This is a genomic window from Corallococcus exercitus (assembly GCF_042231735.1).
GTDB lineage: Bacteria > Myxococcota > Myxococcia > Myxococcales > Myxococcaceae > Corallococcus > Corallococcus exercitus_B.
Map to the genome: position 1 here is coordinate 7,245,045 of NZ_CP102577.1, position 112,002 is coordinate 7,357,046.

Consider the following 112,002-nt stretch of genomic DNA (forward strand, 5'->3'; position numbering starts at 1 on the left):
AACACCGGGTTCTGGGGCGCGAGCTTCGCGGCCTGGGACAGGGCCTCCAGCGCCTGGGGCGCCTTGTCCTGCTTGATCAGCATCATGCCCTTGCCGAAGTGAGCCTCGGCGCGGTGGGGCTCCAGCGCGAGCACGCCCTGGTAGGCCTTGAGGGCGGCGTCGAGCTGGCCCTTCTGCGCGGCGATGTTCGCGCGCACGAGGCCGGTCTCCCCCGTGGCGCCCTGTCCCTCCGCCTTGGCGAGCAGCGCTTCGGCCTGGGGGACCTTGTTCTCCACGAGCGCCAGCTTGGCCATCACCACCAGCGCGTCGCGGTGGTGGGGGTTCTTCGCGAGGAGCTTCTCGGCTTCTGCCCTGGCCTGGGCCACCTGGCCCTGCGCGAGAAGGGTTTCCAGAGAGTTCATGATGGAAAGTGTCCCCCAGGGGGCGGGGGCTGTCGAGCAACGGGGAAAAAGGAAGGGCCTCGCCCGGATGGACGAGGCCCTGGAGAGAGCTTCGGGTGCGAAGGCCGCTTCGGACTACCAGTGGCTCAGCACGTTCTTGATGCCCTCGCCGACGTTCTTGATGCCCTCGCCGACGTTCTGCACCGCGTTGCCCACGCCCTCGACGACGTTCTTCGCCGCGTCGCCAATCTTGCCCACGTCCACGGAGAAGCCGAACTCCAGGCTGGCGCCGATGCCCAGCGCCGCGCCCACGTCGAAGTTGGCGGACAGCTTGCCGTCCTTCAGGCCGACGTTGGCCTCGAACTCCACGCCGATGCCGGCGAAGGCCTCCGCGCCGGCCGTGACCGTCGCGGGTCCAATCTCCTGGCTGACCTCCGCGCTGGCGCGGGCGCCGGCGAAGGCCTCACCGTGCACGGAGGCGGCGGCCTGGCCGTGCAGCGGGTCCAGCACCACCTGGCCCGTGGCGGTCGCCTCGGCGCCCACGTTGCCCTCCGCGCCCCACTCGGAGCGGCCCAGCGCGCTGTCCGCGTGGCCTTCCACGGAGCCGCGCACCAGGTCGGCGCGCACGTCCACGGAGCCCTCCGCGCCAATCTTGCCGTGCAGCGGGTCGATGGAGACGTTGCCCTGCGCGGCCACGTCCGCCGTCAGCACCTGGCCTTCCACGGTGTTGTGGAAGGTGCCGTTCACGTCACCGGAGGTGTGGGAGCCGGAGGCCGCGGTCCAGCTCTTGTTCCACTCGCCCTGGGCCACCGTCTGCTCGAAGCGGCTGGTCTCCAGCTGCCGCTGGATGTCCGCCGTGGTGTTCGGGTTGGCCTGGTTGCTGGTGGAGACGCGGTTGCCCTGCACGCCGCGGTTCAGGTTGATGGTCGCCTCGCCCTGGGCCCGGTTCTCCGTGTGGGCCTGGACCTCCCGGCGTACCTGCGTCCCGTTCGCCGGAGGCGTCGTGGTGGTGTTCCGGAACACGGGGCGGTAGCGGTTGGTCTCGATGGACATGGAAGCGGGCTCCGGCGGCGCGAGGCGCGAGGGGGGAAGCTTGTGACTTGAGGGGTTATCGGTCGCACCCCCAGAAAGTTTCCGCTCCTCTTTTTCTTCGCTGATCCGCCGAGCCCCCCAGGGCGAGCCCCCGGGCCGCGCCCTCAGGGCTCGGATCTGCCGGGGGCCAGGATTCCCTCGGGGTCCAACGCCGCCTTCAGCCGCCGGCGCACCTCCGCGGAGTCGTCCCGCACGGGCGGTGTGGCGCCCTGTGCCTGGAGTCCGGCTCGAGTCAGGTGGTACCCGGCGTCCGCCAGCTCGCGGGTGAGGGCGCGGTAGCAGGCCTGGGCGCGGGCGTCCTCGCCCTTCGCGTCGCGGTCATAGGCGAGCGCGGTGATGAGGTAGAGGCAGCGCGGAGAGAAGGCGAGGAGGGCCAGGTTGGGCTCGAAGCCGAAGAGGCGGGGGACGCGGTCGGCGACTTCCGTGGCGCGCTTCGCCTCCTGTCCGGTGAAGGGGACGGCGACGCAGCACCAGATGAAGCCGCAGCGGTCCCGGTCCGGGTTCGGGTCCTCCGGCTGGGGGGTGCGCTTGCGCCAGTAGGTCATGGCGAGGTTCGCCTCGGAGGGCACGCCCTGGAAGCCGCCGTCGCCGTCCAGCACCTCCGGCCCGAAGGACAGCGGGCGGAAGGCGCCCTCCACGGCCCGCGCGAGCCGCTTCTCCAGCAGCGCGCCGAACTCCGCGTCCGGGGCGGTGAGGGTGCCGCTGATGGCCCAGCGGCCGAAGCCCTCGCGGAACTTCTCGCGGGCCCAGTCCGGCAGCGGCGTGCGGCCCACGGCGGCGTACGGGTACTGCTGGGTGACGCTGAAGGCCTTGATGTCGTTCCAGAAGAAGAAGCTGCCCTTGAGCGTGCCGTCCATGGCCAGCGCCTGGAGCCGGTCCACCATGTCCCAGAGCTGTGCGTCGTCGTTCACGGCGCAGACGAACTCGCGCAGCCAGGGCTGCTTGCGCGAAAGCCAGAACGTCATCCGCGTCACCACGCCCAGGGACGACTGGCTGAACAGGCCGTCCAGCACCGGGCCCAGGCCCCAGCGGAAGACGGGCGCGGCGCGCGAGCCGGGGAAGCGCGCGTGGCCCGTCTCGATGCGCTCGCCCGTGGGCAGGACGACCTCCAGCGCGCAGACGTGCTGGAAGATGTCCGCGTTCGGGCCGCGCCCGTCGCCGCGCTCCAGCGCGTTGCCCACCAGGCTCGCGTCCGGCGAGCCGCCGATGGTGGTGATGAAGTTGGAGGACTGGCGCTCGCGCAGGTACGCGGCGGCCTGGCGGAACGTCACGCCCGGCTCCACGGTGAGGTACGCGAGCTGCTCGTCGTGCGCGACGATGCGGTTCATGCGCCCCAGGTCCAGCAGCACGCTGCCGTCACCCGGAGGCACGCGCGAGCCGTAGCCCCAGTTGCGGCCGGCGCTCACCGGGTACACCGGCACGTGGTGCGCGGCCGCGATGCGCAGGCACGCCTGCACCTGGGCGGTGTCCGCGGGCCGCACGATGGCGGGGATGCGCTGGGTGGTGGCGAAGGTGGCCGTCTGGGCGGCCTCCAGCGCCTCGGGGTCCACGACGACGTGCGCCTCGCCCACGGCCTCCCGCCACGCGGCCAGGGCCGCTCGCACGCCAGGAGGCACCGACGCCTTCACTTCCGGTTCGCTCACGGCGCCGCAGTATGCCCGCGCGGGCGCCCCCTCGCTGGCCACCCGGGCGGCGAGCGGGCGGACGGGCCCCGGGCGGTGAAGGTCGCCGGGTGGACACCGGCCGTGGTCGCCCCCTGCCGCGTGTTCATCTTCGGCGTGGGGAGGTGTTCATGGTCGGCTTCATCGTGTCACGCAACGGACGGTGGCTTCGGATTCTGGCGGGCACGGGCATGGTCCTGGGCGGACTGGGCACCGGCACGCCCCGGGGCGCGGTGGTGGCGCTGGCGGGCCTGGCGCCGCTGCTCGCCGGCGCGCTGGACCTGTTCCTGGTGGGGCCGCTGCTGGGGCTGCCCCTGCGGGGCGCGGACGTGCGGCTCGCGCTGGGGCAGCCGGAGGACGCGCCGCTGCTCGACCTGGCGCACGACGGCGGGCGCTCTCCCTACGCGCCGCCCAGCACGCTCCTGCACTAGCTACTTCGTGCTCACCTGGAAGGGGATGCCGAGCGAACCGAACGGCTCCCCCGTCCGCGCGTCCACCAGCTTCACCTGGAGCGTCACCGCGTCCTCGCGGCGGGCCACGCCCTGGAAGTACAGGAAGCCCTCCTGCGTGCCGCCGGGCTCCAGCGTGCCTTCCGGCAGCGCGTTGTTGAGCATGTCCTCGGTGGGCAGCGGCTCCTCGTAGTACGGAGGGGCGTAGTAGTAGGGGGAGTAGAAGGGGCTGCCCCAGGGGCCGCCGTACCACCCCGGTCCCCAGCCCCACGGCCTGTAGGCGTAGCCTCCGCCCACCCACAGCCGGCCCCCGGACGACATCGCCGGGCTGTAGCGCGCGGGCGCCCGCGAATCGTTCGAGGACGTGGCCTGCCGGAGCGACAGCGGGGACAGGGCGCTGTAGCGGAAGCGGGACTCCTGGCCCACCAGCGCGAAGTCCGGGTATTGGATCCGCAGCGCGCGGGTCCCCTGGTTCTCCAGGCGGACGTAGACGGGGGTGACGCGGCGCTCCAGGTCGGACGGGGAGCCCTTCCACGCCGAGCCGTCCGCCGTCAGCCGCACGCCCTCCTTCTCCGTGATGGCGCTGCTCTTGCCGTCCTGGAGGATTCCCGCCTCCGGCGTGGGGCGCAGCTTCGTCTCCGCCGCGCAGCCCGCCATCAGCATCAACCCCAGGGCCCCCAGTCCCAGTGCTCCACGCATCGCATGCCTCCTCTTGTTTCAAGGTAGGGCGCGCGACGTTCAGGGGACGACAGGCCCCGTGCTCCAACCCGGAGGGTGGGCGGCCGGGGGGGCCCGCTCAGGGCTGGGGCGTCACCGGCTCCGCGGCGGTGGCGGGCCAGGAGGGCGCCTTGACGAACTCCCATTCCTGGTGGCGCGCCCAGGTCTCGAAGGTCTGCCAGCCCACGCGCGGGTAGCTGTTGCGCAGGGTGAGGATGTCCGCGTGGTAGCCCACGCGGTCCAGCCACTCGAACATGGCGGCCAGGTCCTCGCTCTGCTGCTGGAGCTGCTCCAGGGGAATCTGCTCGTAGTTGATGCGGTGGCCGCTCACCATGGAGAGCAGCGCGGCGGCCTGCTGGCCGGTGACCTCGTCGGACGCGACCTCGATGCGCTCGCCGATGAAGCGCTCCGGGTCCCCCAGCACGTGCAGCGCGAAGCCGGCCAGGTCGTCCACCGCCACCATCTGCAGGCCGTGCGTGGCGGGCAGCCCGAGCGACAGCTTCCCGGCCGCCAGCATGTCGCGCGTGGGCGGGTGCAGGAGGTTCTCCATGAAGAAGGTGGGGGCCAGGATGGTGAAGGGCATGTCCCGCCGGCGCAGGTACAGCTCCACCGCGTGCTTGCTGTCGAAGTGCGGGATGCCGGTGAGCTCCGACGCGCCCGCCACCGAGGAATAGACGAAGTGCCGCACGTTGGAGCGCTTCGCCGCGTCCGCCAGGTTCTTGCCGTGCTGGACCTCCGCGTCCACGCCGCCCGAGCCGAAGGGCGTGGCCATGGCGTAGACGGCGTCCACCCCGCGCATGGCGCCCTCCAGGGAGACGGGGTCGTCGAAGTCGCCCAGGGCCAGCGTCACGCCGGGCCTGCGCAGGGCGCGGGCGGCGGGGGCGTCCACGTCCCGCACCAGCGCGACCACGTGATGGCCCCGGTCGGCGAGCTTGCGGAGGACGGCACCGCCCTGCTGGCCGGTGGCGCCAGTGACGAGCACGGTGATGGAGAAATCCACAGGCATGGGTTCAGACCTCCGGACGCGACGTGTCACGGAAAACTGGAGACGCCCCTGTGTATTGGCGAGGCCCTGACGCCGCACTGTCCGCCCCCGAGCACAGGCTCCCGAGGCAGGCAGGCAACCGTCGGGGAGGGGCAGGGGGCATGGCATCCTCCTGGCCCCATGAGCAAGCGCGACACCCCCCCGCCGTCCGAGCTGGTCTCCGCCGCCCAGGCGCTCGACTCCGAGCTGCTGCGTTTCGAGGCCCTGTCGGAGCAGCTGCGGGAAGCCCCCCTGACGTCGGAGAAGCAGCTGGAGCGCGCGTCGAAGACGCTCAAGGACCTGGCGGACCTGGACGACGCCTTGCGCCTGCGCGTGGGCGCGCTGGTGCAGGCCATCACCGGGGTGCGCAACCGGCAGCAGGCGCAGGCGGACGCGGTCAACGTGCGCGCGCAGGAGCTGCAGCAGCGCACGGAGGTGTTCAAGGACCTGCTCACGCGCTACGGGGCGCTGGGGCAGAGCGCGGCGGACCTCAACGGGCGCATGCAGGAGTTCGCGGCGCTGCGCCAGCAGGAGACGCGCACGGCGGAGGAGGACGCGCGGCTCACGGAGGTCTTCACGTCGCTGCAGGCGCGCATGGCGGAGGTGGCGGACGAGGCGGCGGCGCTGTCCACCGCGGCGGAGGAGGCGAGGTTCGCGGACATCGGCCGGCAGGCGGAGTCGCTGCGTCAGCAGCTGCTGTCCGCGCGCAACAAGCTGGGCCTGCTGCACCAGAGCCTGGGGAAGTGAGCCCTTGCGTCAGCTGAGGTAGGTGGGCTCGAAGTCGTCCGGGCTGTCGATGGGGAGGCGTCCGGAGAAGCCCGCCTTCAGGTCGTGCCAGTGCGCCACGGCGTTCTCGCCGTAGCGCCAGCAGAGGTAGACGGGCTCCTCGCCGCGCCGCGCGTGGAAGTCCACCAGGCCGTCCGCGCCCTTGATCTCCAGGCCCATCTCCTGGAGCGGGCCCAGCTCGCCGCGGATGCGCTCCAGCAGCTGCTCGCGCTCCTCGCGCCAGGTGCGCACCTCGGCGGTGTCGGGCGGGGCTTCGGGGCCGTCCAGCACCTCCGCCAGCTTCTGCACGCGCTCCACCCAGGGGCGCACGCGCCCGAAGGTCTTCGTCAGCAACGGCACCAGCCGGCTGGCCTCTTCCACGCTGAAAAAGCGCATCGAGGGGACAGCATGCAGTGCGCGCCCCCCGCTGACCACCACCTTCCCGGTGGGGGAGGGTGGGTGTGACACGGCGGTGTCGACATGTCTGGAACAAGTCAGCCGAGGAGACGGCCGGTCACCCGCGTCGCAGTGATGACAGGTTTTCCAGGAGCCAGCGCCAGGCGGCTTCGCGCAGGGGGAAGGCGGCCTCGCGGGCGAGGAAGGCGGGGGTGTGTTCCGCGGCGCAGCGGCCGGCGGCGTCGTGGGCCTCGTGGAGGTCGGGGCCGTCGTCCTGGCCGGTGGGGGCGGTGGCGAGGTCCGCGTGCAGCAGGGCGTGGAAGACGATGAAGTCCACGACGAAGGCGGGCACGGTGGGCCGGTCCAGCGCGGGGTGGACGCGCACCTCGCGCAGGCGCGCGTCATAGCCGCCCAGGTGGATGGTGCGGCGGGTGCGGCGGGGAGGGCGGCGGGCCCAGCCCACCTCCACGCCTTGCACGCGCCCGTCGAAGTACGCCGCGTCGAGCCGGGCGTGGACGGCCTTGAGGTCGAAGCAGCGGCCGCGCGTGCGCAGGGGGGCACCGGGCTTGCGTTCACGGCGCACCCGGCCCTGGTGGGCGTGGCTGAAGGCCTCCAGCACCTCGCGGGCGGCGGTGTCGCCGGCCACGTAGAGGGCCAGGGCGCGCACCACGGGGTCCGGTGCGTCCAGGAAGAGGTGGTGCAGGCGCAGGCGCACGCCGTCGGGGAGGCGGCGGTAGCTCACCAGGGTGGCGCGGTTGTCGGTGAGGCGCAGGTGGACGGGAAGGCCCAGGAGGGCGGACACCCGCCGGGCGAGGTCCGCGGCCCGGGGCAGCGCGTCCTCACGCGAGGGCAGCCGCGAGCGCGCCGGGTCACGCCCGGACGCCGGGGCGTCGAACATCGCCAGTTGTCCGGGCGGCGGACGCATGCAGGGAAGGTAAGCCCTGCCCCCGCCCGCTGGCCAGGAGGATGCGGACCGCCATGTCCGGCGTCCTACGTGGCACGTGGGCTGATCGGCGTTGAGGGCGGGACGCGTCCGCCGGCCGCGAAACCCTCGGACATGGGGCCGCCCTCATGGTTGCGCAGGTGGGAACCCCGAGGGGGGCTCCCCCAGTGGCGGGGCACCGCGGAAACCTGTCCGACAGTCGGACAGGTTTGGGAGGACCGTGGCCGGGGGACCCTCCGTTCCTCCGGGCCGCGGAAACCTGTCCGACAGTCGGACAGGTTTGGGCAAACCGCTTCGGGCGGGAGGGGGCCGCGTGGGTTTCCGGGGCGCTGGGGCGGGTTTGTCAGCGTCGCGGGCTACGGTTGGCCGTCATGCCTTCGGGAGCGTCTGGTACCGGCCCGCGAGCGACGCGAGCACGGCGAGCAGCTCCCCTGGCTCCACGGGCTTGGGCACGTGGCTCTGGAAGCCGGCGCGCAGCACGCGGGTGCGGTCCTCGGAGCGGGCGTAGGCGGTGATGGCCACCGCCGGGGTTCGGCCTCCCTTTGCATCGGGCAGCGCGCGCACCTGCTCGATGAACCCATAGCCGTCCGTGCCCGGCATGCCGATGTCGGAGACGAGCACGTCCGGATGCTCCGCCTGGAGCACCTGGAGCCCCTCCGCCGCGGAGCCCGCGGTCGCCACGTGGGCCCCACTGTCCTCCAGGAGCGTGCGCAACAGCTCGCGCGCGTCCTCCTCGTCGTCCACCACCAGCACCCGCACGCCGCCCAGCTCCGGAGGGGGCGTGGGCGCCCGGCCGAGCGCCGGAGGCCGGGGCGACGGAGGCATGGCGGGGTCGCGCCGCTGCGTGACGGACAGAGGCAGGCGCACGGTGAAGGTCGCGCCCCGGCCCTCACCCTCGCTGGCGGCGGAGACGGTGCCACCGTGCATCTCCACGATGTGCCGCACGATGGACAGCCCCAGCCCCAGCCCGCCCGTCTTGCGCGTGGTGCCGCTGTCGGCCTGGCGGAAGCGCTCGAAGACGTGGGGGAGGAAGGTCGCGGGGATGCCCTGGCCGGTGTCCTCCACGGTGAGCTCCACCGAGGAGTCCCGCCGCGCCACCACCAGCCGCACGTGGCCGCCCCGGGGCGTGAACTTCACCGCGTTGGACACCAGGTTCCACACCACCTGCTGGAGCCGGTACGTGTCGCCCATGACGCTGCTGGAGGTGTCCACCGTGGCCTGCACCTGGATGCCGCGTGCGTCCGCCGCGGGCCGCACGGACTCGAGCGCCTGCTGCACCACCGCGGACAGGTCCACCGGCACCACGTCCAGCTTGAGCTTGCCGGACACGATGCGGCTGACGTCGAGCAGGTCCTCGATGAGCTGTCCCTGCGCGCGCGCGTTGCGCTCCATGGTTTCCAGCGCGCGCTCGCGGCGGGACTCGGGCAGGTGGCCGGTGCGCAAGAGCTGCACCCAGCCGAGGATGGCCGTGAGCGGCGTGCGCAGCTCATGGCTGACGGTGGCGAGGAACTCGTCCTTGAGCTGGTTGGCCTCTTCCGCCTCCTTGCGCGCGGCGCTCTCGCGGGAGAGCAGGGCCTCGCGCTCCATCTCCGCCTGCTTGCGGTCGCTGATGTCGATGACGCTGCCGATGTAGCCCAGGAACTGCCCCTCCGTGTCGAAGCGGGGCGAGCCGGTGTCCACCGCCCAGCGGTACTGGCCGTCCACGCAGTGCAGCCGGTAGTCCAGCCGGAAGGGCCGCCGGTCGAGGCTCGAATCCACGAAGGTCCGCCGTGTGCGCTCCAGGTCGTCGGGGTGGATGGCGTCGAGCCAGCCGAAGCCCAGGCCGGTGGCCTCCGTCTGGCCGGTGAAGGCATACCAGCCCCGGTTCATGTAGGTCGTGGCGCCCTGCATGTCCGTCACCCAGAGCATGACGGGGGCATGGTCCGCCATGGTGCGGAAGCGGGCCTCGCTGTCGCGCACGGCCTCCAGCAGGCGCTCGCGCTCCTGGGCGATGGCCTTCTGTTCGGTGATGTCGCGCGCGGCGGCGTAGATGAGCCCCAGCTCGGGCACGGGGCGCGAGGCCCACGCGAGCCACCGGTAGCGGCCGTCTCGCGCGCGGAAGCGGTTCTCGAAGCGCAGGGTGGGGATGCCGTTGGACAGCTTGCGCATCTCCGCGCGGGTGGCCTCCCGGTCGTCGGGGTGGACGAACTCCATGAACGGCTGCTGGCAGAGCTCCGCCTCGTTCCATCCCAGCACGTGGGCGAAGTACGTGTTCACGCGCTTGAAGTACCCGTCCATGCCCGCGATGCAGAACATGTCCGGGGACAGCTGGAAGAAGCGCTCGCGCTCCTCGGCCTCCGCGTGGTGGCGCTCGGCGCTGTCGAACGCGAAGGGGATCGCGGCCAGGGCCAGCGCCTCGTCGATGGAGGTGCCGAGCACGCGCAGTTGCGACAGCGGCACGTCCAGGTCCGCGCGCTCGGCCCGCGCCAGGATGCAGTCATGCAGGAGGGCATATTCGCGCGCGACCAGGGTCACGTCGGCGCCCAGGCGCAGGCGCTGACGGCCATGGGCCCCGGCGGCCTCGCTGTGCTGGAGCGGGGCGCTGTCAGGCTCCTCCTCCGCGTGCACGAGCGCGGCGTGCAGCTCGTCGAGGAAGGCGGGCAGGGCATCGATGATCTGCTCGCGTGACAGGCGCAGGGTGGCGAAGAGGGGAGCCACCCGTGCGACCCACTCCTCGACGAGCGCGTCGCGGTCGGTGTCCAGCAACTCCGCCAGGGACGAGGGAGACCTGCCCCTCATGGGCGTGCGCCCCTCCGCGGAAGGGCCCCGCTCCTGTGAACCCGACGAAGTCATGAGTGGCTTTAGAGGTGAGGCGGCCCGGCATGCATGGGCAGGGGCGGGAAGCCCGGCGCCTCCCTCCTTGCCTGTCCACCTGCCAGGGTGAAGCAGCCGGCGGCTTACAGCCCCAGGTACGTGAGCAGCGCGCCCAGGTCCGCGTCGGACAGGGCCTCCGTGCTGTAGGGCGGCATGTTGCCTCCCACGCCGAAGAACTGCCCGTGCCGCACCTTCTCGATGACGACCTGCGCGTGCGGGATGCCCGGGAAGAGCCGGTCGTAGTCCTGCGTCACCTCCGGCAGCAGCGACGCCAGCTCCGTCAGCCGTCCCTCGCTCGTGTGCGTCGCGCCGTGGCAGTTCTGGCACGCCGCCCGGTACACCGCTTCTCCTCGCGCGAGGTCCCCCCGGGGCACGTCCTGGATGTCCTTCACCACCGTGAACGGCAGCGCGGGCGCCTGCGCGTCCGGGCTGATGCGTGACAGGTACTCATACAGCGCGCGGGAGCGCGGATCCTCCGCCTCCAGCTTCGTCACCCCGCGCATGAAGTTCACGTAGCAGAAGTTCACCGCGTCCAGCAGGTGCGTCTCGTAGCCGCCCCACCAGCTGGGCCTCGCCGCCACGTTGTAGAGCGAATGGCCGGAGTCGATGCGCCCCGCCGGCGCCTCCGGCGTCGTCACGTGGCACGTCGCGCACGAGAAGCGGTTGAACGTGCTCTCCGACAGCCGCGCGTCCTGGAACAGCGCCTCGCCGAAGTCCGCCGCGGCCCGTGGCTCGTCCTCGCCGCCGCACCCGGCCAGCACGCCCACGAGCAGCGCCGCCACACCCCCACGCAGGCCCCTCATGGCTGCCCCCGCAGCAGGCTCACGGAGTCCGGGAAGAGGCCCACCTTCACCGTGGACACCACCGTGCCCTCCGCCAGGTCCACCGCGTGCAACGTGCCCGGACCGATGTGGTCCCCCTCGCAGACCACCAGCCCGTGGCGCTCGTCCGGCGTCAGCATGAACTGGTGCACGTTGAGACAGCCCGCCTGTGACAGCGGCACCGTGCGCAGCACCGAGGACGTCGCCGCGTCGATGACCGCCACCGCGTCCTCCTGCTGATAGGGCAGGTACAGCGTGCGCCCGTCCCGCGTGAACGCGCCGAACATGGGCGCGCCGCGCAGGAACACCGTGCGCTCCGGGTTCATCGTGCGCGTTCCGGGCTCCAGCACCTGCACCTGCCTGCTCGCCAGCGAGCTGACCCACACGTCTCCCGTCGTGGGCGACACCGTCAGCGCGTACGGCTGGTGGCGCGGGTTCGTCGCCGTGCCGGCGCCTGACGCCACCTTCACGCGCGTCACCGGCATGCCCTCCGCCGCCAGGTCCACCACCGCGACCTCGTCCGACCAGCAGGCCACGTACGCCGTGCGCTCGTCCGCGGACAGGCGCACCGCGTGCGGCGCGGGGCACACCTTCACCCGCGCCTTCACCGCCATCGTCTCCGCGTCGAGGATGGCCATGCGCGAGACCATGTCCTCCTCCGGCCCGCCCTGCCGCGCCACGTCCGCGATGCGCAGGAGGTCGAAGTGCGTCTGGTACAGCGTGCGCCCATCCGCGCTGACGATGACGTCCCCGGGGTTGCGGTCCACGCGCGCGGACGCCACCAGCCGGTTGTCCTTCGCGCTCAGCTTCAGGCAGTAGCCGTCCGCCGTGCCCGTGCCGTGCGCGCCGTGCGGACCGGAGCCGCCGCCGGGCACGTAGTTGGAGATGCCGACGTAATAGAAGTCCCCCGCGGGCGACACCGCCGTGTGGTGCGGCCCCTCCAGCTCCACCGGGTTGAGCCCCACCGGCACGCGCGCCAGCTCGCCCCAGCCCGGCGTGCCCAGCCCGTCCAGCTCCAGCAGGCTCACGGAGTCATCCAGGCTGTTGGTGACGAGCAGCCGCCCGGAAGGACCCGGAGGCGGCACCGCCGAGCCTCCCCGCGTCCACGGGTTTGAGTCCGCGTACGTCAGCGCGGGCACCTCCAGCGGGCCCTCCGCCCGGAGTGCGTCGTCGCTGCACGCGGCCAGCGCCAGCGCGCAAAGCCAGACTCCGAGCCTCACTTGACGGGCCCCACCGTGAAGGGCACCGCCGTCCCCAGCGTGTAGGGCCCCTCCGTGATGCGGTTCTGCACCAGGTACGCGCTCTCCACCTGCACCGACAGCGCCTTGCCCGCCGCGTCCCTCAGCGACTGCCAGGAGCCGTCATCCAGCTGCCACTGCAACTCGGACGTCAACACCTGCGCGATGGGACACTCGCGTCCCTGCACGAAGACCTTCACCCAGTACAGGTCGCCCGTGTACGGCGGCAGGTGGGCCTCGGCGGTGGGCAGCACCAGGTTCCCCAGCCACGCGAGCACCGAGCGCTTCGACTCGCGCGGGTGGCCCTCCAGCGAGGGCGCCGTGCGGCCGGGCCGCTGCAGCGACGCGCGCAGCGGGGACGTCCACTGCCACAGCGGCGCGGCCTGGTCCGCGAGGTACACCTGCCCGGGCTCGGGTGACACGAGCGTCACCGCGCGCGAGCTGTCCTGGGGCTGGTTCCGGGCATCCACCAGCGTGCGCCAGGCCTCGTCCGTGGCGCCGCCCGCGTACAGCGGCTCGTCGCAGGCCGTGGCTTCGGTGTCGCCGTCGCCGTCGCAGGCGCTCAGGGTGAGCAGCGCGACGGCGGCGATGCTCCAGGTCAGGGACGTCTTCAGCGGCTTCATGGGCATGGGTCCTCGCGCCGCCGGCCGCGACGCAACAGGGGAAGGAGGAACAGGGGAAGGAGCGTGCCCGCGGGCGCGGCGGCGCAGCCGGAGGACGGCTTCGGCTTCGGGCCGGTGGGCGTGCCCGCGTCCTCGGGGGGCGGCGTCCCGGCATCCGGCACGCCCGCGTCCGGCACGCCGTCCGGATAGAGCGGCGCGCCAATCGTCTCCGCGACCTGCGGCCAGCGCGACGGACACAGCTCCCGCACGGGCGTGCCCGCCGGACACTGATGGCTGCCTTGAATCTGCTCCAGGCTGAAGAGGGGCTCCCAGGTGGTGCCCTCGTCACGGCTGCGCGCCAGCGACCAGTCATGGAGCCACGGCGAGCCGCAGCCGTAGAGGACGTCCCCCACGCGCGTCACGCACGCGTTGCCGGTGGGCAGCTCCAGCTTGGAGAAGGCGCCGCCCTCCTGGCTGCGGAAGAAGGAGTTGTACGTGGACACCCACGCGGTGCCACCGTCGGCGGAGACGTCCATGTTGACGAAGACGTCGTCGATGCCCGCGCCCGAGCGCGCGGTGAAGGTGCGTCCTCCGTCCGTGCTGTGGAGGATGTGCGTGGCGCCCTGCGCGGACACGCGCGCCCAGACGCCGTGCGCCTCCGTCGGGTCCGTGGCCGTCACCACGAAGTCGAACGGGCGCACCAGGTCCGGGAACGTCTGGGGCAGCTCCTCCCACGTCTCGCCCGCGTCGTCGCTGCGGAACAGGTACATGCGCGCCGTGTCCGACGCGGACACGTAGAGCGTGCGCGGATCCGCGGTGGACACGCGCAGGGAGGAGAAGAGGACGCCCGCGCGCTGGAGCGGAAGCGCCCGCCACGTCTCCCCGCCGTCCTCCGAGCGGAACACCCCGTTCGTCGCCGACGTGGAGCGGCCCGTGGCCAGGTACAGCACCGCGTCATCCGTGGGGTGCACGGCGAGCCCCGTCACCCAGGTGTCCTTGAACGCCGGGTGCGACGCCCACGAACACGCGCCGTCCTTCGAGGACAGCAGCGCGTTGCCGGTGGCCGCCAGCAGCTCTCCGGTTTCGCGCCAGACGAAGGACTCCGGGCGCCAGCCGCCATAGCCCATGGCATCCGGACACACCCAGCGCCACGTCCGCCCACTGTCGCGCGAGATGACCGCGCCGAACGTGGCACCGACGAAGTAGTCCTCGGGGTGGCCCTTGCGCAGCGTGACGTTGGACGTCTCCGGCAGGCCCGCGTGCGCCCAGGCCGCACCGGACCCCAGGAGGCCGGCCACCGCCGCCCCCCTCCAACCCCCCGTGATTCGTGGCATTCGCATCCGGCGCTCCGGGGCAGGGCCCATGGCCCACCACGATAACGCCCGGCCCGCGCCTGCATAGCGGCGCGTGTGGCCCCTGCTCAGCGGGGAGGCAACCTCTCAGGTCTCATCCCTCCCATTCGCGCGGTGGACCGTGCGTCCAATGCCTGCCGCTCTTACCGGTGATGGCTGGCTTTCCCTGTTTCAGGATGCTACGCCATCAAGGTCCCGGACCCCGGCGTGGACCTCCATGGTCCGCCAGGGGGTCCGGGGGGAACGACAAGGCCGTGACTCCAGACGATTCGAATGCGAGCGACGTGGCCGTGGGCCCTGGCTCCAGCGTCACGCGCGGGGTGTGGGCGCGGGTGATGAAGGGCGCGGTGGAGGAGGCGGTGCGCGCCTACGAGGCGATGGGGGCGGGGCATCGCGAGCGGGTCCTGGAGGAGGCGCTGGCGGTGCCCGCCGACACGCGCACCCGGCTGGTGGAGGTGCTGCGGCAGGCGCGCGACTTCGCGGGCGCGGCGCGGCTGCTGGAGGCGGACGGAGACGACGCGGGCGCGGCGCCGCTGTACGAACAGGCGGGCGCGCCGCTGCTGGCGGCGGAGGCGTGGCTGAGGGTGGGAGAGCAGGCCCGCGCGGCGGCGGCCTTCGAGCGGGCCGGTTCACTGGAGCAGGCGCTGGCGCTGTACCAGGCGCTGGGCGCGCGCGAGTCGCTGGCGCACCTGCTGGGCCGCATGCACCGGCCCATGGAGGCGGCGCAGGTGTTCCGCGTGCTGGGCAACGCGCACGCGGAGCTGGAGATGCTGCGCGCGGTGCCCGCGGACGACCCGCAGCGGCCGGAGGCGGTGCTGCGCATGTGCGAGCTGCTGGACGCGGAGGGCGCGACGTGGCGCGCGCTGGTGCTCCTGGCGGATGGCATCAAGCACGCGACGGGGGCGGGGCTGCTGCTGCTCCAGGCGGAGCAGGCGCGGCTGCTCCAGCAGCTGGGGCTGGCGTCGGCGCCGGAGGGCGCGGCCGCGGCGGAGAAGGCGCCGCCGGTGGTGGATGGCTATGGCTATCTGAAAGCCATTCCCATCTTCGATGGTCTGTCTTTGGAGGACATGCGCGACCTCTACCGCCTGGCCCGGCCCATGCTGCTGCCGGCGGGGACGACGGTGCTGGAGAAGGGCGCCAAGGGGATGGGGCTGGTGGTGCTGCTGGAGGGCATGGTGAGCGTGTCCACCGGCCCGGGCCCGGACGCGCGCCAGCTCAACATGCTGGGGCCGGGCGCGTTCCTGGGGGAGATTTCCCTCATCCTGGACGGGCCGGTGTCCGCGCACGTGCGCGCGCACACGGTGGTGCGCGCCCTGCGCGTCACGCGGACGGACTTCCAATACTTCCTGGAGACGCACGAGGCCGCGGCCCTGCGCATCTACCGCCTCTTCACCCAGAGCCTGGCGGAGCGTGTGCGGGATTTGAGCAGCTGACAGGACAGCGGCACCGCCGCCGGGTGTGCGCCGGGACACCCCGGCGGGTGGTGTTCGGTGACACCCTGCCGGGTCCTCCGAACGGATGCGTGCGCCACGCGGCTGGGTTACAGAGGCCCGCATGGCGGACTCCCCACACGCTCAGTCCCTGAAGGCCCAGGCGGCGACGCTCGCCGCCGGGGGGAAGCTGGAAGCGGCGCTGGCCGGCTACCAGGATGCCCTTCGCGCGGAGCCGGAGGACGCGGAGGTCCACCAGCGCGTCGCCGAGCTGCTCGAGTGGCTGGAGCGCACCCCCGAGGCCGCCCGCGCCTACGACGACGCCGCGCTCGCCTGGACCCGCGCGGGCGGGCTGCTGCGCGCGGTGGCCGCCACGGTGCTGTCGCGAGGCTTCCGCGGCGCCCGGCCCCAGACGGTGCGCACCCTGGCGGAGCGCTTCGCCCTGCCGCCCGGCGCGCTGGCCCCGACCTTCGCCTGGGTCTCCGACGGCAAGGACCCGGGCGTGCCCGTCCTCTCCGGCGTGGGGCGCGAGGCCTTCGTGGCGCTCGTGGACGCGCTGGAGGTGCGCGCCTTCTGGCCGGGTCAGCGCGTGGTGGAGGAGGGGCAGCCGGGCGACTCCATGTTCGCGCTGGTGGAGGGCCGCGCGGAGGTGACGCGGCGGGTGGAGGGCAACGCGCGCCAGGTCGTGGCCACGCTGGGGCCGGGGGACTTCTTCGGCGAGGTGGCGCTGGTGTCGGAGGGGCCCAGGCTGGCCAGCGTGGAGGTGCGCGAGCGCTCCGTGCTGCTGGAGTTCAAGCGCCAGTCCCTCGCCCGCGTGAGCGCCGCGCACCCGGAGGTGGAGTCGGCGGTGCAGGCCTTCTACCAGCGCCGGCTGGTGGACAACCTGCTGCGCACCAGCCCCCTGTTCACCAACCTGTCGCCCGCGCTGAAGCAGGCGATGTCGCGCGAGTTCGACCTGCGCGCCGTCCCCGCGGGCCAGGTGCTCCTCACGCAGGGGCAGCCGGGCGACGCCTTCTACCTGCTCCTGCGCGGCCAGTGTCAGCTGTCGCTGGAGCAGCCGGGGCGCATCGTGTTGCTGCCGGAGCTGCGTGAGGGCGACGTGTTCGGCGAAATCTCGCTGCTCTTGGACAAGCCCGTGTCCGCGACGGTGCGCACGAAGATGCCTTGCGTGGTGCTGCGCCTGGAGCGCGCCGCCTTCGAGCGGCACGTCGTGAGCCAGCCCGGCCTCAAGGGCCAGCTCATGCGCATGGGCACGGAGCGCCTCCAGCAGACCGCGAAGGCGCTGTTCGTCTGAAGCCTCAGGCCTCCGGGTCCAGCTGCACGGGGTGCTCGTGCAGCCACTCCTGCGCGCGGCGGATCCGCCAGGCACCGGCCGCGCGGCCCTCCTTCTCCAGGAGCTGCCGGTAGGGCTCCAGCTGCTCCGGCGTCCACGCGGGCAGGGCCTTCAGGTCCGCGAGCGCCACCAGCTCCTCCGCGCTGCGCCCCCGCGCCTCCTGCCGGGCGGTGAGCAGCGCCGCCAGCACCAGCCGCGCGGGCTCCGCCTCGAAGGCGATGGCCGCGTCGGTGAGCCACTCGCGCGTGGGCTCGTCCGCCGCCGGGTCCTTCGCCCCCGCGCGCATCCGCTCCAGCATCCCTTCGAGGAACTCCGCGTCCACCGCGCCCTTCACCGCGCGCAAGAGCCCCGCGATGACCTGCCGCCGGCCTTCCGGCTCCTTGGGCTGGGACTTCATCGCGCGCAGCGGCTCCCACAGCACGACGGTGAGCCACAGCTCCTCCTCCGGGGAGAAGACGGACGGCGTGGCGGGGTCGCGCAGCTTCGCCTCCACCCGCTGCGCGCGCTCCTTCGCCTCGCGCGAGATGCGCTCCACCAGCGCGGGGTCCGCCTGCACGTGCTTCACCAGCGCGTCCAGCTCGCCGGCTTCCGCCTGGCGCAGGGCCTCGGAGGCCTCGGGGGTGAGGTCCTCCTGCTCCATGCTCGCGACCAGGGACTCGTACTTGCGCACCACCTCCGCGTGCTTCTGGCTCCACTCGCGGAACTGCACGTCGAAGACGACGTCCAGCACCGGGTTGTCCTCCGGCCGCACCTTGCCCGTCTTCTTCGCCGCCGTGGCCAGGAGCGCGCCCACGCACAGCGCCCGCCGCTCCTCCGGCGTGCGCCCGCTCTTCGCCGCCTGCGCGAGCAGCCCCGCGCCCAGCTTCTCCTGGAAGCCGCGCGTGCCCAGCTCGCGCACCACGCCCACGCGCAAGCTGTTGCGCGCCGCCATCGCGTCCAGGCCCTCCTGCGCGGCGAGCTTCGCGAGCGCCTGCCCCACGTGGTCGCTGAAGGCCTTGTCGTCGTATCTCAGCCCCGGCTGGGGCCCCGCGCCCGCGAGCAGCACGCCCAGGTGCTCCAGCGCCTGCGACAGGCGGGACACGTCCGCGTCACCCAGGAGGGCCATGGCGCCCTCCAGGTCCTGCTTCAGCGGGTGGGCGGGGGCGGCGGTGGGAGGCGGCGCGGCTTTCGCGCGGTCCTCGGCGGCGTGACAGGCCTTGTACTTCTTCCCGCTGCCACAGGGGCACGGGTCGTTGCGGCCGGGCTTGGAAGGGCTCACGGGCCGGCACCGTAAGCGAAAGCGCCCGGCCCTTCCATGCGTGGAAGGAGCCGGGCGCCCCGGTGCTTCAGGAAGTGCTCAGCGGGTTACTGGAGGTTGAAGCCCAGCGTCAGGCCGAACACGTGCGCGGTGCCGGAGTACGTCGCGGGGATGCCCGGGGCCGTGCTCACCTTGTCCGCCAGCGCGACGAACTGGTAGCCCAGGTCCGCGCGGAACGGCTTGAGCTGGTAGCCCACGCCCGCCGTCACCTTGAAGCGGTTGGCGTCCGGCAGGTCCGGCGTCAGCGTGCTGTTGGGGCTGGGGGACGGGTCGTACACGAGGCCCGCGCGAACCTGCAGGGCCTCCGTCACGCCGTACTCGGCGCCCAGCGCGTACTTCCACTTCGCGCGCCAGCGCTTGGGCACCGGGTTGTCGATGGCCGGGTTCTCGAAGCGGATGGCCAGCTCCGAGAACGAGGACCAGTCCACCCAGCTCGCGTCGAACGCCAGGAGCAGGTTGTCCAGCGGCCGGTACGCCAGGCCCGCCGTCACGGTGGACGGCAGGGTGACGTCCGCGGTCGCGCTCTGGTCCGTCAGGCGGCTCTGGAACTCCACCGGGATGTTCTGGAAGTCCGCCTTGCCCTTGAACGAGATGTCCACCGAGCTGCGGTAGTGCAGGCCCATGTCCAGGTTGTCCAGCACCTTGGCCTGCACGCCCACGTTGAAGCCGGAGCCCCAGTCCGCGCCACCCAGGTGGATGGAGCCCTCGCTGTTCACGAAGTCCAGGCCGCGCGTCAGCTCGATGGTGGCCCGCGCGATGTCCAGACCCGCGCCGAAGCGGAAGCGCGGGTGCAGCTCATACGCGAACGACGGGTTGATGTAGTACGTCGCCAGCGAGGACTCGTAGCCGCGGAAGCGGCCGCTGAAGCCCTCCTCCCAGCGGCTGCGCGCGCCGTAGGGCGTGAACACGCCCACGCCGAACGCCGCCTTCTCGAACGGCTTGTAGACGACGAACAGGTGCGGCGGCGGCGACAGCGTGGTGCGCTGCCCTTCCTGCTCCTGGCCCGGCCGCTGGAACTTGATGCTGGGGAGGATGCCCGTGTCGCCCAGCGTGATGTCCAGCGTCTTCACGCCGACCATGTTGGCCACGTTGTAATAGATGGAGGACGAGTCCTCCAGCCATGCCGTGGCCGCGCCGCCCGCGCCGGTGGCGCGCGCGCCCTGGGTGTCAATCTGGAAGCCCGCGGCCTGGCTGGTACCGGCCGCCAGGATTGCCACGAGGGAGAGTGTCTTTTTCATGGGTGTTTGATTCCTCTCTCAGTGGTTCGCGTTACTGCGCCACGGTGCCGGTCGCCAGGAAGCCGATGATCTGGTCCTGGGCCGCGTTGCGCAACGCTTCAGGGATGCCGGGGTTGTTGAGGAACGCGTGGCGCGCGGACGTGGGGATGGCGCCGACGAGGGGATTGGACGCCGGGAACATGTACGTGGCCACGGTGCGCGGCGCGTCCGTGCGGTTGGCCGCGTTGATCAGCGCCTGCGTGTTCGCGTTCGGGATGACCTCATCGCCCTCGATGTACTGGATGAACGTGCGGTGCACCTTGGCGTCCGTGCCGGCCGCCGCGTTGTTGTCCAGCAGGTACGCGTAGTTGCGCGCATCCGCCGGGTCCAGGATGGTGTTGGCCAGGCTGATGAACGTGTCGAACGCCGGGGTGCCCGGGAGGACGCCCGCCTGGGCGAGCGAGCCCAGGAACGCGGTGCGCTGCGGCGCGAAGGCGGGCGCCGTCAGCAGCACGCCGGCCAGGTTGCCACCGGCCACGTTGAGCACCGAGCGGCGCACGCGCGGGGACACCGCGGTGGACATGGTGCCCATGATGCCGCCGAGGCTCTGGCCCAGGTAGTCCACCTGGGTCGCGTTCAGCTGCGCGCCCACGGCCGTGGACAGCTCCGGGCTCGCCAGCACGCGCAGCAGCTGGTTGAAGTCCACCACGTGGTGGCGGAAGTTGTCGCGCGTGGTGAACAGGTTGCCCAGGTTCAGGAAGTTCCAGCCGGAGATGGCCGGGACGCCCTGCGCGTTGCGGGTGAAGTCACCGCCCTCGCACTTGCCGTCCGCCATGCACTGGCCCTGCGAGATGTTGGCGCAGTACGTGTCGGCCGGCACGCCCTCCGGGAGCGCGGCGGCGGCGCAGCTCGCGCGGCCCGAGTCCGCGCGCGCCACGCAGCGGCCGTAGGACAGGCTGGCGGGGCTGTTCTCGCAGCGCTGGGTCTGGGGGTTGGCGCACGCGGCGTCGTCGCCCACCGGGTTCGGCGTGGGGAGGACCGCGGCGGAGCCCACGCAGCTGGTGCGCTCACCGTGGTAGACGGCGTCCATCGCGGCCACCGCGTAGCCCGCGCCGGCCATCTTGTTGGCCACGCCGAGCACCGCGGTGCGGTTGCTCGTCAGGCCGTGGCCGAACACCAGCACCGGCCAGCCCGCGGCGGGCATCGTCCCCTTCGGGATGAAGAGCATGAACGGGGAGCGGGTGGGGCGCGGCTCGGTGGGGTTGAGCGTGCCGAAGGGGCCCGTGAGCAGCAACGGCGTGTTGGCCCGCACCTCGTAGACCGCGTCGATGTTGCCGGACGCGAACCCGGCCGTGGTCATCGCCCCCGTCACCGGCCCCGTGATGTCGAAGACGGAGGTGGGCGCCGCGGGCGTCCCGTAAAGGCTGGGCAGCGCGTACAGCTGCTGCAGGACGGACGTGGTGCTCTGGGTGGTGAAGTTCCAGCCCAGCGCGATCTTCGAGCGCGGGATGCCCAGGCCGCCTTCCTCGACCGGCGCCGCCACCCTGTCGAAGTAGCCCTTGAGCAGCTTGCGCCGCGGCTCCAGCTGCTTGGCCAGGTCGGTGGGCACGGAGGAGATGAGGCTCTTGCCGGAGGCTTCGTCGTAGACCGGGTTGGCCAGGCGCAGCAGCGCGAAGGCCGTGGCCGGGGCCACGTTGCGGCCCTTGTCGTCCTTCAGGTCCGTGGTCAGCACCGCGCCGTACTCGGTCTGGCCATCCAGCGGCGCCTTCGGGACGATCTGCAGCTGCTGGGGCACGGCGACGACGCCCGCGGTGCCCACGCTGGTGCCGCAGTCACCGGTCTTGTTCACCAGGCACACCGCCACGTCCGGCTTGGTGCCCTTGTCCAGGTTGTTCACCTTGAAGAACTTCACGCCCTCGGCCAGCGACGCCGGATCCACCGTGGGAACCGGGCCGTCCGCGGCCTCGCGGAACTGGGTGCCGTCCAGCACGCCCACGGTGTCGCCGTTCTCCGACACGATGGCGCCCGTGGTGGAGAAGCCGTCCAGGGTGTTCAGGCCCGTGAACAGGTCCTGCCGCAGGCCCGGCGTCGTCGGGACCGGGAACTCCAGGCCGCTGCCGTCCGCCTTGCGGATCAGGTTGTTGGGGAAGGGGATGATGGGGTCGGGCAGCCGCGCCGTGGGCGCCAGGCTGATGGTGGCCTCCGGCTGGTTGATGATGCTGAAGGTCCACAGGAGGACGACGTCCTCGCGCTTGAAGCCCTTGGCGACGAGGCCCTCGATGAGGGGCGCGTAGCCGCGGCGCAGCTGCTCCAGCTGCAGGGCGCTCTTGGTCTGGGCCGCCAGGCGCTTGGCCGGATCCGTCTCCGTGGAGGGGATGATCTCCGTGGCCGGGGCGCAGTCCGGCGAGGTCAGGTCCTCGCAGGTGACCAGCGGCTTCTCGGAGCTGGCGAAGGCCCACGTCGCGGACCCGATGATGGGGTTGCCGGAGGTGGTCTTCAGGCCGTTCTCACCGCCGATGAGCGCCACCGCGTAGCGGCCGCCCTTCGGCCACGCCGGCAGGCCGGTGTTCGGATCCACCGGGGGGATGAGGTTGATGAGGTCCGTGTCCTCGTTGTACGCGATGGTCGGCGTCACCGGCTTCTTCGCCAGCGGCGTGCCCGCGTACAGGTCGATGAAGATGACCGTCTTCGCGTTCACCGTGAACGCGTCCAGGTCCTTCACCTTGGTGGACGCGATGGCGGACGTCGGGAAGCCGTTCAGCGAGTTCAGGTAGTCGCGCGTGAACTCCTGCTCCGCCGCGGACGCCGCCGGGTTGATGGGCGCGTTCACCTTGCCCGTGGCCCGGTCAATGGCCAGGTCGTTGGGAGAGGGAACGACGGCGGGAGAACCCGTGGGGTCGAACTCCGCGAGGCCGACGTTCGTATTCGGAGCGTCCTGCGCAATCTCCGGCGTGCAGGCAACGGCTCCCAGGGCCATGGCCCCGAGGAACAGCGATTTCTTCATGGTGGGAATCCCCTCCAGCCCAAGGTGAACTGCTGGAAACAATGCAGTGAGTAGCACGCCCTCCCCCGGTCACAAAGTGAGAGGGATTGACGCGTCGAGTCAGCTGGAATCAGGGCTACGCTGCCGCCCATGAAACGACTGCTGATGCTGTTGGCGATGACCGTGGCGATGGGCGCGAGCGCGGAGGAGGCCGGAGGCCTGACGTGGAGTGCGCCCGCGGAGTGGGCCACCCAGCCCACGCGGCCGATGCGCGCGGCGACGTACAAGGTGCCCGCGGCGAAGGGAGACGCGGAAGACGCGGAACTGGCTGTCTTCTACTTCGGGCAGGGGCAGGGCGGCGCGGTGGACGCGAACGTGAAGCGCTGGGTGGCGCAGTTCCAGAAGCCCGACGGCAAGCCCCTGGAGGACAAGGACGCGAAGACGAAGCAGGAGAAGGTGAACGGGCTGAGCGTCACCACGGTGGAGGTGAAGGGCACGTACGCGGGCGGCGGCCCGATGATGGGCCCGTCCACGCCCAAGCCGAACTTCAAGCTGCGCGGCGCCATCGTGGAGGGGCCGGAGGGCGCCATCTTCTACAAGCTCACCGGGCCGGAGAAGACGGTGAACGCCGCGGAGAAGGGCTTCCGCAAGATGGTGGAGTCGGTGAAGCCCGCGCCGAAGAAGTAGGGGCGGGCAGGCGGATCCGCGAAGGGGTCCTGGCGCTTCGGCGGACCCCTCGCGGACGTCGGCAAGCGGATTGCTAAGGCCCTCCGGCACACGGCGCCCGAACGCCGAGCACCGGAGGCCTCACGTGTCGATGTGCCGCAGCCCTGAGTTCCAGAACCTCGTCTCCCGCGCCATCACCCTGTTCCCGGAGGACACCGTCCTGGGAGCGCTCCAGCAGATGTACCGCCACGGCGTGCACGTGCTGCCGGTGGTGGAGGGGCGTGGGGGCGACCTGCTGGGCGAGGTGACGGAGGACGAGCTGCACCGCGTGGCCCGCCGCCGTCCCCTGGCCCGGCTGGCTGAAATTCTGACCGTCAAGGCACTGCAGGCGCCGGAAGAAACGACCGTGGAGATGGCCGCCCCGCTGCGGCTGGCGGCTTCCAGCGGCTGGCTGCACTGAAGGGCCTTCGCGAAGGCCATCCGGCGCGGGGGAGGGGAAGCCCGGTGGCCCGTCCTCCTGACCGCTGGTGGACACACGCCCTTGCCGAATGGGCCGGCAGCCAACACCTCCTCGTGTGACTGGCGGCTGTCTGACGACTCGTACTGGCGGGCGGGCTGCAATCCCGGAAGGAGGTCAACAGCCTGTTGGCGGTGCCCCCGGCTTTCCGTCGAGGGCGAGGAGGCGGGTCATGAAGGCAGTGGCGATCATCCTGGCGGCGGGCAAGGCCCGGCGGATGTCCCACCCCAAGGCGCTCATCGAGCACGAGGGAGGCAAGAGCTTCCTTCAGTCGCTGGCGTCCACCTTCGGGAAGGCGGGGTGCGGGGTGCTGGGCGTGGTGGGCAGCGACGAGGCGATGGTGCGCGAGCAGCACCCGAGCCTGGAACTGGTGACGAGCAGGGACTGGGAGAAGAGCCTGCTGTCGTCGGTGAAGGCCGGGCTGGAGGCGGCCATGGCCGAGGACGCGGACGTGATGCTGCTGCACCCGGTGGACATGCCGGCGCTGCGCGTCACCACCGTGAAGTCCATGCTCAAGGACATGGAGCGCGGCGGCACCGAGGGCGTCATGGCCATCCGGCCGGAGTACGACAACGCCACGGGCTGGCCGGTGGTGCTGTCCCGGGGCGCGGCGCGCAAGCTGTTCGAGGCGGAGGGCGAGGACCTGGAGGCGGCGCTCAAGGCGCTGAACCCGCGCCGCCTGAACGTGAAGGACCCCGGCGTCATCGTGAACATCAACACGCCTGAAATCTACGGGCGCGTCTTCAGCATGGAGCCCAAGCTGGCCCCGCCGCCCAAGCGGCGCATGAAGCGCACGGGCGCGTCCAACGGCGCCGGGGCGGACACCACCCCGACGTCCTACGCGGCGTCGTCGGAGGAATAGCCCGGCACGCCGGGAGGCTCCCGGGGCCGCACGTGAGCGGGGACCCCGGGAGTTTTTACTTCAGGCTTCCGGCCTTCAGAACGACAGGCCCAGGCCCAGGTAGGGACCGGAGAACAGGTCCGCGTGCACCACGCCATCGTCCAGGTGGCCGGCGTCGCTGAGGTACAGGGTGCGCCAGCCGCCGCGCAGGTTGAGGGCGCCCAGGTGCAGCGCGAGCCCGGCCTGCATGTCCACCTGGCGGTGCGGGAAGGGCACCGCCTGGATGCGCGCCTCGATGTCGAAGGGCGACGGGCCGATGCACGCCTCCAGCGACGCGGCGAAGCTGGGGCCCACGAAGATGGCGTCCGGGGCGTGCGCGCTGGCGATGCCGGCCTCCATGCGGAAGCGGCCGCGCTCGGTGGACCACGGCGAGATGGTCAGGTGCGCGTCCAGCAGCGTCAGCCGGTCCGTGTCGTCCGAGCCGTCATCCGCGCTCAGCCCGATGCCGCTCACGCGCGCGTCCATGCCCCAGCGCTGGCCGTCCAGGGCCATGAAGAGGTCCAGCGCGCCGCCGGTGTCGCCGAAGCTGGCGCCCTGCACGTTCAGGTGCACGAGCGGCGCGGGCCTGGGCGCACGGGCGCCCCGGGGAGCCGCCACGCGCGCGCGGCGGTGGTAGCTGGCCGGGCCGCTGATGAAGAGCACGTCGAACCAGCCCACGCCAACGCCGGAGGCGCGCACGCTGGAGCGCACCGGCGCGTCCGAGGCGCGGCCCACCGGGGTGGCGCGGTGCTCGTGCTTGCCGTCGTCCTTGTCGTCGGAGCGCTTCGGGTCGGAGGTGCCCGGCTTGGAGCGCTTGCCGAAGCGGGCCTCCGCGGGCGCGGACCCCAGCAGGACAGCGACAGCAAGCGTGGCACACAGCGTCTTCCAGAAGCCCACGGCGACCCCTCCTCTTCATGGGCCCACGGGGTGGGCCGCGGCATCTGGACGCCTGCTCGCCCGGAATATTCAACCCCCAGCACCCCGTGGGAGACCAGCGCCCCCGGGGTGGGGGACGGTGTCCGGAAGGGGGCATGTACACCCCCGGACATCCGGGCCTCAGAAGACGAAGCCGGCGCCCGCGTAGGGGCCCACGAAGCGGTCCACGTGCTGGACGCCGTCCACCCTGCCCGCGTCGTCCAGGATGAGCCCGCGCACGCCGCCGCGCAGGTTGAGGGCGCCCAGGTGCAGCGCCAGGCCCGCGCTCGCGTCCAGCTGCCGGTAGGTGCCGGCGGTGCCCTGCACGCGCGCCTCCACGTCCAGCGGGCCCGCCACGCAGACCTCCAGGGACGTGGCGAGGCTGGGGCCCACGAAGGTGATGTCCGGCGCCATCGCGGTGGAGACGCCGCCTTCCACGCGCCAGCGCATGCGGTCGGTGGACACGGCGGCCCAGGTGAGGTGCACGGTGGCCAGGCGGAGGTCATCCGTGCCGCTCGTGCCGTCGTCGGTGGGCAGCGTCAGCTGGGTGCCCTGCACGGCGAAGCCCAGCGCTTCGCCCTCGATGCCCAGGAAGACGTCCCCGGCGGTGCCGCCGCCCATGGCGCCGACGTTGAGGCCCATGCGCACGTCGAGCGGCTGGGCGGGGCGCTGCTCGCGGACGGCCAGGTCCACGGGCTGAGTGTCGTCCACGGCGATGGCCAGCAGCTCCGCGGCCGCCAGGAGGGCGTCGCCGTGGATGCGCGCGGAGTACGAGGCCCGGCCGCGCGAGGGCGCGGTGTCGCAGCAGTCGTCGTCGCGCGAGGGCGGCGGGCGGCTGGGGGCTTCCTCCCGGGGGCTGGAGCGGATGGGCGTCGCGGCGTGGACCTTGGAGCCCTTGTCGTCGTCCTTCTTGCTGTCGGAGGTGTCCGACGACTTCTTGCCGAAGCGGGCCTCCGCGGCGGGCGCGGCCAGGAGGAGGCCGGCGGCGAAGGTGGCGCACAGCGCGGGGCGGAAGGCGGACACGGGAGGCTCCGGGGCGGGGGCGGGGAGAGGCCCACCGCTCCCCTGACGTGGGGGCGGGCGGCTTATTCACGCCGGGCCGTCTTCCGTGGCCCCTTCAGCGGTTCGCGGTCTTCTTCGCCTTGGCCTTCGCCTGGCGCTTCATGGGGCGCGGCGGCGGCTCCGTGAGGGCCACGGCCGCGCCCTCCGGCGTCACCGGCGTGGGGGACAGCCGCAGCGTGACGCGGCGGTTGCTGGCGCGGTGGGGCGGGCTGTCGTTGGGGACCCGCGGCCGGTACGCGGCGTGGCCCGTGGCGCTCAGGCGCTCCGGAGCCAGCCCCTCGCGCTCGCCCAGCTGGCGCACCACCGCCACGGCCCGCGCGGCGGACAGCTCCCACGCGGTGGTGGTGGTGCCGGGCCCGGCGGGGAGCACCTCGTCGGTGTGGGCCTCCACCGCCACGCGGTGGTCCGCGAGCGGGCTTCGGAACACGGCCGCGGCCTGCTTCAACAGGGCGGCTCCCTCCGGCGTGAGCGACAGGCCCGCGGGCGCGAAGAGGAGCCGCTCGGACACCTCCACGCGCAGGGCGTCGTCCTCCAGGGCCAGCGCCACGTCGCCCGCCTCGAGCGCGTCCTGTAGCGAGCTGCCCAGCGCCTCGAGCGCCGCCTCGCGCCGCGTCCGCTGCGCCTCCGCGTTCTTCGCCTGGAGCTCCGCCGCGGCGCCGCCCCACTCCTGCGCCTGCTGCTGCCGCTCCAGCGCGCGCAGCCTCCGCTCCATGGCCTGCCGCAGCGTCTGCAACTGCGCGACGTGGGCCTCGGACTCGGCGGCCTCGCGCTCCAGCTGCGCGCTCCGGGCCTCCAGCGCCTGGAGCGAGCGCGAGCCCAGCCACGCGCCCGTGGAGGCCACCACCGCCGCGACGGCCAGCAGCCCCCAGGGCAGCCACCGCCAACGTCTGCGCGCTGCTTCGGTCCGCGCGTCGTCCATGGCCCCCAAGGGTAATGGCCCCCCGGGGGTGGGCGGCAAGGTGGGCGCCGTGCGACATGCGCCCGCCTGCTTCAGCCCGGCGCCGCCCCGGACGGTTTCTTCCACCGGGGCAGGCGCAGCACGAAGCGCGAGCCGGGCCCGCCCTCCGGTGGCGCCTCCACGAACAGGTCGCCGCCGTGCGCGCGGGCGAGCTGCCGGGAGATGTAGAGGCCCAGGCCCAGGCTCGCGCGCGCGTGCGCGCCGGTGTTGCGCGCGAAGCGCTCGAAGATGCGCTCGCGCGCCTCCGGGGGGATGCCGGGGCCCCAGTCCCGCACGGCGACGACGGCCATGTCGCCTTCGCGCTCCACGTACAGCTCCACCGGCAGGCCCGGCGCGTACTTCATCGCGTTGGTGAGCAGGTTCATCAGCACCTGCTCCACGCGCGGCCGGTCCGCCAGCGCCACCACCGGCGCGTCCGCGTGCACCACCGCCACGCAGCCCGCCGTGGCCAGCGCCTCCTCCATCCGCGTCACCAGCGCGTGCACCAGCGAGGACAGCTCCACCGCGCCCAACTCCAGCGCCATCTGCCCCGTGCCCAGCCGCGCCACGTCGAACAGGTGCGCCACCAGCCGCGTCAGCCGGTCCGCCTGCCGCAGCGCCCCCGCGAGCCCCTGGCCCAGCCGCTCGGATTCGTCCGACGGCAGCTTGTCCAGCGTGCGCTGCAGCGACGACAGCTGCAGGTGCAGCGCGGACAGGGGCGTGCGCAATTCGTGCGTGGCCACCGCCACGAACTCGTCACGCGCGGCCACGGCCTGCTCCGCCTGCCGGTACAGCCGCGCGTTGTCCACCGCCAGCGCCGCGCGCCAGGCCAGGTCCTCCAGCTGCGACAGGTCCCTCATGCTGAAGCGCCGCGTGGGGGAGCACGTCGCGGCGCTCACGATGCCCAGCGTGCGCCCGCGCGCCATCAGCGGGACGACCATCACCGAGCGCGGCTGGAGCCCCTCCAGCACGCCCCGGTGCGTGTCGTTGACGGCGAAGGCGCGCATGGCGGCCTCGTCCACCTCGGCCACCAGCGCCGAGCGCCCCGTCTCCAGCACCTTGCGCAGCAGGGTGCGGGCGCCGGGCTGTGGCGCGTAGGGCATGGACTTCTCCAGCTGGGCCTGGAGCCTGTCGTCGACGGCGCGGCGCTCCACGCGCTCCAGGTGCTCGCCGTCATCGCCCAGCATGTCCACCAGGCAGTAGTCCGCCAGCTGCGCCACCACCAGCTCCGCCACGTTGCGCACGGTGGTGCGCCAGTCCAGGGACGTGGCCAGCCGGGTGGTGGCGTCCGTGAGGAAGCGCAGGTGGGTCTCCATGCGGCGCTGCTCGGTGATTTCGCGCACCACGCCGCCCACGCCCAAGAGCTCCGTGCCGGAGCGCACGGGAAAGTACGTGGCCAGGAAGGTGCGCGGCTCCGGGCCCTTCACGTACTCCACCGGGTCGTCCAACACGGCCTCCTCCGACTCCAGCACCTGGCGCAGCAGGTCCTCGATGGGGCCGCCCGCCTCGCCCATCAGCTCGCGGGGCGTGAGGCCCAGGTGCTTCTCCAGGGGGATGCCGTTGTTCTCCGCGATGACCTTGTTGAGCCGCACGTAGCGCAGGTCCTGGTTCACGAAGCCCATGCCCACCGGCGACGCGGCGAAGAAGGCCTCCAGCATGGCCGCGGACGCGTCCCGCTCGCGCAGGGCCTCGCGGGCCTCGCGGTACAGCCGGGCGCTCTCCACCGCCAGGGCCGCGCGGCGCGCGAACTCCGTGGCGTAGCCCAGGTCGCGCTTCGTGTAGCGGCGCGCGGGAGACGCGGAGACCAGGTTGATGATGCCGAAGCGCCTGCGTCCCACCGCCAGGGGCAGGAGCATGGAGGAGCGCGGCGCCAGCATCTCCAGCAGCCGGCGGTGCTCGGGCGAGCGGGCCGCCGCGTCCAGCCACTCGGGCGTGATGTCCGCGACGAGCACGGGCTTGCCCCGCGTGAGCACCTGGGCGAGCGGCGAGCCCGAGCCGGCCTCCGGCGGGAAGGACAGCGTCTGGTCGAGCAGCTCCTGTTGCCGGGGGTCCTTCGCGCTGAGCGCGAGCCGGTGCAGCTCTCCGTCGGGCCCCAGCACGTCCACCATGCAGTAGTCCGCCCACTCCAGCGTGGCCAGCCGCGCCACGGCCTTGAGCGTCGTCTCCCAGTCCAGGGACTCGGCGAGCAGCCGGCTCGCCTCGCTGACGAAGAACTCCGCGCGCTCGGTGGCCTTGCGCTCGGTGATGTCCACGTTGATGTTCACCGCGCCCACCAGCCGGCCCTCGGCCGAGTACAGCGGCGCCGCGGAGTTGAGGATGGTGCGGCGCGCGCCGTCCTTCCCGACGATGTCCACCTCCTCGTTGGACACGGTCTGCCGGCTCTTCAGCGTGCGCGACACGGCCCACTCCTCGCCGCGCAGCCGCTTGCCGGTGCCGGGCCAGTACGCCTCGAAGCCGCCGAAGTTCTCCAGCCGCATCCCCGCCAGCGCGCCCTGTCCCCACAGCGCGCTGGCGGCGGCGTTGGCCGCGAGCAGGCGGCCCGCCGTGTCCACGATGACGACCCCCACGGGCAGCAGCTGCAGCACCGTGCGCAGCCATTCCTGCGGCACGGGTGTGGACTCCGCCAGAAAGGTGCCAGTCGGCTCGGACATGAGCGCGGAGCCCCCCTCCCCCGCGGGAGATTCAAGGGTGGGGGTGGCGACGAAGCGGGACCACCCGACCCGGGTTGGACCCGGCTTTCCGGGAGTTGGCATCCGCATCCACCCGCGGGCAGGGCAGGGGACTTGATTCGGGGCCGCCGACGGGGCGTCATTCGGGGCTTTCGTTCACGGCCGTGCTTCGGACGGCCGGGCTTCAAGGACCGGTGGATGGCGATCGCGTGTGTGGTGCTGGACTTCGATGGGACCTTCACGGACGTGCTGGCGGAGGGCGAGCCCTTCCTGCGGCACTTCCAGGAGGCGCTGTACCGGGTGCTGGGACAGGACGCGTCAGCGGCGTGGGCGGAGGAGGTCGCCGCGCTGCATGAGGGCGTGGACCAGTACGGCTGGGAGGTGGCGGGGCGCATCGTGGCGCCGGCCACCGCGGACCCCTACCTGACGGCCACCTGCACCGCGCACCGGCTGCTCAAGCGCTACGGCAAGGGCGACGACGAGGCGGTGCGCACGGACACGGTGCAGACGCTGTACCGGGACGCGTACCGGCACTCGGCCACGGCCTTCAAGGCGGAGGCGAAGGACGTGCTGGAGGCGCTGCTCGCCACGGGGCTCCCCGTGTCCGTGGTGACCAACGCGCACACGGAGCTGGTGGAGGCGAAGCTGGACAAGCTGGCGCCGAAGGGCCGCGAGCGGCTGAAGGTCTTCGGCGACGCGCGCAAGTTCCAGCTGGAGGACACGCAGCCGAAGGACGCCCGCTTCGACGCGCTGCCGGAGGCGCTGCACCTGGACGGCGTGCTGGGCCGGCCGGTGTACCTGCGGCGCGGGCGCTACTTCTCCGCGCTCAAGCGCATCTGGGACGCCACGCACACGGGCCCGGAGTCCACGCTCGTCGCGGGCGACATCTTCGAGCTGGACCTGGCCATGCCCGCCGCGCTGGGCGCGCACGTGCAGCTGGTGGAGCGCGCCAACGTGATGCCCTACGAGCGCGCCGCGGTGGCGCGCCTGGGCGCGCGCGGCAGCGCGGACACGAGCCTGCGCGCCATCCTGCCCCGGCTGCGCTGAAAGCAGGGCGCCAGACGAAAAGCCCCGCCTCCCTTCTGAAGGGAGGACGGGGCTGTCCGTTACGGCAACCGCGCGTGGGGCGCGAAACTAGACCTTGGCGCCCGGGGTCGCCTGGAACAGGTCGTTGAACTCGGTCAGCGCCTTGTTGATGTTCGCCTTGATGTCGGCGGTCAGCTCGCGCTTGGCGACCAGGTCGGAGACGATGTTCGGGTACTTGCTGTCCACGAACTCCAGCATCTCCTTCATCCAGCGGACCACGTCACCCACCGGCACCTGGCGGATCCACCCGCGCTTGCCGGCGTCGTCCTTGTTCGTCGCGGCGTAGATCTGGATGACCTGACGCTCGACGGACAGCGGCTCGTACTGGCCCTGCTTAAGCAGCTCCACCATGCGGGCGCCGCGCGCCAGCGTCTCCTGCGTGGCCTTGTCCAGGTCGGAGCCGAACTGGGCGAAGGCGGCCAGCTCGCGGTACTGCGCCAGCTCCAGCTTCATGGAGCCCGCGACCTGCTTCATGGCCTTGATCTGCGCCGCGGAACCCACGCGCGACACGGAGAGGCCCACGTTGATGGCCGGGCGGACGCCGGAGAAGAACAGGTCCGTCTCCAGGAAGATCTGCCCGTCGGTGATGGAGATGACGTTCGTCGGGATGTAGGCGGACACGTCACCCGCCTGCGTCTCGATGATGGGCAGCGCCGTGAGGGAGCCCGCGCCCTCCTCGTCGGACAGCTTGGCGGCGCGCTCCAGCAGGCGGCTGTGGATGTAGAACACGTCGCCGGGGTACGCCTCGCGGCCCGGCGGGCGGCGCAGGAGCAGGGACAGCTGGCGGTACGCCACGGCCTGCTTGGAGAGGTCGTCGTACACGATGAGGCCGTGCATCTTGTTGTCGCGGAAGTACTCGCCGATGGCGACGCCCGCGTACGGCGCGAAGTACTGCATGGGCGCCGGGTCGGACGCGTTCGCCGCGACGACCGTCGTGTACTCCATGGCGCCGTGCTTGGTCAGCTTCTCCACCACCTGCGCGACGGTGGACTGTTTCTGCCCGATGGCGACGTAGATGCAGTAAACGCCCAGGCCCTTCTGGTTGATGATGGCGTCGATGGCGACGGCCGTCTTGCCCGTCTGGCGGTCACCGATGATGAGCTCGCGCTGACCGCGGCCCACCGGCACCAGCGCGTCCAGCGCCTTGATGCCCGTCTGCAGGGGCTCGTGCACGGACTTGCGCTTCACGATGCCGGGCGCCTTCACCTCCAGGCGGCGGTGCTCGGTGGCCTCGATGGGGCCCTTGCCGTCCACTGGCTGGCCCAGGGCGTTCACCACGCGGCCCAGCAGGGCCTTGCCCACCGGCACGGAGGCAATCTGACCGGTGCGCTTCACGGTGTCACCCTCGCGGATGTCCTTGAACTCACCCATGATGGCGACGCCGACGTTGTCCTCTTCCAGGTTGAGGACCAGGCCCTGCACGCCGTTGGTGAACTCCACCAGCTCACCGGCGAGCGCGCCCTCCAGGCCGTACACGCGGGCGATGCCGTCGCCCACGGTCAGCACGGTGCCGGTCTCGGCGACGGTGACCTTCTTGCCGTAGTCCTTGATCTGCTCCCGGATGATTTTGCTGATCTCGTCGGCGCGGATTTCCATGGGCGTCTAGCGTCCTTGCGGAGGGGGCGGCCTGAGGAAACGGGGATGGCCGCCGCGAATCTTGATGTACCGGGTGGCCCCCTATCACGGGCACCGGTCCCATCGCAACGCACCACGCACCCGGGACTTCCCCCACCCCCGTGCCCCTTTATCACGGACGTAAGCCGGTGGCCCGGACGGGGGAGGCCCCGCCCGCCCGCAGGCCCGGCGGCCCGGACCCGGGAACCGCCCGGCCTTCAGGGGCCGGACGTGGAGGGGGCGTCCTCGCGGGGCAGCCACACGATGAAGCGGGTGCCGTCCGCCGCCCCCGACTCCACGGAGATGCGCCCGCCGTGGGCCAGGGCGATCTGCCGCACGATGAAGAGCGACAGCCCCAGCCCGTCGTCCGCGGCGCAGACGGCGCGGTGCTTGAACGGCTCGAAGAGGGTGCCCTGGTACTCCGGCGGCACCCGGCAGTCCGGGTCATGCACCTGCACCGTCACCCCGTCCCAGCGCCCCGTCACCTGGAGCACCACGGAGGAGGACACCGGGCCGTGGTGCAGGGCGTTGCCCACCAGCGAGTCCATCAGCTGGAAGAGGCGCTCGCCGTCCCAGGTGCCCTTCAGGTCGCCGCCGGTGACGAGCCGCAGGTCGCGGCCGGGGTGGGCGGTCCGCCGGTCCGCCACCACGCGCTCCGCCAGCTGTCCCAGGTGGACGGGGGCGGGGTTCACGGGCAGGCCGTTGGACAGCCGGGAGCGCGTGAAGTCCAGCAGCTGGCGGATCAGCCGCTCCACCCGGCGCACGCCCTGGCCCACCCGCCCCACCTGCTCGGTCAGGTCCTCCGGCAGGGACGGAGCGTGCTGGAGGGCGAGCACGTCGCAGTGAAGCCTCTGGAGCGGGGCCTTGAAGCCGTCCCCCGCCGCGTCCAGGAACTGGTCGCGGAAGTGCTCCATCCGCATCAGGCGCTCCTCGGCGGCCTTGCGGATGCTCACGTCCCACACCGCGCCCATGCGCACCGCGCGGCCCTGGAAGGTGGCCGGCCGGCCCATGACCTCCACGGGGATGCGGCGGCCGTCGCGGTGGAGCACGGCCAGCTCGTAAGGGGCCTCCACGCCGCGCTCCATCACGTCGCGGGCGGGGGCGCGGAACTCCGGCGCCACGCAGTCCAGGATGTTCCGGCCGATCAGCTCCGCCGTCTCGTAATAGCCCAGCAGGCGCCCCAGGCCGGGGCTGATCTCCAGGAAGTGGCCGCGGTCGTGGAAGAAGTACCCGTCGCAGGAGATCTCCACGATGGAGCGCATGTGCTCCTCGCTCGCGCGCAGCGCCGCCTCCTCGCGCAGGCGGGCGGAGGTGTCGCGCAAGAGCAGGAGCACGCCCGCCGGAGCCGCCGGCATCGCGCTCACGGTGAGGTGGCGCAGCGTGCCCACCTCGCCGAAGCGGCCCGACACCAGCTCCTCCGCCACGCGCTCGCCGGACTGCGCCCGCGCGAGCAGCGGCGACAGGGGCGGCGCCAGGCCCGGCCACGCCTCCGACAGGAACCGCCCCACGCAGTGCGTCGACGGCCGGCCGCACAGCGACGCCAGCAGGTCGTTCATCCAGAGGAGGCGGGAGTCCCCGTCCACCAGCGCCACCCCCCAACCCGGCGCGTTGAGCAGCGCTCCCAGGAAGGGCAGGGTCTCCTCGGGAACCCCCGGGGACGGAAGGGCTCCGGGAAGCCGTTGGAACACAGGCTGCGGCATGGGCGGGTCGTCTCGGAAAACGCGGGCTTGTCCGCGTTGACGAGAAGTATACCCATTCCCCGAGCCGACGGGAAATACAGGTTTGGCTAGGACTGCGGGGCAACCCGGACAACCCGGCACGTGGGTCGTACCGGGAGTCTCAGGGGAGCGGCTACTTCAGCTCGCGGCGCATCTGCTCCAGCTGGGTGCGCAGGGTGCCGTCGTAGAGGGTGCCACCGACCTGGGCGGCCACGCCGCCGAGCACGGACGGGTCCACCCTGGTCTCCAGCACGACGTTGCGCTGGGTGAGCTGCTGGAGCGACTTCTGGAGCTGGGTGACGGCGTCGGGCGACAGCGGCGCGGCGCTGGTGACCTGGCCCCGGACGCGGCCCGCGCGGGCGTCCGCCATGTCGCGGTAGAGCCGGGCGATGTCGGGCAGGTAGCCCAGGCGGTTGCGGTCCACCAGCAGGCGCAGCGCGTTGGCCAGCGCGGGCTCCGCGGTGACGGGCAGCGACTGGAGGATGGCCTCCACCACGCGGCTGCGCTGGGCGCGGCTGTAGGCGGGGTTGAGCAGCACGTCCGACAGGTCGGGGCTCTGGCCCACGACGGCGGCGAAGGCGTTGAGCTGCTCCGCGACGGCGTCGGTGCGGTTGCCTTCCGCTGCGACGTCGAGGATGGCGCGGGCGTAGCGGCGGGCGATGGAGACGTTCACCATGACGCTGGCGCCCTTAGCATGGGGCGTCCCTGGCGGCAATGATGCCGGCGCCAGGCGCTGGCGCGCCGTGGCCGCCCGGCGTCCCCCGGGGTCTGGAGGGAGCGGGCGGGGAAGCGTGCACGGGTGGGCGCTCCGGATGTGCGCTGGTGGCCGTCCTTGGAGCTCAAGGGGGCCCCGTGAGGCAGCCCGGCGCCCGGCAGCGGACGGCGTGGGTGCGACAGGACTTGGCGGAAGTGGGCCCTTACCCGTAGCGTGGGACCCACCCCTCGCCATGCAAGAACCCGTCATCGGCATCGACCTGGGCACCACCAACAGCGTCGTGGCGACCGTGGAAGACGGCCGTCCGCGCCTCATCCCCTCGCGCTCGGGAGGACGCCTCACGCCCTCGGTGGTGGGCCTCACCCGGGCGGGCGACCGCCTGGTGGGGCAGCCGGCCCAGGCCCTGGCGGAGGAGCACCCGGACGCGGTGGTGTGGGCCACCAAGCGCTTCCTGGGCCGCCGCTACACGCCGGAGCTGGTGCAGCAGGCGAAGGCGGTGGTGCCCTACCCGCTGGTGGCCGGCCCCACGGGCGACGTGCGCGTGAAGCTGTCCGGCCGCGTGCTGCCCGTGGCGCAGGTGTCCGCCTTCATCCTGGGCGAGCTGCGCCTGGACGCGCAGGCGCACTTCGGGCGCGACGTGCGCAAGTGCGTCATCACCGTCCCCGCGAACTTCGACGACAACCAGCGCCAGGCCACGCGGGAGGCGGCGGCCATCGCGGGGCTGGAGGTGGTGCGGCTGGTCAACGAGCCCACCGCGGCGGCGCTGGCGTACGGCCTGTCGCGCGGCTTCGAGGGCAGCGCGCTCGTCTTCGACCTGGGCGGCGGCACCTTCGACGTGTCCATCCTGGACGTGAAGGCGGGCGTCTTCGAGGTGAAGGCCACCGGCGGCGACCACGCGCTGGGCGGCGAGGACTTTGATCAGCGCATCGTCCAGTGGCTGCTCGCGCAGGTGGAGGACTCCTTCCAGGAGGCGGTCTCCCGGGACGCGCAGTCCTTGCGGCGGCTGAAGGTGGCGGCGGAGGCGGCCAAGCGCGAGCTGACCGAGTCCGAGGAGGCCACCATCTCCGTGTCCGGCCTGGGCGACCACACCTCCGGCTCGAAGCGCTTCACGGAGATCAACACCGCGCTCACGCGCAGCTTCTTCGAGACGCTGTCGGAGCCGCTGTCGCGCCGGTGCCTGGACGTCTGCAAGAGCGTGATGGCCGAAGCGCGCATGGATCCGCGCTCGGTGGACGTGGTGCTGCTGGTGGGCGGGATGACCCGCGTGCCGCTGGTGCGCCGGCTGGTGGCGGACTTCTTCGGCCGCGCGCCCTCCACGGACGTGCACCCGGACGAGGCCGTGGCGCTGGGCGCCGCGGTGCAGGCGGACGAGCTCATCCGGCAGGCGGGCCAGGCGCTGCTTTTGGACGTGGCCAGCCAGAGCCTGGGCGTGGGCGTGATGGGCGGCCGGGTGAAGCGGCTCATCCCCAAGAACACGGGCGTGCCGGTGGTGGCGCGCGACATCTTCTTCCCGGGCACCTCCGGCCAGGCCGAGGCGCGCATCCCCGTGTACCAGGGGGAGAGCGAGTTCCAGGACGAGAACCACAAGCTGGGCGAGGTGGTCCTCAAGAACCTGCACGTCGCCGCGCGCGGAGAGACGCCGCTGGAGGTCGTCTTCGAGCTGTCCGGCGAGGGCATCCTCGCGGTGAAGGCCACCGACCTGACCTCCGGCAACATGGAGCTGGTGCGCCTGGAGGCCCGGGCCACCCTGCCGCAGGGCGAGGCGGAGAAGCTGGGCCAGGAGCAATCCAACTACGCCCAGGCGCAGGGCGTGGTGGACGCGCGCAAGGCGGAGGAGACCTTCCGCAAGCTGCTGGAGCGCGGGGAGAAGCTCGCCCGCCTGCTCCAGCAGAGCGCCCGGGAGAACCCCAGCCCGGAGGCGGAGACGGCCGTGGGCACCGTGCAGCAGCTGCTGGTGGGCGGCAAGGACGCGCTGGCCGCCGGGGACGCCGCGCAGTGCGCCCTGATTGCCCGCCAACTCACGAAGCTGCTGTCCGGCCGCGCCGAGCCCCGTGGCTGACGTCCCGCGGCACACGGAAAAGGCGTCCACCAGCGCACGTTGTGGCGCCGGGTCCGTGGTGCCTTTCGCGGAGTCCGCTTATCTCCGGAAGTCATGATGACCCCCGGCTTTTCTCCCCGCCCGAGAGACCTGGTCTTCGTGGTGGACGACTCGCGGACGGCGCGGGACGTGATGCGTCTGCACCTGTCGCGCATGGGCTGCGACGTGGTGGGCCTGGAGGGGGCGGACGCGTGCCTGGCGGAGCTGGCGCAGCGGACGCCGGCGATCATCCTGATGGACCTGCACCTGGAGAAGCTCCAGGGGGACGAGGCCTGCCGCGCGGTGAAGGCGCACCCGGCCGGGCGCAACGTGCCGGTGGTGATGTTCACCGCCGCGGATGAGCCGCACGAGGTGATGCACTGCGGGCGCGCGGGCGCGGACGACTTCCTGCCCAAGCCGGTGAGCCAGGAGGCGCTGGCGGCGAAGGTGGCCGCGGTGCGCCTGTCGCGCGAGCGCGCCTGGACGGGCCCGCCGCGCGGCCGGGGCGTGCTGCTGGTGGAGGGCGGCCGCTTCCTGCACACCTTCCTGGGCGGAGCGCTGGAGCACGAGGGGCTGCACGTGCTCTACGCCAAGGACCTGGACGACGCGGCGGCGCAGGCCACCGCCCACGTCGACAAGCTGGACGGCTTCGTGGTGGACGTGTCGCGGCTGCCGCGCGAGGCCCTGTCGCTGGCCACGCGCCTGCGCGAGCAGTTCCCGCGCAAGCCGCTGGTCCTGATGTCGCGGGTGGAGGAGGCGCCGGACGTGCTGGAGCGCGCGCAGGAGCTGAGCGGCGCGCCGCTCCTGCTCAAGCGGCAGCTGGGCGCGGACGAGCTCCTGGCGAAGGTGATGGCGCGCCTGTCGCCGGGCACGGTGCCGCTGAGGGCCGCGGAGCGCGTTCCCTTCTTCACCGTGGTGGAGTTCAACACGCAGGGCGGCCCCACGCTCAGCGGCTTCAGCCACGACGCCAGCCCCCAGGGCCTCTTCGTGCGCACGCTCACGCCCGCGCGCGAGGGCTCGCGGCTGTCCCTGCGCCTGGTGATGGCCGGGCAGCGCACGCCCTGCGAGGCGCAGGCGGTGGTGGCCTGGTGCAACCCGCCCGGGATGGGCAGCGCGTTCCGCTCGCAGACGGGCATGGGCCTGCGGCTGGAGGGCATGGACGCGCAGCTGCAGCAGCGCTTCGTGCGCTTCGTGCCCCAGACCCTCGGTTTTCCCACCGCGGGCCCCGTGCGCGCCTCAGGTTTCTGAGAGCGGCGGGCGCCCCCGCGCGCGTCCCAACCCCCCGCAAATACAGACAGACGGCGCGGGATTCCCCCCTGGCATGGGCGTGGCAAAGCGCTGCGCCCCGCGAGGCTTTCGCGGGAGGAATCACGCATGCGTTGGAGTCTTTTCGGAACGGTGGGGCTCACGCTCCTGGCGGTGGGGTGTGGCGGCGGTGAGGGCAAGGCGCCGGACGGCCTGGACAACGAGCCGGTGCAGCAGGCGCTGAAGCTGGAGTCCTTCAACGACTGCTCGAAGCTGGAGCGCTACATCGAGGACTCCGCGACGAAGCAGATGCGCGCGAGCCTGGAGCAGCAGAAGCCCGGCTATTGGGAGCGCTTCGGCCGGGGGCGCGGCGGCGTCGTCTTCGGCCCGATGCCCGCGGAGGACTCGGCGGGCGGCGGCAGCGTGACGTCCGGCGGCGGCAGCCAGGCGCCCAAGGACTCCACCGGCACCAACAACCAGGTGGAGGGCGTGCACGAGTCCGACTTCGTGCAGAACGACGGCACGCGCATCTTCGTGCTGTCGGGCAACCGGCTGTACGCGCACCGCTCGTGGCCCGCGGAGCAGCTCACGCTGGCCTCGACGCTGGAGGTGGAGGGCTGGCCCCGGGAGATGCTGCTCGACGAGCACCAGCGGCTGGTCATCATCTCGCAGGTGGCGCAGTCCCTGCCGGGCACCCCGGCGCGGGGAGGCGGCGTGGGCGGGGGCATGGTCCCCATGATGGACATCGCCTGCTACGGCTTCGGCTGCGGCTACTACAACGCCGACAGCACCAAGGTGACCACGGTGGACGTGTCGGACGTGGCGAACCCCACGGTGGTGGATCAAGTCTACCTGCCCGGCGTCTTCAACCAGGCGCGCCGCGTGGACAGCAACGTGCGGCTGGTGCTGTCGGACGCGTTCCGCTGGCCGGAGGGCGTGAAGTTCTGGGTGGACTACTCGGAGGAGCTCTACCAGGACGAGGGCAAGCTCACGAAGGCCATCGACGCGCTCATCGAGAGCAACGAGAAGCGCATCCGCGCCAACACGCTGGACCAGTGGCTGCCCGCGGGCCGGCACGTGGACGCGGCGGGCGTGACGACGGCGCTGCCCACGGCCTGCGGTGACTTCTACCGGAGCAACGCGCCGTCCGCGCTGGGCTTCGTGACGGTGGCGTCGCTGGACCTGGACGCGCGCACCGCGGCCCCGGGGCGCACCAGCCTGGTGGCGGAGCCGGGCACGGTGTACGCGTCCAAGGAGTCGCTGTACCTGGCGCACTCGCACTACTGGTGGTGGCCGCAGCCCGGGCAGAAGGACTTCACCTACCTGCACAAGTTCGACGTGAGCCAGCCGGGCCGCGCGGTGTACGCGGGCTCCGGCACGGTGGAGGGCATCCCCGTGGACCAGTTCGCCATGGATGAGCACGAGGGCGTGCTGCGCATGGCCACCACGGTGACCACCCGCATCGCGGAGCCGGAGCATGACGACTGGTGGTGGGGCCGCACGACGACGGCCAGCCGCGTGACGACGCTGGGCGTGAAGGATGGGCGCCTGAAGGAGCTGGGCCGCAGCGAGGACCTGGCCGAGGGCGAGCGCATCTTCAGCGCGCGCTTCGTGGGCAACCGCGGCTACGTCGTCACCTTCCTCCAGGTGGATCCGCTCTTCACCTTCGACCTGAGCGACCCCGCCCACCCGCGCAAGGTGGGCGAGCTGAAGGTGCCCGGCTTCTCCACGTACATGCACCCGGTGGGCGAGCACCACCTGCTGACGCTGGGCATCCACCGGGAGCCCGACGGCGGCTGCTGCGGGACGAGCACGGTGAAGCTGTCCCTCTTCGACGCGAGCGACCTGGCGAACCCGAAGGAGGTCTCCACGCAGCTGGTGGGCGAGGCCTACGGCTGGAGCGAGGCCCTCTACGAGCACAAGGCCTTCAACTACTTCGCGGCCAAGGGGCTGGTGGCCATCCCGTTCACGGACTACTCGCGGTCCTACACGTCCTCCGACAACTACTGGTCCAACTTCCGCACGGAGCTGCGCGTGTTCCGCGTGGACCTGGCGGCGGGCATCTCCCCGGTGGGCGCGGTGCCCATGTCGGACCTGTTCCGGACCGTGAACATGCCGCAGTGGAGCTACTACTACACGCCGGACGTGCGCCGCAGCGTGATGGCGGATGACTACGTCTACGCCATCAGCGACGCGGGGGTGCGCGTGGCGAAGGTGGACAGCCTCCAGACGCCGCTGGTCACGGTGCCGTTCCCGGCCAGCACGCCCTGACGGGGAGGGAGGGCAGTCAGGCGGGAGAGGGGATTGCGTCGCTTGCACCGACGCGCTCCCTTCCCTATAGGCCCCGCCATGCCGCCCGAAGCCGCCGAGCCCTCCCTGTCGTCCTCCCCCCCGGCCCGCGGCATCCGGGGGGAGCTGCGCGCCCTGCTGGGGCTGGCCATCCCCCTGTGCATCGCGCAGGCGGGCCAGTCCCTCATGAGCGTGACGGACACCTTCATCGTCGGCCGGGCGGGCACGTCCGCCCTGGCGGCGGTGGGCCTGAGCCACGCCCTCTTCTTCGCCGTCAGCAGCTTCGGCATGGGGCTGATGATGGGCGTGGACCCGTTGGTGTCCCAGGCCATTGGCGCCGGCAACCCGCGCCGCGCCCGGGACGTGCTCTGGCAGGGCGTGTGGCTGTCCGCGTTCGTGGGCGTGGTGCTGTGGGCGGTGCTCATCACCGCCCCGGCGGGCCTGCCGTGGGTGGGCGTGGCGGAGGAACAGATCGTCCAGGTGCGCGCCTTCCTGCACTTCCGCGCGCCCAGCCTGCCCCTGATGCTCATCTTCCTCACGGTGCGCGCGTACCTGCAGGCCATCGGGATGCCCCGGCCGCTGGTGGTGTCCGCCGTGCTGGCCAACGTGGTCAACGTGATGCTGGTGCCGCTGTTCGTCTTCGGCGGCGCGTCCCTGCCCGCGTGGGCGGGGCCGCTCACCCACGTGCCGGCCATGGGCGCGGCGGGCGCGGCGCTGTCCACGCTGCTGTGCACGGCGATGGAGGTGCTCATCGTCGCGCGGGCGGTGCAGGCCATCCCGGTGCCGGGCACGCCGTCGCGCAAGCCGGTGAAGGCGGACCAGCTGCGCGCGTTCCGGGTGGGGCTGCCCATTGGCCTGCACATCGCGGCGGAGGTGGGCGTCTTCGCGCTGGCGGGCGTGCTGGCCGCGAAGCTGGGGCCGGTGAGCGTGAGCGCGCACCAGATTGCCCTCTCCTTCGCCAGCCTCACCTTCACCATGGCGCTGGGCATCGGCAACGCGGGCAGCGTGCGGGTGGGCTGGGCCGTGGGCGCGCACGACACGCCCCAGGCCCGCCGGAGCGGCCTGATGGCCTTCGCGCTGGGCGCGGGGGTCATGTCGCTCGGCGGGCTGGTGTTCGCGCTCTTCCCCCAGGGCCTGGCGAAGCTCGCGGGAGCGCCGGAGGAGGTGCTGCCGCTCCTGCTGCCCCTGCTGATGGTGAGCGCCATCTTCCAGATCTTCGACGGCGTCCAGGGCGTGGGCGCGGGCGTGCTGCGCGGCGCCGGCCAGACGCGCTTCACCTTCATCGCCAACATCGTGGGCCACTACGCCGTGGGCCTGCCCCTGACCCTGCTGCTGGGCTTCCACCTGGGCATGGGCGTGCTGGGCATCTGGTGGGGCCTGTGCGCGGGGCTCATCACCGTGGCCGTCGCCGTGCTGTGGCGCTTCTGGCGCGTCAGCGCCGGCACCCTCCGGCCCCTGGAGGGCTGATGGAGGCCAGGGCGGTTCGGGTGTAGGCTTCCAGTGCGGCTGAAAACTCCAAGAATCTTGGAATCGGCCGCAACCTGGATCGGGAAGTCCCGACAATTGGCGCAGGAGCTTACATGTCCAACTACCGCATCCGCCCTGGCGACACCCTCTCTGGCCTGGCCGCTCGTTTCGGCACCTCCGTGCAGAAGCTGGCGCGCGACAACAACATCTCGAACCCGGACCTCATCTTCTCGGGTCGGACGCTGCGCATCGGCCACTCCGGCCGTGACAGCTTCGACGCGGGCGGGGGCCGCCAGGGTGTTCGCGGTGGGAGCGGCGTGGGCGGTGGCGCGGACGTGGGCGGCCCGATGGGCGTGGCCCCCACCGGCGGGACCGAAAAGGGCCGCCGGCTGGCGGAGGCGGCGCGCGCGGCGGCCATGGGCATGGGCGGCTACAACAGCCAGGGCCTGTGCGCCACGGGCGTGAGCCGGGCCATCCGCAACTCGATGGGCATTGGCGTGTCCGGCAACGGCAACCAGATCGACAACAACCTGCCCCGCGACAAGTTCCGCCAGGTCGACATGAGCCTGGAGGAGGCGCTGAAGATTCCGGGCCTCGTGCTCACCTGGGAGTCCACCTCCACGCGCCTGGGCAGCATCTACGGCCACACGGCGGTGACGCTGGGCGACGGCCACTCGTCCGCCAGCGACTTCATCGAGCGCAACACGACGAACAACGGCCGCACCGGCTTCAAGGTGTTCATGCCCATCGAGTAGCCCTCGCGGCTCCTCACGGTGCGCGGCGCGCGAGCCTCCGGGTCCTTGTCGACCGGAGGCTTTGTCGTGTCCGAAGCCCGGAGCCCGGAGCCCGGAGCCCGGCGCTTCAGGCCGGCAGGTACTGGCGGATCATCTGCCGCCACACGGGCCAGTCGTGGGTGCCGCCGTCCCAGATGGACAGGTCGTTGCGGATGTCCTTCTGCCAGAGGAGCTTGGAGAGGTGCTCGTTGGAGGGGCGGCAGAAGTCGTGCTCGCCCACGGCCAGGGTCATCTCCACGCGGCGCAGGGCGGACAGGCGCCCCGGGTCGTTCAGGCCCGGCAGCCACTGCGGCGCGGTGTGGAAGTACACCTGTTCGTCGTGGTGGCCGTCGAGGAAGTCCTCCGTCTCGAACTTGCCGCCCATGGAGATGAGGCGCTGGAAGACGTCCGGGTGGCGCAGGCCCACGTTGTACGTGTGGAAGCCGCCCAGGCTGCACCCGGCGAGCGTGAGGCGGCCTCCGGTGGAGCGGCCCCGGACGAGCGGCACCACCTCGTGGACGAGGTAGTCCTCCCACTGGGCATGGCGGGCCACGCGCACGGCGGGGGCGACGTCCTTGTTGTACCAGGACTCCTCGTCCACGGAGTCCACGCACACCACGACGTAGCGGCCCGCGGCGATGCCATCCGCGATGGCGCCGATGAGGCCGAAGTCCTCGGCCTGGTAGAAGCGGCCCTTGCTCGTGGGCACCAGGATGACGGGCTCGCCCGAGTGCCCGTACACCAGCACTTCCATGTCCCGGTTCAGCCGCGGGCTGTGCCAGCGGTGGTATTCGCGGTTCATGGCCGCCACCTTAACCGGCGCGTTCACGGCGCAAGCGAGGTGGCCACACGGGACCTGCTCGGGTCAGCGGCCAGTGAACACCTGCCGGGCGGGCTCCACACCCCGCCACGGCGTGAGGAAGGCATCCGCCTCCCTCGCGATGAGCTCCAGCGACGCGGTCAGCTCGTGGCCGTCGTCCACCTCCACCAGCTGGACGTGGCGCTTGCCCTGGGCCCACTCGCGCGAATAGCGCACGTCGCAGGTGTCATCCCGTCGACCGTGGACGATGAGCGTGGGCACGCGCACGTCGGGCCAGGGGCCGCGCTTCGCGTCCAGGAGCCGGGCCTCCTCCATGATGCCGTGGTGCACACGCGTGCGGCGCTTCTCCGCGTGGTCATCCGTCTCCAGGTAGCCCGTGCGCTGCCAGTCCGCCCAGGCCTTGGGGCCCAGGCGGCGCTGGAGCTGCTCCACGAAGTGGAAGGCAGGGGCCAGCAGCACCAGGGCACCGACGCGCGGGTCGGCCTCCGCGGTGCGCGCGGCGACGTACCCGCCCATGCTGGAGCCGATGAGGACGGCGCGGTCGTTCGGCGCGCCCAGCGCGTCCCGCACGGTGTCCAGCATGGTGTGCAGGCTCAGGTGCTCCAGCGACGGCACGCGCAGGTTGAGGCGCTCCAGCGGGATGCCCTGCTTCGCCCAGTGCGCGTCCAGCCAGACGCCCTTGGCGGAGAGGGGGCCGGAGGCGAAGCCGTGCAGGTAGAGCCAGCGGGGAGCGGAGGCGGGGGGCGGCGCGTTCATGGGCGGGCACTGTACCCGTCCCCGCGCCCGCTAGAAGCGCAGCACGGGCCCGGCGACGATGCTCTGGAGCGGCTTGGCGCACATGTTCACGCTCACCCCCGCGCTGGCGCTGGTGTCGTCCGCGTCCTTCGTGAACTTCACGTCGCAGAACTGGAGGGCGGTGGCGATGGAGATGCCCCACCGGTCGGAAATCCACCCGTCCACGCCCACGCGGAAGGCCATGCTGGTGACGTCGAAGTCCTCGCGCCGCAGCTGGCCCAGGCTGTTGGGGGTGAAGGGCTGCGACCAGCTCTTCGCCAGCCGCGCGCCCACCCACGGCGTCACCGGCTTGTCGCCCAGGAAGCGCAGGCGGGCCTCCAGTCCCACGGCGGTGTAGTCCAGCTGCACGCGGCTCATCTCGGACGGGTTGTTGGCCTCCGCGAACTGCTGGCCCCAGGTCTGGGTCGTCTCGAAGACGGCGCCCAGGGACAGGCCGGGCGGCGTCTCCACGGCGAGCCAGGCCTGGAGGGCGGGGCCCTTGGCGCGCCAGTCGCTGAAATGATCCAGGGTGATGCCCGCTCCCACGGAGGCATAGCCATGCCACCCGTCCGCGCCCGCCGGCCCGGCGAGCAGCACGCCCGCCAGGACCGGCCACTTCCACTTCGTATCCATGCCGCCACTGTATGCCGGACCGGGGGCGAGGCTAGGCTGGCAGGCATGTCCGTTTCTTTCGAGGTCGCGGCGGCCGAGGTCCGCGACGCGCTCACCGACGCGAGCCGGGGTCTGGTGGAGCGCGAGGCGATGGTGGAGCTGGTGGCGCTGTCGGCGGTGGCGGGCGAGCACCTGCTCGTCGTGGGGCCGCCGGGCACGGCCAAGAGCGAGGCGGTGCGCAGGACGGCGCGCGCGCTTGGCGGCTCCTACTTCGAGTACCTGCTGGGGCGCTTCACGGAGCCGTCCGAAATCTTCGGGCCTGTGGACCTGCGCAAGCTGCGCGAGGGGCTGGTGGAGACGGAGACGGCGGGCATGCTGCCGGAGGCGGAGGTGGCCTTCCTGGACGAGGTCTTCCTGGGCTCCACCGCCATCCTCAACACGCTCTTGGGCCTGCTCAACGAGCGCACCTTCCGGCGCGGCCACACGCGCATGCAGTGCCCGCTGCGCGTGTGCGTGGGCGCGTCCAACGCGCTGCCGGAGGACGACGCGCTGGCCGCGTTCGCGGACCGCTTCCTCGCGCGCATCTTCGTGGAGCCGGTGCCGGATCCGCGCCTGGAGGAGCTGCTGGAAGGGGGCGCGTCGCTGTGGGCGGACGCGGCCCCGCGCGTGGCGTCACTGGAGTCGCTGGACGTGGTGGCCCGGGCGGCGCGAGGCGCGGACCTGGGGCCGGTGCGGCCGCACCTGGCGCAGGCGCTGCGGACGCTGCGCGCGGCGGGCATCGCGCTGTCGGACCGGCGGGCGGTGAAGGTGCAGCGGCTGGTCGCGGCGGCGGCGGCGCTGGCGGGGCGGACGACGCCGGGCGTGGCGGACCTGTGGCCGCTCGTCTACGCGGTGCCCACGAAGGAGGCGCAGGCGCTGGCGCGCGACGTGCTGCGCGACGTGCTGGCCGCGTCGGACAACCCCGCGCTGCCGGCCGCGGCGCTGGAGGCGAGCGCGGGGCCCCTGGCCCGGGCGCAGCGCATCGCGCAGGCGGGGCATGCGCTCCTGGAGGCCCGGCCGGCGGATGCGGACGCGGTGGCCGCGTGGCGGCTCAAGCTGGAGGGTGTGGCGCGCGAGATGGACGCGGGCTTCGCGCCGGAAGCGCTGCCGGAGACGCTGCGTGCGTTGCGAGGCGCGGTGGCGGCGGTGCTGGAGGACGCGAGCACCCGCGCGGCGTGACGGGGTCCGGGAGTCCGCCGTGAGTTGCGGCGGAATCCAGGGGAGTCCCGCGCCCTGCCGGAGGTCGCGGCGCGGGAGCCACCGTCGCGATGAGGCTCACGCCGGGACGGGGTGCTCGACGTAGCGTGAGAGCTTGTCGAGGGACATCCTCCAGCCCAGCTCGTTGTCGGAGGGCGGCACGCCGGGCGGGAGCCCTTCGTGCACGGCGACGAGGTCGGTGCCGCCGTCCTTCGCGTCGGTGAGCGTGAAGGTGATGCGCATTTCTCCGCGAAGCGCGGGGTCGGTGGTCTCGAACTCGGTGGTCTCGATGACCTGTTCGTCCGGCACGAGCTTCACGAAGCGGCCATGGTGCGTGTCGGTGTGCGCGGTCGTCTTGCCGGCTTCCGTGGGCGCGTCGTAGGTGAGCGAGATGCGGAACGCGCCCCCCTCGCGGGGCTCGAATTCGTGCACGTGGCTGGTCATGCCGTCGGGGACCATCCAGGTCGCGACCGCGCGGGCGTCAATCAGGGCGCGGTAGACGCGCGAGCGAGGGGCCTTCAGGTGGTGGTGGATCCGGGTCGTGCTCATGCGGGGGAGCATGGGCAACGGCCCCGCGCGCTGTACAGCGGGAAGCCGGCGGACTGTCGCGCGTCAAGTCCGCCGGGAGCGCTCACGCCGCTTCGCCCTCGGTGGGAGGCGTTCTAGAGTGCCGGCGTGAGCAACGGGCGCGGGATGCGCGGGAGCAGGGCGTCATGAGGCCGCCACCGGAACCGGTCGTCGCGGGGCTCCCCGTGCGCTGGCGCCCGCGGGTGCTGCCCCTGGAGCCCCTGGCCGTGGCCGGCGTGGGGCCCGTGGCGCTCGCGCTGGGACGCCGCGCGTCGCGGGCGGAGGATGCGGTGCTGGAGTCGTGGAGCGGGGTCGCGGGGCCGGACGTGCTCGTGCTGCTGGGGACCGCCGCGTCGCTGCCCTGGGTGGATGGCGCGGTGTACCTGGGGCGTGACCCGCTGGCGCCCGCGCTGCTGCTGCCCTGCGCGCTGGAGCCGGACGTGGCGCCTGCGCTGCTGGAGCGGGCGCTGCTCGCGGGGCAGGGGGATGCGCCGCTCGCGGTGCTGCCCATGTCGGGCGTGCTCGTCTCGGTGGGAGCGGCCAAGCCCGTCGCGCGCGACTCACTGACCGCGTGGCTGTCCGCCACGGGTGGCGTGGAGGCTGCGTCGTGACGACCGTGGTGATGCCAGCGTCGAGGGGGCTTGTCTCGATGGCGGCGGCCAGGCCCGTCGTGCGCGCCTCGCTGACCGCGTGGGTGCCTGCCACGAGCGTGGAGGCTGCTTCGTGACGACCGCGCTGCCTCCCGCGCTGCGCCCGTGGGCGACGCAGCTGGCCCTCTTTCCGGAGGACCTGGCTCGGCACCTGGGGCCGCATGTGGCGCGGCTGTCGGCGGCGCTCGGGACGCTGCGGCCTCGCGGTGAGGCCGAGGGCGGTGAGCCCCAGGGCTATGACGGGCTCTCCCGCCGGGGGACCTTCGAGCGGCTGCTCGTCAGTGAATGGCTCTGGGCCCTGGAGGCGCCAGAGGAGCTGGTGCGCCGCGCGGCGTTCGGCGAGCTGTCGTTCCTCAAGCCCGCGTTCCGTCAGCCGCAGGGAGCTCGGCGCACCGTGGTGCTGCTGGACGTGGGGCCTGATCAGCTGGGCCTGCCGCGCATCGCGCACCTCGCGTTGCTGGTCGTGCTCGCGCGCCGGGCGGAGGCCGTGGGCGCGGCGTTCACCTGGGGCGCGCTCCAGTCCGACCCTGCCCGTGGCACCCATACGGGCCTGAGCGGCACGTCGCTCCTCGCGTGGCTCGAAGCCCGTTCCTCCACGCCCGTGTCCGCGCCGCACCTGGCCACGTGGCGCGAAGCCCTGGACCTGTCACGAGCACCCGAGGACGTGTGGCTCGTGGGCTCCTCACGCCTGGGCCGCCTGGAGGGCGCGGAGGGGATGTCCCGCGTGGAGGTCTCCGAGCCGATGGAGCCCGGCGCGCACCGGCTCACCGTGGACGTGCGGCCCTCGGCCCGTGTGCCCCGTTCGGTGGTGCTGGAGCTTCCTCCCGCGGACGACTGTCTGCGCCTGCTGCGCAACCCGTTCAGCTCGAACCGCGCGCCGTCGGCGGGGGTGCCGCGCACGGCCGACCGGCGCATCGTGAAGTTCTCCTTCTCCGGGGACGGCCGGCGCGTGCTGCTGTTCTCCGCGAACGGCGGCGTCGAGGCCATGGCGGTGCCGCATTCTCCTCGCGCCACCCTGCCCAAGCCCCGGCGCGTGCAGGTGCCTTCCGGGCAGCGTGTCGTCGCGGCGGGATGGCGCTCCAAGGGTGGGTTGCTGGTGCTCGCGCGTCACCTGGGCGCGTACGTCATGCATGGGCAGGTGCATACGCCAAAGGGTTTCCGGAAGGCGCGCTACCACGCGACGGATGACCTCTCGCGGCCGGACACCGTGGGAAGCGCGCTGCCGTTGAACCTCTTGAGCTGGGTGGATCCACAGGGGCAGGAGCACCTGTGGTTGAAGGATGGCAAGGACCGGTTGTTCTCACTGGCGCCTCCTACTTCGCTGGGGACCTCGGCGCTCGGGGTGGAGGAGGAGCAGGTCTCCGCGATGGCGGAGGTGAACTCGCGCCCTGTCTGTGTGCTGCGGCCCCAGGGCGGAGGAACGGGGCGGGCGATCATCTCGAGGCTCAAGGTGCTGGGCGAGGAGCCGGCCCGCCAGGTTCCCCTCAATGCGCGGCAGGGGGAGGCGTACTTCGGCTACTCGCCGTCGGGGGCACATCCTGATGCGGGGTTGCTCGCGGTGCGTGACAAGGAACTGGATTGGCGGCTGTTCCTGAACACGGGCGTGTCGGTGGTCCCCCTGCTTGACGGACACCGGGTGGTGGGCGTGGTGCAGCCTCCCGCTCCGTCTCCGCCCGGCCTGCTCGCTTTGGCTCCGGATCAACGCACCTTCCACTTCTTCTCGCGTGAAGCGCTGAGGAAGCTCGTGGTGGCCAGTGGCCCCGTGGTGCAGGCCGCGGCGAGCCACGGGCAGCCGGTGTTCGGGTGGCTGACGCAGGCGGGTGAGTTCGTGTTGTGGGACCTGATGGAGCAGGCGGTGCTGTACCGCTCCGTTCCGGAGGCCACGTCGTGAGCCCCTCGCCTGGAGCCGTGAGTCCCCGTGCCCACGTGCACCGGGGCACCGTGGTGGCGGCGGCCTGGTGGTTCCATCCCGGAACACTGGGGGAGGCCGAGGCGCGCCGCCGCGTGCTGGCGTCGTGGAGGCCCGGCGCCACGGTCTGGGCGCTGGCGGGAGGGCACCTGTTGAAGCTGGCGGCGCCGTGCAAGAGCGCGGTGGAGGCCGCGCCCGGGCTGCCCCTGGTGCTGGAGGCCGGCGTGCTCACCAGCGCGCCGCTGAGCGCGAAGGAGCGTGAGCGGTTGGCGCCGCCCGCGGGAGCCGTCGTGCTGGTGCACGAGGGGGTCGCGCGGATGTACGCGCCTGGGGCGCTGCGCCAGGTGGATCCGGGGGCGTGGCTGGACGTGTCGGAGTGGCGGCGCGTGCCGGTGAAGGGACTGGGTGCGCCGCCTCCGCCCATGCAGAGCGCGCTGGAGCCGCTGCCTCCACCCACGCGCGAGTGGTTCGGCCCGAAGGTGCCCGCGCTCGCGCCCGAAGCGGAGCGCATGCTGGCGCGCATGACCGGGAAGGAAGTCCCGGTGGCGCGAGAGGGCTTCTTCGCACGGCTGCGGCGGGCCTTCTCCCAGAAGCCCGGTGAAGCCACGCTGACCGTCCGCCGTGAAGGCCTGTTCGCACGCCTGCGCCAGGCCTTCCGCGCGGCCCCCGGTGACGCGGCGGAAGGCTCGATGACCGTGCGCCGTGAGGGCTTCTTCTCACGCCTGCGCCAGGCCTTCCGCGCGGACGCGGAAGGTGCGCCGAACACGGTGACCGCCGGCCGCGCGGGATGGCTCGAACGGCTGCGGAGCGCGTTCTCCCCAGGCATCTCCGGTCCGGGCGCATCCAGTCCCGGCCTGTGGCAGCGCCTCTTCGGCTCGGGCTCCGCGTCCTCCCCCTTGGGCTCCGGTGCGGGGCCTGCGGGGCCTGGCTGGTTCTCACGGCTCCTCGCCGGGCTGCGCGGGCGCGACAGTGCCACGGCTTCACGGCAGGGCTCGCTGCCCGCACCGGACGCCGGCGAACGTCCCGCCGAACCCGAAGGCCCCAGCGCGCTCGAGCAGCTCAAGGCCTGGATGCTCCAGAACACGCCGCTGGGGCGACTCGTGGGGCAGCGCCAGGGCGACTACCTCCGCCACCTCTTCGAGCTCTTCGACGAGGGCAAGCTCGACGAAGCCCTGCGCCACGCCATCCCCCTGGGCAAGGACCTGGACGAGCGCGCGAAGCTGGCGCTCGGAGTCCCCGGACCGCGCCAGGAGCTGCGCATCCAGCCTCGCGGCCGGAGTGGCGCCGCGCAGGTGTTCGCCAGTGGCCCCGCCGTGATGGAGGCCCTGCGCGAGCGCTACCGCGAAACCTTCCGCCGCCTGGAGCGTGAAGGCCGCATCGACGAGGCCGCCTTCGTCCTCGCGGAGCTGCTGGAGGCGACCGAGGAAGCCGTGTCCTTCCTGGAGCGCCACGGCCGCTTCCAGCTCGCGGCGGAGCTCGCCGAGGGCCGCGACCTCCCCGCGAGCCTCGTGGTGCGCCAGTGGTTCCTCGCGAAGGACGTGGCGCGCGCGGTGTCCATCGCACGGCGCTCGGGCGTGTTCGCGGACGCGGTGCTGCGCCTGGAGAAGACCCACCCCGCCGAAGCCCAGGCCCTGCGCCTGCTGTGGGCGGAGTCGCTCGCGGAGGCCGGTGACTGGGCGCGCGCCGTGGACGCCGTGTGGCCGGTGACCTCCGCGCGGCACGTCGCGCGGGCCTGGGTGGACCGCGGCATCCAGGCCGGTGGCGAGAGCGGCGCGAAGCTCCTGGCGCGCCTGGCGCTCGGGTTCCCGGACGGCTTCGGCGCCGCGCGCGAGGACGTCCAGACCCTGCTGTCGGATGACGCCCCCACACGCGCCCCGGACCGCCTGGCCTTCGCCACGGAGCTGCTGCGCGAGGCCGCCACCGAGGCCCGGGACGCGCTCCTCGTCCCCACGGTCCGCGCACTGCTGCGCGACGAGGCGGAGGAAGCCCTCCCGTCCCGCGCCCGGCGCCTCCAGCAGCTGCGCTCCCTGGGGACCCCCGCGTTGGCCGCGCTGCGCACGGACCTGCCCACGCCACACCCCTCCCTCCGGCGCCCCTGGGCCGAGGCGAACGACCTGCCCGCCGTGCGCGTGTGGATGGACCGGAACGACGCGGGCGCCCACGCCGTGCATGACGCCGTGGTGCTGCCGGGCCAGCGCGTGCTGCTCGCGCTGGGGGAAGCGGGCGCGCGGCTGGTGGGCCCGGACGGACGCACGCTCGCCAACTTCGACGTGCCGGCGTTCTCGCTCGTCGTGTCCACGCAGGGAAACCGCGCGCTCGCGCTGGCGCGCCGGGGCGACCTGTGGCGCCTGTCCCGGCTGGACCTGGTGGAGCGCCGGGCCACGCGCTGGTGTGACGCGGAGCTGGACGCGTGGGCCTCCACCTACGACGGGGAGCGGTGGTTCACCGCCGTGCGCGACACCGTGAGCATGGTGGACACGCTCTCCGCCGAGCCGCGCTCCCTGTGGCGCGTGTCCCAGGTGGGCGGCACCGTGCTGAAGCTGGCCGTCGACGCGCAGCACCTGTCCTTCCTCGTCCTGCACCTCACCCCCGGCCAGGACTTCGAACGGCTGGAGCGCTGGTGCTACGTGCTGGCGGGCGGCCCCACCCTGCGCGGGCGCACGCACATGCCGGACCTGGTGGGGACGCCGGACACCCTCGCGCTCACGCCCGATGGCGAGGCGGTGGCCGGGCGCATCGCGGTGCCCGAAGGCGCGGGGGTCGGCCTCTGGGCCTACCTGGCCCCCATCGCCGTGCGGCGCTTCCACATCCCGTCCCCCAAGGGCGACGAGCGCGTGGGCATGGCGCTCGCGCACGCCTGGAGCATGACGCGCTTCCAGAAGGGCGAGCTGCACACGGCCGTCCTGCGCGACCTCGCCGGACACGCGCGCGCCACGGTGGAGTTCTCCGGCACCCCGCCCCAGGTCGTACGCCTCACGGAGGAGTGGTGCGCCGTCCACGACCTGTTCGGCCGCGTGGTGTGGCTGGACCTGGCGTCCGGTGAGGTCCACCGCGTGCCGGTGGTGTGAGCCCGCGTCAGGAGTAGCGCAGGTGGCTGGGCACGATGACCATGCTCGCGGTCAGCGCGCAGGCGGCGTCGTCCACCTCCAGCACCACGCGCACGCCCTCCACCGTCACCAGCAGCGAGGGCTGCTCGCTGTGCAGCGCCATCAGCCAGGACGACGCCAGCGGCAGCTCCGTGGCGGACAGCTCCGCGGCGCGCAGCAGGTGCACGCGCACCGCGTGACGGACCGGGGCCGGCAGGGCATGCAGCGCGTAGAGCGACTCGTCCGGCAGCCGCAGCGAGTACGGCCTGCGTGGCGGGTCCTGGCGCCCGGGCAGCTTCCGCAGCCGCTCCGCCAGCTCCCGCACCAGCGCCTCCGGATGCGGAGGCTTGTGCAGGAAGCCCACCACCCCCTGCAGCGGGACCTCCGGCGTGCCGCTCCCGGTGGACATCATCATCACCGTCAGGTGCCGCAGCCGCGCGTCCGTGCGCAGCTGGCCGTACAGCTCCCACCCATCCAGCCGCGGCATCACCAGGTCCAACAGGATGAGGTCCGGGTGCTGCGCGCGCGGGCGGTGCCGCAGCCAGTGCAGCGCCTCCGCGCCGTCCGACACGGACGACACCAGGAAGCCCGCTTCGCTCGCGGCCCGGCCCACCCCCTCCCGCCACGTCCGATCGTCCTCGACGAGCAGCAGGTGACGGACGCCCAGGGCCATCCCTCGATTTGACCCGCTTTTCCTTGGTTTCTGGCAGTGGACCCGGGTCTGCCAGGAACCCCACCGTCGCCTGCCCGACAGTGCGCCCCGGGGATTGTTCCCCCCAGACGCTCCCTGTTCGACCGCCGTCATCACCGCCCCACTGTCATCTTGCAGGTACGCTGTAGATGCACACCCTTCGCGGCGCTCATGGCCTACCGCTGTCAGCTGGAACCCCCGGTGGTGCGCGCGCTCACGGCGTGTGCGCCCGCCGTGCGCGAGCGCCTCCAGGGGGAGCTGGGGGCGCTGGTCAGCCGGATGCCGTCCCTGCCGGTGACGCCGTCGGGGCGCGAGGGGGCGGCGGTGCTCGCCTGCGGCTTCCAGGTCCGCTACCGCGTGGAGCCGGGCACGGGGCTCCTGCGGTTGACCGCCCTGCGGCCTCTGGGCCTCGTCCGTTCGCCTACCTCCTGACACGGGGGCAGACGGTCCTTGTCGCAGCGGGAGCGGGAGCCTAAGTCGGTGGGACCCTTTCGCTCCGGCTTTTGCCCCCAAGGCCCTTCGCCCCGAGTTCGCGCACCGTGCCCCTGTCCCTCGCCGACTTCCTCTTCCAGTCCCGCGACGTCCTCCAGGACGCATGGCTCCACGAAGCGCCCGGCTCAGGCGACACCTTCTCCCACGGGCTGTCCGCGGTGGCGGCCCGGATGGCGAACCCGGACGCGCACGTCGCCGACGCCCTGGCGCGCGAGCTGTCGCTGCTGGTGCAGGGCTCCAACGGGCACCCCACGACGACGAACTTCCGGCGCCTGCGCGACACGGTGCTGCGGCTGTGGCGCGAGCGCGGCGGCGCGGGCCCGGACGAGGACGCCCAGGTGGAGCGCTTCCACGACGCCGTGGACGCGGTGGAGGCCGCGGCGCTGGAGGCCCACGTCCAGGCGCGGCTGCTCGCCTCGCGCGAGGCGGCGGAGGCGGCGCGCGAGCAGGGCGTCCCGGACGCGACGGGCCCCCGGCGCTGGGAGGACATCTTCACGCACCTGGGGGTGGGCGTGGCGGTGATGGGCGCGGAGGACAGCACGTTCGTGGCGGCGAACCCCGCGCTCGCGCGCATGCACGGGCAGACGGCGGAGGCGCTGAAGGGGCTGAAGCTGGAGGACCTGGTGGCGCCCGAGTCCCGGGGCGCGCTGCCCCGGCACATGGCCGCGGCCAGCTCCAAGCCGTTCCACGAATACGAAGCGCTGCACCTGCGCCGCGACGGCAGCCGCTTCCCCGCGTTCGTGCACGTGACGTCCCTGCGGGACGCGACGGGCCGCCGCGTGGGCCGCGCCGCCACGGTGCTGGACATCACCCAGCGCCGTCAGGCGGAAGCCGAGCGGCAGCGCCTGCTGGCCACCATCGAGGCGGAGCGCGCGCGGCTGGCGGCGGTGCTGGACCAGCTGCCCGCGGGCGTGCTCATCGCGGAGGCGCCCAGCGGCCGGCTGCTCCTGGGCAACCGCGCACTGGAGTCGCTCCTGGGCCATCCGTTCCGGCCCTCGGCCAGCCTGGCGGACTACGAGTCGTCACACCAGATGTTCACCGCGGAGAACGAGCCGCTGGCGGACGACGCGTGGCCCATGGCGCGCGCGCTGCGCACCGGCGAGACGCGCCAGGCGGAGCCGCTCCAGGTGCGCCGGCCGGACGGCACCACCGCGCACCTCTTGGGCTCCAGCGCGCCCGTGCGCGACCGGGACAACCAGATTGTCGCGGGCGTCGTCACGCTGGTGGACGTCACCGAGCGCCGCCGCGCGGAGGATGCGGCGCGCGAGGCGGCGCAGTTCGGCGAGCGGCTCATCGCCATCGTCAGCCACGACCTGAGAAACCCCCTCAACGCCATCCAGCTGTCCGTCACCAAGCTGCTGCACGGCGACGCGCTCCAGGAGCGCGACCGCAAGGCGGTGTCCCGCATCGCGCGCTCCAGCGAGCGCATGGGGCGGATGATTTCGGAGCTGCTCGACTTCACCCGCAGCCGGCTGGGCGGCGGCATCCCCATCGAGCGGGTGCCCGGCGACGTGCGCATGGTGGTGCGCCAGGCGGTGGAGGAGCTGGAGGCGGCGTGGCCGGAGCGCTCGCTCACGCTGAACGTGGGCCCGGGCCGCTACGACGGCGTCTGGGACGCGGACCGGCTGCTCCAGGTGGTGAGCAACCTGGGCGGCAACGCGCTCCAGTACAGCCCGCTGGACTCCCCCGTGCGCTTCTCGCTGACGGACGCGGACACGAACGTGGTGCTGGAGGTGCAGAACGGCGGAGACCCCATCCCGCCGGACCTGCTGCCGCGCCTGTTCGACCCCTTCCGGCGCGGCGCGGGCGGCAACACGCACGGCGGCCTGGGGCTGGGGCTCTACATCGTCGAACAGGTGGTGAAGGGCCACGGGGGCCGCATCGAGGTGCGCTCGCGCGCGTCCGAGGGCACCGTCTTCCGCGTCGTCCTGCCCCGCGAGCCGGTGTTGCCCGCGGCCCCGGCTCAGTAGGCGGCGGCTAAGTGCGACTGCGAGCGGAACGGCTCCAGCGCGCGCATCAGGTCGTCCAGGTCCAGCGGCTTGGGGATGGACGCCCGGATGCCCTGGGGCACGGGGCGGGTGGCGCCCGCGCCCGACACGACGATGACGGGCAGGTTCTTGAGGCGCGGCTCCTTCTGCACGCGCTCCATCAGCTCCCAGCCGCTCATCACCGGCATCATCAGGTCCAGCAGCATCACGTCCGGCGTGGGGCCGCGCCTGAGACGCTCCCAGGCGTGCAGGCCGTTGCCGGCGACCTCCACGGCGAATCCTTCCAGCGTGAGGAACTCCTCCAGCATCTCACGGCTGTCGACATGGTCTTCCACGAGGAGGATGAGGCTTCGCATGGCGTCAGGAAGCCTCCCTCCGTCCGGCCACGTCCGCAAAGACCCCGTGTCCAGGGAACGTCCAACCCTGGACGCTAGGCCACGTGCACTGTGCAGCCGGCGCCAATCGGGCTGCCCGGGAGGGCAGGCGGTACTCCGAGCCTGGAGCTGGAGCCTGGGGCCGGGCCCTGGAGCCAGGCCCGCGAAAAGCGGATGGGGCCTCCCCCTTCCGGCCGTCAGGGCGCGGAAGGCGAAGGCCCCACCGGGGACCGCTGCTCCAGGTCTGTTCAGCCCTGGTACTGGTGCACGGACATGATGGGGTAGTTCATCGACGTGAGGCTGATGCGCTGCGAGCCGTCCGAGTTCACGTTGTTGGAGCCGATGAACTGGGCCTTGCCGTCCTTCCAGCCCGCGAACATCACCACGTGCTGGCCGCTGCCCACCTTCATGGAGACGACGTCGCCGGGCTTCGCGTCCTTCAGGTCCACGCGCTTGAAGTTCGGGTCGCGGTCCAGGTTCGCCTGGAGCGTCATCACGGACGCGCTGTGCTGGCTGTCCTTGATCTGCCCGGCCTGCTCCAGGCACGCGGAGACGAAGTTGGCGCAGTTGACGTTGTTGGGGACCCAGTCCTCCATGTCCGCGCCCACGCCGCTCTGCTCCAGCTTCAGCGAGCCGGCGTTCTTGCCCATGTGCGACATCGCGATGTCGAACGGGCTGCCACCGGGGCCGCGCGTGCCCGGGCCCGCGCCGCCCGGAGGCGCCGTCACGTTGCCCGCGCCGCTGGAGCCGCCGGAACCGCCGCCGCGCACGCCCTGGCCCTGGGTGCCGGGCTCGAAGCTGTCGCGCGAGCCGGGGATGTTCAGCGACTTGCCGGCGTAGATGAGGTCCTTGTTCTGGATCTCCGGGTTGGCCTTCATCAGCGCGTCCACGGAGGTGCCGTAGCGCTTCGCCAGACCAGAGAGGGTGTCGCCAGATTGGATGCGGTAGCTCATGGGGGGCTCCGAGAGTGGGAGCAGTGACCCGACCTCGGTCACCGGCTGCGATTGCTTCCATTCTCGCCGTTCAAGAACCCGGGTTGCGTCCCCCACCTGCTTTTCACGCTAAGCGCACACATGGAGCGCACCAGGCGCACCCAGAGCGGAATCCCGGCCCCGAAACGGCCGCGAACCGGCGGCAGGACCCCGGTGGGCCGCCCGGGGAGGCCCTGTCGCGGCGCGTAATTCCCGGGGATTTAGCGGCTCTGGCCGTCGTGCTTCCGGGGAGAGGCGGGCGCGCCCGGCGGCGTCCAGGTGAGGGGCCTTATGAAAGGGGAAACATTCCGAGGGGATGGAGGTGTGCGCCACGCTTGAACGGGTGGGAGGGCCCGCGCATGGTGGCGGGGTGACGACCATTGCTCATCCCGACTTCACGGCGGCGCGGTTCGCCAGCTTCCCGGACGCGCGCTTCACCCCGGCGCCCTCGGACGGCGTGCTGCCGGAGGGCTTCTTCACGACGACGAACCTGCCCACGTACGTGCGGGTGGACGGGCGGTGGCGGATGCCGCGCGAGCCGCGCATGGACGGCGCGCTGGTGCTGGACGCGCAGGGCGAGCTCTGGGTGCGAGAGGGCCGCCGGGTGCGCGCGGGGGAGCGGGTGGTGGTGGGGCGCGCGGAGGACGGCAGCGAAGGCGTCTACGTGAACATGGCCTACCTGATGGAGGAGGGGGAGGGCGAGTTCAAGTTCATGACGAGCGAGGTGTCGCGCGAGAAGCCCATCGACTACGCGCACATGGCGCGGCTCCTGGTGGAGGAGCGCGAGCGGGGCGGCTATCCCATCTGGGTGACGGGGCCGGCGCTGGTGCACTCGCGGGCGCGGGCGGACATGACGTGGTTCGTGGAGAACGGCTTCGTGGGGGCGCTGCTCGCGGGCAACGCGGTGGCGGTGCACGACATCGAGGCGTCCATCTACGGCACGACGCTGGGGATGAGCGGCGCGGGCGAGGCGACGTCGGGCGGGCACGGGCTGCACATGCGCGCCATCAACCGGGTGCGGCAGGCGGGCTCCATCGCGAAGGCGGTGGAGGCGGGCGTCATCACCAACGGCATCATGCACGCGTGCGTGAAGCACGGGGTGCCGTTCGTGCTGACGGGGTCCATCCGGGATGACGGGCCGCTGCCGGACGTGGTGACGGACAACCTGGCGGCGCAGGACGCGATGCGCCGGCACGCGGTGAAGGCGACGATGGCGGTGCTCGTGGCCACGGCGCTGCACGCCATCGCGACGGGGAACATGCTGCCGGCGTTCGTGACGGAGAAGGACGGCACGCTGCGCGAGCTGCCCACCATCTGCGTGGATTCCTCCGAGTTCGTGGTGAGCAAGCTGAAGGACCGGGGCACGCACCAGGCCTTCGGCGTGGTGACGAACGCGCAGGACTTCATGCACATCCTGCGCCTGTACGTGGAGCGCGAGCTGGCGGCGCGAGCGGCGGCGCCGAAACCGGGATAAGCGACGGGGCCGGAGGCCCGCCGCGTCCAAACCTGTCCGACAGTCGGACAGGTTTCCGTTGCCCGGTGAAGCGGAGGCGCCCCCCAAGCGGCGGTTCTCCCAACCTGTCCGACAGTCGGACAGGTTCGCGAGGTGCTCCGCCGACGGGGAGCCCAAGCGGGGTTCTCACCTTCTCAACCTGTCAGCGTCGGCTGAGCGCGGGAGTGGTCAGGGGCTTCCAGGTCGTGCTCGACAATCCGCCCTCGGTGCCGAAGAGGGTGGAGTCGCCCTCCGGCAGCACGGCGTAGACGCGCGGATCCGCGAGCTTCGGCAGCGCATGCACTTCGCCGGTGCCCGCGTCGAAGTACGACGCGCCGAGCAGCGTGCCCACCACCGCGCCCCCGGGCACGAGCGCGGCGGAGACGATGGCGGGGGAGGGGAGGCCGGACGCGGTGCGCACGCGGGTCCACTTCTCGCCGTCGAAGTAGCTGAAGCCGTCCTGGCAGGTGCCCGCGATGGCACGGCCTTGCGCGTCGGTGGACAGCGCGGTGATCCAGTTGTCGGTGAGGTCGCGGCCGTCGTGGAAGCGCTGCCACTTCGCGCCGTCCCAGCGCAGCAGGCCCCGGTCTTCACTGCCCATCCACAGGAAGCGGCCCGCGGCTTCACCCACGGAAGGATGCTTGCTCCACTCCGTCGGCAGCGGCAGCCGCTTCACGAGCGACAGGGGCGCGGTACCAGGGGTGACCAGGGACACGCCCCGGCCGTCGACCAGCGCGACGCCCTCATCCATCTGGGACACGTTGAGCACGGACAGCTTCCCCAGGGCCACGGGGTTGCGAGCCCCGTACGCGATTTGCGTCCACGTCTTCCCGTCATGGAAGCCCAGGCCATACGTGGTGGCGACGTAGAGGTTCGGCCCGTCACTGGTGATGCCGAGCACCTGGTTGCTGGGAAGCGAGGGCGAGCGGAAGCTCTGCCACCGGCCGTCCTCGCGCTGCCAGCAGGCGCCCCGGTCGAACGTGCCCACCACCAGCCGCCCCTGATGCCGGGCGAGCGCGGTGATGTGATTGCCGCAGAGCTGTCCGGTCGGAGTGACCCGGCGCCACCCCTTCGGTCCGTGCATGAACACGCCGGAGGCGCGAGTGCCCGCCCAGCTCGCGCTCAACACGGTGGCGCCCTTGGGAGCGCTCACGGCCTGGAGCGGCACGGACTCCGTCTCCCACGCGTGCACCTCACCGTGACTGCCCACGATGCGCACGCCCTGCTCCGTCACGGTGAACGACAGCGGTCCGGTGGGCACGTCGCGCAGCGCGGAGAGCCGCCCGCTGGCGCTGATGGAGAACGCGCCCTCGGTGGTGCCCACGTCCACGCCGTCCCGCGTGTCGGAGATGAAGCGCACCGGTCCCGGCAGCGACCATGCGCGCTCGGTGCCCAGCTCGAACAGGCGCCCCTCCGCCGTGCCCGCGAAGCGGGGCGAGAACGCCGTGTACGCGGGGCCCGGCGTCAGCACCGCGGCCAGTGACTCCAGCCGGCTCACGTAGTCCGGGGTGCTCGCGTCCTCGGCGGGAGGCAGCGCCTGCCAGCGCACGTCCAGCACCGGCGTCACGCGGAAGCCCGTGTCCAGCGACACCAGCCCTTCATCCGTCGCGACGAAGAGCCGGTCGCCCGTGGACTCCAGCGCGCGGCAGAAGTGGCTGGGCAGCCCGTCCTCCACCGTAAGCACGCGCACCGGGCGGCCCGTGGGCGTGAACAGCTCCAGGCCGCCTTCGGTGCACGCGACGACGTGGCCGCCGAACGGCTCCAGGTCGTGCACGGTCTCGGTGTTGGTGACGGTGGCGGCCAGGGTCAGCGCGGTGAGGGTGGAGAGCATCATGCTCCACCCCCACTGCGAACTCCGGGCCAGCCCGGTGTGTCTCCCCGGAGCCGCACCCGCGGCTCGGGGCCAGCGGGCCTAGAAGGACTCTTCCGGCACGTCCATCAGGTCCAGGTTGCCGTGCTCCACCATGCGCGCGGCGTGCGCGATGCCGGGGAGCACCTCGTGGCAGTACCAGCGGGCGCTGGCCACCTTGCCGCCGTAGAACGCCTTGTCACCGGGGTTGGTCTTCATCCGGTCCAGCGCCACGGCCGCGTGGCGCACCAGCAGCCAGCCGATGATGACCTCCGCCACGGCGAACAGCACGCGGTTGCCCTGGAAGCCCACGTGGTAGACGGACTCGCCCAGCTTGCCCATCAGCGTGCCGAGCAGTGTCTGCAGGTGGCCCACCGCCTCGCCCAGCGCGGCGCGCTCGGCCTTCAGCTCCGGACCGCCCTCGTCGCCGTCCGCCGTCGCGCGGACGCGCTCCAGCAAGCCCATCAGCGTCGCGCCGCCGTCGCGCGCCACCTTACGCATCAGCAGGTCCAGCGCCTGGATGTGCGTGGTGCCCTCGTAGAGCGAGTCGATCTTCTGGTCCCGGATGTACTGCTCCACCGGGTAGTCCGTCAGGAAGCCCGAGCCGCCGTGCACCTGGAGCGACAGGGACAAGAGCTCATACGCCTTCTCGGAGCCGTACCCCTTCACCAGCGGCAGCAGCATGTCGTTGAGCACGTCCGCCTCGCCCGCCGCGGTGGAGCGGTGGCCGCCCTGCAGCTCCACCTGGTCCTGCACGGACGCGGTGAACAGGGCCAGCGCGCGCAGGCCTTCCGCGTGTGCCTTCTGCGCCATCAGCATGCGGCGCACGTCCGGGTGCTGGAGGATGTTCACGCGCGGCGCGGACTTGTCGCGCGCCTTCGCCAGGTCGCTGCCCTGCACGCGGTCCTTCGCGAACGACAGCGCGCGGTAGTAGCCCGCGGACAGCGCGGCCATGGACTTGAGGCCCACCGCCATGCGCGCGTTCTCGATGATGTGGAACATCTGCCGGATGCCGTCGTGCACCTCGCCCAGCAAGAGGCCGCGCGTGGGCTTGCCGTCGCCGAACGTCAGCTCGCACGTGACGGACCCCTTCAGGCCCATCTTCTTCTCCAGCTTCGTGCACACGACGTTGTTGTGCTCGCCCAGGCTGCCGTCCTCGTTCACCCAGAACTTGGGCACCACGAACAGCGACAGGCCCTTGGTCCCCGGCGCCGCGCCTTCCGGCCGCGCGAGCACCATGTGGATGATGTTCTCCGCGATGTCCGACTCGCCGTTGGTGATGAAGCGCTTGACGCCTTCAATCTCCCAGACGTCGCCGTCCACGTGCTTCGCCTTGGTGCGCGCGGCGCCCACGTCGCTGCCCGCGTCCGGCTCCGTCAGCACCATGGAGCCGCTCCAGCGCTTGTCCAGGATGTGCGGCAGGAAGCGCTTCTTCTGGGAGTCCGTGCCCAGCTTGTCGATGACGCGCGCGAGCAGGTTGCCCAGCGTGAAGAACGCCAGCGCGGGGTTGGAGCCCAAGAGCAGCTCGAACGCGGCCCAGCCCAGCGACGGCGGCGCGCCCAGGCCGCCCAGGTGCGTGGGCGTCTCCAAGAGGTGCATGCCCGCGTCGTAGTAGGCGCCCATCGCCGCCTTGAGGCCGGGGGGCAGCTTCACCTCGCCGTTCACCAGCTGGGGCGGGTTGTGCTCGGACTCGTCGAAGCTCTTCGCCAGCTCCTGCGTGCACAGCTGGGCGAAGGTCTCCAGCGTCTGCCGGGCCGCCGTCTCGTCCAGGTCCCCGAAGGGGCCCTTGCCCAACGACGTGCGCCCGATGTCCAGGAACTCGAAGAGGTTGAACTCAATATCGCGGAGGTTGGGCGTGTAGTGCAGGGACGACGACGACATCGGAAGACTCCTCGCGGCCTGGGCGAATGAAACAGCCCCGCGCCGGTGAAGGCGCGGGGCCGGAAACGGACCGCCAGGGTACCCGAGATTGATTCGCGGGTCAGTCACGCCGAGCGTGGATGACGCGCAGCGTCTCCCGGCGCTCGAAGCGGTTGCCGGCGGCGTCGCGGGCGACGAACACCAGCTCATACGTACCGGCCGGCGTTCCTTCCGGGATGACCAGGGCCTTGGTGAAGCGCAGGCGGTCCTGCGTGTCCAGGAGCTGCTGGTCCTCGCCGAAGAGGTCGCCGTACACGCTGACCTCCTGCGTGGCCTCCACCGCGTCCACGTCCAGCGTCAGCGTGTCACCGGGGGCCACTTCCTTCTGGGAGAGGACGACGTCGAAGTCGTTGCCCTTCGAGTCCAGGCGGTAGCGCACCTCGCTGCGCTCCACGCGGCCGTCCGCCAGCTCCGCGATGATGAACACCGTGTAGTAGCCATCCGCGATGCCCAGCGGCACGAGGAAGCGGCCGCGCCACGAACGGGTCAGCGAGTCGAACGTGAGCGGCTTCACCAGGCCGAAGGGGAAGTAGGCGGTGACGCGGCGGGCGTTGCGCGGGGCGCGCACGGAGATGATGGGGTCGCCGGGGGGAATCTCCTCGCGGCTGAGCGCGCCCGCCACCATGCCGTCGGGCAGCTGCACGGGGACCCTCTCGCGGACCGTCTCGCCGTTGGGGGCCGTGCGCGCCACCTGCTCCACCGCGACGAAGGACGTGTAGCGGCTCATCAGGTGGTACTGGAGCGCGGTCTCGGTGATGCCCTGGATGACTTCGGGCGTCTCGCCGCGGTAGCCCTCCACGGTCAGCTCATTGATGCGCTGGCGGGCCCAGAGGCTCTTGAGCGCGTCATGCTCCGGGGCGACTTCGGGGAAGTGCACGGGCACGTCGAAGCGGCGGACCTGGCCACGCACGCGGCCGGAGATGCGGAGGACGCCGTCACCGGTGCCGGTGAACTTGCCCACGAGGAACAGCGGCTGGCCGGCGAAGAGGTCCGGCACGGACTTCGGGTACACGTCGCTGACGGGCAGTCCTTCGGTGTCCACCCCGACCGAGGTGAGGACGGGACCGCGCATGCGCTGCTCGAACTCGCGGGCGACGTCTTCCTCCGGGCGGTTGAGGTTGACGAGGGTGGAGGCGCCGCGGCCCAGCTCGCCCATCTTGGTGATGAGGTAGCGGTTGGTGCTGGAGCCCACGCCGGCGGAGAAGATGCGCGTCTCCTCGCGCAGGTGCTCCTGGAGCGTGCCGAGCACCTGCTCATCCGCGCCGATGAGGCCGTCCGTCATGAAGAGCACCATGCGCAGGCGGGCCGGGTCGTTCGGGGGCAGCATGGCTTCGCGGGCGGCGATGTTCACGTCGGTGCCGCCACCGCCCCAGAAGTTGGCCACGTAGGGCAGGGCCTTCTGGATGTTCTCCGGCGTGGCGGGGACGGCGGTGGGGGCGAACTTGGTCACCTGCGTGTCGAAGTTGAGGACCTGGAAGGTGTCCTCCGGCATCAGGTGGGTGAGCACTTCCTGGGTGATGGCCTTGGACTTCTCGATGGCCAGGCCGGACTGCGAGCAGGACGTGTCGAGCACCATGTAGAGCTCGCGCGGGACGATCTCCCGCTGGGTGGGGGACAGCTGCGGGTTGAGCATCACGAGGAAGTAGCCGTGGTCCGCGCCAGGGTCGCGGTGCATGAGGACGGCGGGACGGATGAGCGCGTCGGCGACGACGTACTCCAGGATGAAGTCCTTGTTGGGGATGCGGTCATCGCGGCCCAGGCTGACGCGAGCGCGGGACTGGCCTTCACGGGTCACGTCCACGCGGTGGGTGGTGGAGCGCAGCGAGTGGACCGGGAGGCCCGCGTCCAGGCGCACGGTGAGCTGGATGTCGTGGCCGCTGCGCGTGTCGGTCAGCACGGGAGGCGTGATGCGGCTCGCGTCGGGGACGGTGGTGGTGTCCGGCTCCACGCCTTCGCCCTGGCGCGTGGGGAGCGGCGTGCCGCCGATGTAGCGGGGGCCGACGACCATGGGGAAGCTGAAGCGGTAGGTGCCGGCGTCGTAGGTGAGGCGCTCCACGTAGTGGATGCGGACGCGGATGGTTTCACCGGGGAGGATGTTGGCGACGGACTGGGTGAAGATGTTGGGGCGCTCCTGGTCGAGCAGCGCGGCCGTCTTGCCCTCGGCCTTGGCGCGCTCGTAGGTGTCGCGGGCCTGCTCGCGGGTCTGGATGACGCCCGTGATGACGCGCTCACCGATGTGCATCTCCATGCCGTCCACGGCGGCCATCTCCGGCAGCGGGAAGACGTAGAGCGCTTCGAGGGGAGCGGAGTAGGGGTTCTCGAACACCTGCGTCACGGTGACGGACGCGAGGAAGCCGCTGACCTCCGCGTCCACCTCCGTGTGCTTGAGGCTGAAGGTGCGCGGCTCCGTGTCCGGGCACGTGGCGGTGTCAGCGGCCTGCTGCGGCTGCTGGCGGAACCGGGCCACGAGGGTGCCCTGGGCGACGCCCGCGGTGGGCGAAGCGGCCGGGGGACAGGGTTGCGCGGAGGCCGGGGCGGCCAGAAGGCAGACGAAGAGCGTGGCGAGCAGGACTCGCATGGTTGGGAACCTTGGTTTCAGGGTGTGCCCGGGGACATTGCAGCCCCCGGGCCAACCCCTGTTCCCCTCTGAAACGACAGGTCGTGTGGCTGTGAAGCCACACGACCGTGTGTCAGCCGCCCTTGAGCTGGAGCGTGGGCACCGCGCCCTCACCGAGCACGAGGTGCACCTGACCCACCTTCGCGGCCAGGTCCTTGTACGCCTCCAGCTCCTTGAGCCGCACGAGCAGCGGGTTCTCCGCGAGCACCTTCGCCGTCTGCGCCATGGAGCGCGTCGCCGCCGTCTCCTCGCGCCGCAGGATGACGTTCGCCTCCGCCTCCTTCTGCGCCTGGATGACCCGGTTGAGCAGGTCCTTCATCTCCTTCGGCAGCACCACGTCCTTGATGCCGAAGCGCAGCAGCTCCAGGCCCACGCCCTCCGCCCCCGACTTCACCTGCGCGTACAGCTCCTGCGACACCACCTCGCGCGCCGCGAGCAGCTCGTCCAGCGTGCGCGTGGACACGGCCTCTCGCGCCGCCAGCTGCATCGCCAGGTAGAGGATTTCATCCGGCGCCCGCGCCACCACCGCCAGCCGGCGCGCGTCCTCCACCCGGTACGCCGCGGACAGGTTGAGCCGCAGCGACACGCGGTCCTTCGTCATCACCTCCTGGCCGGTGACGTGGAGCAGCTTCTCGCGCAGGTCGATGACCGCGAACTGCACCTTGCGCGCGACCGTCCACGCCGCGTGACGGCCCGGCGGCAGCACCGCGTCCAGCACGCCGTCCACGTAGCGCAGCGCCACCGTGCCCTCCGTGGCCGTGGCCTCCGTGTAGTCACTGGCCGGAATCAGCGCGCGCACCTCGTCGCTCGGAGGCGCCGTTGCCACGCCGGACACGTCCACGCGCTCCACCCGCACCGTGGGCGACTCGGGCCGACCGGTACGACCGGGCAGCCGCTGCGCCGTCCACACCTGGTGCTGTCCCCGTCCCAGCCACCGCACCGGCTGGCCGTGATGGAAGACCACCGCGCGCTCGTCCGCGCCCAGCTCCAGCACCTGGAGGTCCTTCTCCGGAACCAACGACAGCTTCGCCTCGTCCAGCCGGGTGACGGGTGGCTCCAGCGGCACGCGCTCGAAGCGGACGTGCTGGAAGGGACGCACCACCCAGTGCCGGCCCGGCCCCAGGTACTGCTCCGCCCGCCCGTTCACCACGACGAACAGCCGCTCGTGCTGCGCCACTTCCACCCGACCGATGCCCATGACACGTCACCTCGACGACAAGAAAGGAGTGCAACCCGGCTGCTGGAGAAAAGGACCCCGCCGCCCCACGGGCGCGTCGCGCGAACAGACCGTCCGGAGCCGCGTTCAGCCTCCCGAGCTTCCGCACCGGATGCCGGCCACGGACGGCGACCGGAGCGCTTCCGCGAACGGCACGGAAGTCTTCGGAAGCCCTGGCGGCCGGCCAGTGTGCGGCGTGGGGAGGAGGACGCGGTGGACTCGCGTTGGCACCAGCGAAAAACGACGGGGTCCAGGCGAACGAAGGATTCGAACCTTCGACACCGAGATCTTGAGTCTCGTGCTCTACCGTTGAGCTAGTTCGTGTTGTGCCCAGCCAAGGGCCGCGATGCGCGCCTCACGGTGGCGCGCGACCGGTACGGCCTTCGATAGCGGCAGGAACACCCGGGCGTGATGGCCGTGAGGAACGTCCGAATCCCACGCCCCGGCGCAAAGCGCCCCCGCGTGGAACCGGACGCCTCGGGACAACCCCGTGCGCCCCCTGAAGTTCGCCGACGGGGCCACCAGACGCGGGCGCGCGGAAATCCTGACGGAGTGTTTCAGCCCTTCGTCACGTACCACCAGCCGAACCACATGGTGCGCTCCTCCGCGAGCAGCTCCCAGCCGGGCGCGTGCAGGTAGAAGTCCGTGCGCAGCCCGGCGCGGTCCACCGCGCGCGCCGTCTCCACCGCGCTCCACAGGTGCAGCGTCACGTCCGTGTCCGCCGTGCGCACCCGGCGCGTGGCCTCTTCATGCGCCTCCAGGCCCTGGCGGCGCTCCAGCACCGTGAAGAGCATCCGCGCGCCCGGCTTCAGCGCGCGGGCCAGGTGGCCCAGCACGCGCGGCAGGTCGTCACAGAAGTCCAGGCAGCCAATGGCCAGCGCCACGTCGAAGAGGCCCAGGTCCGCCGGCACCGGGTCCAGGTAGCTGTGCACGCGCCACGTGCCGGACGGCCGCGCGCGCTTCGCCAGCTCCAGCATCTCCGGCGCCACGTCCAGGCCCACCACGTCCACGGACGCGTCCAGCCCGCGCGTGTGCAGCGCCGGGCCGCAGCCCACGTCCAGCACGCGCATCCCCGGCTTCACCACGTCCCCGAGGAAGCGCTCCACGCGGTCGCCGTAGCGATGCAGGGACGGGTAGAGCACCTCGTAGGCGGAGGCAATCTCCCCGTACACCTTCGCGACGGCGGCCTCGTCACTCCTGCCGCCGTCTGCCTCACCCTCCATACCGTGCGCTCCTGCTCAAAAGCGCGGGCACGTTATCACGGCGTGTTGTTGTTCCCCGGCTTGCGGAACACCGCCAGCGAGCGCCCGGCCATCTCGAACTTCCCGGGCTTCATCTCCTCGTCGCCGCGCTTGTCGTCCGCGGTGTACAACTCCAGCCGCCACGCGCCGCCCTCGCCCGGCGGCGGCACCGTGAAGGTCACCGTGTCGTGGTGCGCGTTGAGCAGCACCAGCAGCGAGTCGCCGTTGACGCGCTGGCCGCGCTCGTCCGGCGTGGGGATGGCGTCACCCCCCAGCAGGAACGCCAGCGAGCGGACGAAGGGCTTCTGCCAGTCCTCCGGCCCCATCTCCGTGCCGTCGGGCCGGTACCACGCCAGGTCCTTGTGCTCGGACTCCCACAGGTGCTCGCCCTGGAAGAAGCGGCGGCGCTGCAGCACCGGCTGCCCGTGGCGGAACTGGATGAGCTTGCGCGTGAACTCCAGGAGGTCCAGGCGCGTCTTGTCCAGGTTCCAGTCCACCCACGACAGCTCGTTGTCCTGGCAGTAGGCGTTGTTGTTGCCCTGCTGCGTGCGGCCCATCTCGTCGCCCGCGACAATCATGGGCACGCCGGTGGACAGGAAGAGCGACGCGAGGAGGTTGCGCTTCTGGCGCTCGCGCAGGGAGATGATGTCCTTGTCGTCCGTCTCTCCCTCCACGCCGCAGTTCCACGCCTGGTTGTCATCCGCGCCGTCGCGGTTGTGCTCGCCGTTGGCCTCGTTGTGCTTGCTGCTGTACGTGACCAGGTCGTGCAGCGTGAAGCCGTCGTGCGCGGTGACGAAGTTGATGGACGCCTGCGGCCTGCGGCGCGCCGCCGCGAACAGGTCCGCGCTGCCCGTGAGCCGGTAGCCCACCTCCGCGGCCTGGTTCTCGTCGCCCTTCCAGTACTTGCGCAGCGCGTCCCGGTACTTGCCGTTCCACTCGTGCCAGGGCGCGGGGAAGCCGCCCACCTGGTAGCCGCCCAGTCCCACGTCCCACGGCTCCGCGATGAGCTTCACGCGGGAGAGCACCGGGTCCTGGTTGATGATCTGGAAGATGGGCGCGTTCGGGTCGTAGCCGCCCTTGCCCATGCGGCCCAGCACCGTGGCCAGGTCGAAGCGGAACCCGTCCACGTGCATCTCCTCCACCCAGTAGCGCAAGCTGTCCACGATGAAGCGCGCCGTCTGCGGGTTGGAGGCGTTGAGGCTGTTGCCGCACCCGGTGAAGTCCAGGTAGTGCCGCGCCTCCGGCATGGTCCAGTAGTACGACGCGTTGTCGATGCCCTTGAACGACAGCGTGGGCCCCAGGTGGTTGCCCTCGCACGTGTGGTTGTAGACCACGTCGAGAATCACCTCGATGCCCGCCGCGTGCAGCGACTTCACCATCGCCTTGAACTCGGCCACCGCGCCGCCCGGCGTCTTGCGGCTGGCGTAGCGCTGCTCCGGGGAGAAGTAGTTCAGCGTGCTGTAGCCCCAGAAGTTCGACAGGCCCTTGTCGTTGAGGAACGAGTCGTCCGCGAACTCGTGCACCGGCAACAGCTCCACCGCGGTGACGCCCAGCTTCTGCAGGTGCTCGATGATGACCGGCGAGCCCAGGCCCGCGTAGGTGCCGCGCTGGTGCTCCGGCACGCCCGGGTGGCGCATGGTGAGGCCGCGCACGTGGGCCTCGTAGATGACCGTCTTGCGCCACGGGATGTCCAGGCGCCGGTCATTGCCCCAGTCGAAGAAGTCGCTCACCACCACGCCCTTGGGCATGCCGGCCGCGCTGTCGCGCTCGTCGCGCATCAGGTCCTTCTTCGGGTGGTCCAGGGGGTAGCCGAACACCGGCTGCTTCCAGTCCACCTCGCCGTACAGCGCCTTGGCGTAGGGGTCGACCAGCAGCTTGTGCGGGTTGCAGCGGTGCCCCTTCTCCGGCTCGTAGGGCCCGTGCACGCGCAGGCCGTACAGCGTGCCGGGCTCCAGGTCCGGCACGTAGCCGTGCCAGACGAACTCGGTGCTCATCGGCAGGTCGAAGCGCTCAATCTCCCGCGTCGGGTCCGCCCGGTCGAAGAGACACACCTCCACGCGCGTGGCGACCTGTGAGTAGACCGCGAAGTTGGTGCCCGAGCCGTCGAAGGTCGCGCCACGCGGCCAGGGCTTGCCCGGCCAGATTTCCCGCTTGCTGCTCATGCGTCTCACTCGATTCCGTGGGGAAGGTGCCCGCGGAAGGTGGGTGCGACTGCGCTGTGCGGCAAGACGTCCGGGGGAGCTGACTGTCCACCGGGCAGCGCTTTGGCAAGTGGTAGGTCCTGAAACGACCTGCCTTGTCAGGCGGCGACGGCGTGGTCCAGCGAGCGCCAGGTGCCCAGGGCCCAGTCCTGCTCCTCGGGATCATCGAAGCTGACGACGCAGAGGGCGCGGCGGTTGCCGGAGCGGCACAGGGCCGTCAGCCGGCACTCGCCGGGGCCCATGTGCAGGGACGCGCGGCCGCTGACGCGGGCGCCGTGGTGCTCCAGCTCCAGGGCCTTGCGCTCCGGGCTGGTGGGCGCCAGCTGCTCCTCCGCGGAGTCCTCCAGGGGCACCACGCGCACGGTGCGGCGGTGGTCGCGGGCCACCCAGCTTCCGTCCTGCAGGCGCGTCTCCGCCAGGGAGCCGGGGATGCGAATCTCCCAGCCCTCGGGGAGCGCCACCTGCACGGAGCCCCGCCGGTAGCCAATCGAAGGCCCGACGCCGGGCGACTCCAGGGCCCGGCGGTGCACCTCCTCCGCGACCGTCCCGCCCATGCCCAGGTAGCCGAGCACCTCCTGCCACTCGCGCCACGGGTAGGGGAGCGTGGGGTCCTCGCGCCACGCCTGCTCCAAGAGCCGGGCCACGTCGCGCAGGCGCTGACGCTCCTCCTCCAGGAGCGGCGAGCGCCAGACGACGTCCGTCCACAGGCGGCACATGGCGCGCATGAAGCGCTCACGCGCGTCCACGCCGGGGTTCCACCAGGGGAACACGTCCATGCCCTGGCGCGGCTCCTCGTGCACGGTGCGCAGCCAGCGCTCGTCGCGAGGGCCCAGCGGCGTGAGCAGCGCGCCGGGGTGCTGGAAGGTGTGGCCGAAGCGCATGGACAGCGCGAAGCCGGAGTTGCCCAGGCTGCGCATGCGCAGCACCTGGCCCACGGAGTGCTGGAGCCACCCCAGGAAGTGCTCCTCCACCGGGCCCGCGTCGCCGGTGTGGAAGTAGCCCGTGGCGTCGCCCACGCCCACGTCTTCATCGGGCGGAGCCCAGCTGATGCCCAGGTGGTCGCCCAGGCCCTTGAGCAGGTCCACCAGGTAGCGGTGGTAGCCGGGGCCCACGGCGCTGGTGTCCGCGGACACGACGATGCGCTCCTGGGTCGCGGCGAGCAGCGACACCTCCGCCGCCGCCGGGTGCAGGCGCAGGCGCAGCACGGGGGCCCCCTGGGGGCCTTCCTCGATGCGGCTGCCCTCCAGCACGCCGTCCGCCACCTGCCGCACCCAGGCCTCCACGCGCTGCAGCCAGGGCAGGGGCGCCTCCGGGGGGGCGAACAGCGGGTCGCTTGCTCCTCGTCGGCCTGCCAGCAACAGCTTCATGCGGTGGATGCTCTCGGGTTCGGGTGTGGGCTGCCTGGACCTCTTTGGATAAGCCCCCGGCTGCTCCCTGTCATCCAAGAGAAACGCTTTCCGGAGGCCGGGGGGCATGCGGGCGGGGGAGCGCCCGGTGGCGCAATGCCCCCATGGGCCCCAACCTGAGAGGGGAAAGGAGGCGTTCATCATGAGCAAGAAGGACGTGTTGCACATTCCCCTGGAGGGGTTGCCTCCCTCGCCGGCGCGCGAAACGCTGACGGAAGAGGAGGAGCGGCGTGAACACCACGTGCCGTCCACCTTCGACCCGGGCGGCGGTCCCGGCAATGGCCCCGGTGACAATGGCAGCCCGCGCATCATCGAACCGGTGGGCCAGCCCTACTCGCCAGGCGTCAAGGTGACCTGAGCATCCAGGCCCCGCTGTCTCCATGACCCCGCTGACGCCTTCCTGGCGTCGGCGGGGTCTTGTGGTTCGCGCGGTGTCCGCCGCGCGCTGGAAATGGCGAAGCGCCCGCGACCGGTGAGGGTCACGGGCGCTTCCGGGAAGTCACCGTGCCGCCGTGGGTGTCACGGCGGAGGGGTGAGAGGGATTAGCGCGTGGTGCTGTTGGGCGCCATCGTGCCCATGGAGTCCGGCGTCGGCGTCTTCATGTCGCCCTTGGCGCCGCTGGAGCTGTTCGGGTCCAGCGTGGAGTCGTTGGGCAGGGTGCTGTCGTCCGGGATGGCGCTGTCGTCCGTGGACGTGCCGGAGCCGCCCGTGCCCGGCTCGGTCATCTCGCCGTCGTGCACGCCCGGCTCGGCCTCGCCGGTGCCCGCGCCGCCGGTGCCCGGATCCATGGTGCTGCTGTCGTCGCTGGCGGGCGGCTGCGCGGAGTCATCCATCGCGCCGGAGCCGCCGGTGCTCATGTCCGAGGGAGGCATCGTCGAGTCCTGCGACGTGCTGCCCGTGTCGTAGCCGGAGCCGCCGCTGCTGGGCGGCGGTGTGGTGGTGGTGCCGGAGCCGGAGGTGTCCGTCCCGGTGCCGCTGGTGTCCATGCCCGTGCCGGTGGTGGAGTCCGAGGCCGGCGTGGGTTCCGTGCCGCGCGTCGCGGACTGATCCGACTTACAGCCCGTACCGAGCGCGAGAGCACCCGCGAGAACCGCCGCCACCGTCAGCTGGGTCTTCAGGAACTTCTTCATGTGGATTCCCCCGATAGGAGTAGGAGTCTGACTGCTTGAAAGGTCCCGACTGCCTGCAGGACCGAAGGTGAGCAGACCCCTGGGGGGATGCAGGGGCGGCTCATCCGCCTGCCTGCCCTGGGAACGGCGCAGAGGGACGCAATGGGAGGGTTGCGCGGACGCAGCCGTCCTTTGAAAGGCAGACGCCCGGGCCCCCGGTCCGTTGCCGGACGGCCCCTCGGGAGTCCGCTCAGGGGCCCACGGGGCTCCGGGTCACGTCGCCGCCACCCGGCGGCGTCACGGAGTTGCTGGACGTGTTGCTGTCCGGCGACAGCGTGGTGGGCTGGGAGCCCGTGATGATTCCCGGGGGCGTGGTGCCGGTGGCGGGAGGCAGCACCACGCCCGTGCTGGACATCGTCCCCGTCGGAGTGCCTGGCGTCACGGTGCTGTTGGAGGCCCCCGGCAGCAGGGTGCCGGGGGTGGTCGTCGCGGGCGGCATCAGCGCGCCCGTGGTGGCGGTGGAGCCCGTCGAACCCGCCACGGTGCTGCTGGTGCCGGGTGCCAGCACCGCGCCGGTGCCCGTCACCGTGGTGCTGGTGCTGGGAGGCACCACCGCGCCGCTGCCCGTCACGGTGGTGCTGGTGCCGGGACTGGGAAGCTGGGTGCCCGGCGAGGCGCCGGAGACGAACGGCTGGGCGCTGTACGGCTGTGGAATCACCGCGCCCGTGCTGCTGCCGCTGCCGCCGCCGCCAATGCCCGGGTTGGCCGCGCCGCCGGGGTCGCCAAGGGGCTCCGTGTACGGGCTGCTGATGGGGCTGCCCGCGGGAGCGGTGGGGGCGACGGTGCCCGGAGGGGCCCCCGGGTTCGGCTGGCCCGTCGTGATGGCGCCCGCGGAGTTCGGATCCACCTGCGCGCTCGCGGTGCCCAGCGCCAGGGTTCCGGCCGCCAGGCTCATCCAGATCCATTGCTGAGACATCGTCCCGCTCCTTGCCGGTGTGCGCGGCCGGGCGGACGACGCCTCGGCCTAGTGGGAGGGCGTGGGCCGATGAGGACCCCGGCCTTCCTTCATGAGGTGCGCACCCCGGGGGCGGGAGGAAACCGCACGGTGGCGCCGCTTGCGCTCGGACAGCACCAGCAGCAGCGCCGGGAAGCCCACCAGCATGATGAGCAGGTTCATGCCGAACCCCACGTTCGCCAGGGCGCCAATGGAGTTGAGGCCCGGGTGGTCCGCGAGGAGCAGCGCGCCGAAGCCCACCGCGCTCGTGAGCAGGCCGCCGCAGATGGCCCGGCCCGTCTCCGAATACACCCGCACGAAGTCGGTGCGCGGCGACGCGAGCCGCGTGATGAGGTGCACGCCCGCGTCCACCGTCGTCCCGATGAGCACCGGGATGACCAGGATGTTGAGGTAGTTGAACTCCATGTGCAGCAGCGGCATCAGCCCCAGCACCGCGAACAGCGACACCACCGTGGGCATCAGGCACAGGAGCGCGGTGCGCAGGCCGCCCAGGGTGATCCACATGGCCAGCAGCACCGTGAGCGTGGAGCCCAGCAGGATGTACGGCGCCTCGTGCGCCACCGTGTTGAAGATGTCCGCCTGCACCATCGCCTCGCCCGCCACCACCGCGGCCCGGCCGTCCGGCAGCACCACCCCGCGCACCTCCTTCGCCAGCCGGCGCATGGCCTGGCCGTCGGACTGATCCGCGGACGGATACACCAGCACGAAGCCGGTGCCCGGGCCGCCGCGTCCCTCGAACTGCTGGCGCACGCTGCGAGGCAGGTCCGCCTCGGTGAAGGGCTTCGCCTCCACCTGCAATCGCAGCTCCGCCAGCTGCTGGCGCTGCCGGGGGGTGAGCTGGCCTTCGGGCACGCGCTTCAGCAGCTTCCCGATGTCCTTCAGGATGGCCTGCTTCTCCTGCTGCCGGTCCGGCACGAGGCTCGCGAGCGCCGCGACGAAGTCCACCGTGGAGTCCGCGCCCCGCTGCTGCTTGCGCGCCTGGAGCTGCTGGACGACCGCCGCTTCCTCGTCACGGGAGTTCGTGAGCACCACCAGCGGGACCTGCGAGTAGCCGATGAGCTGGTTGACGGCGCGGTCCAGGACGAACGAGTCCAGGCGCTGGTCCTGCAGCGAGCCGATGTCGTAGTCGAACCGCAGGCGCGGAAGCTGCGTGAGCAGGCCCGCCACGACGAGCACGGACACGGCGGAGAGCAGCCCGCGCCGGTGGGGGATGATGCGGCCCAGCGGGGCCTCCGCCGTCTCCGTGGAGGACGCTCGCGGTGTCCAGCCCCAGCGCGACACCAGCCCCAGCACCGCCGGCAGCACCACCACGTACGCGAGGATGAGCACCAGCATGCCCACGCCCGCGATGACGCCGAACTCGCGGAACGCCCGGAGCTGGGAGGTGCCCAGCACGAAGAAGGTGAGCGCCGCCACCAGCGCGGACACCAGCGCCGCGCCCCCCGTGTGCGTGAACGCCTCGCGCGTGGCCTCCTCGGAGGACCTCCCCTCTCCGCGCAGGGCGAGGTAGCGGCCCAGCAGGTGGATGCCGTGCTCCACGCCCAGGCCGCCCAGGATGGCGCCCAGGAAGGCGGTCAGGAGGTTCACCTGCCCGTACGCCACGCCCACCAGGCCGTACGTCCACGCAAGCCCCGCGCCCACCGGCGCCAGCACCAGCCCCACGGACAGCGCGCTGCGGAAGTGCAGGAACAGGTAGAGCAGCACCAGCACCGTGGCCACCGCCGAGGACACCGCCACGTCGCGGGTGATCTGCGCCTGCTGATCCATCTTCTTCTGGAACGAGCCGGTGATCTCCGTGTGGAAGCCCGGGCCGTACTTCGACAGGTCCTGCTGCCTCAGCGCGCCCCGCACCTCCTCGACGATCTTCGTGGAGAAGGTGAGGTCCGCGGACGACGTCTCGGGCTTGGCCAGCACCACCACGCGGCGCGCGGCGGGATCCAGGTAGTAGTCACTGGGATGGCTGGACAGGCGCGTCACCGCGCCGCCGGCGTACTTCTGCTCGATGTCGCTGAAGTCCAGCGACGGGGCGGGGGCGTCGTCCAGCGAGACGAAGAGCGGGTTGGCGCGCTGCCGCTCCCAGGTGAGGCGCGCGTCGATGCGGCGCTCCACCTCCTTCAAATCTTCTGGCGACAGGAAGTAGAGCGCATGGCTCCTGAAGAAGCTGCTGGGGCGGGTGATTTCCACGTAGCGGATGCCCGGCAGGGCCTCCAGCTTCGGCGCCAGGTCGTCCGCGAAGCGCTGGAGCTGCGCCGGGTCCGCGTCCTCGCCCACCACCACCACCCACCCCTGGGCGCCGAAGCGCTCCTCCAGGGTGTGGATGGCCTGCACGCTCTCGAAGGAGTCGGGCAGCAGGCCCACCAGGTTCGCGTTGAGGGACAGGTGGCGAGCGGACAGCAGGCCCACGGCGGACAGCAGGAGCGCGCAGGCGAGCGCGATGACAGGGCGGCGGTGGTTGTGCGCGGCCAGCGCACCCATCGTGCGCTCCACCCGGTGCATCCACGTTCGCTCCGCTGGTGACGACGGGGGTGAGGCCATGGACCGTGCTCCCAGGGGCGCCCGCTTCCTGGCAGGGCCCGTGTCGGAGCAAAAGCTGGCCATGCCACGGACCCCTGGCACCACGGCGCGACAGGGGAGCCCGCCCGAACGCCCGGCACCGGAGTGTGGGGCAAAATGCCTCACATCTCAGAGGGAAGCGGATCCCCTGGCATGACGCGTGCGGGGGCGGCATACATGGCGCGGTTTGTTCATGCCTCTTTTGTTCCCCGCGCCGGGCATGCGGCCGGCGGAGGCCCCGGGGCGATGCCTGGACGCACGGTGGCTCGGGGCATATACGCGTGAGCGGCCCGGTTCGTTCGGGCTCAAGGTGGTCCCGGTCGTCACGGCGCGGGCTTTCAGCAGGAAATCACATCCATGAGTGAGACGCGGTGGTCCGGACGGTTCGAGGCGGCGATGGGCTCCCTGGCGGCCCGCGGTCACCGGCGGCCCTGGGTGGCGCTGTTCGTGACGCTGGTGCTGACGGGCCTGGGCGCCTTCTTCGCGCGAGACCTGCGCCTCAACGCGGACCTGGCGAACCTGCTGCCCAAGTCGTTCCAGTCCGTGCAGGACCTGGAGAAGCTGCGCACGCGCTTCGGCGGCATGGGCAACGTGGTGGTGGCCGGCATCGGCGCGGAGCCGGAGCAGCTCAAGCAGTTCGTGGATGACATGGCGCCGAAGCTGGCGACGCTGTCGGAGATCCGCTTCGTCAACGCGCAGCGGCCCAGCCAGTTCTTCGACGAGCACGGCCTCTACTACGTGGACCTGCCGGACCTGAAGACCATCCAGGAGCGCATCGACGCACGCTTCGCGTGGGAGAAGGAGCAGGCCAACCCGCTCTTCGTGCGGCTGGAGGAGGAGCCTCCCCCGTCGCTGGACTTCAGCGACATCCAGAAGAAGTACACCGGCGGCGCGAACATGCGGCTCGCGGGGCAGGGCGGCCTGTACTACCTGGATCCGCAGGAGCGCATGGTGGTGATGCTGCTCAAGGCCAAGGGCTCCTCCGCGGACCTGGGCTACTCCAAGACGGTCATCTCCCAGGTGCAGGACTACCTGGCGAAGCAGGACCTGTCGAAGTACGGCCCGGGCTTCCGCACGGAGATCACCGGCACCTTCAAGAAGAAGATCGACCAGCAGGCGGTCATCACCGGCGACCTGGCGCGCGCGTCCACGCTGGCGCTGGTGCTGCTCCTGGCCTACCTCGCCTTCCACTTCCGCAGCGCGCTGTCCGTGGGCCTCACCATGGTGCCGGTGGTCGCGGGGCTCACGTGGACCTACGGCTTCGTGGGCGTGGCGTACGGGCAGGTCAATCTCCTGACGGGCTTCCTCGCGGCGGTGCTGGGCGGCCTGGGCGTGGAGCACGGCATCCACCTGCTGGGGCGGTGGGGCACGCTGCGCTCGGAGGGCATGACGTCGGAGGAGGCGGTGCGTGAGGCGTTCAAGCACACGGGCTTCTCCGCGCTCATCTCCGCGCTGGTGGCGGCGCTCACGTTCCTGAGCCTGTCGTGGTCGGAGTTCAGGGCGTTCCACGAGTTCGGCGTCATCGCGGCGGTGGGCATGCTGGTGAGCGTGGCGTCGTACCTGCTCATCCTGCCGGCGCTCCTGGGGCTGGTGTCGCGCGTGGGCTGGGTGCCGCGCGAGCACCAGTCGCAGTCGGGGCCCATGGCGCTGCTGGCGCGCTTCCTGCCGCGCCGCTACCGCGCGGTGGTGCTGGTCATTGGCGTGGCGCTGGTGGGGCTCATCAGCCAGGCGTACCGGGTGAGCTTCAACTACGACTCCACGAAGCTGGATGACGTGTCGCTGCCGAGCGTGCGGCTGGACCGGCGCATCGACCACATCCTGGGCTATTCGGCGACGCCGGTGGTGGTGCTGACGGACACGAAGGAGATGGAGCGCGAGGTCGTCAACCAGCTCCAGGCGCGCAAGGCGCAGTACGGCAAGGACTCCACCATCGACTTCGTGGGCGCGCTGGAGGACCTGGTGCCCCAGCAGCAGCAGGAGAAGCACGCGCTGCTCCAGTCCATCCACCAGAAGCTCCAGCGCATCGACCCGGAGCGCGTGGAGAAGGACCAGCGCGAGGAGCTGCTGCGCGCGGTGAAGATGACGGCCGCGAAGCCCTTCACGCGCGAGGACCTGCCGGTGAGCCTGCGCCGCCAGTTCGAGCCCGCGGCCGGCCAGAAGGGCGGCGTGGTGCTCGTCTACGCGAACGTGAGCCTGTCGGACGGCGTGGGCACGCGGCGCTTCACCAAGGAGGTGCGCAACCTCCAGATGCCGGACGGCAGCCAGGTGTCCGCGGCGGGCGAGGCGCTCATCCTGGCGGACATCCTGGACATGGTGGCCTCCGAGGGGCCGCGCATCCTGGTGGCCGCCGTGGTCAGCGTCTTCCTGGCCATGTGGCTGACGCTGGGCTCCTTGCGCAACGCGGTCATCTGCATGCTGCCCACGCTGCTCTCCATCGCGGCGCTGGTGGGGCTGATGGCCATCCTGGGCCTGCAGTTCAACTACCTGAACATCGTCGTCATCCCGGTGCTCATCGGAACGACGGTGGACGCGGGCGTGCACCTGATTGAGCGCCTGGGCGAGCCGGGCGCGGACTTCACCACCGTGTACGCGGAGACGGGCCGGGCCATCACCGGCGGCCTGCTGACGAGCGCCATCGGCTTCCTGGCGCTGGTGTTCGCCAAGCACCCGGGGCTCAACTCCATTGGCGACCTGGCCAACCTGGGCTTCGCGGTGAACATGGTCATCGTGCTGGTGGGCTTCCCGGCGCTCCTCCTGGTGGTGGACCGCTGGCGCAAGAAGCACGGCGCCGCCACGACGCCCGCCAGCGGCGACGGAACCGAGCGTCCCGCGGAGAGCTGACCCGCGAAGGCAGCACCCGTGCGGACAAGGAGGCCCCGGCACAGCCCGCCGGGGCCTTTTTCATGGCACCCGACGGGGCCGGGGCCGTTCCGCAAGGCGACAGTGCGGAGGGACGAACGGGCATGGGCGCCCGGGGGTCCCCGGCCCAATCTTCACCCGGTATGGGGCGCCCATACTTCAGGCATCAATCTGGCCGGATGTTCGAGAACGCCTTCATGGAGGCGGCCTCGAAGCTGCACCCCGCGGTGCCGGTCCTCCTCTACGTCCCGCTCACGGTGGGCCTGCTGGGGTGGGGTCTGTACGCGGGACGGACGACGGTGGGGGCGAGCGTGCTCTTCATCCCGCTGGGCCTGCTGACGTGGATCCTCATGGAGTACTGCGTCCACCGGTTCTTCTTCCACTGGGAGGGCAAAGGCCCGCTCACCCGGCGGGTGCATGAGATTGCCCACGGCTACCACCACAAGTACCCGGACGACGCCCAGCGCCTGGTGATGCCGCTCATCGTCACCGTCCCGCTGTCCTCGCTCATCGGCGGGCTGCTGTGGCTGGTGGGCCACCCGGTGCAGATGCTTCCGTACTTCGTGGGCATCGTCTGGGGCTACGTGACCTACGACACCCTCCATTGGGCCACGCACCACCGCACGCCGCGCACGGCCTGGGGCAAGGCGCTGCGCGCGCACCACATGGCGCACCACTTCGCGACGCCGGACCGCAACTTCGGCATCAGCAACCGGTGGATGGACACCCTGATGGGCAGCGGTGGACGCGCCTCCAAGCGCTCCGGGAAGGACGCGTCCGGCGAGCACGCCCGCGGCACCGGAGCCCGCCCTGGCGTGAAGGTGTGAGGCGCCGAGTGGACGGCCCTGGCGGGTGGGCTGACCTCCCGCTCCCTACGCGGCCTGCTCCGGTACGCCCGTCCACGCGGCCACGAAGTCCGCCAGGCCCCGCAGCTGACGGTCGTTCAGCGTCGCCTGCCAGCGTGCCTTGCGCACCGCCCGGTACGCCTCCGGCGCGTCCCAGCCCCGGGCCACCATCACCGCCAGCCCCATCAGCGGCCCGCGGCCCACGCCGTGCTCGCAGTGCGCGTACAGCACGCCGCCCGCGTCCAGCCGGGGCAGCGCCCAGCGCACCCCTTGCGACAGCTGCTCCACCGACGGCGGATAGCGGTCCGTCACCGGCAGGCTCAAGAGCTCGATGCCCAGCGCCGCCAGCGCCTCGCGGTCGTCGCAGCGCTCCGCGCGCAGGTCGATGACGCAGGTGATGCCCCGGGCCTTCAGCTCGCCGTAGCGCGCGCGGGACACGCTGCCGCCCACGTGCAGCCACGCGTTCACCTGGGACACGTTGAGCGCGCGCTTGCCGGGGAGCTTGGTGGTCCACTCCACCCCGCGCGCCACCACCCGCAGCACCTGCTTGCGCATGAACCCCCGGACCCCCGGGACGTGATGCACCGACCGCAGCAACGACTCGCTCACGCGGATACCCCTGCTACTCGCCTTCCACCGACACTTCCATCAACCCGTCCACCGGCGCCTTGCCCGGACGCTCCATCACGGCCCGGAGCAGGTACGTCACCGGCGAGCCCACCACCGGCCGCACCAGCCCGCCCAGCATGCCCAGCGACTCCACCGGCGCGCTGCGCTGGAGCAGCGAGGTGCCGCGCAGGGTCAGCGCCGGCTTGCCGTCGCGGTCGGTGAACTCCGCCCGCCACGTGCTCTTCTCCTTCTCACCCGTCTGCGTCACCGTGAAGGACTCCAGGAGCTTCGCGTCCCCCTTGTCCTCCCAGACGTACACGGGCGCGTAGTCGCCTTCCTGCCCTTCACGCCCCAGCACCACCGCGTACGGCGGGCCCTTGAGCGCGCGGAAGCGCACCCAGCGCTTCGCCAGCTTCGCCGGCGCCACCGTGCTGCGTGAGTGGTCCACGTACCCGCCGCCCGTCAGCGTCACCGCCTCCCGCAGGGGCACGCGGAGCGTCACCTTCACGGGGCTGCCGGCCACCAGCACCTCGTGGCGGTAGCGGTCCTTGCCGCTCTCCACCACGGAGCCCTCCGGTGACCACGGCTCGGGCTTGCGCGCGTACTCCAGCTTCACCCGGCCGTTGTCCAGGGGCGCCTCCACCGTCAGGCCCTTGTCCGTGGCCCGGGCGAAGCACTCGCCCATGGTCAGCATGTCCAGGGCCGGGTCATAGCCCCAATCCTTCGCCCCCATGCGCTTCTGCGGCGCCCAGACAGGCTTGCCCGGCTGCAGCACCGTGGCGCGGCAGATGCCCGTGCGCGACCCCGGGCCGATGTTCGTCACCGACAGGCTCACCGCCACGTAGGTGCCGTCGTCCGTGTCCGCCACGAAGTAGAAGCTCTCTCCGTACCGGTCGCTGGAGCTGTAGGACAACCCCAGCACGCCGCCCGCCGCCGCCACCCCTGGAAGCGAAAGCAGGGCCCCCACCAGCAGGGCCCTCAAGCCGCGGGCGAGCGTCTCACGCCGCATGGGGCCGCTGCTCCAGGAGCTCGTCCGAGGCGTTGTCATTGAAGACGTAGTCGCGCTGCAGGGGCAGGTTCCACGCGAAGTAGACCACCCCGCGCACCATCCACCAGCCCAGCGTGTACGCCAGCTGCGGGTGCAGCGTGAGCAGCGCCACGCCGCCCGCGTTGAGCAGCGCGCTGGTCGCGCTCACCAGCGTGTAGCGCGCCAGCTGCGGCGCCACCGCGCCCCGGCTGCGGAAGGTGATGACCCGGTTGATGGAGTAGTTCACCACGCCGCCCAGCACGCAGCCGGCCACCGTGGCCCACACCGGGGAGAGGCCTCCCCACTCCACCATGCCCAGCACCGCGACGAAGTCCACCGCCGTGGCGATGGCGCCCGCCGCCGCGTTGAAGCCGAACAGCGCCACGCCCGAGCGCGGCTGCACCGGCTTCTTCGGCGTCAGCGCCCGCACCAGCGTGCGGAAGCGCGACACCGCCGTGACGTTGCTCAGGATGGCCACGAACACGAGGCCCGCCACCGCCAGCCAGTGCATGGGGTGCTTCTCCTGCGGCCAGAACAGCGCCTCCAGGATGGGCGACAGCGCCGTGCCCACGCCCAGGAACAGCACCCGCTCCAGCCGCTGCATCGCGCCGTCGCGCACGCTCACGCCCAGGCCCTCACCCTTGGCGCGCACGTACGGCACCAGCGAGGAGCCCAGCAGCGCCCCCAGCGCGGGCAAGAGCACCCAGGTGTCCCGGTAGTACCAGGCCAGGCCCATCAGCATCGCGGAGTCCACGTAGCGGTCCAGCACGGAGTCCAGCGCCGCGCCCGCGGGGTTGGCCTCCTTGCGGGTGCGCGCCACGCGGCCGTCCATCACGTCCAGCACGCCGGCCAAGAGGAACAGCCAGCCGCCCAGCGCGAAGCGGCCCGCCGCCACCGCCACGCCGGACGACACGCCCAGGAGGCCCGACAACATGGACAGCGCGTTGGCCGGCAGCCCCGAGCGCAGGAGCACCCGCCACAGGGGCTGGATGACCCAGAAGAAGTAGTGGCGCAGGAAGAAGCCCACCAGCACCGACTTGCCGCGCGTCAGCGTCTCCGCGTCTCTGGGGATGCCCTTGATGGCGCACCGGATACAGAAGAGCAGGAGGCCCACCAGGAAGTAGGCGACCGCGAAGAGCGCGGGCGCCAGGGCGGTCCAGATGCGCGCCGAGGGGGACAGGTCGCCACTCAGCAAGGCCAGGACGTTGTCATGCACGGGTGTTTCCTCCAGACGGCAGGGTCACGGGCGCCACGGCTGGCGCTTCCAGGGCCCGTCTTGCGAAGACAGCCCTCACGACGACGAAGGCCACGATGGCCGCGACGACTCCCGCGAGCACGTCGAGGATGTAGTGGTGCGTGAGGTACACGGCGGAAAAGGCGACGAGCACCGCGAACAGGCTGGTGCCCACCCGCCACGCGGGGCCCTTGTGCCAGAGGACGAGCACCATCATCAGCGGGTAGGCCGCGTGCAGCGACGGCATGGCCCCGAAGACGTTGGGGTTGCGGGCGTAGAAGTTCGCGAAGTACTGGATGCCGAAGAAGGCATCGAAGCGCGCGGTGCCCGCCGGACTGGGCGGCGCCGACAGGTCCGCGACTCCCGGCCCGTACTTCAGCACGTACCAGGGGGGCGCCGCGGGGTAGAGGACGTAGATGACCACGCCAATGGCGTTCACCACGAAGAAGGCCCAGCAGAGCTGCTCGAAGCGCGCGTCCTTCTTGAAGAAGAACCACAGCGCCACGAGGAAGACCTCGTAGATGTAGGCCGCGTAGGCGAAGCCGCACAGCAGGTCCAACAGCGTGTTGGGGTGACGCGACCACCACTCGGGCCAGTGCGTGCCTCCCGGGGCGGGGAACAGCAGCTTCTCCAGGTTCCACAGGTCGCCGGTGTGGATGGTGCCGCGCACCCCCAGCCACAGCGCCTGGCTGTCCAGGATCATGCCGGTGAGCCACAGCGGGAACGCGCCGCGGAGGAACCGCCGCGGGCCGGCGCCGGCCCAGGCCAGCACCACCAGCAGCAGGTCCGCCGCGACGTGCTCCCACCGGACCCTGCCGGTGGCGACCACCAGCGCGAAGTGGCCCGCCGCCAGGACGGTGACGAGCCACTTGAACGCGGAGTCGTTCTTAGCGGGCGAGCGGGAGGTCATCCCCGTAGTAGTCCAGCCCCAGGTGGGTGATGGGCTCTTCGCCCGCGACGACGCGCAGCGTGTTCTTCAGCTTGGTCAGCTGGATGAACAGGTCGTGCTCCACCGGCAGCCCCGGGTGCGCCATGGGGCTCTTGAAGTAGAAGGACATCCACTCCTGGATGCCCCGCCACTCCAGCCGCTTGGCCAGGTCCATGAACAGCGCGATGTCCAGCACGAGCGGCGCCGCCAGGATGGAGTCGCGGCAGAGGAAGTTGACCTTGATCTGCATCGGGTAGCCCAGCCACCCGGTGATGTCGATGTTGTCCCAGCCCTCCTTCGCGTCGCCGCGGGGCGGGTAGTAGTGGATCGACACCTTGTGCGAGTACTTGTTGTACAGCTCCGGGTACAGGTCCGGCTGCAGGATGGTGTCGAGCACGCTCGACTTGGTCACTTCCTTGGCCTTGAAGGCCGCCGGATCATCCAGCACCTCGCCGTCGCGGTTGCCCAGGATGTTGGTGGAGAACCACCCCTCCAGGCCCAGCATGCGCGCCTTGAGCGCGGGCGCGATGACCGTCTTCATCATCGTCTGGCCGCTCTTGAGGTCACGGCCCGCGACGGGCACGCCCTCCTGCTTCGCCATCTCCTGCAGCGCCGGCGTGTCCACGGCGGCGTTCGGCGTCCCGTTGGCGAACGGCACGCCTTCCTTGATGGCCGCGTAGGTGTAGAGCGCCGTGGGGTTGATGTCCGGGCTGTTGGTGTCCAGCGCCTTCTCGAAGTTGGCCAGCGACTGGAAGGCCTCCGGCAGCGGGCGGAAGGTCTCCACGCTGCTGCACACCACCATCACGGCGCGCTTGGCGTTGAGCTCCTTCTTGAAGTCCCGGATGTCCTGGCGGATGGCCTCGATGCTCTCGCGGTGCGTCTTCGTGGCCTTGATGTGGTTGGCCGCGATGCGCCGCACGAACTCGGGGTCGTGCACGCCCGGCTTGGGCTTGATGCCCTGGAGGAAGGGCTTCACCTGCTCCAGGTGCTTGTCGCTCAGCACGCCCGAGCGCACGGCCACCTGGTAGGCGTCCTCGCTGATGATGTCCCACGCGCCGAAGACGACGTCCTCCAGCGTGGCCAGCGGCACCAGCTCGTTGAGCTTCACGGTGCGGCCGTCGGTGCGCTTGCCCAGACGGGCCGTGCCCATCTGCGTGAGCGAGCCGATGGGGGCGCCCTTGCCCTGCCGCGCCAGCTCCACACCCGCCATCAGCGTGGTGGAAACAGCGCCCAGGCCCGGGATGAGCACCGCCAGCTTGCCCTCGGGCTTCGCGACCTTCTTCTTGTTCTCCATCGTCCTGATTCCTTCAAAAGGCGGGAAATCGCTCCGCCCCAATGAGCGTCTCCCGAGTCCGTCCATCCAGCGCCGGCAACGCTGCCGGACGGAAGGTGGAAAATCTCGAAAGCGGATGGTTGATACTCTAAACCGTCTGTCACTTCAACGTGATGTGTGGACGGTGTCCGGCTCGTACCACGGCGTCGGCCGGCTGCATGACTCGGGCCGAGGGTGGGCTACAAGCCAGGACGAACGGCGCTGTCAGAGAAACAGCATCCGGAGGGCAAAAGTCTTACCCACCGCGGCGGGCTCCCTCGGGGGCGCTCGCCGGGTGGGTCAAGGTGGTACGGGTCTGAGCCTGTCCTGCTTTCACGCACACCCTGACACGCATGTCAGGTTTTGAGAGCGTGGGAACCGCCGGCCTTCCGGCAGTCCCCGTTCGGGTTCCCGGTCAGTTGTGGCGGGGGGCGCCCCGGTCGAGCTTCTGGTTGTCGCCCGGGTGGTACTTCTCGCCGGTGAGGACGGCTTTCACGAACCCGACCAGCTGGACCATCTTGCTGTTGGGTGTGTCCCAGTACTCGGCCTTCTCGACGGAGACGCGCAGCAGGGCCAGGTTCGGATCATCCAGCCCCTGGGGGAACCAGGCCTTGAGGGACGGGTTCCACAGCTCCTTCGCCTTGGCCTTGTCGTGGATCAGCGCGCAGCGGCCGCTGACGGACACGTACCGGTCCCGCGTGGGGTCGGAGTAGGCGAGGCTGACGTGGTGGTCCTTCTGCACCTCGTCCACCTTGTGGGTGTGGTCGTTGGTGAAGAACCACAGCTCCCCGTCGAAGTCCTTGTCGTAGGTCCACATCGGGCGGCTGCGCAGGCTGCCGTCGGTGTCCACCGTCGTCATCATCGCCACCTTGATGCCGTGGATGAGCTTGCCCAGGTGCTCCACCACGTCCTGCGGAGTCTTCGTCGTCGTCGTCATGTGCTCGCCTCCCCTTGGGGGTTGAAGGTAGGCAGCGCTCCAGCGGGGAACACCGTCCGTGCGGGCGGGTCGGCACCAGGGCAGCCGGGCGTGTGATAGGGGGCGTGCCGGGCCGGCTCGCTTGTTTCTCCCTTGGGAACGAGGCGTGCCGGCCGGGAGCGACACGGATGCTGAAGACCGCGTGGAACGAGTGGAGCCTGAAGGCGCTGCAACTGGAGACGGCGCTGCTGGCGCTGGAGGAGATTGAACTTCCGGACGCGATGCACGCGCTCCAGGACGCGGCCCAGCAGAAGCTGCTGGAGCTGGCGCGGGCGTGGCACCAGACGCAGCCGGCGAAGGAGCCGCGCCAGTGGAAGCGCGAGGAGACGGCCGGCGGCACGCCTCGCGACGAGGAGCTGGCGGACCTGGTGAAGGGCTTCCGCGAGGACGGCAAGACCTGGACGCTCTACCGGCTCACCAGCGACAAGAAGGAAGTGGTGGAGACGGTGGTGTCCGAGGGGCGCGCGTGCATGGCGGCGGGCGGCGAGTACTACCTGGGCCAGTGGGACGCGGAGGAGGGCGTGCTGGAGGTGGGGCGCGACGACGAGGCCGGCGAGCCCGGCACCGGGCTGGTGCTGGAGCCGGGCGGGGAGCTGCGCTACACGCCGTCTCCCGACCTGTAGTCACGACTCGAAGAGCTTCACCATCCGCGCGCGCAGCTTGTCGTCCGGCAGCCGTCCGAAGCCCGCCTTCACGTTGTCCTCCAGGTGGGCGGGGTCGGACGTGGCGGGGATGGGGCAGTTCACGGCGGGGTGGCCCAGGATGAACTTGAGGAAGAACTGGGCCCAGCTGGAGCAGTCGAACTCCGAGGCCCAGTCCGGCAGTGGCTTGCCCTTCATCTTGCGGAAGAGGTTGCCCTTGTCGAAGGGCTCCATGACGAGCACGGCGACGCCGTGCTCCTTCGCCGCGGGCAGCAGGCGCGCCTCCGCGTCGCGCATCGCGAGCGAGTAGGGCAGCTGCACGAAGTCCAGCTTGCTCGTCTTGATGTGCTTCTCCAGGTCGTCGAAGGCGCCGCGCTGGTAGTGGGTGACGCCCACGTAGCGGAGCTTCTTCGCGGCCTTCATCTCCCGCAGCACGGGCAGGTGCACGTCCACGTCCAGCAGGTTGTGCACCTGCATCAGGTCCATGCGGCCATGGCCCATCTTCTGGAGGGAGGCGGCCATCTGCGCCGCGCCCTCCGCCTTGCCGCGCGTCCAGACCTTGGTGGCGAGGAACGGGGTCTTCTCCTGGCCGGATTGCTTGAGCAGGTCGCCCACGACGGCTTCCGAGCGGCCGTACATGGGCGAGGAGTCGATGAGCCGCGCGCCCGAGGCGAAGAACTTCTGGAGGACCTGGGCCAGGGGCGCGCGTTCGTTCGCGGCGCCGCCGACGTCGAAGGTCTGCCAGGTGCCCATGCCGATGACGGGCAGGGCTTCACCGGAGCTGGGGATGGGGCGGGTGAGCATTCGGGGACCTGGGGCCGGGGCCTGGGCGACGGCGGAGACGGACGGCGCGAGCGCGGCGCCAATGCCCGCCACCAGGACCTCGCGGCGGGAAGGAGGAGGGGGACGGGACATGGGGGAAGCGTAGCGGCGGGGAGGGCCGGACACCGGGATTCGCGAGGGGCGAAGACAGGCAGGTGACAGTTCTGGAAGGGCCCGGTGTTCCCTTCGCCGCGAGGGGCGACGACGCCCCGTTCGAATCCTTTTGAGGAAGGTCCAGGCGATGAAGCGCAAGGTCGCGGTGTGTGTCGGGGTGATGGTCGCGGTGGCGGCGGGAGCGGCCGGAGCCGAGGAGCGGACGGAAGGCACTCCTGCTTCGGAGCCGCGCCCCCTCTCCGCGCAGGAGGCCCCGGCTCCGGACGCTGTCGCTGACCAGGGCGCCCCGGCCGTCGCGGTCCCGGTCTCCGCGCTGACCCCCGCGCCCCTCGTGGAGGCCGCGACGGGCGGCGAGCCCGTGAAGGCCGCCGCCGTGGCCCAGCAGCGCTCGGACACGGAGGAGATCCACGTCCCGGCGGTGCTGATGGCCATGCCGCACGTGAGCACCGCGGGCACGGCCACGGAGCGGCTGGTGACCACGTTCGCGCTCGGCGCGCTCGGCACGCATGCGAAGCGGGTGGATGGCATGGCGATGTCGCTGGGCGCGAACTGGGTGGGCGAGCTGTCCGGCGCGCAGCTCGCGCTGGGGGCCAACGTGGTGCGCGGCCCCGCGTCCGGCGCGCAGTTCTCCGTGGGCGGCAACGTCGTCACCGGCGACCTGGAGGGCATCCAGGCCGCGGTGGGCCTCAACGTGGCGAAGGGCACGGCGGCGGCGGGCCAGTTCGCCGTGGGCGGCAACGTGGCGGGGGGCGCGCTGTCCGGCGGCCAGTTCTCCGTGGGCGCGAACATCGCGGGCTCGGGCGGCGTGGGTGGCCAGTTCTCGGTGGGCGCGAACATCGCGGCCGCGCCGTTCAAGGGCGTCCAGGCGGCGGCGGGCGCCAACATCGCCCCGTCGCTGTCGGGCCTCCAGGCCTCCACGGGCCTCAACTACGCGGGCCGGATGGAGGGCGCGCAGCTGTCGCTGCTCAACGTGAGCGGCGATGTGTCCGGCGCGCAGGTGGGGCTCATCAACATCGCGGGGAAGGCGGACGGGCTCCAGCTGGGGTTGATCAACGTGGCGCGCGAATCCCAGGGCGAGGCCGTGGGCCTGCTCAGCTTCATCGGCAACGGCCAGGCCAACGTGCAGCTGTGGGCGAGCGACATCGCGTACACCAACATCGCGGTGAAGTTCGGCGGCCGGCACTTCCACACGCTGCTGACGCTGGGCTTCAACCCGGGCACCGACACGCACCGCCGCCGCTACGTGGGGGGCGCGGGCTTCGGCGCGCACATCCCCGCGGGGCCATTGTTCTTCGACCTGGACGTCATTGGCAGCAGCGTCCACGCCGACAACCTCTTCCGCGATGGCGACGGCCTGAACGTGCTGGGACAGTTGCGGCTGGTGGCGGGCTGGCAGGTGGCGAAGCGGTTCGCGCTCATCGGCGGCGTCACCGGCAACACGCTCGTGACCTGGGACAATGGGGACCGCTGGGAAGAGCTGGGCATCGGGCCGGAGTGGCGCAGCGTCTCCGACGGGGGCCGCACCACCGTGCGCGTGTGGCCGGGCGTCCTGCTGGGCGTGCAGCTCTAACGCGGCATCTGATTCGAAGTTCGGGAGGGAACCATGTGGAACCGTTTGGGGATGGCCGTGCTCGGCGCGGGCCTGATGTCCGGCTGCTACTTCACCGACGAGCAGCAGGGTGACGGCAACACCGTCACGGAAGCGCGCGCGACGACCGACTTCCTCACCGTGGAGAACCGGGGCTCGATGGAGGTGGTGGTACGCGAGGGCGAGGTGCCGGACGTGAAGGTCACGCTGGATGAGAACCTCCAGCACCGCGTGCGCACCTTCGTATCCCCTGGCAACACGCTCGTCATCGAGACGGACGGCTCGTTCGAGCCCCGCGGTCCGGCGCGGGTGGAAATCCAGGTGCCGCGCATGGTGGGCGCGACGCAGGATGGCTCCGGCTCCCTGCGCGTGGAGGGCTTCGAGCACGTGAAGGAGGACGTGAAGCTGGTGGCGAAGGGCTCCGGCTCGCTGAGCTTCTGCGGCGGGGTGCGCACCCTGGAGGCCAAGCTCAGCGGCTCCGGGAACATGGAGCTGTGCGCGGCCGGCGAGGGCCTGGCCGAGTGGGTGGACCTGTCGCAGACCGGCTCCGGGGACCTGAAGTGGGCGGGGTCGGCGAAGCAGGTGCGCGCCCGCACGGATGGCTCGGGCTTCACGACGCTCACGGGCGTCACCAACCGGCTCGAGGCCTGGCTGGACGGCAGCGGTGGCATCGGGGCCTCGGGCCTCCGGTCCGTGGACGTGAACCTCACGTCGCGGGGCTCGGGGACCATGACCGCGTACGTGGATGGGGGCGGGGCGAGCATCCTGCTCGACTCTTCCGGGAACGTGGACCTGTACGGCCACGCGCTGTCCACACAGGTGCGGGTCACCGGCAGCGGCCGGGTCAACTGGCACTGACCACCTTGTCCTCGACACCCGTGGACGGCACGGGTGGGGAGGCAGGCGGGCCATGGCAGGGACCCAACGGGCGATGGTGCTCGATGCACCGGGACAGCGCCTGCGGCTGGAACACCGGCCCATCCCGGAGCCCGGGCCGGAGCAGGTGCTGTTGAGGGTGCGCGCCTGCGCGGTGTGCCGCACCGACCTGCACGTGGTGGACGGAGAGCTGACGCGCCCGAAGCTGCCGCTGGTGCCGGGCCACGAAATCGTGGCCACGGTGGTGGGGGCGGGCGAGCGGGTGGAGGGCTTCGCCCCCGGGCTGCGCGTGGGCGTGCCGTGGCTGGGGTGGAGCTGCGGGCAGTGCCGCTTCTGCCGCTCCGGCCGGGAGAACCTCTGCGACACGGCGCGCTTCACCGGCTACGACCTGGACGGCGGCTTCGCGGAGTACACCGTCGCGGATGCGCGCTTCTGCTTCCCGCTGCCCCCGTCGTACCGCGACGTGGAGGCCGCGCCCCTGATGTGCGCGGGGCTCATCGGTTTTCGCAGCCTGCGCATGGCGGGGGAGGGCGGGCGGCTGGGGCTGTATGGCTTTGGCGCCGCCGCGCACATCCTCATCCAGGTGGCCCGGCATCAGGGGCGCGGGGTGTATGCCTTCACGCGCGACGGCGACGCGAAGGGCCAGGCGTTCGCGCGCGAGCTGGGCGCGGTCTGGGCGGGAGGCTCGGGCACGGTGCCGCCGGAGCCGCTGGACGCGGCCATCCTCTTTGCTCCCGTGGGCGCGCTGGTGCCCGCCGCGCTGAGGGCCGTGGACAAGGGCGGGGTGGTGGTGTGCGGCGGCATCCACATGAGTGACATCCCGTCCTTCCCCTACTCGGTGCTGTGGGAGGAGCGCGTGGTGCGCTCGGTGGCGAACCTCACGCGCCAGGACGCGATGGACTTCCTGTCGCTCGCGCCGCGCGTGCCCGTGCGCACGGAGGTCCAGGTGTTTCCCCTGTCCGCCGCGAACGAGGCGCTCCAGGCCCTGCGCGAAGGCCGCGTGCGCGGAGCCGCGGTCCTGGACCTGACGGCGGCGGAGTAGGGCCTCGCTGGAGCGAGTGCCCGCGCGCCTGTCCGCCCGGATGCTTGGGCACAGGGGGAGTGCACAGCTTTCGCGGCACGGAGGCTGCGCACCCCATGAAAGCGCTTCAGGAGACAGGGCCGTTCGAAGGGTATGACTCGGAGATCCACCCGCTGGGCTCGTATGGCGTCCTGGTAGGGACCTTCAGCACGACCGTGCTGGGCTTCCTGGGCTGGATGGGAGCGACAGGGCGGCGCCTCCCGGAGCGCTTCAGCGGCGGCGACCTGGCCCTGTTCGGGGCCGCCACGCACGTCGTCACCCGGATGGTGGCGGCGGACAAGGTCACGGCGGTGGTGCGCGCCCCGTTCACGCGGTTCAAGGGCGACGCCAGCGCGGGTGAGGTAAGCGAGCAGGCCCGGGGCACGGGGTTCCGTCGCGTGATGGGCGAGCTGCTGGACTGCCCCTTCTGCCTGAGCCCGTGGGTGGCCGCGTCCTTCCTCATCGCCGCCACGGTGCGTCCCCGGCAGACGCGCTTCGTGGCCTCCATCTTCGCCCTGAGCGGCACGTCCTTCTTCCTGCACCGGACCTATGAGTGGCTGGGCGAAGGGCTGCACCGCACCCGTGCTCAGGCGCGGAGGCTCCAGAAGGAGCAGGAGGCGCAGGAGGAGGACTCCGAAGCGAACGTGCAGCTCCCGGGCCGGGGGCCGCAGGTCGTCGAGCCCGGCCGCGCCCCCATCCCGTCCCCGAGCTGAAGGGGTTGAGCCGGACCTGACCCTCCATCCCCCTGGATGAGAAGGTGAGAGCCCGGCGAGGCCCCCGGCGGCGGCGCACCGTCAGAACCTGTCCGACAGTCGGACAGGTTTGGAGAACCGGGGCCGGGAGGCCGCTGGTCCAGCCGGGCACCGGCAACCTGTCCGACAGTCGGACAGGTTTGGAGAACCGGGGCCGGGAGGCCGCTGGTCCAGCCGGGCCCCGAAAACCTGTCCGACAAGCAGACCGTTTGGGACCGCGTGGGGCGGGAGGTGGACAGCCGGGAGGTCCGGAGCCTAGAAGCCGCGCGTCCGCGATGACTGCTCCCGTCACCTCCGAGTCCCGACAGCGCTGGTGGAGCCTGCTCGTGCTGCCGGGCCTGGTGCTGCTCTGGCTGGGCGTCGTGGTGGTGCCGGTCTGGCTCCAGGCCGCGCGCTTCTGCTTCGCGAGCTACGACCTGGGCATCTACACCCAGGCCCTGGCGCGGCTGTCCTTCCAGGAGCCAAACCCCTGGCTCAGCGTCCGGCAGGTCCACGTGTTCGCGGACCACTTCGACCCGGTGCTGTGGGTGGCCCGGCCGCTGGTCACCGTATTGCCGGCGAAGTGGGCGGGGCTCGTGGCGGAAGGGGCCTTCGTCCTGCTGTCGCTCGCGCCGCTCGTGTGGCTCCAGGCGCGGGGGATGCTGGACCGGGCCTCCACCGCGCTCCTGGGGGCGCTGCTGTTGTTCAACCCCGGCACGACGGCCGCGCTCACCTTTCCCATCCATCCCACCACGTGGGCCATGCTGCCGTGGACATGGCTCGCGGTGGCGTACGGCCTCAAGCGCACGGGGTGGATGCTGGGCGCGCTGGTGGTGCTGTTCGCGTGCAAGGAGGAGTTCCCCTTCGTGGGCCTGGTGCTCGCGGGAGGGCTGTGGCTGCGCGGCGAGCGGCGGGCCGCGCTGGCGGTGTTCGCGCTGTCGGCGGCGTGGCTCGCGTTCGTGTTCCTCGGGCGAGCGGGGTGGCTGGGCCAGACGGTGGACTACCGCTCGCGGCTGCTGCCGGAGCCGGGCCAGGGCTGGGGCGCGTACCTGCGCGAGCGGCTGGCCGGAAAGCAGCTCTCACGCATCGGCACGTTGCTGGTGGCCTTCCTTCCGCTGAGCCTTTGGGCGTGGCGCCGCAAGTGGAGGCCGGATCCGCTGTGGCTGGCGCTGCTGTTGCCCATGCTGGCCATCCGCTTCACGGGCATGGCGTGGCGGTTCCAGTACGGCGCGCCCCTGATGGCCGCGGTCGTCATGGTGTTCCTGCCGCTCCTGCGTCAGCACCGCCCCCCGGCCTGGGTGCTGGTGATGACCGGGCTGCTGCTCTACACGACCAACGACAACACCGTGCGCGCCGCGAGGCGTACCCTCTTCACGCCGGAAGCCTTCCCTGCGCACTGTCCTGTCTCGGGCCCGCGTCTTGCCAGCGTCCAGAACGCGCTGGACGTCCTCGCCGCGAACCCGGGCGGACGGGTGCTGCTGGAGGGCAACCTCGTCGCGGAGGTGGGGGCACGGGACGACGTCTTCGCGGTGGGCGGGCCGCAGTCCGACGACCTGGTCTACGACTGGGTGCTGGTGGAGAAGCCGCCCTTCGGCAGCATCTGGCCGCTGCCCGCCGGACGGATGGAGGCGCTCATCGGCGTGTGGCGCTCGGGAGCGGACACGCAGGTGCTCATCGACGACGCGCACGTCTTCCTCGCGCGAGGCCGCTTCACCGTGAGTCGCTGATCCTCACGTCGCGGCAATGGCGCGAGGGACGTGTCGTAGTCCAGGCATGCATCTCTTCCTCCTCGTGGGCGGCCTGCTGACCGCGGCGGCCCCCTCCCCCTACCTGGACTCGCGGACCACGGGCGCGGCGTATTGCTACGACCCGCAGAGCCCCGTGCTGCGCGAGGCCTTCCGCGGCCCGAAGCCCACGCCCGACACGCGCCTGGACAGCGCTGCGCTGGCGGAGGACGTGCGCTTCCTGCATCAGCTCCTGCGCACCACGTACTCTGGCTGGCCGGAGCTGCTCGCGCACCGCGCCTTTGATCCGGATCGCTTCTTCCAGGACTGGAGCGCGAAGGTGGCCGCGTCCGGGCCCACGGTGTCCTTCCAGGACGGCGTGCTCGCGCCGACCATCGCCGTCCGTGAGGCGCTGACGGACAACCACTTCGGGCCGTCCGGCTTCTTGAGCATGCTGGACGAGGAGCCACGGCTCGCCTTCCGCGAGTACCAGGCCGATGCGCCTCCGGGGCTCGCGCTGACGTCCTGCGACGCGAGCACCGTGACGGGCGCGCAGGTGGACACGCTGCGGGTAGCGCCGGTGCTGAAGCCGGATGGCTCGCGGGGCCAGCGGCTCACCGTGTCCGCGCGGGGCGGCGGTGACACACGGACGCTCCGGTGCGGCGACACGTCGTTGCCGCTCACGGTCCGGCCTCCACGTCCGGCCCGGCAGTTCGCGCCGAAGGACATCTACACGTACGAGCCGAAGGGCGACGTGGGCATCATCACGATCCGCCGCTTCTCCGGCCCGCCGGAAGCGGAGGCCGGGCTGCGCCAGTTCGTCGCGGACGCGCCGAAGCACCGCAAGCACAAGCTGCTGGTGTTCGACCTGCGCGGCAACGGCGGCGGCAACGACGGCTACGTGTACGAGTGGCTGGATGCGATGGTGCGCGGGCCGTGGTTCTCCTCCGGCGAGGTGTGGATGCACGGCGCCTTCTATCCGTGCTTCGAATGGAACTCGCGCGTGCAGCGGCAGGCGATGGATGGCCGGCTGGACACGCCGGAAGCCAAGGCGGAGCGTGAAGCCCTCCGAGCGAAGTGGCCCGTGACACCGGAGCCCTCGCGCCCCGCGTTCGACAGCGGCCGCGTGGAAGGTCACGCGAAGACGCCCTTCACGGGACGCATCGTGGTGCTGGTGGACCGGGACTCCGCGTCGTCGGGAGAGAGCGGAGCCTACGCCCTGCACCGGGCGACCGGCGCGCCGATGGTGGGCGAGCGCACGGGTGGCTTCCTCACCTACGGCAACGCCCCCAGCTTCGTCCTGCCGCGCACGGGTTTCGCGTGGGTGGTGCCCACCAAGCGCAATTATTTCGCCGAACCCGTGGAGGGCGTGGGACACGCGGTGCAGGTGTACCTGGACGCGGAGGAGCTGGGGCGGCCGGTGACGGAGCTGCTGCCGCGCCTGCGCAAGCTGCCGTGAGTCAACGTGCCCCGAGCATCGGGGCGTGCGTCCCATCGTGCCCCGCCACGGAGGGGCCGTTATAGGAGTTCCCGTGGGCCCCCGCGGTTGGCAGGGCCCATGCAATGCCTTGAATCCACACCGGCTCCCGAGCACGGAGCCCTACCCGAGGCGGACGATGAAGCGCGCACTGCGAATCACCTACCGGGGCATGGAGACGAGCGACACCCTCAACGAGCACATCCGCGACCAGGCGGACAAGCTGGAGCAGTTCTTCGACGGCATCACCGGCTGCAACGTGGTGGTGGAGGAGCCACACCGGCACCACGCGCAGGGGCATCGCTTCCACGTCCGCGTGGAGCTGCACGTGCCGGGCAGGGACATCATCGCGGACCGCGAACCCGCGGAGCCCACGGCCCACGCGGATGCCTACCAGGCCGTCACCGACGCCTTCGAGGCCGCGCGGCGCCAGCTGCAACACCACGCGGACCGCCAGCACGCGCACCACCGCTGAGCTCCGCGAGCGGGCCGCTGCCGCACGCTGGACACTGACCCGGCCCTGGCGGGCGGAAGGGCTCCAGGGCCGGAGCCGCTAGCGTCACGACGGACGGACACCTCCCAGGAGGCGTGCGGAATGAAGGCCTCTTCCACCCGCGGGTGGCTCATGCTCGCGGGAGCGCTGTGGTTGGGCGGCATCGGCACGGGTGTCGCGGTGCTGGCCCGCTACTCGCTCACGCCCGGCGCCGCGCCGGTGACGGCGGCGACGTGGCCGGAGGGAACGCGGCTGTCGCGTCAGGCAGGACGTCCGGTGCTGGTGATGCTCGCGCATCCGAAGTGCACCTGCACGCGGGCGAGCCTGGTGGAGCTGGCGGAGGTGATGGCGCACGCGGATGGACGCGCGGAGGCCTATGTCCTGTTCCTGCGTCCGGAGGGACTGGAGGACGGCTGGGAGCAGGGCGACCTGTGGCGCACGGCCGCGAGCATCCCGGGCGTCACGGTGCTGCGCGACCCGGACGGCCTGGAGGCGAAGCGCTTCGGCGCGACGACCTCCGGGCACGTGGTGCTCTACGGCGCGGACGGGCGCCTGCGCTTCAGCGGAGGTATCACCGTGGCGCGCGGGCACGTGGGTGAAAGCCTGGGGCGTGAGGCGCTGGAGCGGGTGCTGCGCGAGGACGGCGAGGGCGGCGGCACGCCGGTGTATGGCTGCGCGCTGAAGGAGTCCCGGGAGGGCTGAGGCGCGCGGATGTCCGCCCGAGGTCGGATGGGCGCGGGAGCGTGTCTGGAGTTGGACGTCCGGGGGAAGGGCGGTTGGCGCGGGAGCGGCGTCTGGGATTGGCTCCGCGCGCCTTGGCTGGCCGTGCCACGTTCATCGCGGGGGGAGTCCAAGTCCATGTCGCTCGACCACTACGTCACCCTGGGCCGCTCAGGCCTGCGCGTCAGTCCCTTCTGCCTGGGAACCATGACGTTCGGCGAGGACCTGGGCTGGGGCAGCAGCGTGGACACGTCCAACGCCATCCTGGACCACTACATCGAGCGGGGTGGCAACTTCATCGACACGGCGAACGTGTACACGTTCGGGCACTCGGAGAGGATCATCGGGGACCACCTGGGGAAGCACCCGGGGAAACGCAACCGGGTGGTGATTGCCACGAAGTTCTTCGGCAACCTCTTCGAGAAGGATCCGAACGGCGGCGGCGCGGGCCGCAAGTCGGTGGTGGCGGCGTGCGAGGAGTCGCTGCGCCGGCTTCAAACGGACTACATCGACCTGTACTGGATGCACGCGTGGGACGCGAACACGCCCATCGAGGAGACGATGCGGGCGCTGGACGACCTGGTGCGCTCCGGCAAGGTCCGCTACGTGGGCTTCTCCGACACGCCCGCGTGGAAGGTGGCGCAGGCGCAGGTGACGGCGTACTTCCGGGGTTGGGCGCCGCTGGTGGCGTTGCAGATTGAGTATTCGCTCCTGGAGCGCACGGTGGAGGGAGAGCTCATCCCGATGGCGCGGGAGCTGGGGCTGGGCGTGACGCCGTGGTCGCCGCTGCGCAGCGGGGTGTTGAGCGGCAAGTACACACGGGAGAACGCGGGCAGGCAGAAGGCGGACCGGGGCGCGTGGGCGGAGTCGTCGCTCAACGAGAAGACGTACCGGCTCATCGACGTGCTCCAGCGCGTGGCGAAGGAGCAGAACACCTCGGTGGCGCGCGTGTCGCTGGCCTGGGTGCAGGGCCGGCCGGGCGTGGCGTCCACCATCCTGGGCGCGCGCACGCTGGAGCAGCTGGACAACAACCTGGGCGCGCTGGACGTGAAGCTCACGCCGGAGCAGGTGAAGGCGCTGGATGACGAATCCCAGCCCACGCTCAACTTCCCGGCGGCCTTCCTCCAGGGAGCACCGTCCTTCATGCACGCGGGCCTGCGAGTGAACGGAGTCCAGGCCCCGCCCAGCAACCTGACGCCCAAGGCGGGCGCCCCACGGTACTGAAGCCTGGCCGTTCGGACGAGAGGGACGCGCCGTGTCGGGGCGTTCCGTATGATATGTCCAGAACGTACGTTTCTTGAGGAATGGCCATGATGGAAGTCAGCATCACCGAAGCGCGCGACGACCTGGCGGAGCTGCTCAACCGTGCGGCCTACGGCAAGGAGCGGCTCGTCCTCACCCGGCACGGCAAGAAGCTGGTCGCGGTGATTCCGTTCGAGGACCTCCAGGCGTTGGAGGCGCTGGAGGACCGGCGGGACATCCAGAAGGCGGACGCCGCGCGCCGGGAGGCCGAGGGACAACCGCGCGTCTCGTGGAAGCAGGTGAAGGCGGAGCTGGGGCTCGCGAAGAAGGCGAAGAAGCCGGCTAGCGGTAGATCTCCCTCCGGTGGCCCAGCTCGACGATCAACACCACGAGCCGGCCGTCCTCGACCTGGTAGATGACGCGGTAGTCGCCAACGCGGATCCGCAGGTAGTCGCTCCCCTTGAGCTTCTCCGCACCCATGGGCCGGGGCTCCATGGCCAGGGCGTCGATCCGCTTCGCGATACGGCGCTGATGGATCGGATCCACCGCGGCGAGCTGCTTCGCGGCGCTCTGGAGGAACTCGACCGTATAGGTGGTGGCGGGCTTCGTGCTCATGCGAGGCCGGTAGGCCCGGAAGGTCTACCTCCCGCTCCTGACATGGCGGGTCGGGCGGTGGAAACCCGGGGCCTGTCGGCACACCGGCGCACAGTGTGGAGTGCGGGGCCTTACGTTTCGGGCCTCGTTCGCGGGCAAATGACTGCTGGAGCGTTCACGGCTGGACGCTCGCGGTAGCGCGAACGGGGGTCGTTCCTAACATCGGCCCCCTGGCAGTGAGTCGGGTGTTGGGGCGGTCTGGCGCGGTACGGGCGGCGGGGAGGGTGGCGTGAGCGAGCTACTGACTGGCGATGTGTCTTCGCGGGCGCAGGTGGGCGGTTCGGACTTCTCCCGCGACCCCGAAGCCTTCGATGCCGAGCTGGATGCGTGCCTGGATCGCGCGCTCACCTCTCCTTCCGAAGACAACGACATCGTGCCGGAGTCCTTCGCGACCGGCCCGCTGCGCACGCTGCTCGACCTGGCCTCCACGGAAGAGTCGTGGATGCAGTCGCTGCCGCCTCCGTCCAACGACAACACGGAGCCCGAGCTCACGCTGTCCGCCGAGGCCGCGAACTTCGTCATCCCGGAGTGGCTGCGCGCGGAGGAGCCCCCGTCCAACGCCTCGCAGGAGCCCTCCTGCGGCGCCGTGACGTCGTGGGACCCCGCGTCGCCGTCACCCGCCTGGGCCACGCCCGGCTCACCGGCCGCCGCCTACGCGCCGCAGCCGCCGCAGCCGTGGATGCCGTACGCCCCCGAGGCGCCCGAGCCTCCGCCGCCCGCCATCGCCGACGCGTCCACGCGCATCCTCGGCATGAGCCCCATGTCCTTCGTCAGCGCCGTGGCCATGGGCGCACTCGCCGCGGGCCTCCTCGTCGTCGCGGGCCTGCGCCTGACGTCGAAGGATGATCCGCATGCCGCGCAGCCCGCGCAGACCGTGGTGGGCGCCGTGCCGGGTACTTCGCAGCGCACCGTGGGCACGCAGATCGGCGCTCCGGGCACGCAGGGCTTCGCGGCGGCTCAGCAAGGCGCTTCGGCCTCGCAGGCCGGTGCTCCGGGCACGCAGGGCACCACCGGCGCCCCGTACTTCACGGGCACGCAGGCCTACCTCGGCGCGCCCGGTACGCCGGACTTCTCGCAGTCCATCGCGGGCGGCGTGAACACGCCCGCGCTGACGGACGCGCAGCGCGCCGCGCAGGCCCTCACCCCGAACACGCCGGTCCTCGCGGGCCCCTCGAGCGCGGGCCTGACCACCGGCCTGCACACGCTGGCCCCGGACCCCACGCCGTCCACGCAGCCCGCTCCGGTGACGAAGAAGAAGGCCCCCGTGGCCCAGCGCGCGGCCACGCTCGAAGCGCCCGAGGACACCGGCGAGGTCCGTGAGATGTCCTTCGGCGGCGAAATCTCCGAAGAAGAGCTGGCCCAGGCCCGTCAGGCCGCCGCCGAAGCCGAGGCCGAGGAGGCCGCGCAGCCCGAGTCCGAGATCGACGAGGACTTCGCCCGCGAGCTCGGCTTCACCGACGAAGCCGAGTCGGAGGCCTCCGCCCCGAAGCAGGCCCAGGAGAAGACCGTCTACATCCCGCCCGCCCCGACCTCCGAGCGCGAGCAGCTCACGCCCGCGGACGTCACCAACGTGGTCGTCACGAACCAGCCCGCCATCGCCGCCTGCGTCCAGAACTTCAAGGCCGGCACCGCGCTGGAGAACGGCGGCCGCTTCCAGGTGCGCTGGTCCGTGGACACCACCGGCACCGTGTCCGGCGTCGCCATGGAGACCGAGGCCCTGAAGGGCTCCCCGCTCGCCGGCTGCATCGAGGACCAGGTGCGCGGCTGGAAGTTCCCCGTGCACCGCGTCGCCCTGAACGCCCCCGTGCGCTTCCCCTTCGTCTTCTAGCCCGCCCTGCCTCCAGGGAGGGGGCCCTGGACAAACGAAACATGCACCGATATGTATATATGCAGCCATGCATGTTGACGTCTTCCAGACCCTGGCCGACCCCACGCGCCGCCGCATCGTCGAGGCGCTGAAGGGCGGCGAGCTGGCGGTGAACGACCTGGTCGAACAGGTCGACATCCAGCAGTCAGGTGTCTCGCGGCACCTGCGGATCCTCCAGGAAGCGGGCTTCGTCCAGGTCCGCCCCGAGGGCACGAAGCGGCTGTACTCGCTGCGTCCGGAGCCCTTCCAGGAGCTCGATGCCTGGGTCACCGGGTATCGCGGCCTCTGGGAGGCCCGGCTCGACCGGTTCGGTCAGGCGCTCGAGCGAAGGCGGAAGGCACGCACGGCCACCCCCAAGCCCGAGGAGGAACCCCCATGACGACGAACACGCCCCCCCGCACCTTCACCTTCGAGCGGACCTACACCGCGACGCTCGACGAGGTGTGGGAGCTGTGGACGACGAAGGACGGCTTCGAGTCCTGGTGGGGCCCGGAGGGCTTCTCCGTGAAGGTGCACGAGCTCGACGCGCGTCCGGGCGGCCTGCTGCGCTACGACATGATCGCCAGCGCGCCGGAGCAGGTGGCCTTCATGAAGCAGGCCGGCATGCCGCTCTCCACCCCGAGCAGCCTCACGTACACGGAGCTGACGCCCCAGCGCCGGCTCGCGTACCAGCACGCGGTGGACTTCATCCCCGGCGTCGCGCCGTACACCGTCTCCTCCGTGGTGGAGCTCCAGGCGACGGGCGGCACCGTGCGGATGACCGTGACCATTGACGCCATGCACAGCGAGGAGTGGACGCAGCGCACGTCGGCGGGCTGGGAGAGCCAGCTTCGCAAGCTCGACAAGCGGTTCCAGCGCTAGATTGAGGCATGGCCGCGCGGGAGGACCCAGACCCCATCGAGTTGCACCTGTGTCACCGTTGCCTCATGCGGCTGCCGGTGGACGCGGGAGGGGTGGACCTTCCGCGCCGGGTGCGCGAGGCCCTCAAGGCCCACGGCCTGGCGGGCAGGACGCAGCTCATCCCCGCGTCCTGTCTGGGTCACTGCCCCACGGGGAAGGTCACCGTGCTCGTCGTCCCCGACGCCACGGCGCGGGGCACGCACGCGAAGCTCATCGACCCGAAGGAGGACGGCGAGGACCTGGCGAAGCACCTGGAGGCGCGGCTCGTCCCGCGCCCCCCGAAAGCCGGGCCGCCTTGAGCAGCGCCTCCATCATGGGCACGCAGCTGGCGGTCCCCGTGCCGGCGATGGCGTAGGCGGTGCCGTGGTCCGGCGACGTGCGCGGCACCGGCAGGCCCAGCGTCACGTTCACCGTGCGCTCGAAGTCCAGCGCCTTGGCCGGGATGAGCCCCTGGTCGTGGTACATGGCCAGCACCACGTCGTACTTCGCGCCCACCTCGTCGGGCCGGGCGAAGAGCCCGTCCGCGGGGATGGGCCCGTGCGCATCCACCCGCTTCGCCCGGGCGGCGCGGATGGCGGGACCAATCACCTCCACCTCCTCGCGCCCCAGCATCCCGCCCTCGCCCGCATGCGGGTTGAGCCCCAGCACGGCGATGCGCGGCTTGCGCCCCACCACCGGCTGAAGGCTGCGTGACAACAGCTGGAGCTGCGCCACCAGCTTCTCCACCGTCAGCAGCTTCGGCAACGCGGAGAGGGGGACGTGGTTTGTCGCCAGCGCGATGCGCACGCGCGGCCCGTCCATCATCATCAACACGTCCACGCCGAACGCGTCCGCCAGCACCTCCGTGTGGCCCATGAACGGGATGCCCGCGCGCGAAATCTCTTCTTTCGACACGGGCGCGGTGCACAGCGCGTCCACCGTCCCCGCGCGCATCGCGTCGATGGCGGCCCGCACGTACGCGTACTGCGCCTTGCCGCCCTCGCGCGTCGGCTTGCCCGGCACGCGGTGCTTCTCCGCAAGGCGCGTCACCTCCACCACCGCCGGCCCCGTCGTGCGGCCCAGGTCCTCCAGGGCGACGCGCGGGAAGCGGCGGAAGAGGGGGAAGCCGTCCAGCGTGGGCCCGTCGCCAAACACCACGGGCACCAGCGCGCGGCGCACCGCGGGCTTCGAGAGCGCCAGGGCCGTCACCTCCGGCCCGATGCCCGACACGTCCCCCAGCGAGATGCCCACGCGGGGCCGCGCGTCCGCGGTGGCCACCGGGGACGGGCTCACATCTTCACTTCGACGTTGGCCTTGGAGCGCAGCTCCTGGACGTACTGGTCCAGGAACTTCTCCGTCTTCTCGTTGAGGAGCTTGGCCTCCAGCTTCGGCTTCATCTCCTCGTAGGAGGTGACAGCCACGTTGCGGCGCTCCTCCACCTTCAGGATGTGCCAGCCGAAGTTGGTGCGGATGGGCTCGCTGACCTCACCCGCCTTGAGGTTGAAGGCGGCCTTCTCGAAGGCGGGCACCATCACGCCGCGCTTGAAGTAGCCCAGGTCGCCGCCGTCCGCCGCGCTGGGGCCCTCGCTGCGCGCTCTCGCCAGGGCGGCGAAGTCCATGCCCGGCCGGCGGGCCTCCTGCGCGATGCCCTCCGCCTTCTGCTTCGCGGCGGCCACCTGCTCCGGCGTGGCCTTGGCGTCCACCTGCACCAGGATGTGGCGGGCGTGCACCTCCACGTCCTCGCTCTCCAGGCGCGTGTACTGCGTGTACGCGGCCTTCAGGTCCTCCTCGGTGACCTTCACCTTGGGGCCCACCTTCATGCGCAGGAGCTTGTCGCGCACCACGCGCTTGCGCAGCATGTCCTTGTAGCTGGCGAGCGTGAACCCCTCGTTCTTGAGCAACTGCTCGAACTGGGCGATGTCGCTCACGTTGTTCTGCTTGAGCACGTCCTGCACCAGCTCATCCACCTCCGCCTCGGTGGTGGTGATGCCGAGCATCGCGACCTCGCCCTCCATCAGCTTCTCGCCGATGAGCGTGTCCAGCGCGGTCTTCATCAGCTGCGCGCGGGCCTCGGCGCGCTTGCTCGGGTCAATCTCCGAGTTGACGCGCTGGAGCTCCGGCGCGGCGCGCTGCTGCACCTCCGACAGCGGGATGACGTCGCGGTTCACCACCGCCGCCACCTTGTCCACCAGCTCCGCGCGGGCGGACGAGGCCCCCGTGAAGAGCATCACCGCCGCCAGGAACGCCACCAGGTTCTTCATCGCAACGACCCTCTTGAACACCATGACACCGGTGAGCCCAACCGCCTGGCCACCGGAAAAGTCCTTCACTTCGCCGCCGCCTGCGGCGCCGGCCGCCCGCGGATGGTCTGCAGCGTGGCCTCGTTCACCACCACCTGGGCCTTGTCGCGCAGCTCCTTCTCGAACGCCTCCTGCGCCGCCGCCCGCTTGGCCTCCAAGAGGCGCCCCTCCACCTTCGCGCGCACCTCCGCCAGCTCCCGCTTCCTCGGCGGCCTGCGCTCCAGCACCTTGAACAGGTGGTAGCCGTACTCCGTGGACACCACGTCCGAAACCTGCCCCACCCCCAGCTTGAATACCACCTCGTCGAAGGCCGGCGGCATCTGTCCCCGGGGGAAGAAGCCCAGGTCACCCCCCACCTTGGCGTCCGCGCTGAGCGAATAGCGCCGCGCGAGGTCGGAGAACTTCTTGCCCGCCTTGAGCTGCACCTGGAGCTTGCGTGCCTCGTCCAGCCCCTTCACCACCATCTGCGCCGCGTGGACCTCCTCCGGCTCCTGGAAGTCCGCCTCGTGCGCCGCGTAGTACGCGCGCAGCTCCTCCTCCGTCACCGCCACGCGTGAATAGACGTGGTTCGTGAAGAGCTTCTCGATGGTGAGCCGGCTGGCCTCGCGCGCGCGCAGCTCCGCCATGGACAGCTGCCCCTGGGCGAGCACTTCATTGAAGTTGCCCGCCGGGTAGTCGCCGGACAGCCGCAGCACGCCCCGGTCCACCTCTTCGGGCGTCACGGCGATGTTGTTCTGCTTCGCGGCCTGGAGCAGCAGCATCCGCTTCACCAGCGTGTCCACGAGCGCCCGCTTGAAGGGCTCCACCTCCTCGGGCGTGGGCTCCGGGCCCTCCGTGGTGGCCAGCTCCCGCGCCAGCTCCTGTTCGAAGTCCGTCCGGCTGAGCGACTCGCCGTTCACGGTGGCCACCACCGTGGGGTCCGGCCCCTCCTGGGCCTGCGGCCGGCAGCCCGTCAGCCCCAGGACGCCGAGGGCGACAGCAGCGGACCACGACAGCAGGGAGGCGCGGAAGGAAGCGGGACGCATGCGCGGAGGCCTCGGGGGAGGGGACAGGGGACCTTCCACGGTGGTGCCGGGCCGCCGGGCTTTCAAGCGGGACGTCACGGCCGGGATGGGAAGCGAACGGATGGGCCCATGGGACGGCCTTCCGGGTAGCACGCCGGGCGGGTCCGGACAACCCGCGCTCCCGGGAGGGGGAGCCGCCTAGAGGGGCGTGGCGTTGGAGGACAGGAAGGCCTCCACCTGGGGAAAGATTTCATCCGGCGCCTTGCGGCCCAGGATGAGGTCCGCGTGGCCGTAGTCCGCCGCGAAGCCGTGGCCGCGCCCGGCGACCAGCATCTTCACCGGGCCGCCCAGGTGCTCCTTCGCCCGGGCCACCGCCAGCGGCGGCGCGAGCAGGTCCCGGCTGCCGGCGATGAGCAGGAAGGGAATCCGCACCCCGGCGAGCGGCTCGCGGTAGTCGAAGCTCCCGTCGAACGTCGTGAACTGGCTGGTGGTGATCCACCGGGCGAACTGCCGTCCCACGCCGCCGGCCACGTCCGCGGGCACGTTGGCCAGCGCCCAGCGGACCACCTGCGGATCCATGTTGTCCGCCAGCATCATGTACCGGGTGAGCGGTCCCGGCGGCGCCCCGAAGAAGGCGATGCTGGTGACACGCCGGGTGGGGATGACCTTGAGCTTGAGCACGGGCTCCACCCGCTGCACGAACGCTCGCAAGCCCGGCTGCACCGCGAAGGTGAAGGGGGCGCCCAGGGACACCGCCGCCTTCACCGGCGCCTGGGGGTTCTTGGCCAGGTGGGCATAGAGCATCAGCCCGCCCTTGGAGTGGCCCACCCAGAGCACTTGCTGGGCACCCGTGGACATCACGGTGCGCAAAGCCGTTCTCACGTCGTGCTCGGCCTGGTCGTCGAAGTTCCAGTCCGCGCAGGCCCCCGCCAGCCCCCGGCCGCGCAGCTCGATGACCCAGGTCTCGAACCCCGCCCGCGCCAGGTAGCGCGCCAGGCTGTACTGCTCGTTGAAGTCCATGTGGAAGCGGTTGGCCCCCAGCCCGTGGCACAGCAGGACGGGCTCCGCGAACCGGCGCTCCCCTCGAGGGTGATAGCGCCCCAGCGCGATGGCCGCTCCGTCGTCCGTGGGCACCCGGTACAGCTCGTCCGGCTTGAAGCTGAGGGTCAGCAACCCCTCCTTGCTCCGCTCGACCGCCTTGGTGAAGAGGTCCGCCATCCGGCTCAACCGGGGTGCCGCTGCCTGTCGTGATGTCACCCCTTCAGTCTACGCCCGACGCCCGACCGATGCCGGGGTGTCGCGGGCGGACTTTCCCGGGACGGCAGGACAGTTGCAGGGAATGTAGGTCCATCGCGGGGAGGTCGTGGAAATGGGGCAGGGCCGGGGGTTCAGGGAAGCGTTGTCATCCTTCATCGGTACGGTTTTTCCCACAGACACACTGCTGGGAGCCTTGAAGGTGATGGAGCGGCACCACGTGCAGGTGGTGGGAGTGGTGGGGGCAGGGGGCGGTCTGGTGGGGGTGGTGCACGAGACGCAGGTCCTGGCGGCGTGGCGGACGGATCCGCTGGCGCAGGTGCAGGACGTCATGGCGCGCGTCCGCAAGACGCACGCGGTTCGCAGCCAGAAGCGGCGGCTGGCGCGCCTGCAGCGCAAGCAGGGGGGCGGGCAGAAGCCCTCCTGACGTGAGCCGCCCTGGCGGTAGAGTGGGGGCGCCGTGTCGCAAGCCCCCCCCGCCGCCTGGACCGTGTACATGCTGCGCTGCCGCGATGGCACGCTGTACACGGGCGCCACCAACAACCTGGAGCGCCGTCTGGCCACGCATGGCCGGGGCAAGGGGGCCGCGTACACGCGGGCCCGGCTGCCGGTGACGCTGGTCTGGAGCGAGCCCGCCGAGGACCGCGGCGCCGCCCTGCGCCGGGAGGCCGCCATCAAGCGGCTCACGCGCGCGGACAAGCTGCGGCTCTTCACGCGGCGTCCGGGAAGGCGTTGACGCACGTCCCCCCGGCTTGTTGGCGGGAGGGATTTTCTTCACGGGGCGGGATGCGCGCCGCGCGACAGTTGGCGCGCGGCTCGCGACTGTTTCATCGCCTGGTGATGAAACAGCCGGGGCCTCCGGGTGGGTATACGGAACGCGGGGGGCCGAATTAGGGTGTGGCCGTTCCTAGCAGGGGGAAGTCCATGCCGCGTTCTCGCTCGTTCATGTTCGTCTTGCTCGCGTTGGGTCTGGGGAGCGCTGGGTGCTACTCGCCCAACCACCAGCCCGTCATCACCGCCGGACCGCGCCCGCTGGGCTCGCCGTCCACGCCGGGCGGGCTCAAGTTCGAGGAGGGCACGGTCATCCAGCTCCAGCTGGAGGTGATGGACCAGGACGAGGATGAGATCTTCTTCCGCTGGACGCAGGTGCCCGCGAACCCGGCGGGCGCGTTCAGCAACCCCAGCATCGCCACGCCCACCTGGACGGTGCCGTCACCGCCGGAGGACCCCAACCAGTCCATCCACCTCTACGTGGAGGTGGAGGATGGCAACGGCGGCGTGCTGCTGGGCCAGTCGCCCGCCATCTACGTCCTGCCGAAGCAGGAGTAACGCCCGCTTCAGGCGGCGGTGGCCGCGGGAGGCGGAGTGCCCGGACGCTGCTTGGAGCGGCTCCGGGCGCGCACGGCGACGAGGATGGCGGCCACCAGGCCCACGCCCGCGCCAATGGCCGCGCCCATCAGCTGCGAGTGCAGCAGCGACGCCGTCACGCCGCGCACCACCTCCGGCAGGTTGCACATGGTCTGCGTGGCGAGCGGCGTGCTGTTGTTCCACTCGATGTAGGAGGGGGCCGTCAGCGACGCGATGAAGGTGCCCAGCAGTGTGCCGGCCAGGATGAAGATGAGGAACGTCTTGAACACGGCCATGGCGGGGACCTCCTCGGCGGGTGGGCGGCGGGCCGTCCTTAGTATGCGCACGCCCGCCGCGAAAGGGGCGAAGGCGTGCTAAGGGGGCGGGTGTGCCGCTCCTGCCACTCGCCATCCTGTTCGGGGTCGTCTCGCTCGTGTGCGCGGCCCTCCTGCTGATGCACGCCTTCCGCCGCAGCGTGGGCACCGGGGTGATGGTGCTGCTCATCCCCTGCTACATGCTCGTCTACGCGTTCAGCCAGTTCGAGCACCCGCGCAAGAACCTCATCGTCGCGGGCTTCGTGGCCAGCACCGTGCTGACGGCGGTGTTCCTGGGCATGGGCGTTCACGGCATCGCGGCGCTGGCGGCCCGCACGCCGCCCCCCGGCTTCTAGGCGTCAGGCGCCATGGCCCCATCCGCCGCGATCCTCGCGGGTGCCCGCTGTGGCCAGCATCCGGACGTGGCCGCGGTGGCCCTCTGCGCGCGCTGCGGCGGCTTCCTGTGCGGCGCGTGCACGGAGGTGCTGGAGGAGACGGCGTACTGCGCGCCGTGCGCGGAGCGGCGCCGGCGGGACACGCGGCCGTCGCTCGCGGTGCGGCTGGCGCTGGGGGCCAACGTCCTGGGGTTCCTGCTCCTCTGCGTGCCCCTGCGGCGCTCGTGGTTGGCCTACCAGCGGTGGGGCGGAGAATGGGGGATGCTGCCCGCGCTGGGGGTCATGCTGGCGGCGGCGGTGGCGGGCACCGTCATCGCCACGCGCAAGCTGCGGCGCCGCGAAGAGGTGGGCGACCGGGGGCTCGCCACCGTGTTGCGCGTCCTGTCCGCGCTGAACCTGCTGGGCCTGCTGCTGTACGGCGCGCTCATCGTCCTCGTGCTGTCCCTGTTCCGGCGGGGGCACTGACGGCCGGGCGGCGCGCGCGTCACACTCCGCGCGCGTTGGGGTCCCAGAGGTACTTGTGCATCTGGAGCTGGAAGCGCACCGGCAGCCGGTCCTCGACGATCCACTCCGCCAGCTCTCGCGGGTGGAGCCTGTCGAAGATGGTGGAGAACAGGACGCCGTAGGGCTTCTGGCCCAGGCCGTGCTCGCGCACGAGCGCGCGAGCCCACTCGTAGTCCTCGCGTGAGCCGATGACGATCTTGAGCTCGTCGTTGGCGTTCATGGACGTGAGGTTGCGGTAGTCGTTGCGGTCGCACTCGCCGGACGACGGCGTCTTCATGTCCACGATTTTATGGACGGCTGGGGGCACGAGCCGCACGTCGATGGCGCCGCTCGTCTCCAGCAGCACCTTGAGGCCCGCGTCCAGCAGCGACTCCATCAGCGGATACACGCCGGGCTGGAGCAGGGGCTCGCCACCCGTCACCTCGACGGTGGGCGTGTTCCAGGCCAGCACCTGCGTGACGACGTCCGCGTTCTTCATGCGGCTGCCGCCGTGGAAGGCGAACTCGCTGTCGCAGTACGAGCAGCGCAGGTGGCAGCCCGTCAGGCGGATGAAGCCGCAGAGCATGCCGGCATGGGACGACTCGCCCTGGAGCGAGAGGTAGAGTTCCTTCACCACGACGGAGTCGGCGGTGGGGACGCGGCGGGGCTCGATGTGCGGGCGTGCGGCGGGCATGGCGTGCGTGCGGAGGGCGCATCAAGCGCACCCTGGGGGTGGGGGTCAAGCCCGGTGCGCCCATCCGGGGGAAACACGCCCGGGGACGCGGGGAATTCCGGAGCGGGCGCCCGGCTCCCGGCCCGGGAGGCTCAGGACTGGGGCCGGCGGGCCTTCACCTGGTCGATGAAGGTGTCGATGAGGTGGCGCGCGATGCTCAGGCGGGGCGGGATGCGCGGCAGGTCGTCCACGCCGAACCAGCGCGCCTCGGCGATCTCCTTGCCGTCCACGGTGACGTCGCCGCCCGCGTACTCGGCCATGAAGCCCACCATCAACGAGCGGCCGAAGGGCCACGGCTGGCTGCCGAAGTAGGTGACGTTCTTCAGGTCCACGCCCACCTCCTCCTTCACCTCGCGCAGGACGGTCTCCTCCAGCGACTCGCCGGGGTCCACGAAGCCCGCCACGGTGCTGAAGAACGGCTCCGGGAAGGACGCGTTGCGCGCGAGCAGCATCTCGTCGCCGCGCGTGATGAGGACGATGACCGCCGGCGAGATGCGCGGATAGAACGGCGTGTGGTCCACCGGGCAGCGGCGCGCGCGCTCCCCGGGAACCCGCTGCGTGGCCGTGCCGCACTTGCCGCAGAAGCGGTGGTTCAGGTCCCACTCCGCGATGGAGAGCGCGCGGCCCGCCACGGCGAACGTCGCCTCGTCCACCTGCTTGTACAGCGAGCGGGCGGGGACGAACTTCAGCCCCTCCGGCGGCGTAAAGTCTCCGGGCACGGGCGCGGCGTAGCAGTCCGTGTCGTCGAGCACGCCCAGGAAGTGGGCGCTGGCCGCGGCGTCCGGCAGGGCCGGGCACCGGGGCAGGTCCAGGCGGCCATCGTGTTCGGACACGAGCAGGTCCATGCCGCGCACGGCGAACAGGAGCGCGGTGTCGCGCGAGCGGGCAGGCGGGTCATACCCGGGCTGGAAGCGTTTCAGGGGGCTCACGAGGCCACCTTAACGGACGGCGCGCCGGGGCGCCGCGCGCTATGCTCTGGCCGCCCGCGAACGGGCACTGCCCGCCTGGGAGCCTTTGACCGTGAACGCCCTCGTCCTGCGCATCGTGTGCGGCCTGCTCTTCCTCGGAATGGTGCTGGGCGTGGTGACCCACCCTCCGAAGGACCTCACGCAGGGGCTGGGCATGATGCTGCCCGCGACGATGCTGCTGGGCGTGGCGCTGAAGGGCCCGAAGGGGCGCTCCTCCATTCCGAAGAAGCGCACGCCCCCGGCGCCGCCGGTGTCCGGTGGGACGCCCGGCGTCTGAGGGCCGCGGGCGTCAGTAGACGCGCACCACTTCCACGTCGAAGACGAGCACGGAGTCCGCCGGGATGACCGGGGGAGAGCCGCGCGAGCCGTAGCCCAGCTCCGAGGGGATGACGAGCTTGCGCTGGCCGCCCACGCGCATGCCGACGAGTCCCTCGTCCCAGCCCTCGATGACCCGGCCCGCGCCCACCGCGACGGTGATGGGCGTACCGCCGCGGCTGCTGTCGAACTGGGAGCCATCCGGCAACCAGCCCGTGTAGTGCACCTGAGCGCGGCTTCCGTTGACGACCTCCGTCCCGGTGCCCACGACCAGGTCCTGGGTATAGAGCCCGGACTCGCTCTTGGTCATCGAGGACAGGTTCACGCCCAGGGAGTCGGCGTACGTCACCTTGGCCGGGTCACCCGAGGAGGAATCGCCACAGCCGGCCAGGGCCAGCACCGCGCACAGCAGAAGGGAACGAAGCATGGCCCGCAGCCTGCCGCGCACGGGCGCCGTGGGGAAGGGGGGCGTGGCCTGCCCGCCCGGACGGCGGCTGCGCGCGCACGTCCTGCTTGAAGCGCGTCCACGCGAGGCTTATCCGTTGCGCCGCCCGCCATGCAGACGCCTTCCGACCCTTCGCCTTCCGCTTCGCTCCGTCCCTCGCTCGTCTGGCTGATGGCGGTGGCGGTGGCCGTCACCGTCGCGAACCTCTATTACAACCAGCCCCTGCTGGGAGACATCGGCCGCTCTCTGGGGGCGGACGGGAGCGCGCTGGGGCTGGTGCCCACGCTGACGCAGGTGGGCTACGCGGTGGGCATGCTGTTCCTGGTGCCGCTGGGTGACAGCCTGGAGCGCCGCAAGGTCATCCTGGTGCTGTGCGGCTGCGTGGGCGTGGCGCTGGTGGCGGCGGGGTTTGCCCCCAGCCTGCACGTGATGGTGGCGGCGAGCTTCGCCATTGGCGTCACCACGGTGGTGCCGCAGTTGCTCATCCCGTTCGCGGCGCAGCTCGCGGCCCCCTCGGAGCGCGGGCGCGTGGTGGGCACGGTGATGAGCGGGCTGCTCATCGGCATCCTCCTGTCGCGCACGGCGGCGGGCTTCGTGGGCACGCACCTGGGCTGGCGCACCATGTTCTTCGTGGCCGCGGGCCTGATGGTCGTGATGGGAGTGGTGCTGCGCTTCACGCTGCCCGCGGCGCCGCCGGTGGCCGCCATGCCCTATCCGCAACTGATGCGGTCGCTCATCCACCTGGCCCGCACGGAGCCGGTGCTGCGGCTGCACGCGCTCCTGGGCGGGCTGACCTTCGGTGCGTTCAGCGCCTTCTGGGCCACGCTGGCGCTCTACCTGCGCTCCATGCCGGGGCACTACGACGCGCAGGTGGCGGGCCTCTTCGGCGTGGTGGGCGTGGCGGGCGCGGCCATCGCGCCGATGGTGGGGCGCTTCGCGGACAGGGGCGCCGGCCGGCGCATCAACGCGCTGGCCATCGCCGTGCTGCTCGCGTCCTTCGTCGTGTTGTGGCTCCTGGGCCACTCGCTGTGGGGCATCGCGCTGGGCGTGGTGCTGCTGGACCTGGGCGCGCAGGCGAATCAGATCGCCAACCAGGCGCGCGTGTATTCGCTGCGGCCGGACGCGCGGAGCCGGCTCAACACCCTCTACATGGTGACCTACTTCGTGGGCGGCGCCGCGGGCGCGTGGGCGGGCATGGCGGCGTGGACGCGCGCGGGCTGGCCGGGCGTGTGCGCGGTGGGCGCGGGCATGTCGCTCACGGCGCTGGTGGCGGTGCTCTGGGGGAGCCGCCGGCTGCCGGCGGTCCACGCCCCCGCGACCTGAGGCTCAGAGGTCGCGCTGCATGTTCCGGTGGGGGATGCCCACCTCTTCGTAGGGCTCGCCGTACAGCGTGTAGCCCAGGCGTTCGTAGAAGGGGACGACGGGGGCGCGCGCATGCAGGTGCACGTGGCGGAAGCCGCGCGTGCGCAGCGCGTCCTCCAGCGTGCGCACCAGCTTCGCGCCCAGGCCCTTGCCCTGCAGGGACGGTGACACCGCCATCTGGAAGAGCCGGCCGCCGTGCGCATCCTCCGGGTGGAACAGCACGCAGCCCAGCACGGCGCCGTCCGCGTGGGCCACCAGGTGGAGGCTGTCGTCCTCGAAGGGGAACTTCACGGAGGCGCGGGTGTGGCCCAGGGGCTCGCGCAGCACGCGGAAGCGCAGCTCCAGCTCTCCCTCGTAGAGCGGCTGGCCAGGACGGATGAATTCGAGGACGGGTTCAGCCATGGCGCGGGAGTCTCTCAGAAGCTGCCGGTG

General features: G+C 71.7%; 102 protein-coding genes and 1 tRNA gene (2 of these 103 running past the window's edge). 45 read left to right on the forward strand and 58 right to left on the reverse strand.

The window, feature by feature from the left end; translation table 11 throughout:
- The 3 genes from NR792_RS29080 to NR792_RS29090 all read right to left on the reverse strand — a co-directional run.
- A protein-coding gene (locus NR792_RS29080) for a tetratricopeptide repeat protein (RefSeq protein WP_375755959.1) crosses the window boundary here: on the reverse strand, positions 1–401 show its 5' end (the start). 787 nt of this gene lie to the left of the window's left edge; the window shows 401 of its 1,188 coding nt (coding positions 1–401); its start codon is at positions 399–401; the stop codon falls past the left edge of the window.
- Positions 402–515: 114 nt separating this feature from the next.
- Complete coding sequence (locus NR792_RS29085; RefSeq protein WP_375755960.1) at positions 516–1,433, reverse strand: hypothetical protein; 918 nt, start codon at positions 1,431–1,433, stop codon at positions 516–518.
- Positions 1,434–1,576: 143 nt separating this feature from the next.
- Positions 1,577–3,115, reverse strand: coding sequence for an FAD-binding oxidoreductase (locus NR792_RS29090; protein WP_375755961.1), 1,539 nt, complete (start codon positions 3,113–3,115; stop codon positions 1,577–1,579).
- Positions 3,116–3,264: 149 nt separating this feature from the next.
- Here NR792_RS29090 and NR792_RS29095 point away from each other — a divergent pair, with 149 nt between their 5' ends.
- Complete coding sequence (locus NR792_RS29095; RefSeq protein ID WP_375755962.1) at positions 3,265–3,564, forward strand: hypothetical protein; 300 nt, start codon at positions 3,265–3,267, stop codon at positions 3,562–3,564.
- Here NR792_RS29095 and NR792_RS29100 read toward each other — a convergent pair whose 3' ends face one another.
- Together NR792_RS29100 and NR792_RS29105 are read right to left on the reverse strand one after the other, a co-directional pair.
- Complete coding sequence (locus NR792_RS29100; RefSeq protein ID WP_375755963.1) at positions 3,565–4,281, reverse strand: hypothetical protein; 717 nt, start codon at positions 4,279–4,281, stop codon at positions 3,565–3,567. It lies immediately after the preceding gene.
- Positions 4,282–4,378: 97 nt separating this feature from the next.
- Complete coding sequence (locus NR792_RS29105) at positions 4,379–5,305, reverse strand: NmrA/HSCARG family protein (RefSeq protein ID WP_375755964.1); 927 nt, start codon at positions 5,303–5,305, stop codon at positions 4,379–4,381.
- 159 nt (positions 5,306–5,464) lie between these two features.
- Here NR792_RS29105 and NR792_RS29110 point away from each other — a divergent pair, with 159 nt between their 5' ends.
- A complete protein-coding gene (locus NR792_RS29110; protein ID WP_375755965.1) occupies positions 5,465–6,070 on the forward strand; it encodes a hypothetical protein in 606 nt (201 codons plus the stop codon).
- Between the two features lie 9 nt (positions 6,071–6,079).
- Here NR792_RS29110 and NR792_RS29115 read toward each other — a convergent pair whose 3' ends face one another.
- The 7 genes from NR792_RS29115 to NR792_RS29145 all read right to left on the reverse strand — a co-directional run bounded on the left by NR792_RS29115 (position 6,080) and on the right by NR792_RS29145 (position 14,239).
- The gene (locus tag NR792_RS29115) at positions 6,080–6,484 is read right to left on the reverse strand and encodes a DUF2203 domain-containing protein (RefSeq protein WP_375755966.1); all 405 of its coding nucleotides are present in this window, start codon (positions 6,482–6,484) and stop codon (positions 6,080–6,082) included.
- A gap of 118 nt (positions 6,485–6,602) precedes the next feature.
- Positions 6,603–7,382, reverse strand: a complete 780-nt coding sequence (locus NR792_RS29120) for a hypothetical protein (RefSeq protein WP_375755967.1) — start codon at positions 7,380–7,382, stop codon at positions 6,603–6,605.
- Between the two features lie 414 nt (positions 7,383–7,796).
- Positions 7,797–10,205: a PAS domain S-box protein gene (locus NR792_RS29125; protein ID WP_375755968.1), complete on the reverse strand. Its 2,409-nt coding sequence runs from the start codon at positions 10,203–10,205 to the stop codon at positions 7,797–7,799.
- 158 nt (positions 10,206–10,363) lie between these two features.
- Positions 10,364–11,083: a c-type cytochrome gene (locus NR792_RS29130; protein ID WP_375755969.1), complete on the reverse strand. Its 720-nt coding sequence runs from the start codon at positions 11,081–11,083 to the stop codon at positions 10,364–10,366.
- Positions 11,080–12,321 (reverse strand): hypothetical protein, encoded by a 1,242-nt coding sequence (locus tag NR792_RS29135; protein WP_375755970.1) that lies wholly within the window; start codon positions 12,319–12,321, stop codon positions 11,080–11,082. Before NR792_RS29135 ends, NR792_RS29130 begins: the two co-directional genes overlap by 4 nt.
- Positions 12,318–12,962, reverse strand: a complete 645-nt coding sequence (locus tag NR792_RS29140) for a hypothetical protein (RefSeq protein WP_375755971.1) — start codon at positions 12,960–12,962, stop codon at positions 12,318–12,320. Before NR792_RS29140 ends, NR792_RS29135 begins: the two co-directional genes overlap by 4 nt.
- Complete coding sequence (locus NR792_RS29145; protein WP_375755972.1) at positions 12,959–14,239, reverse strand: WD40/YVTN/BNR-like repeat-containing protein; 1,281 nt, start codon at positions 14,237–14,239, stop codon at positions 12,959–12,961. Before NR792_RS29145 ends, NR792_RS29140 begins: the two co-directional genes overlap by 4 nt.
- Positions 14,240–14,547: 308 nt before the next feature.
- On the opposite strand from NR792_RS29145, the gene NR792_RS29150 reads away from it, so the two are divergent.
- Both NR792_RS29150 and NR792_RS29155 read left to right on the forward strand, forming a co-directional pair.
- Positions 14,548–15,726 (forward strand): cyclic nucleotide-binding domain-containing protein, encoded by a 1,179-nt coding sequence (locus NR792_RS29150; RefSeq protein ID WP_375755973.1) that lies wholly within the window; start codon positions 14,548–14,550, stop codon positions 15,724–15,726.
- 121 nt (positions 15,727–15,847) lie between these two features.
- Positions 15,848–17,017 carry a cyclic nucleotide-binding domain-containing protein gene (locus tag NR792_RS29155; protein WP_375755974.1) on the forward strand — a complete coding sequence of 390 codons (1,170 nt, stop codon included), beginning with the start codon at positions 15,848–15,850 and terminating at the stop codon, positions 17,015–17,017.
- Between the two features lie 4 nt (positions 17,018–17,021).
- Here the strand turns inward: NR792_RS29155 and NR792_RS29160 are convergent, their stop codons facing one another.
- From NR792_RS29160 to NR792_RS29170, 3 genes are all read right to left on the reverse strand, one after another.
- A complete protein-coding gene (locus NR792_RS29160; protein WP_375755975.1) occupies positions 17,022–18,314 on the reverse strand; it encodes a YecA family protein in 1,293 nt (430 codons plus the stop codon).
- An 86-nt stretch (positions 18,315–18,400) separates the two neighbouring features.
- Complete coding sequence (locus tag NR792_RS29165; RefSeq protein WP_375755976.1) at positions 18,401–19,591, reverse strand: OmpP1/FadL family transporter; 1,191 nt, start codon at positions 19,589–19,591, stop codon at positions 18,401–18,403.
- Between the two features lie 31 nt (positions 19,592–19,622).
- Positions 19,623–22,574: a hypothetical protein gene (locus NR792_RS29170; protein WP_375755977.1), complete on the reverse strand. Its 2,952-nt coding sequence runs from the start codon at positions 22,572–22,574 to the stop codon at positions 19,623–19,625.
- 129 nt (positions 22,575–22,703) lie between these two features.
- Between NR792_RS29170 and NR792_RS29175 the strand changes: the two genes are divergently transcribed.
- The 3 genes from NR792_RS29175 to NR792_RS29185 all read left to right on the forward strand — a co-directional run bounded on the left by NR792_RS29175 (position 22,704) and on the right by NR792_RS29185 (position 24,598).
- Positions 22,704–23,240: a hypothetical protein gene (locus NR792_RS29175; protein ID WP_375755978.1), complete on the forward strand. Its 537-nt coding sequence runs from the start codon at positions 22,704–22,706 to the stop codon at positions 23,238–23,240.
- Positions 23,241–23,370: 130 nt separating this feature from the next.
- Complete coding sequence (locus tag NR792_RS29180) at positions 23,371–23,679, forward strand: CBS domain-containing protein (RefSeq protein WP_375761711.1); 309 nt, start codon at positions 23,371–23,373, stop codon at positions 23,677–23,679.
- Between the two features lie 229 nt (positions 23,680–23,908).
- Positions 23,909–24,598 carry an NTP transferase domain-containing protein gene (locus NR792_RS29185; protein ID WP_375755979.1) on the forward strand — a complete coding sequence of 230 codons (690 nt, stop codon included), beginning with the start codon at positions 23,909–23,911 and terminating at the stop codon, positions 24,596–24,598.
- A gap of 75 nt (positions 24,599–24,673) precedes the next feature.
- On the opposite strand, the gene NR792_RS29190 is transcribed toward NR792_RS29185, so the two are convergent.
- From NR792_RS29190 to NR792_RS29205, 4 genes are all read right to left on the reverse strand, one after another.
- Entirely contained in the window at positions 24,674–25,513 is an 840-nt protein-coding gene (locus tag NR792_RS29190) for a hypothetical protein (RefSeq protein ID WP_375755980.1), read from the reverse strand.
- Between the two features lie 159 nt (positions 25,514–25,672).
- A complete protein-coding gene (locus NR792_RS29195; protein ID WP_375755981.1) occupies positions 25,673–26,554 on the reverse strand; it encodes a hypothetical protein in 882 nt (293 codons plus the stop codon).
- A 94-nt stretch (positions 26,555–26,648) separates the two neighbouring features.
- On the reverse strand, positions 26,649–27,512 hold the full coding sequence (locus NR792_RS29200; protein ID WP_375755982.1) for an OmpA family protein: 864 nt from the start codon (positions 27,510–27,512) through the stop codon (positions 26,649–26,651).
- A gap of 71 nt (positions 27,513–27,583) precedes the next feature.
- Positions 27,584–30,181: a PAS domain-containing protein gene (locus NR792_RS29205; RefSeq protein ID WP_375755983.1), complete on the reverse strand. Its 2,598-nt coding sequence runs from the start codon at positions 30,179–30,181 to the stop codon at positions 27,584–27,586.
- A gap of 216 nt (positions 30,182–30,397) precedes the next feature.
- Here NR792_RS29205 and NR792_RS29210 point away from each other — a divergent pair, with 216 nt between their 5' ends.
- A complete protein-coding gene (locus NR792_RS29210; RefSeq protein ID WP_375755984.1) occupies positions 30,398–31,246 on the forward strand; it encodes an HAD family hydrolase in 849 nt (282 codons plus the stop codon).
- Between the two features lie 87 nt (positions 31,247–31,333).
- Here NR792_RS29210 and atpA read toward each other — a convergent pair whose 3' ends face one another.
- The 3 genes from atpA to atpH all read right to left on the reverse strand — a co-directional run bounded on the left by atpA (position 31,334) and on the right by atpH (position 35,293).
- Positions 31,334–32,881: a F0F1 ATP synthase subunit alpha gene (gene atpA, locus NR792_RS29215; RefSeq protein ID WP_375755985.1), complete on the reverse strand. Its 1,548-nt coding sequence runs from the start codon at positions 32,879–32,881 to the stop codon at positions 31,334–31,336.
- Positions 32,882–33,117: 236 nt separating this feature from the next.
- Positions 33,118–34,599 carry a PAS domain S-box protein gene (locus NR792_RS29220; RefSeq protein ID WP_375755986.1) on the reverse strand — a complete coding sequence of 494 codons (1,482 nt, stop codon included), beginning with the start codon at positions 34,597–34,599 and terminating at the stop codon, positions 33,118–33,120.
- Positions 34,600–34,750: 151 nt separating this feature from the next.
- Entirely contained in the window at positions 34,751–35,293 is a 543-nt protein-coding gene (atpH, locus tag NR792_RS29225; protein ID WP_375755987.1) for an ATP synthase F1 subunit delta, read from the reverse strand.
- A gap of 271 nt (positions 35,294–35,564) precedes the next feature.
- On the opposite strand from atpH, the gene NR792_RS29230 reads away from it, so the two are divergent.
- The 5 genes from NR792_RS29230 to NR792_RS29250 all read left to right on the forward strand — a co-directional run bounded on the left by NR792_RS29230 (position 35,565) and on the right by NR792_RS29250 (position 43,165).
- Positions 35,565–37,391, forward strand: coding sequence for an Hsp70 family protein (locus NR792_RS29230; protein WP_375755988.1), 1,827 nt, complete (start codon positions 35,565–35,567; stop codon positions 37,389–37,391).
- A gap of 93 nt (positions 37,392–37,484) precedes the next feature.
- A complete protein-coding gene (locus NR792_RS29235) occupies positions 37,485–38,657 on the forward strand; it encodes a TIGR02266 family protein (RefSeq protein WP_375755989.1) in 1,173 nt (390 codons plus the stop codon).
- A gap of 126 nt (positions 38,658–38,783) precedes the next feature.
- On the forward strand, positions 38,784–40,925 hold the full coding sequence (locus NR792_RS29240; protein ID WP_375755990.1) for a beta-propeller domain-containing protein: 2,142 nt from the start codon (positions 38,784–38,786) through the stop codon (positions 40,923–40,925).
- Between the two features lie 78 nt (positions 40,926–41,003).
- A complete protein-coding gene (locus NR792_RS29245; RefSeq protein WP_375755991.1) occupies positions 41,004–42,410 on the forward strand; it encodes an MATE family efflux transporter in 1,407 nt (468 codons plus the stop codon).
- 113 nt (positions 42,411–42,523) lie between these two features.
- Positions 42,524–43,165 (forward strand): LysM domain-containing protein, encoded by a 642-nt coding sequence (locus NR792_RS29250; protein ID WP_375755992.1) that lies wholly within the window; start codon positions 42,524–42,526, stop codon positions 43,163–43,165.
- Positions 43,166–43,271: 106 nt separating this feature from the next.
- Here the strand turns inward: NR792_RS29250 and NR792_RS29255 are convergent, their stop codons facing one another.
- The 3 genes from NR792_RS29255 to NR792_RS29265 all read right to left on the reverse strand — a co-directional run bounded on the left by NR792_RS29255 (position 43,272) and on the right by NR792_RS29265 (position 45,410).
- Positions 43,272–43,985: an esterase family protein gene (locus NR792_RS29255; protein WP_375755993.1), complete on the reverse strand. Its 714-nt coding sequence runs from the start codon at positions 43,983–43,985 to the stop codon at positions 43,272–43,274.
- 63 nt (positions 43,986–44,048) lie between these two features.
- Complete coding sequence (locus NR792_RS29260; RefSeq protein WP_375755994.1) at positions 44,049–44,759, reverse strand: YqiA/YcfP family alpha/beta fold hydrolase; 711 nt, start codon at positions 44,757–44,759, stop codon at positions 44,049–44,051.
- Between the two features lie 30 nt (positions 44,760–44,789).
- Positions 44,790–45,410: a hypothetical protein gene (locus NR792_RS29265; protein ID WP_375755995.1), complete on the reverse strand. Its 621-nt coding sequence runs from the start codon at positions 45,408–45,410 to the stop codon at positions 44,790–44,792.
- Between the two features lie 45 nt (positions 45,411–45,455).
- Here NR792_RS29265 and NR792_RS29270 point away from each other — a divergent pair, with 45 nt between their 5' ends.
- Entirely contained in the window at positions 45,456–46,607 is a 1,152-nt protein-coding gene (locus tag NR792_RS29270; protein WP_375755996.1) for an AAA family ATPase, read from the forward strand.
- A gap of 96 nt (positions 46,608–46,703) precedes the next feature.
- Here NR792_RS29270 and NR792_RS29275 read toward each other — a convergent pair whose 3' ends face one another.
- Positions 46,704–47,174: an SRPBCC family protein gene (locus NR792_RS29275; protein WP_375755997.1), complete on the reverse strand. Its 471-nt coding sequence runs from the start codon at positions 47,172–47,174 to the stop codon at positions 46,704–46,706.
- Positions 47,175–47,338: 164 nt separating this feature from the next.
- Between NR792_RS29275 and NR792_RS29280 the strand changes: the two genes are divergently transcribed.
- The 3 genes from NR792_RS29280 to NR792_RS29290 all read left to right on the forward strand — a co-directional run bounded on the left by NR792_RS29280 (position 47,339) and on the right by NR792_RS29290 (position 52,819).
- Complete coding sequence (locus tag NR792_RS29280) at positions 47,339–47,803, forward strand: hypothetical protein (RefSeq protein WP_375755998.1); 465 nt, start codon at positions 47,339–47,341, stop codon at positions 47,801–47,803.
- Between the two features lie 112 nt (positions 47,804–47,915).
- Positions 47,916–49,733: an LpqB family beta-propeller domain-containing protein gene (locus NR792_RS29285; protein WP_375755999.1), complete on the forward strand. Its 1,818-nt coding sequence runs from the start codon at positions 47,916–47,918 to the stop codon at positions 49,731–49,733.
- 17 nt (positions 49,734–49,750) lie between these two features.
- The gene (locus NR792_RS29290; RefSeq protein WP_375756000.1) at positions 49,751–52,819 is read left to right on the forward strand and encodes a bpX6 domain-containing protein; all 3,069 of its coding nucleotides are present in this window, start codon (positions 49,751–49,753) and stop codon (positions 52,817–52,819) included.
- Positions 52,820–52,826: 7 nt separating this feature from the next.
- Here NR792_RS29290 and NR792_RS29295 read toward each other — a convergent pair whose 3' ends face one another.
- A complete protein-coding gene (locus NR792_RS29295) occupies positions 52,827–53,510 on the reverse strand; it encodes a response regulator (protein ID WP_375756001.1) in 684 nt (227 codons plus the stop codon).
- Between the two features lie 189 nt (positions 53,511–53,699).
- On the opposite strand from NR792_RS29295, the gene NR792_RS29300 reads away from it, so the two are divergent.
- Positions 53,700–53,960, forward strand: a complete 261-nt coding sequence (locus NR792_RS29300; protein WP_375756002.1) for a hypothetical protein — start codon at positions 53,700–53,702, stop codon at positions 53,958–53,960.
- Positions 53,961–54,067: 107 nt separating this feature from the next.
- Entirely contained in the window at positions 54,068–55,990 is a 1,923-nt protein-coding gene (locus tag NR792_RS29305) for a PAS domain S-box protein (protein ID WP_375756003.1), read from the forward strand.
- Here NR792_RS29305 and NR792_RS29310 read toward each other — a convergent pair.
- Positions 55,984–56,364, reverse strand: coding sequence for a response regulator (locus tag NR792_RS29310; RefSeq protein ID WP_120528438.1), 381 nt, complete (start codon positions 56,362–56,364; stop codon positions 55,984–55,986). The genes NR792_RS29305 and NR792_RS29310 overlap by 7 nt on opposite strands.
- Before the next feature lie 266 nt (positions 56,365–56,630).
- Positions 56,631–57,335 (reverse strand): LysM peptidoglycan-binding domain-containing protein, encoded by a 705-nt coding sequence (locus NR792_RS29315; protein WP_375756004.1) that lies wholly within the window; start codon positions 57,333–57,335, stop codon positions 56,631–56,633.
- A 388-nt stretch (positions 57,336–57,723) separates the two neighbouring features.
- Here NR792_RS29315 and NR792_RS29320 point away from each other — a divergent pair, with 388 nt between their 5' ends.
- Positions 57,724–58,827 carry a hypothetical protein gene (locus NR792_RS29320; RefSeq protein WP_375756005.1) on the forward strand — a complete coding sequence of 368 codons (1,104 nt, stop codon included), beginning with the start codon at positions 57,724–57,726 and terminating at the stop codon, positions 58,825–58,827.
- A 181-nt stretch (positions 58,828–59,008) separates the two neighbouring features.
- Here the strand turns inward: NR792_RS29320 and NR792_RS29325 are convergent, their stop codons facing one another.
- The 8 genes from NR792_RS29325 to NR792_RS29360 form a co-directional block, all read right to left on the reverse strand.
- Positions 59,009–60,679 carry a hypothetical protein gene (locus NR792_RS29325; protein WP_375756006.1) on the reverse strand — a complete coding sequence of 557 codons (1,671 nt, stop codon included), beginning with the start codon at positions 60,677–60,679 and terminating at the stop codon, positions 59,009–59,011.
- Positions 60,680–60,757: 78 nt separating this feature from the next.
- Positions 60,758–62,575: an acyl-CoA dehydrogenase gene (locus NR792_RS29330; RefSeq protein ID WP_375756007.1), complete on the reverse strand. Its 1,818-nt coding sequence runs from the start codon at positions 62,573–62,575 to the stop codon at positions 60,758–60,760.
- 100 nt (positions 62,576–62,675) lie between these two features.
- A complete protein-coding gene (locus NR792_RS29335; RefSeq protein WP_375756008.1) occupies positions 62,676–65,192 on the reverse strand; it encodes a VIT domain-containing protein in 2,517 nt (838 codons plus the stop codon).
- A 112-nt stretch (positions 65,193–65,304) separates the two neighbouring features.
- Positions 65,305–66,429, reverse strand: a complete 1,125-nt coding sequence (locus tag NR792_RS29340) for a slipin family protein (protein WP_375756009.1) — start codon at positions 66,427–66,429, stop codon at positions 65,305–65,307.
- A gap of 270 nt (positions 66,430–66,699) precedes the next feature.
- Positions 66,700–66,769 (reverse strand) — tRNA-Leu (locus NR792_RS29345).
- Between the two features lie 235 nt (positions 66,770–67,004).
- The gene (locus tag NR792_RS29350; RefSeq protein ID WP_375756010.1) at positions 67,005–67,670 is read right to left on the reverse strand and encodes a class I SAM-dependent methyltransferase; all 666 of its coding nucleotides are present in this window, start codon (positions 67,668–67,670) and stop codon (positions 67,005–67,007) included.
- A gap of 35 nt (positions 67,671–67,705) precedes the next feature.
- The gene (gene glgX, locus NR792_RS29355) at positions 67,706–69,850 is read right to left on the reverse strand and encodes a glycogen debranching protein GlgX (protein WP_375756011.1); all 2,145 of its coding nucleotides are present in this window, start codon (positions 69,848–69,850) and stop codon (positions 67,706–67,708) included.
- A 137-nt stretch (positions 69,851–69,987) separates the two neighbouring features.
- Positions 69,988–71,256: a hypothetical protein gene (locus NR792_RS29360; RefSeq protein WP_375756012.1), complete on the reverse strand. Its 1,269-nt coding sequence runs from the start codon at positions 71,254–71,256 to the stop codon at positions 69,988–69,990.
- Between the two features lie 181 nt (positions 71,257–71,437).
- Here NR792_RS29360 and NR792_RS29365 point away from each other — a divergent pair, with 181 nt between their 5' ends.
- Positions 71,438–71,653, forward strand: coding sequence for a hypothetical protein (locus NR792_RS29365; protein WP_375756013.1), 216 nt, complete (start codon positions 71,438–71,440; stop codon positions 71,651–71,653).
- Positions 71,654–71,837: 184 nt separating this feature from the next.
- Here NR792_RS29365 and NR792_RS29370 read toward each other — a convergent pair whose 3' ends face one another.
- The 3 genes from NR792_RS29370 to NR792_RS29380 all read right to left on the reverse strand — a co-directional run bounded on the left by NR792_RS29370 (position 71,838) and on the right by NR792_RS29380 (position 75,954).
- A complete protein-coding gene (locus NR792_RS29370; protein ID WP_375756014.1) occupies positions 71,838–72,425 on the reverse strand; it encodes a hypothetical protein in 588 nt (195 codons plus the stop codon).
- Positions 72,426–72,654: 229 nt separating this feature from the next.
- On the reverse strand, positions 72,655–73,380 hold the full coding sequence (locus NR792_RS29375; RefSeq protein ID WP_375756015.1) for a hypothetical protein: 726 nt from the start codon (positions 73,378–73,380) through the stop codon (positions 72,655–72,657).
- 48 nt (positions 73,381–73,428) lie between these two features.
- The gene (locus NR792_RS29380; RefSeq protein WP_375756016.1) at positions 73,429–75,954 is read right to left on the reverse strand and encodes an RND family transporter; all 2,526 of its coding nucleotides are present in this window, start codon (positions 75,952–75,954) and stop codon (positions 73,429–73,431) included.
- A 375-nt stretch (positions 75,955–76,329) separates the two neighbouring features.
- On the opposite strand from NR792_RS29380, the gene NR792_RS29385 reads away from it, so the two are divergent.
- Both NR792_RS29385 and NR792_RS29390 read left to right on the forward strand, forming a co-directional pair.
- Positions 76,330–78,813: an RND family transporter gene (locus NR792_RS29385; protein ID WP_375756017.1), complete on the forward strand. Its 2,484-nt coding sequence runs from the start codon at positions 76,330–76,332 to the stop codon at positions 78,811–78,813.
- A 197-nt stretch (positions 78,814–79,010) separates the two neighbouring features.
- Positions 79,011–79,658 carry a sterol desaturase family protein gene (locus tag NR792_RS29390; protein WP_375756018.1) on the forward strand — a complete coding sequence of 216 codons (648 nt, stop codon included), beginning with the start codon at positions 79,011–79,013 and terminating at the stop codon, positions 79,656–79,658.
- A gap of 45 nt (positions 79,659–79,703) precedes the next feature.
- Here NR792_RS29390 and NR792_RS29395 read toward each other — a convergent pair whose 3' ends face one another.
- The 6 genes from NR792_RS29395 to NR792_RS29420 form a co-directional block, all read right to left on the reverse strand.
- On the reverse strand, positions 79,704–80,285 hold the full coding sequence (locus NR792_RS29395) for a phosphatase (RefSeq protein WP_375756019.1): 582 nt from the start codon (positions 80,283–80,285) through the stop codon (positions 79,704–79,706).
- Positions 80,286–80,298: 13 nt separating this feature from the next.
- Positions 80,299–81,294: a hypothetical protein gene (locus NR792_RS29400; RefSeq protein WP_375756020.1), complete on the reverse strand. Its 996-nt coding sequence runs from the start codon at positions 81,292–81,294 to the stop codon at positions 80,299–80,301.
- Positions 81,284–82,528, reverse strand: coding sequence for a GtrA family protein (locus NR792_RS29405; RefSeq protein ID WP_375756021.1), 1,245 nt, complete (start codon positions 82,526–82,528; stop codon positions 81,284–81,286). Before NR792_RS29405 ends, NR792_RS29400 begins: the two co-directional genes overlap by 11 nt.
- Positions 82,521–83,456 carry a phosphatase PAP2 family protein gene (locus NR792_RS29410; protein ID WP_375756022.1) on the reverse strand — a complete coding sequence of 312 codons (936 nt, stop codon included), beginning with the start codon at positions 83,454–83,456 and terminating at the stop codon, positions 82,521–82,523. Before NR792_RS29410 ends, NR792_RS29405 begins: the two co-directional genes overlap by 8 nt.
- Entirely contained in the window at positions 83,434–84,768 is a 1,335-nt protein-coding gene (locus NR792_RS29415; protein WP_375756023.1) for an inositol-3-phosphate synthase, read from the reverse strand. Before NR792_RS29415 ends, NR792_RS29410 begins: the two co-directional genes overlap by 23 nt.
- 433 nt (positions 84,769–85,201) lie before the next feature.
- Entirely contained in the window at positions 85,202–85,723 is a 522-nt protein-coding gene (locus NR792_RS29420) for a pyridoxamine 5'-phosphate oxidase family protein (RefSeq protein ID WP_338268807.1), read from the reverse strand.
- Between the two features lie 167 nt (positions 85,724–85,890).
- Here NR792_RS29420 and NR792_RS29425 point away from each other — a divergent pair, with 167 nt between their 5' ends.
- Complete coding sequence (locus tag NR792_RS29425; protein WP_171419320.1) at positions 85,891–86,385, forward strand: hypothetical protein; 495 nt, start codon at positions 85,891–85,893, stop codon at positions 86,383–86,385.
- Here the strand turns inward: NR792_RS29425 and NR792_RS29430 are convergent, their stop codons facing one another.
- Positions 86,386–87,318 (reverse strand): aldo/keto reductase, encoded by a 933-nt coding sequence (locus NR792_RS29430; protein ID WP_375756024.1) that lies wholly within the window; start codon positions 87,316–87,318, stop codon positions 86,386–86,388.
- Between the two features lie 148 nt (positions 87,319–87,466).
- Here NR792_RS29430 and NR792_RS29435 point away from each other — a divergent pair, with 148 nt between their 5' ends.
- The 10 genes from NR792_RS29435 to NR792_RS29480 all read left to right on the forward strand — a co-directional run bounded on the left by NR792_RS29435 (position 87,467) and on the right by NR792_RS29480 (position 97,669).
- A complete protein-coding gene (locus tag NR792_RS29435; RefSeq protein WP_375756025.1) occupies positions 87,467–88,909 on the forward strand; it encodes a hypothetical protein in 1,443 nt (480 codons plus the stop codon).
- A 33-nt stretch (positions 88,910–88,942) separates the two neighbouring features.
- Positions 88,943–89,785: a GIN domain-containing protein gene (locus NR792_RS29440; protein ID WP_375756026.1), complete on the forward strand. Its 843-nt coding sequence runs from the start codon at positions 88,943–88,945 to the stop codon at positions 89,783–89,785.
- 52 nt (positions 89,786–89,837) lie between these two features.
- The gene (locus NR792_RS29445; protein ID WP_375756027.1) at positions 89,838–90,845 is read left to right on the forward strand and encodes a zinc-dependent alcohol dehydrogenase family protein; all 1,008 of its coding nucleotides are present in this window, start codon (positions 89,838–89,840) and stop codon (positions 90,843–90,845) included.
- A gap of 95 nt (positions 90,846–90,940) precedes the next feature.
- Complete coding sequence (locus NR792_RS29450) at positions 90,941–91,576, forward strand: DUF1360 domain-containing protein (RefSeq protein WP_375756028.1); 636 nt, start codon at positions 90,941–90,943, stop codon at positions 91,574–91,576.
- Between the two features lie 314 nt (positions 91,577–91,890).
- Entirely contained in the window at positions 91,891–93,321 is a 1,431-nt protein-coding gene (locus NR792_RS29455) for a DUF2079 domain-containing protein (protein ID WP_375756029.1), read from the forward strand.
- Positions 93,322–93,367: 46 nt separating this feature from the next.
- Positions 93,368–94,777 (forward strand): S41 family peptidase, encoded by a 1,410-nt coding sequence (locus NR792_RS29460; protein ID WP_375756030.1) that lies wholly within the window; start codon positions 93,368–93,370, stop codon positions 94,775–94,777.
- Between the two features lie 157 nt (positions 94,778–94,934).
- Positions 94,935–95,270: an HPF/RaiA family ribosome-associated protein gene (locus NR792_RS29465; RefSeq protein ID WP_375756031.1), complete on the forward strand. Its 336-nt coding sequence runs from the start codon at positions 94,935–94,937 to the stop codon at positions 95,268–95,270.
- 120 nt (positions 95,271–95,390) lie between these two features.
- Positions 95,391–95,990: a RedB protein gene (locus tag NR792_RS29470; RefSeq protein WP_375756032.1), complete on the forward strand. Its 600-nt coding sequence runs from the start codon at positions 95,391–95,393 to the stop codon at positions 95,988–95,990.
- Between the two features lie 156 nt (positions 95,991–96,146).
- The gene (locus NR792_RS29475; protein WP_375756033.1) at positions 96,147–97,232 is read left to right on the forward strand and encodes an aldo/keto reductase; all 1,086 of its coding nucleotides are present in this window, start codon (positions 96,147–96,149) and stop codon (positions 97,230–97,232) included.
- 86 nt (positions 97,233–97,318) lie between these two features.
- Entirely contained in the window at positions 97,319–97,669 is a 351-nt protein-coding gene (locus NR792_RS29480; protein WP_375756034.1) for a type II toxin-antitoxin system Phd/YefM family antitoxin, read from the forward strand.
- Here the strand turns inward: NR792_RS29480 and NR792_RS29485 are convergent.
- Positions 97,593–97,865 (reverse strand): type II toxin-antitoxin system RelE/ParE family toxin, encoded by a 273-nt coding sequence (locus tag NR792_RS29485; RefSeq protein ID WP_375756035.1) that lies wholly within the window; start codon positions 97,863–97,865, stop codon positions 97,593–97,595. The two genes, NR792_RS29480 and NR792_RS29485, sit on opposite strands and share 77 nt — an antisense overlap.
- Before the next feature lie 268 nt (positions 97,866–98,133).
- Here NR792_RS29485 and NR792_RS29490 point away from each other — a divergent pair, with 268 nt between their 5' ends.
- The 4 genes from NR792_RS29490 to NR792_RS29505 all read left to right on the forward strand — a co-directional run bounded on the left by NR792_RS29490 (position 98,134) and on the right by NR792_RS29505 (position 100,970).
- Positions 98,134–99,732 carry an AgmX/PglI C-terminal domain-containing protein gene (locus tag NR792_RS29490; protein WP_375756036.1) on the forward strand — a complete coding sequence of 533 codons (1,599 nt, stop codon included), beginning with the start codon at positions 98,134–98,136 and terminating at the stop codon, positions 99,730–99,732.
- 67 nt (positions 99,733–99,799) lie between these two features.
- Complete coding sequence (locus tag NR792_RS29495; protein ID WP_375756037.1) at positions 99,800–100,150, forward strand: ArsR/SmtB family transcription factor; 351 nt, start codon at positions 99,800–99,802, stop codon at positions 100,148–100,150.
- Positions 100,147–100,632, forward strand: coding sequence for an SRPBCC domain-containing protein (locus NR792_RS29500; protein ID WP_375756038.1), 486 nt, complete (start codon positions 100,147–100,149; stop codon positions 100,630–100,632). Before NR792_RS29495 ends, NR792_RS29500 begins: the two co-directional genes overlap by 4 nt.
- Before the next feature lie 8 nt (positions 100,633–100,640).
- Complete coding sequence (locus NR792_RS29505) at positions 100,641–100,970, forward strand: hypothetical protein (protein WP_375756039.1); 330 nt, start codon at positions 100,641–100,643, stop codon at positions 100,968–100,970.
- On the opposite strand, the gene pdxA is transcribed toward NR792_RS29505, so the two are convergent.
- The 4 genes from pdxA to NR792_RS29525 form a co-directional block, all read right to left on the reverse strand.
- On the reverse strand, positions 100,882–101,943 hold the full coding sequence (gene pdxA, locus NR792_RS29510; protein WP_375756040.1) for a 4-hydroxythreonine-4-phosphate dehydrogenase PdxA: 1,062 nt from the start codon (positions 101,941–101,943) through the stop codon (positions 100,882–100,884). The two genes, NR792_RS29505 and pdxA, sit on opposite strands and share 89 nt — an antisense overlap.
- Positions 101,940–102,911 carry a peptidylprolyl isomerase gene (locus NR792_RS29515; protein ID WP_375756041.1) on the reverse strand — a complete coding sequence of 324 codons (972 nt, stop codon included), beginning with the start codon at positions 102,909–102,911 and terminating at the stop codon, positions 101,940–101,942. The genes pdxA and NR792_RS29515 overlap by 4 nt, the downstream gene beginning before the upstream one ends.
- A gap of 65 nt (positions 102,912–102,976) precedes the next feature.
- Positions 102,977–103,975 (reverse strand): peptidyl-prolyl cis-trans isomerase, encoded by a 999-nt coding sequence (locus tag NR792_RS29520; RefSeq protein WP_375756042.1) that lies wholly within the window; start codon positions 103,973–103,975, stop codon positions 102,977–102,979.
- Between the two features lie 177 nt (positions 103,976–104,152).
- Positions 104,153–105,172 carry an alpha/beta fold hydrolase gene (locus tag NR792_RS29525; protein ID WP_375756043.1) on the reverse strand — a complete coding sequence of 340 codons (1,020 nt, stop codon included), beginning with the start codon at positions 105,170–105,172 and terminating at the stop codon, positions 104,153–104,155.
- A gap of 151 nt (positions 105,173–105,323) precedes the next feature.
- On the opposite strand from NR792_RS29525, the gene NR792_RS29530 reads away from it, so the two are divergent.
- The 3 genes from NR792_RS29530 (at position 105,324) to NR792_RS29540 (ending at position 106,537) form a co-directional block, all read left to right on the forward strand.
- Complete coding sequence (locus NR792_RS29530; protein ID WP_375756044.1) at positions 105,324–105,635, forward strand: CBS domain-containing protein; 312 nt, start codon at positions 105,324–105,326, stop codon at positions 105,633–105,635.
- A 69-nt stretch (positions 105,636–105,704) separates the two neighbouring features.
- A complete protein-coding gene (locus NR792_RS29535) occupies positions 105,705–105,944 on the forward strand; it encodes a GIY-YIG nuclease family protein (RefSeq protein ID WP_120527084.1) in 240 nt (79 codons plus the stop codon).
- 188 nt (positions 105,945–106,132) lie between these two features.
- A complete protein-coding gene (locus NR792_RS29540) occupies positions 106,133–106,537 on the forward strand; it encodes a hypothetical protein (RefSeq protein WP_375756045.1) in 405 nt (134 codons plus the stop codon).
- Between the two features lie 8 nt (positions 106,538–106,545).
- On the opposite strand, the gene NR792_RS29545 is transcribed toward NR792_RS29540, so the two are convergent.
- Complete coding sequence (locus NR792_RS29545; RefSeq protein WP_375756046.1) at positions 106,546–106,851, reverse strand: hypothetical protein; 306 nt, start codon at positions 106,849–106,851, stop codon at positions 106,546–106,548.
- A gap of 92 nt (positions 106,852–106,943) precedes the next feature.
- Between NR792_RS29545 and NR792_RS29550 the strand changes: the two genes are divergently transcribed.
- On the forward strand, positions 106,944–107,225 hold the full coding sequence (locus NR792_RS29550) for a hypothetical protein (protein ID WP_375756047.1): 282 nt from the start codon (positions 106,944–106,946) through the stop codon (positions 107,223–107,225).
- Between the two features lie 12 nt (positions 107,226–107,237).
- Positions 107,238–107,729: a hypothetical protein gene (locus tag NR792_RS29555; protein ID WP_375756048.1), complete on the forward strand. Its 492-nt coding sequence runs from the start codon at positions 107,238–107,240 to the stop codon at positions 107,727–107,729.
- A 19-nt stretch (positions 107,730–107,748) separates the two neighbouring features.
- Here the strand turns inward: NR792_RS29555 and NR792_RS29560 are convergent, their stop codons facing one another.
- Both NR792_RS29560 and nudC read right to left on the reverse strand, forming a co-directional pair.
- The gene (locus NR792_RS29560; protein WP_375756049.1) at positions 107,749–108,441 is read right to left on the reverse strand and encodes a radical SAM protein; all 693 of its coding nucleotides are present in this window, start codon (positions 108,439–108,441) and stop codon (positions 107,749–107,751) included.
- 131 nt (positions 108,442–108,572) lie between these two features.
- Positions 108,573–109,409, reverse strand: coding sequence for an NAD(+) diphosphatase (nudC, locus tag NR792_RS29565; RefSeq protein WP_375756050.1), 837 nt, complete (start codon positions 109,407–109,409; stop codon positions 108,573–108,575).
- Positions 109,410–109,500: 91 nt separating this feature from the next.
- On the opposite strand from nudC, the gene NR792_RS29570 reads away from it, so the two are divergent.
- On the forward strand, positions 109,501–109,725 hold the full coding sequence (locus NR792_RS29570) for a hypothetical protein (protein ID WP_338275569.1): 225 nt from the start codon (positions 109,501–109,503) through the stop codon (positions 109,723–109,725).
- 12 nt (positions 109,726–109,737) lie between these two features.
- Here NR792_RS29570 and NR792_RS29575 read toward each other — a convergent pair whose 3' ends face one another.
- Positions 109,738–110,190 carry an FKBP-type peptidyl-prolyl cis-trans isomerase gene (locus NR792_RS29575; RefSeq protein ID WP_375756051.1) on the reverse strand — a complete coding sequence of 151 codons (453 nt, stop codon included), beginning with the start codon at positions 110,188–110,190 and terminating at the stop codon, positions 109,738–109,740.
- A gap of 129 nt (positions 110,191–110,319) precedes the next feature.
- On the opposite strand from NR792_RS29575, the gene NR792_RS29580 reads away from it, so the two are divergent.
- On the forward strand, positions 110,320–111,531 hold the full coding sequence (locus NR792_RS29580; protein ID WP_375756052.1) for an MFS transporter: 1,212 nt from the start codon (positions 110,320–110,322) through the stop codon (positions 111,529–111,531).
- Between the two features lie 3 nt (positions 111,532–111,534).
- Here NR792_RS29580 and NR792_RS29585 read toward each other — a convergent pair whose 3' ends face one another.
- Together NR792_RS29585 and NR792_RS29590 are read right to left on the reverse strand one after the other, a co-directional pair.
- Positions 111,535–111,972 (reverse strand): GNAT family N-acetyltransferase, encoded by a 438-nt coding sequence (locus NR792_RS29585; protein ID WP_375756053.1) that lies wholly within the window; start codon positions 111,970–111,972, stop codon positions 111,535–111,537.
- Between the two features lie 14 nt (positions 111,973–111,986).
- Positions 111,987–112,002, reverse strand: partial view of a TonB-dependent receptor domain-containing protein gene (locus NR792_RS29590; protein WP_375756054.1) — the final stretch only. 2,852 nt of this gene lie beyond the right edge of the window; 16 of the gene's 2,868 nt are visible here — the last part of the coding sequence; its start codon lies beyond the right edge, outside the window; the stop codon is at positions 111,987–111,989.

Excerpts from the sequence above, each read along its gene's own strand:
- NR792_RS29460 (WP_375756030.1), top strand. The coding sequence starts at position 93,368 with ATGCATCTCTTCCTCCTCGTGGGCGGCCTGCTGACCGCGGCGGCCCCC.
- NR792_RS29430 (WP_375756024.1), bottom strand. The coding sequence starts at position 87,318 with ATGTCCCGTCCCCCTCCTCCTTCCCGCCGCGAGGTCCTGGTGGCGGGC.
- NR792_RS29220 (WP_375755986.1), bottom strand. The coding sequence starts at position 34,599 with ATGCCGCAGCCTGTGTTCCAACGGCTTCCCGGAGCCCTTCCGTCCCCG.
- NR792_RS29205 (WP_375755983.1), bottom strand. The coding sequence starts at position 30,181 with ATGTCCGAGCCGACTGGCACCTTTCTGGCGGAGTCCACACCCGTGCCG.
- glgX (WP_375756011.1), bottom strand. The coding sequence starts at position 69,850 with ATGAGCAGCAAGCGGGAAATCTGGCCGGGCAAGCCCTGGCCGCGTGGC.
- NR792_RS29105 (WP_375755964.1), bottom strand. The coding sequence starts at position 5,305 with ATGCCTGTGGATTTCTCCATCACCGTGCTCGTCACTGGCGCCACCGGC.
- NR792_RS29325 (WP_375756006.1), bottom strand. The coding sequence starts at position 60,679 with ATGATGCTCTCCACCCTCACCGCGCTGACCCTGGCCGCCACCGTCACC.
- NR792_RS29535 (WP_120527084.1), top strand. The coding sequence starts at position 105,705 with ATGCTGCGCTGCCGCGATGGCACGCTGTACACGGGCGCCACCAACAAC.
- NR792_RS29545 (WP_375756046.1), bottom strand. The coding sequence starts at position 106,851 with ATGGCCGTGTTCAAGACGTTCCTCATCTTCATCCTGGCCGGCACACTG.
- NR792_RS29350 (WP_375756010.1), bottom strand. The coding sequence starts at position 67,670 with ATGGAGGGTGAGGCAGACGGCGGCAGGAGTGACGAGGCCGCCGTCGCG.
- NR792_RS29255 (WP_375755993.1), bottom strand. The coding sequence starts at position 43,985 with ATGAACCGCGAATACCACCGCTGGCACAGCCCGCGGCTGAACCGGGAC.
- NR792_RS29420 (WP_338268807.1), bottom strand. The coding sequence starts at position 85,723 with ATGACGACGACGACGAAGACTCCGCAGGACGTGGTGGAGCACCTGGGC.
- NR792_RS29175 (WP_375755978.1), top strand. The coding sequence starts at position 22,704 with ATGAAACGACTGCTGATGCTGTTGGCGATGACCGTGGCGATGGGCGCG.
- NR792_RS29380 (WP_375756016.1), bottom strand. The coding sequence starts at position 75,954 with ATGGCCTCACCCCCGTCGTCACCAGCGGAGCGAACGTGGATGCACCGG.
- NR792_RS29370 (WP_375756014.1), bottom strand. The coding sequence starts at position 72,425 with ATGAAGAAGTTCCTGAAGACCCAGCTGACGGTGGCGGCGGTTCTCGCG.
- NR792_RS29365 (WP_375756013.1), top strand. The coding sequence starts at position 71,438 with ATGAGCAAGAAGGACGTGTTGCACATTCCCCTGGAGGGGTTGCCTCCC.
- NR792_RS29500 (WP_375756038.1), top strand. The coding sequence starts at position 100,147 with ATGACGACGAACACGCCCCCCCGCACCTTCACCTTCGAGCGGACCTAC.
- NR792_RS29415 (WP_375756023.1), bottom strand. The coding sequence starts at position 84,768 with ATGGAGAACAAGAAGAAGGTCGCGAAGCCCGAGGGCAAGCTGGCGGTG.
- NR792_RS29340 (WP_375756009.1), bottom strand. The coding sequence starts at position 66,429 with ATGGGCATCGGTCGGGTGGAAGTGGCGCAGCACGAGCGGCTGTTCGTC.
- NR792_RS29155 (WP_375755974.1), top strand. The coding sequence starts at position 15,848 with ATGGCGGACTCCCCACACGCTCAGTCCCTGAAGGCCCAGGCGGCGACG.
- atpA (WP_375755985.1), bottom strand. The coding sequence starts at position 32,881 with ATGGAAATCCGCGCCGACGAGATCAGCAAAATCATCCGGGAGCAGATC.
- NR792_RS29315 (WP_375756004.1), bottom strand. The coding sequence starts at position 57,335 with ATGAGCTACCGCATCCAATCTGGCGACACCCTCTCTGGTCTGGCGAAG.
- NR792_RS29165 (WP_375755976.1), bottom strand. The coding sequence starts at position 19,591 with ATGAAAAAGACACTCTCCCTCGTGGCAATCCTGGCGGCCGGTACCAGC.
- NR792_RS29230 (WP_375755988.1), top strand. The coding sequence starts at position 35,565 with ATGCAAGAACCCGTCATCGGCATCGACCTGGGCACCACCAACAGCGTC.
- NR792_RS29210 (WP_375755984.1), top strand. The coding sequence starts at position 30,398 with ATGGCGATCGCGTGTGTGGTGCTGGACTTCGATGGGACCTTCACGGAC.
- NR792_RS29095 (WP_375755962.1), top strand. The coding sequence starts at position 3,265 with ATGGTCGGCTTCATCGTGTCACGCAACGGACGGTGGCTTCGGATTCTG.
- NR792_RS29170 (WP_375755977.1), bottom strand. The coding sequence starts at position 22,574 with ATGAAGAAATCGCTGTTCCTCGGGGCCATGGCCCTGGGAGCCGTTGCC.
- NR792_RS29100 (WP_375755963.1), bottom strand. The coding sequence starts at position 4,281 with ATGCGTGGAGCACTGGGACTGGGGGCCCTGGGGTTGATGCTGATGGCG.
- NR792_RS29110 (WP_375755965.1), top strand. The coding sequence starts at position 5,465 with ATGAGCAAGCGCGACACCCCCCCGCCGTCCGAGCTGGTCTCCGCCGCC.
- NR792_RS29435 (WP_375756025.1), top strand. The coding sequence starts at position 87,467 with ATGAAGCGCAAGGTCGCGGTGTGTGTCGGGGTGATGGTCGCGGTGGCG.
- NR792_RS29540 (WP_375756045.1), top strand. The coding sequence starts at position 106,133 with ATGCCGCGTTCTCGCTCGTTCATGTTCGTCTTGCTCGCGTTGGGTCTG.
- NR792_RS29240 (WP_375755990.1), top strand. The coding sequence starts at position 38,784 with ATGCGTTGGAGTCTTTTCGGAACGGTGGGGCTCACGCTCCTGGCGGTG.
- NR792_RS29485 (WP_375756035.1), bottom strand. The coding sequence starts at position 97,865 with ATGAGCACGAAGCCCGCCACCACCTATACGGTCGAGTTCCTCCAGAGC.
- NR792_RS29265 (WP_375755995.1), bottom strand. The coding sequence starts at position 45,410 with ATGGATACGAAGTGGAAGTGGCCGGTCCTGGCGGGCGTGCTGCTCGCC.
- NR792_RS29085 (WP_375755960.1), bottom strand. The coding sequence starts at position 1,433 with ATGTCCATCGAGACCAACCGCTACCGCCCCGTGTTCCGGAACACCACC.
- NR792_RS29450 (WP_375756028.1), top strand. The coding sequence starts at position 90,941 with ATGAAAGCGCTTCAGGAGACAGGGCCGTTCGAAGGGTATGACTCGGAG.
- NR792_RS29470 (WP_375756032.1), top strand. The coding sequence starts at position 95,391 with ATGAAGGCCTCTTCCACCCGCGGGTGGCTCATGCTCGCGGGAGCGCTG.
- NR792_RS29245 (WP_375755991.1), top strand. The coding sequence starts at position 41,004 with ATGCCGCCCGAAGCCGCCGAGCCCTCCCTGTCGTCCTCCCCCCCGGCC.
- NR792_RS29390 (WP_375756018.1), top strand. The coding sequence starts at position 79,011 with ATGTTCGAGAACGCCTTCATGGAGGCGGCCTCGAAGCTGCACCCCGCG.
- NR792_RS29475 (WP_375756033.1), top strand. The coding sequence starts at position 96,147 with ATGTCGCTCGACCACTACGTCACCCTGGGCCGCTCAGGCCTGCGCGTC.
- NR792_RS29400 (WP_375756020.1), bottom strand. The coding sequence starts at position 81,294 with ATGCGGCGTGAGACGCTCGCCCGCGGCTTGAGGGCCCTGCTGGTGGGG.
- NR792_RS29515 (WP_375756041.1), bottom strand. The coding sequence starts at position 102,911 with ATGAAGAACCTGGTGGCGTTCCTGGCGGCGGTGATGCTCTTCACGGGG.
- NR792_RS29575 (WP_375756051.1), bottom strand. The coding sequence starts at position 110,190 with ATGCTTCGTTCCCTTCTGCTGTGCGCGGTGCTGGCCCTGGCCGGCTGT.
- NR792_RS29280 (WP_375755998.1), top strand. The coding sequence starts at position 47,339 with ATGAGGCCGCCACCGGAACCGGTCGTCGCGGGGCTCCCCGTGCGCTGG.
- NR792_RS29335 (WP_375756008.1), bottom strand. The coding sequence starts at position 65,192 with ATGCGAGTCCTGCTCGCCACGCTCTTCGTCTGCCTTCTGGCCGCCCCG.
- NR792_RS29385 (WP_375756017.1), top strand. The coding sequence starts at position 76,330 with ATGAGTGAGACGCGGTGGTCCGGACGGTTCGAGGCGGCGATGGGCTCC.
- NR792_RS29495 (WP_375756037.1), top strand. The coding sequence starts at position 99,800 with ATGCATGTTGACGTCTTCCAGACCCTGGCCGACCCCACGCGCCGCCGC.
- NR792_RS29275 (WP_375755997.1), bottom strand. The coding sequence starts at position 47,174 with ATGAGCACGACCCGGATCCACCACCACCTGAAGGCCCCTCGCTCGCGC.
- NR792_RS29250 (WP_375755992.1), top strand. The coding sequence starts at position 42,524 with ATGTCCAACTACCGCATCCGCCCTGGCGACACCCTCTCTGGCCTGGCC.
- NR792_RS29125 (WP_375755968.1), bottom strand. The coding sequence starts at position 10,205 with ATGAGGGGCAGGTCTCCCTCGTCCCTGGCGGAGTTGCTGGACACCGAC.
- NR792_RS29520 (WP_375756042.1), bottom strand. The coding sequence starts at position 103,975 with ATGCGTCCCGCTTCCTTCCGCGCCTCCCTGCTGTCGTGGTCCGCTGCT.
- NR792_RS29295 (WP_375756001.1), bottom strand. The coding sequence starts at position 53,510 with ATGGCCCTGGGCGTCCGTCACCTGCTGCTCGTCGAGGACGATCGGACG.
- NR792_RS29480 (WP_375756034.1), top strand. The coding sequence starts at position 97,319 with ATGATGGAAGTCAGCATCACCGAAGCGCGCGACGACCTGGCGGAGCTG.
- NR792_RS29140 (WP_375755971.1), bottom strand. The coding sequence starts at position 12,962 with ATGAAGCCGCTGAAGACGTCCCTGACCTGGAGCATCGCCGCCGTCGCG.
- NR792_RS29530 (WP_375756044.1), top strand. The coding sequence starts at position 105,324 with ATGGGGCAGGGCCGGGGGTTCAGGGAAGCGTTGTCATCCTTCATCGGT.
- NR792_RS29425 (WP_171419320.1), top strand. The coding sequence starts at position 85,891 with ATGCTGAAGACCGCGTGGAACGAGTGGAGCCTGAAGGCGCTGCAACTG.
- NR792_RS29270 (WP_375755996.1), top strand. The coding sequence starts at position 45,456 with ATGTCCGTTTCTTTCGAGGTCGCGGCGGCCGAGGTCCGCGACGCGCTC.
- NR792_RS29130 (WP_375755969.1), bottom strand. The coding sequence starts at position 11,083 with ATGAGGGGCCTGCGTGGGGGTGTGGCGGCGCTGCTCGTGGGCGTGCTG.
- NR792_RS29560 (WP_375756049.1), bottom strand. The coding sequence starts at position 108,441 with ATGCCCGCCGCACGCCCGCACATCGAGCCCCGCCGCGTCCCCACCGCC.
- NR792_RS29260 (WP_375755994.1), bottom strand. The coding sequence starts at position 44,759 with ATGAACGCGCCGCCCCCCGCCTCCGCTCCCCGCTGGCTCTACCTGCAC.
- NR792_RS29300 (WP_375756002.1), top strand. The coding sequence starts at position 53,700 with ATGGCCTACCGCTGTCAGCTGGAACCCCCGGTGGTGCGCGCGCTCACG.
- NR792_RS29200 (WP_375755982.1), bottom strand. The coding sequence starts at position 27,512 with ATGGACGACGCGCGGACCGAAGCAGCGCGCAGACGTTGGCGGTGGCTG.
- NR792_RS29185 (WP_375755979.1), top strand. The coding sequence starts at position 23,909 with ATGAAGGCAGTGGCGATCATCCTGGCGGCGGGCAAGGCCCGGCGGATG.
- NR792_RS29455 (WP_375756029.1), top strand. The coding sequence starts at position 91,891 with ATGACTGCTCCCGTCACCTCCGAGTCCCGACAGCGCTGGTGGAGCCTG.
- NR792_RS29445 (WP_375756027.1), top strand. The coding sequence starts at position 89,838 with ATGGCAGGGACCCAACGGGCGATGGTGCTCGATGCACCGGGACAGCGC.
- NR792_RS29310 (WP_120528438.1), bottom strand. The coding sequence starts at position 56,364 with ATGCGAAGCCTCATCCTCCTCGTGGAAGACCATGTCGACAGCCGTGAG.
- NR792_RS29465 (WP_375756031.1), top strand. The coding sequence starts at position 94,935 with ATGAAGCGCGCACTGCGAATCACCTACCGGGGCATGGAGACGAGCGAC.
- NR792_RS29440 (WP_375756026.1), top strand. The coding sequence starts at position 88,943 with ATGTGGAACCGTTTGGGGATGGCCGTGCTCGGCGCGGGCCTGATGTCC.
- NR792_RS29120 (WP_375755967.1), bottom strand. The coding sequence starts at position 7,382 with ATGTTCGACGCCCCGGCGTCCGGGCGTGACCCGGCGCGCTCGCGGCTG.
- NR792_RS29525 (WP_375756043.1), bottom strand. The coding sequence starts at position 105,172 with ATGGCGGACCTCTTCACCAAGGCGGTCGAGCGGAGCAAGGAGGGGTTG.
- NR792_RS29375 (WP_375756015.1), bottom strand. The coding sequence starts at position 73,380 with ATGTCTCAGCAATGGATCTGGATGAGCCTGGCGGCCGGAACCCTGGCG.
- NR792_RS29360 (WP_375756012.1), bottom strand. The coding sequence starts at position 71,256 with ATGAAGCTGTTGCTGGCAGGCCGACGAGGAGCAAGCGACCCGCTGTTC.
- NR792_RS29330 (WP_375756007.1), bottom strand. The coding sequence starts at position 62,575 with ATGTCGTCGTCGTCCCTGCACTACACGCCCAACCTCCGCGATATTGAG.
- NR792_RS29410 (WP_375756022.1), bottom strand. The coding sequence starts at position 83,456 with ATGACCTCCCGCTCGCCCGCTAAGAACGACTCCGCGTTCAAGTGGCTC.
- NR792_RS29585 (WP_375756053.1), bottom strand. The coding sequence starts at position 111,972 with ATGGCTGAACCCGTCCTCGAATTCATCCGTCCTGGCCAGCCGCTCTAC.
- NR792_RS29235 (WP_375755989.1), top strand. The coding sequence starts at position 37,485 with ATGATGACCCCCGGCTTTTCTCCCCGCCCGAGAGACCTGGTCTTCGTG.
- NR792_RS29505 (WP_375756039.1), top strand. The coding sequence starts at position 100,641 with ATGGCCGCGCGGGAGGACCCAGACCCCATCGAGTTGCACCTGTGTCAC.
- NR792_RS29555 (WP_375756048.1), top strand. The coding sequence starts at position 107,238 with ATGGCCCCATCCGCCGCGATCCTCGCGGGTGCCCGCTGTGGCCAGCAT.
- atpH (WP_375755987.1), bottom strand. The coding sequence starts at position 35,293 with ATGGTGAACGTCTCCATCGCCCGCCGCTACGCCCGCGCCATCCTCGAC.
- NR792_RS29180 (WP_375761711.1), top strand. The coding sequence starts at position 23,371 with ATGTGCCGCAGCCCTGAGTTCCAGAACCTCGTCTCCCGCGCCATCACC.
- NR792_RS29580 (WP_375756052.1), top strand. The coding sequence starts at position 110,320 with ATGCAGACGCCTTCCGACCCTTCGCCTTCCGCTTCGCTCCGTCCCTCG.
- NR792_RS29115 (WP_375755966.1), bottom strand. The coding sequence starts at position 6,484 with ATGCGCTTTTTCAGCGTGGAAGAGGCCAGCCGGCTGGTGCCGTTGCTG.